The sequence below is a fragment of the Bacillus sp. TH25 genome, from assembly GCF_016650935.1.
GTDB lineage: Bacteria > Bacillota > Bacilli > Bacillales > Bacillaceae_G > Bacillus_A > Bacillus_A mycoides.
This window is the reverse complement of sequence record NZ_JAEKEU010000008.1, coordinates 1-115,343: the sequence shown is the minus strand read 5'-3', so window position 1 is coordinate 115,343 and position 115,343 is coordinate 1. Positions and strand designations below refer to the sequence as shown.

123 protein-coding genes, 9 pseudogenes, 3 riboswitches and 1 other annotated feature (1 of these 136 running past the window's edge) are annotated in these 115,343 nt (G+C 34.5%); of the genes and pseudogenes, 36 read left to right on the top strand and 96 right to left on the bottom strand.

What is annotated here, in order from left to right; genetic code table 11:
- The 11 genes and pseudogenes from JFT89_RS03580 to JFT89_RS03535 form a co-directional block, all read right to left on the bottom strand.
- Window positions 1–531: the 5' portion of a recombinase family protein gene (locus JFT89_RS03580; protein WP_098049496.1), read on the bottom strand. 252 nt of this gene lie to the left of the window's left edge; 531 of the gene's 783 nt are visible here — the first part of the coding sequence; it begins with the start codon at window positions 529–531; its stop codon lies off the left edge, out of view.
- 663 nt (window positions 532–1,194) lie between these two features.
- Window positions 1,195–1,664 (bottom strand): annotated as a pseudogene (locus JFT89_RS03575) (DUF6985 domain-containing protein).
- A gap of 14 nt (window positions 1,665–1,678) precedes the next feature.
- A complete protein-coding gene (locus tag JFT89_RS30585) occupies window positions 1,679–2,095 on the bottom strand; it encodes an HNH endonuclease (protein WP_242491079.1) in 417 nt (138 codons plus the stop codon).
- Window positions 2,096–2,265: 170 nt separating this feature from the next.
- A pseudogene (locus tag JFT89_RS30580) lies at window positions 2,266–2,337 on the bottom strand (hypothetical protein); the annotation flags it as partial.
- Window positions 2,338–2,463: 126 nt separating this feature from the next.
- Window positions 2,464–2,655 carry a hypothetical protein gene (locus tag JFT89_RS30085; protein ID WP_307838600.1) on the bottom strand — a complete coding sequence of 64 codons (192 nt, stop codon included), beginning with the start codon at window positions 2,653–2,655 and terminating at the stop codon, window positions 2,464–2,466.
- Between the two features lie 218 nt (window positions 2,656–2,873).
- Window positions 2,874–3,344, bottom strand: coding sequence for an SMI1/KNR4 family protein (locus JFT89_RS03560; protein ID WP_044584685.1), 471 nt, complete (start codon window positions 3,342–3,344; stop codon window positions 2,874–2,876).
- 19 nt (window positions 3,345–3,363) lie between these two features.
- Window positions 3,364–5,133, bottom strand: coding sequence for an HNH endonuclease signature motif containing protein (locus JFT89_RS03555; RefSeq protein WP_201039452.1), 1,770 nt, complete (start codon window positions 5,131–5,133; stop codon window positions 3,364–3,366).
- Between the two features lie 32 nt (window positions 5,134–5,165).
- Window positions 5,166–5,492 (bottom strand): hypothetical protein, encoded by a 327-nt coding sequence (locus tag JFT89_RS03550; RefSeq protein ID WP_002066136.1) that lies wholly within the window; start codon window positions 5,490–5,492, stop codon window positions 5,166–5,168.
- Window positions 5,492–6,211: a DUF5081 family protein gene (locus JFT89_RS03545; protein ID WP_201039451.1), complete on the bottom strand. Its 720-nt coding sequence runs from the start codon at window positions 6,209–6,211 to the stop codon at window positions 5,492–5,494. Before JFT89_RS03545 ends, JFT89_RS03550 begins: the two co-directional genes overlap by 1 nt.
- Window positions 6,212–6,233: 22 nt before the next feature.
- Entirely contained in the window at window positions 6,234–6,539 is a 306-nt protein-coding gene (locus JFT89_RS03540; protein ID WP_002066133.1) for a WXG100 family type VII secretion target, read from the bottom strand.
- Window positions 6,540–6,566: 27 nt separating this feature from the next.
- A complete protein-coding gene (locus JFT89_RS03535) occupies window positions 6,567–6,989 on the bottom strand; it encodes a hypothetical protein (RefSeq protein WP_002066131.1) in 423 nt (140 codons plus the stop codon).
- Between the two features lie 410 nt (window positions 6,990–7,399).
- Here JFT89_RS03535 and JFT89_RS03530 point away from each other — a divergent pair, with 410 nt between their 5' ends.
- Window positions 7,400–8,482, top strand: coding sequence for an S-layer homology domain-containing protein (locus JFT89_RS03530; protein ID WP_201039450.1), 1,083 nt, complete (start codon window positions 7,400–7,402; stop codon window positions 8,480–8,482).
- Between the two features lie 147 nt (window positions 8,483–8,629).
- Here the strand turns inward: JFT89_RS03530 and JFT89_RS03525 are convergent, their stop codons facing one another.
- The 4 genes from JFT89_RS03525 to phaZ form a co-directional block, all read right to left on the bottom strand.
- Window positions 8,630–9,079, bottom strand: a complete 450-nt coding sequence (locus JFT89_RS03525) for a VOC family protein (RefSeq protein ID WP_201039449.1) — start codon at window positions 9,077–9,079, stop codon at window positions 8,630–8,632.
- 309 nt (window positions 9,080–9,388) lie between these two features.
- Window positions 9,389–9,589: an NETI motif-containing protein gene (locus JFT89_RS03520; protein WP_000166302.1), complete on the bottom strand. Its 201-nt coding sequence runs from the start codon at window positions 9,587–9,589 to the stop codon at window positions 9,389–9,391.
- A complete protein-coding gene (locus tag JFT89_RS03515; protein WP_201039448.1) occupies window positions 9,573–10,769 on the bottom strand; it encodes an MFS transporter in 1,197 nt (398 codons plus the stop codon). Before JFT89_RS03515 ends, JFT89_RS03520 begins: the two co-directional genes overlap by 17 nt.
- 140 nt (window positions 10,770–10,909) lie before the next feature.
- Window positions 10,910–11,827: an intracellular short-chain-length polyhydroxyalkanoate depolymerase gene (gene phaZ, locus JFT89_RS03510; protein ID WP_201039447.1), complete on the bottom strand. Its 918-nt coding sequence runs from the start codon at window positions 11,825–11,827 to the stop codon at window positions 10,910–10,912.
- A 173-nt stretch (window positions 11,828–12,000) separates the two neighbouring features.
- Here phaZ and JFT89_RS03505 point away from each other — a divergent pair, with 173 nt between their 5' ends.
- From JFT89_RS03505 to JFT89_RS03490, 4 genes are all read left to right on the top strand, one after another.
- A complete protein-coding gene (locus JFT89_RS03505) occupies window positions 12,001–12,420 on the top strand; it encodes a MarR family winged helix-turn-helix transcriptional regulator (protein WP_002066126.1) in 420 nt (139 codons plus the stop codon).
- Between the two features lie 15 nt (window positions 12,421–12,435).
- Window positions 12,436–13,635 carry an MFS transporter gene (locus JFT89_RS03500; RefSeq protein ID WP_201039446.1) on the top strand — a complete coding sequence of 400 codons (1,200 nt, stop codon included), beginning with the start codon at window positions 12,436–12,438 and terminating at the stop codon, window positions 13,633–13,635.
- Between the two features lie 99 nt (window positions 13,636–13,734).
- Complete coding sequence (locus JFT89_RS03495; protein WP_002066125.1) at window positions 13,735–14,994, top strand: serine hydrolase domain-containing protein; 1,260 nt, start codon at window positions 13,735–13,737, stop codon at window positions 14,992–14,994.
- Between the two features lie 159 nt (window positions 14,995–15,153).
- Entirely contained in the window at window positions 15,154–15,525 is a 372-nt protein-coding gene (locus tag JFT89_RS03490) for a cupredoxin domain-containing protein (RefSeq protein WP_002066124.1), read from the top strand.
- 439 nt (window positions 15,526–15,964) lie between these two features.
- Here the strand turns inward: JFT89_RS03490 and JFT89_RS03485 are convergent, their stop codons facing one another.
- The 6 genes and pseudogenes from JFT89_RS03485 to JFT89_RS30430 all read right to left on the bottom strand — a co-directional run bounded on the left by JFT89_RS03485 (window position 15,965) and on the right by JFT89_RS30430 (window position 19,303).
- The gene (locus tag JFT89_RS03485) at window positions 15,965–16,873 is read right to left on the bottom strand and encodes a PhzF family isomerase (RefSeq protein WP_201039445.1); all 909 of its coding nucleotides are present in this window, start codon (window positions 16,871–16,873) and stop codon (window positions 15,965–15,967) included.
- 145 nt (window positions 16,874–17,018) lie between these two features.
- Window positions 17,019–17,339, bottom strand: a pseudogene (locus tag JFT89_RS03480) (IS4 family transposase); the annotation flags it as partial.
- Between the two features lie 139 nt (window positions 17,340–17,478).
- Window positions 17,479–18,399, bottom strand: coding sequence for an MBL fold metallo-hydrolase (locus tag JFT89_RS03475; protein ID WP_201039444.1), 921 nt, complete (start codon window positions 18,397–18,399; stop codon window positions 17,479–17,481).
- Between the two features lie 154 nt (window positions 18,400–18,553).
- Window positions 18,554–18,829, bottom strand: a pseudogene (locus tag JFT89_RS03470) (hypothetical protein).
- Window positions 18,830–18,975: 146 nt separating this feature from the next.
- Window positions 18,976–19,188: a hypothetical protein gene (locus tag JFT89_RS03465; RefSeq protein ID WP_016091781.1), complete on the bottom strand. Its 213-nt coding sequence runs from the start codon at window positions 19,186–19,188 to the stop codon at window positions 18,976–18,978.
- Complete coding sequence (locus JFT89_RS30430; RefSeq protein WP_265113329.1) at window positions 19,178–19,303, bottom strand: hypothetical protein; 126 nt, start codon at window positions 19,301–19,303, stop codon at window positions 19,178–19,180. The genes JFT89_RS03465 and JFT89_RS30430 overlap by 11 nt, the downstream gene beginning before the upstream one ends.
- 276 nt (window positions 19,304–19,579) lie before the next feature.
- Between JFT89_RS30430 and JFT89_RS03460 the strand changes: the two genes are divergently transcribed.
- Together JFT89_RS03460 and JFT89_RS03455 are read left to right on the top strand one after the other, a co-directional pair.
- Window positions 19,580–19,729, top strand: a complete 150-nt coding sequence (locus JFT89_RS03460; protein WP_002142482.1) for a hypothetical protein — start codon at window positions 19,580–19,582, stop codon at window positions 19,727–19,729.
- A 103-nt stretch (window positions 19,730–19,832) separates the two neighbouring features.
- Window positions 19,833–20,396 carry a GNAT family N-acetyltransferase gene (locus JFT89_RS03455; protein WP_002066117.1) on the top strand — a complete coding sequence of 188 codons (564 nt, stop codon included), beginning with the start codon at window positions 19,833–19,835 and terminating at the stop codon, window positions 20,394–20,396.
- A 315-nt stretch (window positions 20,397–20,711) separates the two neighbouring features.
- On the opposite strand, the gene JFT89_RS03450 is transcribed toward JFT89_RS03455, so the two are convergent.
- Window positions 20,712–21,380, bottom strand: coding sequence for a protein kinase family protein (locus tag JFT89_RS03450; RefSeq protein WP_080118267.1), 669 nt, complete (start codon window positions 21,378–21,380; stop codon window positions 20,712–20,714).
- Window positions 21,381–21,690: 310 nt separating this feature from the next.
- Here JFT89_RS03450 and JFT89_RS03445 point away from each other — a divergent pair, with 310 nt between their 5' ends.
- Window positions 21,691–21,912 (top strand): hypothetical protein, encoded by a 222-nt coding sequence (locus JFT89_RS03445; protein WP_016095833.1) that lies wholly within the window; start codon window positions 21,691–21,693, stop codon window positions 21,910–21,912.
- 411 nt (window positions 21,913–22,323) lie between these two features.
- Here JFT89_RS03445 and JFT89_RS03440 read toward each other — a convergent pair whose 3' ends face one another.
- Window positions 22,324–23,964, bottom strand: coding sequence for a M20/M25/M40 family metallo-hydrolase (locus tag JFT89_RS03440; protein ID WP_033706956.1), 1,641 nt, complete (start codon window positions 23,962–23,964; stop codon window positions 22,324–22,326).
- A gap of 75 nt (window positions 23,965–24,039) precedes the next feature.
- A complete protein-coding gene (locus JFT89_RS03435) occupies window positions 24,040–24,789 on the bottom strand; it encodes an IclR family transcriptional regulator (protein WP_002066114.1) in 750 nt (249 codons plus the stop codon).
- A 264-nt stretch (window positions 24,790–25,053) separates the two neighbouring features.
- Between JFT89_RS03435 and JFT89_RS03430 the strand changes: the two genes are divergently transcribed.
- Together JFT89_RS03430 and JFT89_RS03425 are read left to right on the top strand one after the other, a co-directional pair.
- Window positions 25,054–26,478 (top strand): amino acid permease, encoded by a 1,425-nt coding sequence (locus tag JFT89_RS03430; protein WP_201039443.1) that lies wholly within the window; start codon window positions 25,054–25,056, stop codon window positions 26,476–26,478.
- 280 nt (window positions 26,479–26,758) lie between these two features.
- Entirely contained in the window at window positions 26,759–27,106 is a 348-nt protein-coding gene (locus JFT89_RS03425) for a VOC family protein (protein WP_002033235.1), read from the top strand.
- A 162-nt stretch (window positions 27,107–27,268) separates the two neighbouring features.
- On the opposite strand, the pseudogene JFT89_RS03420 reads toward JFT89_RS03425, so the two are convergent.
- A pseudogene (locus JFT89_RS03420) lies at window positions 27,269–27,412 on the bottom strand (IS6 family transposase); the annotation flags it as partial.
- 297 nt (window positions 27,413–27,709) lie between these two features.
- On the opposite strand from JFT89_RS03420, the gene JFT89_RS03415 reads away from it, so the two are divergent.
- A complete protein-coding gene (locus JFT89_RS03415; RefSeq protein WP_201039442.1) occupies window positions 27,710–29,056 on the top strand; it encodes a short-chain fatty acid transporter in 1,347 nt (448 codons plus the stop codon).
- A 40-nt stretch (window positions 29,057–29,096) separates the two neighbouring features.
- On the opposite strand, the gene JFT89_RS03410 is transcribed toward JFT89_RS03415, so the two are convergent.
- The 4 genes from JFT89_RS03410 to JFT89_RS03395 form a co-directional block, all read right to left on the bottom strand.
- On the bottom strand, window positions 29,097–29,450 hold the full coding sequence (locus tag JFT89_RS03410) for a hypothetical protein (RefSeq protein ID WP_016095837.1): 354 nt from the start codon (window positions 29,448–29,450) through the stop codon (window positions 29,097–29,099).
- Window positions 29,447–30,022 (bottom strand): NAD(P)H-dependent oxidoreductase, encoded by a 576-nt coding sequence (locus JFT89_RS03405; RefSeq protein ID WP_002066109.1) that lies wholly within the window; start codon window positions 30,020–30,022, stop codon window positions 29,447–29,449. Before JFT89_RS03405 ends, JFT89_RS03410 begins: the two co-directional genes overlap by 4 nt.
- Before the next feature lie 22 nt (window positions 30,023–30,044).
- Complete coding sequence (locus tag JFT89_RS03400) at window positions 30,045–30,482, bottom strand: SWIM zinc finger family protein (RefSeq protein ID WP_002066108.1); 438 nt, start codon at window positions 30,480–30,482, stop codon at window positions 30,045–30,047.
- 205 nt (window positions 30,483–30,687) lie between these two features.
- Window positions 30,688–31,008, bottom strand: coding sequence for a hypothetical protein (locus tag JFT89_RS03395; RefSeq protein WP_002110869.1), 321 nt, complete (start codon window positions 31,006–31,008; stop codon window positions 30,688–30,690).
- A gap of 38 nt (window positions 31,009–31,046) precedes the next feature.
- A riboswitch (SAM riboswitch) is annotated at window positions 31,047–31,145 on the bottom strand.
- A 121-nt stretch (window positions 31,146–31,266) separates the two neighbouring features.
- Between JFT89_RS03395 and JFT89_RS03390 the strand changes: the two genes are divergently transcribed.
- The gene (locus tag JFT89_RS03390) at window positions 31,267–31,458 is read left to right on the top strand and encodes a hypothetical protein (protein ID WP_002084448.1); all 192 of its coding nucleotides are present in this window, start codon (window positions 31,267–31,269) and stop codon (window positions 31,456–31,458) included.
- Window positions 31,459–31,489: 31 nt separating this feature from the next.
- Here JFT89_RS03390 and JFT89_RS03385 read toward each other — a convergent pair whose 3' ends face one another.
- From JFT89_RS03385 to ybaK, 11 genes are all read right to left on the bottom strand, one after another.
- Complete coding sequence (locus JFT89_RS03385) at window positions 31,490–32,212, bottom strand: YwiC-like family protein (RefSeq protein ID WP_201039441.1); 723 nt, start codon at window positions 32,210–32,212, stop codon at window positions 31,490–31,492.
- A 184-nt stretch (window positions 32,213–32,396) separates the two neighbouring features.
- The gene (locus JFT89_RS03380) at window positions 32,397–33,098 is read right to left on the bottom strand and encodes an ECF transporter S component (RefSeq protein ID WP_016095839.1); all 702 of its coding nucleotides are present in this window, start codon (window positions 33,096–33,098) and stop codon (window positions 32,397–32,399) included.
- Window positions 33,071–34,732, bottom strand: a complete 1,662-nt coding sequence (locus tag JFT89_RS03375; protein ID WP_201039440.1) for an ABC transporter ATP-binding protein — start codon at window positions 34,730–34,732, stop codon at window positions 33,071–33,073. The genes JFT89_RS03380 and JFT89_RS03375 overlap by 28 nt, the downstream gene beginning before the upstream one ends.
- Window positions 34,705–35,583, bottom strand: a complete 879-nt coding sequence (locus tag JFT89_RS03370; protein WP_016096638.1) for an energy-coupling factor transporter transmembrane component T — start codon at window positions 35,581–35,583, stop codon at window positions 34,705–34,707. The genes JFT89_RS03375 and JFT89_RS03370 overlap by 28 nt, the downstream gene beginning before the upstream one ends.
- A gap of 28 nt (window positions 35,584–35,611) precedes the next feature.
- Window positions 35,612–36,409, bottom strand: coding sequence for a DUF4430 domain-containing protein (locus tag JFT89_RS03365; RefSeq protein ID WP_016096639.1), 798 nt, complete (start codon window positions 36,407–36,409; stop codon window positions 35,612–35,614).
- 56 nt (window positions 36,410–36,465) lie between these two features.
- The gene (locus tag JFT89_RS03360; RefSeq protein ID WP_201039439.1) at window positions 36,466–38,214 is read right to left on the bottom strand and encodes a DUF4430 domain-containing protein; all 1,749 of its coding nucleotides are present in this window, start codon (window positions 38,212–38,214) and stop codon (window positions 36,466–36,468) included.
- A 505-nt stretch (window positions 38,215–38,719) separates the two neighbouring features.
- A complete protein-coding gene (gene rraA, locus JFT89_RS03355; protein WP_016096641.1) occupies window positions 38,720–39,205 on the bottom strand; it encodes a ribonuclease E activity regulator RraA in 486 nt (161 codons plus the stop codon).
- A 281-nt stretch (window positions 39,206–39,486) separates the two neighbouring features.
- Complete coding sequence (locus JFT89_RS03350) at window positions 39,487–40,335, bottom strand: endonuclease I family protein (protein WP_002110882.1); 849 nt, start codon at window positions 40,333–40,335, stop codon at window positions 39,487–39,489.
- 474 nt (window positions 40,336–40,809) lie between these two features.
- Window positions 40,810–41,691, bottom strand: coding sequence for a 5'-methylthioadenosine/S-adenosylhomocysteine nucleosidase (locus JFT89_RS03345; protein ID WP_201039438.1), 882 nt, complete (start codon window positions 41,689–41,691; stop codon window positions 40,810–40,812).
- Between the two features lie 176 nt (window positions 41,692–41,867).
- A riboswitch (purine riboswitch) is annotated at window positions 41,868–41,971 on the bottom strand.
- Between the two features lie 758 nt (window positions 41,972–42,729).
- The gene (locus JFT89_RS03340) at window positions 42,730–44,037 is read right to left on the bottom strand and encodes a condensation domain-containing protein (RefSeq protein ID WP_002066093.1); all 1,308 of its coding nucleotides are present in this window, start codon (window positions 44,035–44,037) and stop codon (window positions 42,730–42,732) included.
- Between the two features lie 563 nt (window positions 44,038–44,600).
- The gene (gene ybaK, locus JFT89_RS03335; RefSeq protein ID WP_002066092.1) at window positions 44,601–45,077 is read right to left on the bottom strand and encodes a Cys-tRNA(Pro) deacylase; all 477 of its coding nucleotides are present in this window, start codon (window positions 45,075–45,077) and stop codon (window positions 44,601–44,603) included.
- Between the two features lie 341 nt (window positions 45,078–45,418).
- Between ybaK and JFT89_RS03330 the strand changes: the two genes are divergently transcribed.
- Complete coding sequence (locus JFT89_RS03330) at window positions 45,419–46,714, top strand: histidine--tRNA ligase (RefSeq protein ID WP_207197170.1); 1,296 nt, start codon at window positions 45,419–45,421, stop codon at window positions 46,712–46,714.
- Window positions 46,715–46,873: 159 nt separating this feature from the next.
- On the opposite strand, the gene JFT89_RS03325 is transcribed toward JFT89_RS03330, so the two are convergent.
- Both JFT89_RS03325 and JFT89_RS03320 read right to left on the bottom strand, forming a co-directional pair.
- The gene (locus JFT89_RS03325) at window positions 46,874–47,155 is read right to left on the bottom strand and encodes a DUF1292 domain-containing protein (RefSeq protein ID WP_002013967.1); all 282 of its coding nucleotides are present in this window, start codon (window positions 47,153–47,155) and stop codon (window positions 46,874–46,876) included.
- 363 nt (window positions 47,156–47,518) lie between these two features.
- The gene (locus tag JFT89_RS03320) at window positions 47,519–48,571 is read right to left on the bottom strand and encodes a pyruvate kinase (protein WP_016096646.1); all 1,053 of its coding nucleotides are present in this window, start codon (window positions 48,569–48,571) and stop codon (window positions 47,519–47,521) included.
- A gap of 267 nt (window positions 48,572–48,838) precedes the next feature.
- Here JFT89_RS03320 and JFT89_RS03315 point away from each other — a divergent pair, with 267 nt between their 5' ends.
- On the top strand, window positions 48,839–50,512 hold the full coding sequence (locus JFT89_RS03315; protein ID WP_201039437.1) for an alkaline phosphatase: 1,674 nt from the start codon (window positions 48,839–48,841) through the stop codon (window positions 50,510–50,512).
- Window positions 50,513–50,596: 84 nt separating this feature from the next.
- Here the strand turns inward: JFT89_RS03315 and JFT89_RS03310 are convergent, their stop codons facing one another.
- Window positions 50,597–51,277: an NAD(P)H-dependent oxidoreductase gene (locus JFT89_RS03310; protein WP_078205017.1), complete on the bottom strand. Its 681-nt coding sequence runs from the start codon at window positions 51,275–51,277 to the stop codon at window positions 50,597–50,599.
- A gap of 127 nt (window positions 51,278–51,404) precedes the next feature.
- On the opposite strand from JFT89_RS03310, the gene JFT89_RS03305 reads away from it, so the two are divergent.
- Both JFT89_RS03305 and JFT89_RS03300 read left to right on the top strand, forming a co-directional pair.
- Window positions 51,405–51,779, top strand: coding sequence for a winged helix-turn-helix transcriptional regulator (locus JFT89_RS03305; RefSeq protein ID WP_063217596.1), 375 nt, complete (start codon window positions 51,405–51,407; stop codon window positions 51,777–51,779).
- 190 nt (window positions 51,780–51,969) lie between these two features.
- Window positions 51,970–52,437, top strand: a complete 468-nt coding sequence (locus JFT89_RS03300) for a hypothetical protein (protein ID WP_002066086.1) — start codon at window positions 51,970–51,972, stop codon at window positions 52,435–52,437.
- Window positions 52,438–52,491: 54 nt separating this feature from the next.
- Here JFT89_RS03300 and JFT89_RS03295 read toward each other — a convergent pair whose 3' ends face one another.
- From JFT89_RS03295 to JFT89_RS03270, 6 genes are all read right to left on the bottom strand, one after another.
- A complete protein-coding gene (locus tag JFT89_RS03295) occupies window positions 52,492–52,779 on the bottom strand; it encodes a hypothetical protein (RefSeq protein WP_002066085.1) in 288 nt (95 codons plus the stop codon).
- A 248-nt stretch (window positions 52,780–53,027) separates the two neighbouring features.
- Window positions 53,028–53,729 (bottom strand): hypothetical protein, encoded by a 702-nt coding sequence (locus JFT89_RS03290; RefSeq protein ID WP_201039436.1) that lies wholly within the window; start codon window positions 53,727–53,729, stop codon window positions 53,028–53,030.
- 489 nt (window positions 53,730–54,218) lie between these two features.
- A complete protein-coding gene (locus JFT89_RS03285; RefSeq protein WP_201039435.1) occupies window positions 54,219–54,977 on the bottom strand; it encodes an SDR family oxidoreductase in 759 nt (252 codons plus the stop codon).
- A gap of 56 nt (window positions 54,978–55,033) precedes the next feature.
- The gene (locus JFT89_RS03280) at window positions 55,034–56,698 is read right to left on the bottom strand and encodes a putative ABC transporter permease subunit (protein WP_002137314.1); all 1,665 of its coding nucleotides are present in this window, start codon (window positions 56,696–56,698) and stop codon (window positions 55,034–55,036) included.
- Complete coding sequence (locus JFT89_RS03275) at window positions 56,691–57,416, bottom strand: ABC transporter ATP-binding protein (RefSeq protein WP_002066081.1); 726 nt, start codon at window positions 57,414–57,416, stop codon at window positions 56,691–56,693. Before JFT89_RS03275 ends, JFT89_RS03280 begins: the two co-directional genes overlap by 8 nt.
- Before the next feature lie 88 nt (window positions 57,417–57,504).
- The gene (locus tag JFT89_RS03270; RefSeq protein ID WP_002066080.1) at window positions 57,505–57,699 is read right to left on the bottom strand and encodes a hypothetical protein; all 195 of its coding nucleotides are present in this window, start codon (window positions 57,697–57,699) and stop codon (window positions 57,505–57,507) included.
- 331 nt (window positions 57,700–58,030) lie between these two features.
- Here JFT89_RS03270 and JFT89_RS03265 point away from each other — a divergent pair, with 331 nt between their 5' ends.
- Together JFT89_RS03265 and JFT89_RS03260 are read left to right on the top strand one after the other, a co-directional pair.
- Entirely contained in the window at window positions 58,031–58,390 is a 360-nt protein-coding gene (locus JFT89_RS03265) for a DUF2178 domain-containing protein (RefSeq protein ID WP_016096653.1), read from the top strand.
- Complete coding sequence (locus JFT89_RS03260) at window positions 58,378–58,578, top strand: helix-turn-helix transcriptional regulator (protein ID WP_002084410.1); 201 nt, start codon at window positions 58,378–58,380, stop codon at window positions 58,576–58,578. Before JFT89_RS03265 ends, JFT89_RS03260 begins: the two co-directional genes overlap by 13 nt.
- A gap of 301 nt (window positions 58,579–58,879) precedes the next feature.
- Here the strand turns inward: JFT89_RS03260 and JFT89_RS03255 are convergent, their stop codons facing one another.
- Window positions 58,880–59,842, bottom strand: a complete 963-nt coding sequence (locus JFT89_RS03255) for a tubby C-terminal domain-like protein (RefSeq protein ID WP_201039434.1) — start codon at window positions 59,840–59,842, stop codon at window positions 58,880–58,882.
- Window positions 59,843–60,374: 532 nt separating this feature from the next.
- Between JFT89_RS03255 and JFT89_RS03250 the strand changes: the two genes are divergently transcribed.
- Window positions 60,375–60,872, top strand: coding sequence for a DinB family protein (locus tag JFT89_RS03250; protein WP_016096655.1), 498 nt, complete (start codon window positions 60,375–60,377; stop codon window positions 60,870–60,872).
- A 497-nt stretch (window positions 60,873–61,369) separates the two neighbouring features.
- On the opposite strand, the gene JFT89_RS03245 is transcribed toward JFT89_RS03250, so the two are convergent.
- The 5 genes from JFT89_RS03245 to JFT89_RS03225 form a co-directional block, all read right to left on the bottom strand.
- Window positions 61,370–62,080, bottom strand: a complete 711-nt coding sequence (locus JFT89_RS03245) for a YjjG family noncanonical pyrimidine nucleotidase (RefSeq protein WP_002066378.1) — start codon at window positions 62,078–62,080, stop codon at window positions 61,370–61,372.
- A 48-nt stretch (window positions 62,081–62,128) separates the two neighbouring features.
- Window positions 62,129–63,073 (bottom strand): phosphotransferase family protein, encoded by a 945-nt coding sequence (locus tag JFT89_RS03240; RefSeq protein WP_201039433.1) that lies wholly within the window; start codon window positions 63,071–63,073, stop codon window positions 62,129–62,131.
- Window positions 63,074–63,301: 228 nt separating this feature from the next.
- Window positions 63,302–64,333, bottom strand: coding sequence for a tyrosine-protein phosphatase (locus JFT89_RS03235; RefSeq protein ID WP_201039432.1), 1,032 nt, complete (start codon window positions 64,331–64,333; stop codon window positions 63,302–63,304).
- A 90-nt stretch (window positions 64,334–64,423) separates the two neighbouring features.
- Window positions 64,424–65,263 (bottom strand): hypothetical protein, encoded by an 840-nt coding sequence (locus tag JFT89_RS03230; RefSeq protein WP_201039431.1) that lies wholly within the window; start codon window positions 65,261–65,263, stop codon window positions 64,424–64,426.
- Window positions 65,264–65,314: 51 nt separating this feature from the next.
- A complete protein-coding gene (locus tag JFT89_RS03225; RefSeq protein WP_201039430.1) occupies window positions 65,315–66,037 on the bottom strand; it encodes a GNAT family N-acetyltransferase in 723 nt (240 codons plus the stop codon).
- A 123-nt stretch (window positions 66,038–66,160) separates the two neighbouring features.
- On the opposite strand from JFT89_RS03225, the gene JFT89_RS03220 reads away from it, so the two are divergent.
- Both JFT89_RS03220 and JFT89_RS03215 read left to right on the top strand, forming a co-directional pair.
- On the top strand, window positions 66,161–67,000 hold the full coding sequence (locus JFT89_RS03220) for a DUF2785 domain-containing protein (RefSeq protein ID WP_063217586.1): 840 nt from the start codon (window positions 66,161–66,163) through the stop codon (window positions 66,998–67,000).
- A 17-nt stretch (window positions 67,001–67,017) separates the two neighbouring features.
- A complete protein-coding gene (locus tag JFT89_RS03215) occupies window positions 67,018–67,467 on the top strand; it encodes an NUDIX hydrolase (RefSeq protein ID WP_016096662.1) in 450 nt (149 codons plus the stop codon).
- 173 nt (window positions 67,468–67,640) lie between these two features.
- On the opposite strand, the gene JFT89_RS03210 is transcribed toward JFT89_RS03215, so the two are convergent.
- The 6 genes and pseudogenes from JFT89_RS03210 to JFT89_RS03185 form a co-directional block, all read right to left on the bottom strand.
- Entirely contained in the window at window positions 67,641–67,895 is a 255-nt protein-coding gene (locus JFT89_RS03210) for a YbeF family protein (protein ID WP_063217585.1), read from the bottom strand.
- A gap of 98 nt (window positions 67,896–67,993) precedes the next feature.
- Window positions 67,994–68,374, bottom strand: coding sequence for a VOC family protein (locus JFT89_RS03205; protein WP_016096664.1), 381 nt, complete (start codon window positions 68,372–68,374; stop codon window positions 67,994–67,996).
- A 61-nt stretch (window positions 68,375–68,435) separates the two neighbouring features.
- A pseudogene (locus JFT89_RS03200) lies at window positions 68,436–69,475 on the bottom strand (ROK family transcriptional regulator).
- 122 nt (window positions 69,476–69,597) lie between these two features.
- On the bottom strand, window positions 69,598–70,791 hold the full coding sequence (locus tag JFT89_RS03195) for an MFS transporter (protein ID WP_016096666.1): 1,194 nt from the start codon (window positions 70,789–70,791) through the stop codon (window positions 69,598–69,600).
- A 69-nt stretch (window positions 70,792–70,860) separates the two neighbouring features.
- Entirely contained in the window at window positions 70,861–71,424 is a 564-nt protein-coding gene (locus tag JFT89_RS03190; protein WP_016096667.1) for a maltose O-acetyltransferase, read from the bottom strand.
- A 220-nt stretch (window positions 71,425–71,644) separates the two neighbouring features.
- A complete protein-coding gene (locus JFT89_RS03185; protein WP_016096668.1) occupies window positions 71,645–72,643 on the bottom strand; it encodes a tryptophan--tRNA ligase in 999 nt (332 codons plus the stop codon).
- A gap of 44 nt (window positions 72,644–72,687) precedes the next feature.
- Window positions 72,688–72,894 (bottom strand) — a binding site (T-box leader).
- Window positions 72,895–73,029: 135 nt separating this feature from the next.
- Between JFT89_RS03185 and JFT89_RS03180 the strand changes: the two genes are divergently transcribed.
- Complete coding sequence (locus JFT89_RS03180; protein ID WP_016096669.1) at window positions 73,030–74,187, top strand: 1-deoxy-D-xylulose-5-phosphate reductoisomerase; 1,158 nt, start codon at window positions 73,030–73,032, stop codon at window positions 74,185–74,187.
- Window positions 74,188–74,214: 27 nt separating this feature from the next.
- Here the strand turns inward: JFT89_RS03180 and JFT89_RS03175 are convergent, their stop codons facing one another.
- Entirely contained in the window at window positions 74,215–75,336 is a 1,122-nt protein-coding gene (locus tag JFT89_RS03175; RefSeq protein ID WP_016096670.1) for an AI-2E family transporter, read from the bottom strand.
- A gap of 64 nt (window positions 75,337–75,400) precedes the next feature.
- Window positions 75,401–75,649 (bottom strand): GlsB/YeaQ/YmgE family stress response membrane protein, encoded by a 249-nt coding sequence (locus JFT89_RS03170; protein WP_002033357.1) that lies wholly within the window; start codon window positions 75,647–75,649, stop codon window positions 75,401–75,403.
- Between the two features lie 231 nt (window positions 75,650–75,880).
- Here JFT89_RS03170 and JFT89_RS03165 point away from each other — a divergent pair, with 231 nt between their 5' ends.
- The gene (locus tag JFT89_RS03165) at window positions 75,881–76,351 is read left to right on the top strand and encodes a GNAT family N-acetyltransferase (RefSeq protein WP_016096671.1); all 471 of its coding nucleotides are present in this window, start codon (window positions 75,881–75,883) and stop codon (window positions 76,349–76,351) included.
- A gap of 27 nt (window positions 76,352–76,378) precedes the next feature.
- A riboswitch (cyclic di-AMP (ydaO/yuaA leader) is annotated at window positions 76,379–76,520 on the top strand.
- A 97-nt stretch (window positions 76,521–76,617) separates the two neighbouring features.
- On the top strand, window positions 76,618–76,761 hold the full coding sequence (locus JFT89_RS03160) for a hypothetical protein (protein WP_000945246.1): 144 nt from the start codon (window positions 76,618–76,620) through the stop codon (window positions 76,759–76,761).
- A 71-nt stretch (window positions 76,762–76,832) separates the two neighbouring features.
- Here JFT89_RS03160 and tsaA read toward each other — a convergent pair whose 3' ends face one another.
- From tsaA to JFT89_RS03145, 3 genes are read right to left on the bottom strand one after another with little or no spacing between them, the layout of a single operon-like run.
- Complete coding sequence (tsaA, locus tag JFT89_RS03155) at window positions 76,833–77,291, bottom strand: tRNA (N6-threonylcarbamoyladenosine(37)-N6)-methyltransferase TrmO (protein ID WP_002167946.1); 459 nt, start codon at window positions 77,289–77,291, stop codon at window positions 76,833–76,835.
- A 27-nt stretch (window positions 77,292–77,318) separates the two neighbouring features.
- Complete coding sequence (locus tag JFT89_RS03150) at window positions 77,319–78,074, bottom strand: class I SAM-dependent methyltransferase (protein ID WP_002185342.1); 756 nt, start codon at window positions 78,072–78,074, stop codon at window positions 77,319–77,321.
- A gap of 42 nt (window positions 78,075–78,116) precedes the next feature.
- The gene (locus tag JFT89_RS03145) at window positions 78,117–78,659 is read right to left on the bottom strand and encodes a CGNR zinc finger domain-containing protein (RefSeq protein ID WP_016096672.1); all 543 of its coding nucleotides are present in this window, start codon (window positions 78,657–78,659) and stop codon (window positions 78,117–78,119) included.
- Between the two features lie 112 nt (window positions 78,660–78,771).
- Here JFT89_RS03145 and JFT89_RS03140 point away from each other — a divergent pair, with 112 nt between their 5' ends.
- Window positions 78,772–79,968 carry an MDR family MFS transporter gene (locus tag JFT89_RS03140; protein WP_016096673.1) on the top strand — a complete coding sequence of 399 codons (1,197 nt, stop codon included), beginning with the start codon at window positions 78,772–78,774 and terminating at the stop codon, window positions 79,966–79,968.
- An 81-nt stretch (window positions 79,969–80,049) separates the two neighbouring features.
- Here JFT89_RS03140 and JFT89_RS03135 read toward each other — a convergent pair.
- A pseudogene (locus JFT89_RS03135) lies at window positions 80,050–80,963 on the bottom strand (tetratricopeptide repeat protein).
- 370 nt (window positions 80,964–81,333) lie between these two features.
- Here JFT89_RS03135 and JFT89_RS03130 point away from each other — a divergent pair.
- Window positions 81,334–81,714 carry a hypothetical protein gene (locus JFT89_RS03130; protein WP_002084382.1) on the top strand — a complete coding sequence of 127 codons (381 nt, stop codon included), beginning with the start codon at window positions 81,334–81,336 and terminating at the stop codon, window positions 81,712–81,714.
- Window positions 81,715–81,789: 75 nt separating this feature from the next.
- On the top strand, window positions 81,790–82,017 hold the full coding sequence (locus tag JFT89_RS03125) for a DUF3923 family protein (protein ID WP_016096676.1): 228 nt from the start codon (window positions 81,790–81,792) through the stop codon (window positions 82,015–82,017).
- Window positions 82,018–82,113: 96 nt separating this feature from the next.
- Here JFT89_RS03125 and JFT89_RS03120 read toward each other — a convergent pair whose 3' ends face one another.
- The 4 genes from JFT89_RS03120 to JFT89_RS03105 all read right to left on the bottom strand — a co-directional run bounded on the left by JFT89_RS03120 (window position 82,114) and on the right by JFT89_RS03105 (window position 85,201).
- Window positions 82,114–82,665: a DUF2179 domain-containing protein gene (locus JFT89_RS03120; protein ID WP_002014015.1), complete on the bottom strand. Its 552-nt coding sequence runs from the start codon at window positions 82,663–82,665 to the stop codon at window positions 82,114–82,116.
- A 219-nt stretch (window positions 82,666–82,884) separates the two neighbouring features.
- Window positions 82,885–83,298 (bottom strand): ATP synthase subunit I, encoded by a 414-nt coding sequence (locus tag JFT89_RS03115; protein WP_016096677.1) that lies wholly within the window; start codon window positions 83,296–83,298, stop codon window positions 82,885–82,887.
- A 53-nt stretch (window positions 83,299–83,351) separates the two neighbouring features.
- Complete coding sequence (locus JFT89_RS03110; RefSeq protein ID WP_002137356.1) at window positions 83,352–84,674, bottom strand: hemolysin family protein; 1,323 nt, start codon at window positions 84,672–84,674, stop codon at window positions 83,352–83,354.
- 119 nt (window positions 84,675–84,793) lie between these two features.
- Window positions 84,794–85,201, bottom strand: a complete 408-nt coding sequence (locus tag JFT89_RS03105) for a MerR family transcriptional regulator (RefSeq protein WP_025149265.1) — start codon at window positions 85,199–85,201, stop codon at window positions 84,794–84,796.
- Between the two features lie 301 nt (window positions 85,202–85,502).
- Between JFT89_RS03105 and JFT89_RS03100 the strand changes: the two genes are divergently transcribed.
- A complete protein-coding gene (locus tag JFT89_RS03100) occupies window positions 85,503–86,390 on the top strand; it encodes a DMT family transporter (protein WP_016096678.1) in 888 nt (295 codons plus the stop codon).
- A 107-nt stretch (window positions 86,391–86,497) separates the two neighbouring features.
- On the opposite strand, the gene JFT89_RS03095 is transcribed toward JFT89_RS03100, so the two are convergent.
- Window positions 86,498–87,352, bottom strand: a complete 855-nt coding sequence (locus tag JFT89_RS03095; RefSeq protein ID WP_016096679.1) for a pentapeptide repeat-containing protein — start codon at window positions 87,350–87,352, stop codon at window positions 86,498–86,500.
- Window positions 87,353–87,547: 195 nt separating this feature from the next.
- On the opposite strand from JFT89_RS03095, the gene JFT89_RS03090 reads away from it, so the two are divergent.
- Window positions 87,548–87,721, top strand: coding sequence for a DUF1272 domain-containing protein (locus tag JFT89_RS03090; protein ID WP_001162783.1), 174 nt, complete (start codon window positions 87,548–87,550; stop codon window positions 87,719–87,721).
- A 69-nt stretch (window positions 87,722–87,790) separates the two neighbouring features.
- Here JFT89_RS03090 and JFT89_RS03085 read toward each other — a convergent pair whose 3' ends face one another.
- The 7 genes from JFT89_RS03085 to JFT89_RS03055 form a co-directional block, all read right to left on the bottom strand.
- A complete protein-coding gene (locus JFT89_RS03085; RefSeq protein ID WP_002033314.1) occupies window positions 87,791–88,267 on the bottom strand; it encodes a heme-degrading domain-containing protein in 477 nt (158 codons plus the stop codon).
- A gap of 305 nt (window positions 88,268–88,572) precedes the next feature.
- On the bottom strand, window positions 88,573–89,139 hold the full coding sequence (locus tag JFT89_RS03080) for an SGNH/GDSL hydrolase family protein (protein WP_016096680.1): 567 nt from the start codon (window positions 89,137–89,139) through the stop codon (window positions 88,573–88,575).
- Between the two features lie 16 nt (window positions 89,140–89,155).
- Window positions 89,156–89,980, bottom strand: coding sequence for an MBL fold metallo-hydrolase (locus JFT89_RS03075; protein ID WP_016096681.1), 825 nt, complete (start codon window positions 89,978–89,980; stop codon window positions 89,156–89,158).
- Between the two features lie 29 nt (window positions 89,981–90,009).
- Window positions 90,010–90,567, bottom strand: coding sequence for a DUF7010 family protein (locus JFT89_RS03070; RefSeq protein ID WP_016091826.1), 558 nt, complete (start codon window positions 90,565–90,567; stop codon window positions 90,010–90,012).
- A gap of 27 nt (window positions 90,568–90,594) precedes the next feature.
- The gene (locus tag JFT89_RS03065; RefSeq protein ID WP_016096682.1) at window positions 90,595–91,461 is read right to left on the bottom strand and encodes a phosphotransferase; all 867 of its coding nucleotides are present in this window, start codon (window positions 91,459–91,461) and stop codon (window positions 90,595–90,597) included.
- A gap of 81 nt (window positions 91,462–91,542) precedes the next feature.
- On the bottom strand, window positions 91,543–92,061 hold the full coding sequence (locus JFT89_RS03060; protein ID WP_016096683.1) for an NUDIX hydrolase: 519 nt from the start codon (window positions 92,059–92,061) through the stop codon (window positions 91,543–91,545).
- A 5-nt stretch (window positions 92,062–92,066) separates the two neighbouring features.
- Window positions 92,067–92,816: a Nif3-like dinuclear metal center hexameric protein gene (locus JFT89_RS03055; RefSeq protein ID WP_016096684.1), complete on the bottom strand. Its 750-nt coding sequence runs from the start codon at window positions 92,814–92,816 to the stop codon at window positions 92,067–92,069.
- Window positions 92,817–92,900: 84 nt separating this feature from the next.
- On the opposite strand from JFT89_RS03055, the gene JFT89_RS03050 reads away from it, so the two are divergent.
- A complete protein-coding gene (locus tag JFT89_RS03050) occupies window positions 92,901–93,110 on the top strand; it encodes a hypothetical protein (RefSeq protein ID WP_002066340.1) in 210 nt (69 codons plus the stop codon).
- A gap of 35 nt (window positions 93,111–93,145) precedes the next feature.
- On the opposite strand, the gene JFT89_RS03045 is transcribed toward JFT89_RS03050, so the two are convergent.
- The 6 genes from JFT89_RS03045 to JFT89_RS03020 form a co-directional block, all read right to left on the bottom strand.
- A complete protein-coding gene (locus JFT89_RS03045; protein ID WP_016096685.1) occupies window positions 93,146–94,045 on the bottom strand; it encodes a PhzF family phenazine biosynthesis protein in 900 nt (299 codons plus the stop codon).
- A gap of 11 nt (window positions 94,046–94,056) precedes the next feature.
- Window positions 94,057–94,833, bottom strand: a complete 777-nt coding sequence (locus JFT89_RS03040; RefSeq protein WP_016096686.1) for a GNAT family N-acetyltransferase — start codon at window positions 94,831–94,833, stop codon at window positions 94,057–94,059.
- Window positions 94,830–95,534 (bottom strand): SDR family NAD(P)-dependent oxidoreductase, encoded by a 705-nt coding sequence (locus tag JFT89_RS03035; protein WP_016096687.1) that lies wholly within the window; start codon window positions 95,532–95,534, stop codon window positions 94,830–94,832. Before JFT89_RS03035 ends, JFT89_RS03040 begins: the two co-directional genes overlap by 4 nt.
- A complete protein-coding gene (locus JFT89_RS03030; RefSeq protein WP_016096688.1) occupies window positions 95,531–96,094 on the bottom strand; it encodes a GNAT family N-acetyltransferase in 564 nt (187 codons plus the stop codon). The genes JFT89_RS03035 and JFT89_RS03030 overlap by 4 nt, the downstream gene beginning before the upstream one ends.
- A 144-nt stretch (window positions 96,095–96,238) precedes the next feature.
- Window positions 96,239–97,741 carry a class I adenylate-forming enzyme family protein gene (locus JFT89_RS03025; protein WP_016096689.1) on the bottom strand — a complete coding sequence of 501 codons (1,503 nt, stop codon included), beginning with the start codon at window positions 97,739–97,741 and terminating at the stop codon, window positions 96,239–96,241.
- Between the two features lie 134 nt (window positions 97,742–97,875).
- Window positions 97,876–98,409: an NAD(P)H-dependent oxidoreductase gene (locus JFT89_RS03020; protein ID WP_002066333.1), complete on the bottom strand. Its 534-nt coding sequence runs from the start codon at window positions 98,407–98,409 to the stop codon at window positions 97,876–97,878.
- Window positions 98,410–98,533: 124 nt separating this feature from the next.
- On the opposite strand from JFT89_RS03020, the gene JFT89_RS03015 reads away from it, so the two are divergent.
- Window positions 98,534–98,857 carry a winged helix-turn-helix transcriptional regulator gene (locus JFT89_RS03015; protein ID WP_016096690.1) on the top strand — a complete coding sequence of 108 codons (324 nt, stop codon included), beginning with the start codon at window positions 98,534–98,536 and terminating at the stop codon, window positions 98,855–98,857.
- A 247-nt stretch (window positions 98,858–99,104) separates the two neighbouring features.
- Here the strand turns inward: JFT89_RS03015 and JFT89_RS03010 are convergent, their stop codons facing one another.
- The 3 genes from JFT89_RS03010 to sigI all read right to left on the bottom strand — a co-directional run bounded on the left by JFT89_RS03010 (window position 99,105) and on the right by sigI (window position 101,680).
- A complete protein-coding gene (locus JFT89_RS03010; RefSeq protein ID WP_000661861.1) occupies window positions 99,105–99,371 on the bottom strand; it encodes an ArsR/SmtB family transcription factor in 267 nt (88 codons plus the stop codon).
- Between the two features lie 184 nt (window positions 99,372–99,555).
- Window positions 99,556–100,905 carry an anti-sigma factor domain-containing protein gene (locus tag JFT89_RS03005; RefSeq protein ID WP_016096691.1) on the bottom strand — a complete coding sequence of 450 codons (1,350 nt, stop codon included), beginning with the start codon at window positions 100,903–100,905 and terminating at the stop codon, window positions 99,556–99,558.
- Window positions 100,898–101,680 (bottom strand): RNA polymerase sigma factor SigI, encoded by a 783-nt coding sequence (gene sigI, locus JFT89_RS03000; RefSeq protein ID WP_242488365.1) that lies wholly within the window; start codon window positions 101,678–101,680, stop codon window positions 100,898–100,900. Before sigI ends, JFT89_RS03005 begins: the two co-directional genes overlap by 8 nt.
- A 456-nt stretch (window positions 101,681–102,136) precedes the next feature.
- Here sigI and JFT89_RS02995 point away from each other — a divergent pair, with 456 nt between their 5' ends.
- Window positions 102,137–102,343, top strand: coding sequence for a hypothetical protein (locus JFT89_RS02995; protein WP_000834521.1), 207 nt, complete (start codon window positions 102,137–102,139; stop codon window positions 102,341–102,343).
- Between the two features lie 68 nt (window positions 102,344–102,411).
- On the opposite strand, the gene JFT89_RS02990 is transcribed toward JFT89_RS02995, so the two are convergent.
- From JFT89_RS02990 to JFT89_RS02970, 5 genes are all read right to left on the bottom strand, one after another.
- Window positions 102,412–102,783, bottom strand: a complete 372-nt coding sequence (locus tag JFT89_RS02990) for a hypothetical protein (RefSeq protein WP_002165354.1) — start codon at window positions 102,781–102,783, stop codon at window positions 102,412–102,414.
- Window positions 102,784–102,844: 61 nt separating this feature from the next.
- Window positions 102,845–103,429: a recombinase family protein gene (locus JFT89_RS02985; RefSeq protein WP_002066328.1), complete on the bottom strand. Its 585-nt coding sequence runs from the start codon at window positions 103,427–103,429 to the stop codon at window positions 102,845–102,847.
- Window positions 103,430–103,719: 290 nt separating this feature from the next.
- Window positions 103,720–103,908 (bottom strand): hypothetical protein, encoded by a 189-nt coding sequence (locus JFT89_RS02980; protein ID WP_016096693.1) that lies wholly within the window; start codon window positions 103,906–103,908, stop codon window positions 103,720–103,722.
- A 237-nt stretch (window positions 103,909–104,145) separates the two neighbouring features.
- Entirely contained in the window at window positions 104,146–104,289 is a 144-nt protein-coding gene (locus tag JFT89_RS02975) for a hypothetical protein (protein WP_002066327.1), read from the bottom strand.
- 1,638 nt (window positions 104,290–105,927) lie between these two features.
- Window positions 105,928–106,671, bottom strand: a complete 744-nt coding sequence (locus tag JFT89_RS02970; protein ID WP_033707647.1) for a M15 family metallopeptidase — start codon at window positions 106,669–106,671, stop codon at window positions 105,928–105,930.
- Window positions 106,672–106,913: 242 nt separating this feature from the next.
- Here JFT89_RS02970 and JFT89_RS02965 point away from each other — a divergent pair, with 242 nt between their 5' ends.
- Window positions 106,914–107,168 carry a SunI/YnzG family protein gene (locus JFT89_RS02965; RefSeq protein ID WP_002035246.1) on the top strand — a complete coding sequence of 85 codons (255 nt, stop codon included), beginning with the start codon at window positions 106,914–106,916 and terminating at the stop codon, window positions 107,166–107,168.
- A gap of 198 nt (window positions 107,169–107,366) precedes the next feature.
- Here JFT89_RS02965 and JFT89_RS02960 read toward each other — a convergent pair whose 3' ends face one another.
- Window positions 107,367–107,690, bottom strand: coding sequence for a hypothetical protein (locus tag JFT89_RS02960; RefSeq protein WP_016091836.1), 324 nt, complete (start codon window positions 107,688–107,690; stop codon window positions 107,367–107,369).
- 48 nt (window positions 107,691–107,738) lie between these two features.
- Entirely contained in the window at window positions 107,739–108,692 is a 954-nt protein-coding gene (locus JFT89_RS02955) for a hypothetical protein (protein WP_016095133.1), read from the bottom strand.
- Here JFT89_RS02955 and JFT89_RS02950 point away from each other — a divergent pair.
- The gene (locus JFT89_RS02950; protein WP_042889490.1) at window positions 108,639–109,304 is read left to right on the top strand and encodes a 3'-5' exonuclease; all 666 of its coding nucleotides are present in this window, start codon (window positions 108,639–108,641) and stop codon (window positions 109,302–109,304) included. The two genes, JFT89_RS02955 and JFT89_RS02950, sit on opposite strands and share 54 nt — an antisense overlap.
- Before the next feature lie 80 nt (window positions 109,305–109,384).
- Here JFT89_RS02950 and JFT89_RS02945 read toward each other — a convergent pair whose 3' ends face one another.
- Window positions 109,385–112,654, bottom strand: coding sequence for a VaFE repeat-containing surface-anchored protein (locus JFT89_RS02945; RefSeq protein WP_201039429.1), 3,270 nt, complete (start codon window positions 112,652–112,654; stop codon window positions 109,385–109,387).
- A 984-nt stretch (window positions 112,655–113,638) separates the two neighbouring features.
- Here JFT89_RS02945 and JFT89_RS02940 point away from each other — a divergent pair.
- Both JFT89_RS02940 and JFT89_RS02935 read left to right on the top strand, forming a co-directional pair.
- Window positions 113,639–114,487, top strand: a pseudogene (locus JFT89_RS02940) (energy-coupling factor ABC transporter ATP-binding protein); the annotation flags it as partial.
- Window positions 114,480–115,279 (top strand): annotated as a pseudogene (locus JFT89_RS02935) (energy-coupling factor transporter transmembrane component T family protein). The pseudogenes JFT89_RS02940 and JFT89_RS02935, both read left to right, overlap by 8 nt.
- Window positions 115,280–115,343: the final 64 nt, after the last annotated feature.

The window sequence follows — 115,343 nt, the reverse complement described above, 5'->3', positions numbered from 1 at the left end:
TCCTTTATTTGCCCTGTAACCAAACATCACACCGCCACCTGCATATCCACCTTGTTCTGCTTTCTTCTTTCTGCCTCGACTTAGTTTTAATGCAATTTCAAGACGTTGATATTGATCTAATAGTTCTAACATGCCATTTACTAAAAAGTCATTAGGGTCATGTGCATATATACTATAATTCGGTTGTTCAATTGCTTTCACATCAACCGCATGTTTCTTTAGCTCTCGTTGTATTAACACTTTTGCCATATCAGAGCGCCATAACCGAGATGTATTGAGTACTATCACGTGCTTCACTTGTTGATATGCCATATCTGACAATAGTTCTTGTAAGCTTTCACGTTCAACTGTTAATCCATCTTCATCTACTGTCGCTCCGCTAATTCCTTTATCTTCGTATATGTGAAGCAGTTGTAGTTTATTTTCAGTGCAGTACCGTTCGATTTCTTCAACTTGATACGTTAAGCTATAACCTTCACGCACTTGTCCTTCTGTTGAAACTCGTACATAACCAACAACTTTCCCTTCCATATCAAACTCCCTCCCGTTACAGCAATTACAATCCCTGTAACGTTTACCCGTTTTTTGCGGCTAACTTGTGCGTAATATGCATCCGTTACAACACACTGTACGATGACTTCAAAAAATAACACAACCCTTTATTTTTCCTCTACTATCGTCATACACTGTACATAGCCATTACAATCTATAAAACAACAATAAAAATTTAACACTTAATGCATTTATAAAATTATAGTACTCTTTTAAATTTCTACGCTAAAACACAAAAAAGCACTTGTTGCCTTTAATTGACAATCAAGTGCTTTAAGTTCATGTGTTTTTAAGTAGCATTAAATTTGTAAGTTTTATGGCGACAGTATGACACCTTTGATATGTCGTGACAACTACTACGTTAAAAATTACGAGTTTGTACGAGTTCGTTAGTTTTATGTCCATTCCATGTCTTTGTATTCGTCGCACAGTAAAATGTCATCTCGCCTAAGCTCGTATTTCGTTTTCTATTCTATCATTGCACATAGTACTCCATGATGGTACAACCATCATGGAGTGCGTACTTCAAAATGACCTTTTCTTTTTTTGTACACTTCAACTATACCTTAATTCAATCAGCCCATATATTCCGAATGACTAAAAAAACAATTTTATTGTCTCTATAAAAATAGGCTCCAAAGTTTAAAGTACAACGTCCTGATAACCTACCTCAGTTACTTCACCTTTCACAAGACAAAGGCCTAATCCATTTTCCATATCCCATGTACAGTCAAACGTAAGTCCGATATCAAGAAAGTCGATAAGGTCATTATCTGGAACAAAAATTCCAGCTAAGGTTATTTTTTCGAGAATTTGAGTAACTGTTTCTATTAAAGGATAATTTTCGTTAGATTCAACATCGTAACCAAGTTCATATCTTTTTTGTTTATAATAATCTAATATAGGCTCCAAAATACTTTGTTGTAATTGTTGCCATCTTTCTATTAAAAAATTATATGCCATATATTGTTCTTCCTCAAACTGACCATCATCTTCTCCCCTAACTATTAACGCCACCTTAACTTCGTTCCCAAAAACTCAATGTTTTTATATCCAATCCAATCATAATTATTAAACTCAAGTTCGCCAAAAATTGCATCATTTATTTTCATTATATATATCTCCTTTATTGTTTACTAGCAAATCCATTTGGCATAAACGCTCCTGCATTGATTTCACCTACTCCACCAAGATGTCCAAATTTGCTGTTGATCTCTGTTGGTACAAGTTGCACTATCTTTACATCATTCAATTCATGCCAAGTTAACTTATTTGCACGTCGATATTTCTCTATTTGTTTCCATGTAATTCCACCAGATTCCATCCCAAACTTACGTGCTAATTCAGGAGAATTATTCAATTGCTCAGCCAATTTTTCATCAGCTTGAGTAAAATTAAGACGTCTTGCTGCTGATCCATATCCAGCAGTGCCACCTACCATGTAATTGATTTCTACCTGCGCCTTTGATACTGGCGAAAAATCAGGAACTCCATTTTTATATTGAATACCTTTAATCCCAGCTTCATCTAATATACGTTTCAATATAGGGTCTGGTGGTGGTTTAAGCGTACTTAAAGATTCTCCTCTGATTCCTTCAAATTCAACCTTCGAATTAACTGGTGAAGGTGTCTGATTATACCTTGCTTCATAAGAACTAGCAAAATCAGTTTGTCTAAAAGCAGGTGGAACTTCAGCCTCTCTATTACCCGTACCCTTACCCCCCCACTCTCCAAATTCGAGATCCTACTCTGAATACTCGCCTTAGGGGCATCATGAGCTTCTTTTTATCCTTCCATTAAGTATTACTTCTTCACCTTTAATGAAGAGGAATAGTTCACATCTTTTACTAATGTATTTTCAATTATATAATACTAGTAATTTCTGTTAGCCCTAATTCATAAAAATAATTTTTATACACTCAAAGCATACCTATCTATTAAAAAAACACTCGTTGCCTTTAGTCGACAATCAAGTGCTTTAAGTTCATATGTTTTTAAGTAGCATAAATTTGTAAGTTTTGTAGTAACGGTATGACACCTTTTATATGTCGCGACAACTACTACGTTAAAACTTACGAGTTTGTACGAGTTCGTTAGTTTTATGTCCATTCCATGCCTTAATATTCATCATCCAGTAAAATGTCATCTCGCCTAAGCTTGTACCTTGTTTTCTATTCTATCATTGCACATAATACTCTATGATGGTACAACCATCATGAGTCATTATTTTCAAGCTTCTCATTGTTTTCCTGTATCACTCAAAAATCTTTTTGGAGTTCCTTTATCTAGTTTTAATCATGTGATTTGTCTAGATAGATGTATTAGTGAAGCATACCCATAAATTCATCGAATGTATCTGCAACATGATGACTTACTGGTTCAAGTTCAGCAGAATTCTCATGATCCCACACACAAACTTTCGGGTTATTTCTTGATTCTCTAAAATCTAAACATAAAAAATCACCGGCAAATAATACAGCGATTGGTAATAAAGCTACTCCCAGTAAATCTCCATCATCTGTAAGTCTCTCATCTAGCTGAGTCCATGTTACATCAATATCAAACATACCTATTTCAATATTTTCTGGGGCTTCAAGAATACATAAAAACCTAATAACTGCATAGCTATGGTTATTACACACAAAAGATTTCTTTTCTGGGGAACCACCATTATTAACTTTTATGAAATTCTTATAATCTACCGGTAGTTGAACTCTCCAAAATTCTTCTTTCTTTAATATTAAACTATCAGACGGTAACGGATAAATTATAGATTCTTTTTTAATTTCCATTCAAAACACTCCTTTTTTATTATCTTGGTGCATCTGACCACATTCCTTTAGTCCTTCCACCATTATGAACAGTAATACCATGGATTCCATAAGGAACTAGTTGCATTTCCCCTGGTACTTCAGTATGATGCCACGTATAAGAACCATTTTCCACCATAGCCCTTATATCTTCTGGAAGCCTGTTGTTCAACCAGTCAAATTGCTCCACATCTCTTTTTAACCATAAATCTTTTGGAAGTTCATCTTTATGTACTACTAGACCAAGTCCTTCAAAATCAGCAAATCCATAGCGCATACCTTCTACTTTTTTCACTTCAACTTTCGGGATAAGACCTAGTTCTTCAGCTCGTTGTTTTATCATTTTCCTTTTATTACTTGTTAATTTGTTTCCACCTTTAATATTATTGGCCCAAGACCAGTTTTTAATATCTATTACCTCAATATAATGTCGAGCATAATCATCTAATACGTCATCAAAATTCTTAGTTCCGTTAATAAAATCAGCTATATTATTTAAATTAACTTCACTTGCTGTCTTACTTCTATTACCCGTACCCTTACTAGCAAGAGAAGCCTCTACACCCTTAATCTTATCATCTATAATCTTATTACTTTCTGTATGATGCTTATTCACCCAGCTTTGGAAATCTGTACCACCTTGTTTAGATATTAGTAAGCCATTTCCGTCAACTTCAAAACTTGCCGATTTGGCTGTCCTATCATCTATGCTTTTGGCTATTTTTTCGCCAAGTTGATACATCTTTCCGTTTCCAGATTTCTCCATTTTAAGGCTCGCTAGTTTCAAACGGTCAAGCATAGTAGCTTTATTATCACGCAATGATTGTACCACATTTTTACCCGAATTCGGATTAAAACCAGGCATTCCTTCTTTGAATTTTAATAATTTTGCTAAATCAGCTAATTCATTCGTGCCTTTGAATGCTTTTACTCCTTTTCCTACCGCTCCAACAACTGGGATTGCATCTAATCCGCCAAAAATGATGTTTCCTATCCGCTCTTCTTGGCTCAATTTCCTGTGTGTTCCCCAGTCTTCTCCGTCGATACCGCTTTTTATTTGTACAGCGCCGTATACTACTGCGGCAGCGGCCCCGAGTGGTGGGCAAAGGATTGTTGTGATGATGATTCCTGCGCCTATTCCTATGTCTCGCACCATTTCTAGTTTTTTCTGTTCATCTTCTATCGATTTGTATTCAAATCCTCGTGTGGATGGGACTACTTTCTTGTATTCTTCATAATTTAGTTTTGCATCTGGATTTTGTTTTTTTAGTTCTTTGTATTCCTCTCTCAGTACGTTATCAAATGCGGGTGAATCTTTAAAAATATCTTCTACTGTTATTTTATCTTTTTTTGTTTTTATTGTTTGTGGTACACTTCCGTACCCCGCGTGCGCATCTGGTAATACTGTCGTTGTTGTGGAGCCAATTCGGTTATCTGTTTTGAAACTGAGAATAGATGTATCTCTCATTTTTTGAGCGAATTTATCCATTTCTATTAAAAAAGGTTTATCTATATGTTCAGAGACCAATCGCCCTGCTTCTCCGCAATATTTTTGTAATGTCGAATAGCTCTCGAGTAATTCCCCGATTTTTTGCGATTGATCTTTTGGGTTAAAATGTATACTACCATCCGTGTCTAAATCTCGTATTCTTCCATCAATTTTTTTTAATAATTCATTTGCGTCCCCTAATTTTATGAGTGCATCTTTTGTAATTCGATTCATACCATCTCCCATGTTTTGCCATGGTTCAGGTCTATATTTCACATCCATTTCGTTTTCATCCCCCAGCCGTATGGTGATTTCTACAACTTACTTAATATTTCACGTAATTGTTCGTCCTTTTCAAGCATTTCTACACATACGTTCCTTACAATTGTCGCCGACCTAGAATAGTGTTCAGCAAATTCAAGTGTTTTGTGTAATATATCAGGATATTTTTCAATTACTCTCATCGCTTCACCTTTTTGATAAAAATCACAGCTTAATAAACTCTCAATATTCGTTCCAATGACGTCTACATGGATTTTATATATATTTTCTAACTTCATTACTATATCAAGTAGTTCTTGAAAATTAACTAATACTTCTTCTCCACCACCAGAACCACCATCTCCCATTGATACTTGCATTATTCAATACCTCCTAATGAGAATTGTCTCGGGTCAATTAATTTTTTATACGGCATTTTTAACACGTCATACAATTTCTTATTAACCGCATAGAGGCTCACCCAGTCATATCGATTACGATCTACATCTATTTGAACGAAATCTTCTCCTTCAGTGAAATATAAGAAACATTCCCATTTCCCACCTCTATTACTTCGAGGCCTCGTATACGTTTCTATCGCTATAACGTCTTTATTTGATAAATCTTTTTCCTCAAACGTTTGTTGTTCTGTTTCTGTCATTCTCTTTGAGAAAAATGTATCTTCTATTTCCCTCGGTTCTCTCAACAAGAAAGGGATGCGTGTTAATAAGGAAAAATATACGTCTGACTTTGGTATGTAGTCGATCTCGTATTTTTTATTTAGCTCTACTTCTGTTAATACAGCCACTCGATCTTTATCATGTTTCAAAAAACCAATTAATACATTATTAATTCTCGTGTATTCATGACAATTTTCATATTCCTTTAATAGCTCAATCAATTGAAAAGCTGCAGGGGTAATTCCATTTTCACTTGTAAGTAAGCCTTTTTCTTTTAAACTCGTAGTTGCTTTCGTGACACATTCTTCATCAAGTAAAATAATTACGTCACGATTTGGCAATCCAAATATATCCGTAACTCCAGCTGCACCTGCGAGAACATATAATTCAGCAGGTGCAAAACTCATTTCTTTCCCCATTCTTTTATCCCTCGTTTCTCCATCACAATTGTTTTATCGCCCTTACTTCCGGTCTATCTCCGTACGTTTGAATACTTTTATCTAACTCTTTCAAAGCTTTCGTATGTCCTTCAAATGCCTCTACCATTTCTGAGTTATATTGAATGATTAAATCAAGATAACTCAGAAATGCATCCCTCGTTTTTCCATTCCATTTCGCACCTGTGACGTATGCTTTTAAGTCTTTCGCTTGGTTTAAAGAATCCTTCATACCATTTTCAATGTTTTGTGCGTAAGAAATTGCACTTGTCGTGTTACTTCCTATAATTTCAACCTCTTTACCACTCATGTTAGTTCCCCCACATTCTTTGTATGCTTAATGGATAAGATTTTCAAGTTCCTTTTTCTTTTCTTCAAAAGCCTTGGTCGCTGCATCATATGCGGCTGCTTTCTCCGCTTCTGCTTTCGCTTTATATTCCAAATACTTTGCATAAGCTGTGCCTATCGCAGAGCCAACATCACTTAATGCACTTTTAAAATAGGATACTAATGTATTTAATTCTTCGTCCTTTTCATGACGTTTTTGTTCAAATTCCACTGCCGGAATTTTATTAGCTTCTAAACCATTACTTTTACTCTCATAATCTCTCTTCGCTGATTCAGCCTCTTGAATGGATTGTTTTAACTCTCTTTCTTTATCTTTTAAATAATCATGTAATCTATCATACTGATCTCGTTTCCTTGCGCTTTCCGTAAAACCCGATGCATTTAAAAAAACAGTGTACAATTCCTCTAACATCTTTCTCCCCCTTTATTACAATAACTATGTAGTTAAATTCGTATATTTAAACATGAATATTCATTACATTGAGAATTTATAAATAATTATTTTTGCATATTGCTATTCTATCAAAGGGGTTTTAACATTTCCATATTTTATAAAAAGGTTTCGCATTTTTCTTCAATTAAATAGCAATGAATATTTATATCTACAAATTATAGTTTTATATAGATTATTGGAATTTAATCCACATTAAGTAAATTAATAACAAATAATCATCATTTACATGTTATAATTACGATGTGTACATTTAGCTGTATTAGCTGTATTAGCTGTATTAGCTGTATTAGCTGTATTAGCTGTATTAGATGTATATGTGTAATACGTATATTTAATAAAGTTAAATTAAACTGGGGAGGCTTTCTCAAATGGGCAAGGAAACAAGCAAAGCTAAAAAAATTTTGGGATTCGTAATCACCACAGCACTAGCAACTACAATGATGGTAGGCACAGCAAACGCACAAACAACTACGAATAACTATAAAGTAGCTGGCAATGCGAACACTGTATTTACAGATGTACCAAAGGACCACTGGTCAAAAACTGCTATTGATTACTTAGCAGCAGCAGGGATTTATAAGGGATATGGAAATGGAAAATTTGGTTTTGGGGACAACATTACTAGAGGACAGGTTGCTTCTTTAGTCAATCGACATTTAGGTTTAATAGCAGATGATAAACAGGGAAATATGTTTAGTGATATTACAAATCATATGTTTGAAAAGGATATCAAAGCCATTGCGCAAGCTGGAATTATGACAGGTGATGGAACAGATGCATTTCGTCCCGATGACGCATTAAATCGGTATGAGATGGCAGTAGTATTGCAAAAAGCATTTCAATTAAACTCAAAAGGACAAGAGAACTTTAAAGATGTACCAAAAGGTCATTGGGCCTATGAATCTGTAAATGCAGTGCGTAGTAACCGGATATCCCAAGGTGACGAGTCTGGTAATTTTAATGGCAACATGCTTGTGAAACGTGAGCAGTATGCACAATTTTTCTATAATGCAATAGCAAAGAACAGATCTTATAATTTCAACATCAATACAAAAGAAGAACTGAAACAAATGTTAGCAACAGCTTTACAGGATGGGACGTTTGGTCCATTTAAATTAGATGTACTGGGTAAAGATATATCTGAGGTAAAAAAAGAATTTGGAGTGCCTGATGTTTGGAAGCAAGCACCATGTACAGAATGTGATGCACCTACTACAGCGGTATATGGAGATTATAATATTGATATGTACCCTTCGGACGCTAGATATATATGGGTAAAAATGGGTATCACTATCAATGAATTAAAAGAGTGGTTTGGTGAGCCAGATGGAATTGGAGAGGATATGACTAGTGAAGGCTTTATATATAATCGAGGAAGCTATTCTCTTTATTTCAGCTTCTCTGATGGTTATATTCAACGCGCTGAAATATCTAAAAGTGAACATCATTAATACGTTACAAGCAATATAAAATATATAAAGCATAAAAAAATCCTTCAAGAACGTGCCTTTTCTTGAGGGATTTTATTTTGTTTCTATCTATTTAACATAATACAAAGCTGTAAAACTACTACTGATTAAAGTTCCACTTTATTTTTCTTAGTGCTCCGCATTCCATTCACTTAAATACGTTGCATATTCTAATTCATCTGGATCATCATATAACATAGAAATAAACTCTAATTTATTTCCATCACAATCCAGAAAATATACGCTTGCAGCTGGCATCCACCTTTGGACAATTGGCTCTTGATTTCCTTTACCCTGACTTCCTACCACCTCTATTTCACGATTCTCTAACCACAATTTAGAAATCTTTAAAAACTCTAAATCTACACGAAAAGCGAAGTGTTTCGTCTCAAAATCTTCATTCGTATGTACTTCCCATAATCCGAGCATTTGTTTTTTATTTTCTCCTTCCCAAAAGAACGCAACTCGTCTTTTCGATAGTTTTTTTGCGAATACTAAACCTAACTTATTTTGATAGAAATCTATCGCCTTTTCTAAATTTCTTACATGTAAATGAGTTTCATATATGCTTTGTATCATTATATATTTCTCCCTCCTTTCTAATTTTTTTAAAATATGTTTTGTTTTTATCATACAAATTAATATATTTTTAAACATCCTACTTTTGTATAATTGTTCTTTCCTTCAAATGTATAGGTATCCAGCTCTATAACTGATGTCCCAATCCTAAAATTCAATATATTCACCATCCTTAAATTTACATTTTTATGTAGTTAGTTTCTCTCTATACTACCTTCACTAACAAAGATCTCTAGCTAAGCCTTTCATTGTTCAGTAAAAAAACAAGCCCTCCAACTCAAATGAATTGGATGGCTATTTGTTATGAGATTACTTCAATTTCCCCTCAAAAACAATTTTTCTACCACACGGTTCAACTTCTGTTTTTCCGTCTTTCTTTACTTCATGAAAGATTGGCTCTTCCATGCGACGAGACGGTGCATATCCTTCTTGTTCCATACGCGCTAAGCAGTCTGTAATTGTTTCGTTTTCGAGTACTTCAAATTTCTTTTTATTAGGTTGTTTTGTCATGCCCTAACCTACTTTCTATTTTTCTTGATGCGAATTGATTCTTCATGTAGACCATATATACCATTGCGAGAATTCCCATTATAATCATAACCGCAATAAAAAAGCTTGTATACTGTATTTTTTCTATAAATACGCCTCCTAATACAGGTCCCATAATACTTCCTATACTAAAGGCGATTCCGGATAATATATTACCTGCTGGTAGTAAGTGTCTCGGTAATAAATCTGTCATAAATCCAAGCCCTAGTGAGAAGCACGAGCCAATGACCATACCTGCTATAAGCATACATGCAAAGACAATCCAGTAATATTGATCAAATACTGCTGCGAGTAGGAAAATGCCCGTACTTACGCTGAACGTCCACGTTAAAATACGGTCTCTTCCGTATTTATCACTTAATATACCGAGCGGGATTTGTGTAATAATACCTCCAACTGCGAATGCTGGTAATAAGAAGGAAACTTCCGATACAGACCATCCTTTGCGAAGTGCGTATACTGGTAAGTTACTATTTAACATCGCTTCAAGTACGCCGTATGCGAGCGGACCAATTAGCGCAATCCAAGCTAATCCAACGACTTGTTTATAACGAGAAAAGGATGATTCACTTTCAGTTTTTGCCTCATCTTGTGCTGGAAATGCATTTTTCGTTGGTAGTAGTAAAAGCCATCCTATTAAGCAAAGTATAGTAGATACGATAAATGGTGTTGCAAGACCGTACTGAACAGTGCTTGCTAAATACGGGCCAACTGCGAAACCAATTCCGAAGAATACACCGTATATCGATACTTGTCTACCTATTTTACTAGGATCTGACGTTGTCGTAATCCACGTTTGCGTTCCGACATGGAGCATATGATCTCCAACACCAACTAGGAACCTAAGAATAAACCATACCCAAAATGAAAATGTTTGTGTAAAAAAGAATAATGAAATAATAACGAGAAACCCACCAATTACGATAATTGGTTTCATTCCAAACTTTTGCATCGGTTTTTCAAGAAACGGTGAAATAAATAATATCCCGATGTATAATGCCGTCGCATGAATACCGTTAATACTTGAACTAACCCCTTCTTGTTCAAAAATCATTGCGATGGCAGGTAAGAGCATCCCTTGTGATAAACCTGAGATTGCCACAATCCCAACCATAATCCAAAATGTAAAACGCATTGACATCCCTAATCTCTCCCTTTTGTAATTCACCACACTCATTATATATTGTTTACTGTGGAATAAGAAAGAACTAGTGGCTGAAATAATTTTGGTTTTCCCACAAAAAAGAAGCTAGATACATTTGATCTAACTTCTTCCTCAACCTACTTATCTTCTAACCAATCCTCAACATGTTTTATAAATACATCTAAACAATCTATAAACGGTGAGTGTCCGCAATCTTCTAATATCTTCAACTCTGCATTTGGCAAATGTTTTGCTAATTCCTCACCGACTACTTGCGGTACGACGTAATCTCTGCCACCTTGTATGACGAGTGTTGGAGCTTTAATATGATGAATTTGCTTATTTCCCTCTACAACCCCGTTATGTTCATCCGAAATATTAAATGTAATGAGCGCATAATTCACATCTACGAAATTACGTTGCGTTAACATATCATCTAAATACTTTTCATAACGATCCGGTTCGGGTTGATTATGTGTATATATTAATAGATTCCATACTGTACGGTAATATAATTTATTCATATTTTTTATCGCATCTAGCACTGGAGCAATTTGTACGGGATCTTGCGCGATTTCTTCTTTCGTCTTTACTAAACTTGATACGATCGGTTGCCCGTTAATATCTTTTTTAAAGATTGGATATCCCTTCATTCCCACTGATTCTACTAAAATCAACTTTTCGACAAATGTTGGATGATTCGCTGTAAATTGCATCGCAACACCACCACCCATTGACCATCCCATTAATGAAAATTTCTTCAAATTTAATTTATCTATAAAAAGTTTCACATCTTCTGCAAAGTCTTGTAAAGAATCTATCGCCTTATTATACGTTGATTGTCCAAATCCTCTTAAATCAATTGCGTAAATATGATATTGCTTTTGTAGTTTCTCAATAACTAAATCAAAGTGTTGTGACGATGTCATATTCCCATGAATGAGTACGAGCATTTCTTCATTTTGCCTTCCAACTTCTTGATACGCGATCGTTTCTCCGTTCGATAGTGAAACAAACTCCATTGTTGCAGGCTTAATCATCGTAAGTTCCCCCATTCTTTTAATAGAAAGAAAATTCCTTACCTAATTAAAGAATACCACACAGAATATACGTTCTCAATATAAAATCCACACGAAATTTCCACATAAAACAACATGTCTATTACTAGACAATTATTATAAAAAAGTATATAGTTAGCTAGGTAACTAATTTGAAAGGATCAAAATACATGGACGAAAAACAACATTTTTTCCACATTGTCAGTCAAACTTCTCGTAAGTTTACGAAGAAATTTAATGAACGTGTATCTCCAACAGGATTATTTAGTGCGCAATGGGCTGTTATTTTCCGCATTAATCAAACTGGATCTTGTACCCAAACAGAATTATGTCAATATTTAAATGTTGAATCACCAACGATGACTCGTACGTTAACACGTATGGAAACGATGGGCTGGATTATTCGTACTGAAGGAAAAGATCGCCGTGAGAAGCTCATTTCCTTATCGGAAACAGCAATAGAAATGATTCCACTATGGCAAGAAGAAGTTGATTCCTTTGAAGAAAAGACGCTAGAAGGTATTAAAGAAGAAGACTTACATGAAGCTTTTCAATTGTTACAACAAATTATCAAAAATTTAGATCATTAATTTGGAGGGATGACGATGCAAAGTGAAAAACTTTGGACGAAGGATTTCCTCGGAACTTGTTTTAGTAGTCTGTTTCTCTTTTTAACATTTTACATGCTTATGACTACTCTGCCTGTCTATGTTATAGACAGCCTAAAAGGAAAACCTGAGGAAATTGGTTTAGTTGCAACTGTTTTTCTTATTTCATCTGTTTTATGTAGACCATTCACAGGAAAATGGCTCGATGATTTAGGAAGAAAGAAAATATTATTCATTTCACTTTCACTATTTTTAGCCGCTACTGTTATGTATTTCGGTACGCAAAGTTTATTTTTATTACTTGCCCTTCGCTTCTTACATGGTATTGGATTCGGAATGGCAACGACAGCAACTGGAACAATTGTAACTGATGTAGCACCAGCTCATAGACGCGGCGAAGCACTTGCTTATTACGGCGTATTTATGAGTCTACCGATGGTAATTGGTCCTTTTTTAGGTTTAACAATTATTTCTCATTTTTCATTTACTGTACTATTTATCGTTTGTTCAGTATTTTCATTACTCGCATTTTTATTAGGATTACTAGTCAATATTCCGCATGAAGCACCAGTAAACAAACAAAAACGAGAAAAAATGAAATGGAAAGACTTAATTGAACCATCTTCTATTCCAATCGCTCTGACAGGATTTGTTTTAGCCTTTTCTTATAGTGGCATTTTATCCTTTATTCCTATTTATGCGAAAGAGCTCGGTTTAAGCGAAATTGCAAGTTACTTCTTTATTTTATACGCACTTGTTGTGGTCATTTCTCGTCCATTTACAGGGAAAATATTTGATCGTTTCGATGAAAATGTACTTATTTATCCCGCTATTATTATTTTCACAATTGGGATGTTCATTTTAAGCCAAGCGCAAACTTCATTTTGGTTCCTTGGCGCAGGTATGTTAATCGGTTTAGGATACGGAACATTAATTCCAAGTTTCCAAACGATTGCAATTTCTGCCGCTCCAAACCATCGACGTGGTTCTGCGACAGCTACTTACTACTCGTTCTTTGATAGTGGCATTGGCTTCGGTTCTTTCATTTTAGGTATAGTCGCTGCCAAATCAAGTTATCATAATATGTATTTTATCGCAGCTATTATCGTTGCGTTCACTTTACTTCTATATTATGGATTACACGGACGAAAACAAAAATTCAAGAAACAAAGTACAGACGGACAAATATCTGCTTAACGTTCATAAGGAAAGTAAACTTACCCGTTTACTTTCCTTATTTTGTATTTATTTTAAGACGAGCGTATACTTATAATAGAAACTAAAGGAGGTACCTATATGAATGTAAAGAAATCTCCCCTGCTATTACTGTTACTAGTATTACTATTCGTAGTTACAGGGCTTGGGTTTACTTTTTTTAAAAATAATAAAACGACCCCCACTAAAGCAAATGTCACAAAAGAAAACTGGTTAGACGATCCTTACTTACGCTGGTCGTATACACATATGAAAGAATTCACTTTAATAAATGAAGTAAAAAACAATCCTGATCAAGTTGCTCCCTTCCCTACCGCGTTACAAAACTTAGACGATTTTGCTGTGGAGCGTAGATTTGGAAATAAGACTCCTCTAAAAAAACTTTTAGACGAAAACAAAACAGATGCTTTTGTCGTTGTACATAATGGTCAACTTGTTTATGAACGATATTTCAATGGATATAACGAGAGTGAACCTCATGGAATGGCATCGTTAGCAAAGGTGTTTACTGGTGCAATTATACAATCGCTCGCTGAAGAGAATCGAATTGATGTAGAAAAAACAGCTGACACTTACATAAAAGAATTAAAAAATACACCGTTTGGTAAAGCAACACTTCAACAATTAATGGACATGCAAGTTTCCGCTGAATACCCTACTCACGGATATATGCAGCTAGGACTAGAAAATCAAGATGCACAACTATATTTAGCTAGTAATATTTTACCCCGAGGAAAAAACTACGAGGGGCCTATGAAAATTTATGATATGTTACTAGAAGCAGAAGAAACTGCACCACCCGGTTCCGCTTTTTCTTACAATAACGGATCAACAGAAACACTCGCTTGGATTATCCGAACGATTACAGGGAAATCGTTAGCTGAAAATGTAAGCGAACGAATTTGGTCTCAAATTGGTATGGAAGAAAACGCGTATTACGTTACAGATGAAACGAAAGTAGAACAAGCGAGCGCTGGCTTAAATGCAACTGCTAGAGATATGGCGAGGTTCGGACAATTACTATTAAATAATGGTCAATATAGCGGAAAACAAATCGCCCCTTCTTCTATTACAGAAAGTGTGAAAAATGTACAAGAAGGTGAGCTCGCAATTGGCAGCGGCGCTTCAATTTCTTATCATAATCAATGGTGGATTCCGCACAATGAACAAGGTGCTTTCGAAGTGTTAGGCAGTTACGGACAAACTCTTTACATCGATCCGAAAGCAAGTATGGTAATCGTCCACTTCTCTTCTAACGCTGCGCCTAGTAATGAAATCCATTCGGTTTATTCCGATATGTATATTGATATTGCACATCATTTGGAGAAGCTTCCACAGTAGTGGAGGCTTTTTTTATTTACCCAAATCCTATTCCAGTTAGTGCTTGGTTAGTAGGAGTTGCCGAAAGAATTACTATTTAAGCCACGCGTAAACCCCATTTATATTGATAATATTTTAGTAATTTGAAAACACTAGTGCTTAGGAAAGGAGGGATTACGAATGTCTGTGAAAAAGCTATTAACTGGATTAATCATTTCACTTGCGATGATTGTAGTTATGACTACTTTAGGTTCGATCCGTGTATTTGCCGAATCCGACGTTGTGAGACAGCCCATTGAGGTTGAATTGAATGATGATTACTTTAATCCGAGTATCATCACTGTTCCGGTTGGAAAAACGACGACGTTGCTATTGAAAAACAAAGGAAATAGAGAACATACCTTTACGGTGAAAAAGCTCGGAATTGACGCCGAAGTCCCGTCAGGAAAAGAAATAACAATTACCGTAAAACCTGAAACTCCCGGTACATATGAACTAATATGTCGGTTCCACTACTTGAAAGGAATGGATGGAAAAGTAATAGTCCAATAACGAGCGGTACCGACTGATTCTTACTTTTTTTATAAAGTGAAACTTAAATTCACGGGGGGTGCCCATCCCCCGCAGATTATGAGCTCTCACTAATCAGTTTTTACATGCAGCATAAAGTCATTACATTTTCGTGGCGTAAGAAATTTGTGTTTTGTTGGTACTACCACATCGCTATCAAGCTAAGATTTTGAAGTACCCCCTAAATGAAAATTTTCTTTCTCTACAGTTAGTTATTTTAAGAGGTCAGCTCATTTTTTTGTTTTGGGGGTGTTTACTTTTCTTATTTATTCTATTTAACAAAAGCACCTTTTTGTTTGAATGTATTATTTCACAAATTCCCCGTCATAGAAATAACTTTATTATGATTTACAGTTTACAATGATTGAAATTCATATTAATAAAGACCTCCATTTACGATTCGAACTTTGCATATGAATTGCTAATCAAGTAATAAATCGGACTTAAATACGATTACAGCATTTCCTGCAATTCTTACTTCCTCTGGCTCCTGATTACAAATTTTCACTTGAACATCAATGATACCCGCCCGTTTTATAGCTTCGCCCTGCACTGCTTTAAAACTAAATAAAGTATTATCATGTTTGACAAGTCTATGATGTATCAAGTATGCGCCTAAAGGACCGTTCGCATTACCTGTAACAGGGTCTTCGTTAATACCAATTGCAGGAGCAAACATTCTTCCATGAATTAAAATATCAGAGTCGGGAGCATTCATCGTAAACACATAGAAACCATTGCAATTAATTAATCCACTGACTTTTGTGAGTAAATCCATATTAGGGTTTAATTGGTTAAGAAGTTCCGAATTTTTAATTCCAATCATCACCTTAGAATGCCCGGTTGAAACGATTTGTACTGGACAATCTTCTAATAAATCATTTTCACTAATATTGAAAGCTGTAAATATATTCTCTAAAGCTACACCTTCAATCACAGTTTCAAAACTTATACTACCCTGCGTCATAATAATTTTGTAATCATTATCTTCATTAATCACATCGACTGGTAAAATGCCGGCACCAGTTTTATGATAAACTTTAACTGTATTTAAACTATTTTCAACTGCACGAGCATAGTGGGCAGCAATCGTCGCATGTCCACAGATAGGGACCTCATGAGTAGGCGTAAAAAAACGAATATGTACATCAGATTCGCTATTGTCTGATTTAAAGATAAATGCCGTTTCCGAATTGTTAAGCTCTCTAGCAATCCTCTGCATCTCACCCGAGGATAAACCATCTGCATTTGTTATTACACCAGCCGGATTACCTGATAATTTTTTCTTCGTAAATGAATCAATTTGATATAATCGGTACCTTCTTTCCATGTCATTTTCCACCTTTAATATATTTAATTTTTGGTCCTTTAAACTATCTTTAATTCTTATTATATTAAAGTTCTCCCGTTACTTCTATAAGGAGCTTGATAGCGATGGGGTAGTACCACATCGCTATCAAGCTCAGCTTATGAAAAGTCAATTTTTGGTTTAGTAGTTCAGCTAATAGGTGTTGTAAAAATTGGACGGCCGCTTGATTAAATCGTTGATTCAATCCCTCTGAATTGATGAGCACTTCTGTTGATGCTTCCAAACAGCTAGATAATTGAGTTAAAGAAGTCGTAGCGATATTTTGACTCATCCATACACATAAAGCGACTAAATCTTTTGCTTGGTATTTACTGGTTCGTTGCACGAAACCAACATCTCTAGCAAGATCTCGTAAGATATTTGGAGATAAAAAGCTTTGAATCTCTTGAGCAAATAGTTGTAATTCATCAGATATAGAAATAGACATACAAAAAACGCCATCCTTTCCTATGATTCTACAGAAAGAATAACGTATTTTTTTCATTTTGAGGGTATTTCTTTTTATTAGCTTAATAGCGATGGGCGGGACCCCATATTGTGGAATGTAAAAGGGATTTCTATATGATTTAACATTCCAATATTCCTTTTAGCATTTTAAAATTCTGTTGATAAACCTCTGGAGAACCCCAATTTTTGTAGTTGTTAGGTACTTTAATATCTTCGATATGGTCTTTTTCTCGTGCAATTACAGTTAAATCAGTTATATAGTCTATTAATTCTAAAATATGGATTTTCATTCCAATTGAACCATGTCCTGGAATTGCCATCTCAACATCCATATCGCTAACCTTTTCCAAAATGCGAATCCAATTCTCAGGATTCGATTCTTCAAAAAATGTTGGATGGCAATCAACAAATAATAAATCACCCATGAATATTACTTTCTCTTCTGGAATATAGAGAACTGCATCACAAAATGAATGTCCACCACCTAATGTGAAAAGCTGTGCACTACGTTCAATTCCATGAAACGTTATTGCATCACAAAATGTTTTTTGAGGTAAAACTAATTTCAAAGTTGGTAATGAAACTTCCAATTCGCTTAGAAAGTTTATTTGATGTTTTAACTTAGGGTCATTGTTTTGATTTATTTGATCTTTTAAAGAATGAATATAATTTCTTAGACCTTGTATATCATTTTTCTGCTTATTGATTCTCGATGGATGAATATCCTTCATTTTTTCATATGTAACTTGACTTGAAATAATATTACTTTCCTTAAATGCTTGGTTACCTCGAATATGATCTCCATGCCAATGACTATTTACAACCCATGTCACGGGTCGATTGGTTATTTTTTCTGCAATATATTTTAAATCTTCAGCAGCTTGTTGTGTGTTAAATGTATCAAAAACTATTGTTTTATCTCCTAAATCAATAAAGCCTGCATTTGCTACGGCACCACTGCCTTCTCTTGCTATTGCAACGTATATCCCTTCACTAACTTTTTCAAGACTAAAATGTTTGCTGAAAAATTCCTTATCCATTTTCCTCTCTCCTTGATTCTCATTTTAACAAAATATTTCGACATTAAAGGAGGGATTCCTTTGAAGGGGTATCGCCCATCACCATCAAGTTAAAATTTTATAATGCCCCCAAAAAAAGAAACGAACAAAAATGTTCGTTTCTTTTTCATGGTGTTTAATGCTCAAGAAAACTTATAACCGCATAAGTATATAGAACGACTAGAGCAAAGGCACATATTCCCATAATTATAATCGCTAGTGCGCTTTTCTCTTATCTAAACCCTATAATTCCAAGAATAAATGCACTCCACATTGTTACCTTAAGCATTTTAGAAAGGTTGGGAATTGAATATCCACTCAACCAGGTAGAGAAACTTACAATTACGGAAAAAGAGAACAAAGTTAGAACAATAGATAATATATTAATGTGCTTCCCATACTTCAGTTGCATTTCGCTACCCCTTTTCTTTTCATTAGTGAATAATAGGTAGATGGCTATATTTTTATTTTATTCTAAACTTTCTTGAAAATATACAACAAAAAGAAGAGGTTGTCCCAAAAGTCGCTGAATAGTTACTTTTAGGCAACCTCTTTTCTTTATTTTTTACTTTCCTCTAGTTTAGAGATACTTGCTTCTTTTTCAGGTAACGTATCAACAAAATCCTTTTGAGCTTTCAATAGGTCAGATTGTTGTATCCAAGCCATAAGATCATCTAAAGATTTACGGGCTTCTTTTACATCGCCAGTAATATCATTCATGTTCAGCTTATTAAATGTAGCTAAAAATTCTTGTTGAATCTCACCTTGCAATGCATTGCTTTGTTAATTCTTTATTTTCATCACTTTTTGCCTTTTGAACATTATTCATAGCTTTCCCGATTTCATGTTTATCAAAAGCATCTTGCGCTTTCTTTAAATTTTTCAAGTTCTTCACGTTCACGCGGAGACAATTTTTCTAGTAGGGGTACCACCCCATCACCATCAAGCTAAGAAATGCAAAAGATAAAAATTGGAAGCCAATAGATGAAAAATAATAATTCCTTATTCAACTAACGCATGCATTAGTTGAATAACCTAAGGCCGCTTCGGTAGCCATTTTTTTGTACCAACTGGCAGTTTAGTTTTCAATATGTGAAAAGGGATTTCCAAGTAATTAATTGAATATACATTTATTGTTTACTAATTTTTAGGAGGTCCCTTTATGGGAGATAAACTTTACTGTATTGCTACATATCAAGTTCTTAATGAAGAAAGAATAGGAGCTTCGCACGGTTCTATAATAATTTATAGTGCTGCTGTGACGGGATCTCCTGTTAGTGAGATAGGGTGTTTTTTAATTTATTTATCATAATAACGTACCACGAAATTGCAACTCTCGTCCTCAAGAATTATTTCTTTTGGGTGAAAGTTTTTTTATTCTGTCATAATTTAAAGTTTTCGAGAGGAGAAATGATATGAATTCTATTTTATTAGATGTTCCGTTACAAATAGAAACAGACAGACTAATTCTTCGAGCACCACTTCAAGCTGGTGACGGGAATGTCGTACACCAAGCTATTAAGGATTCAATTAATGAGTTAAAACAATGGTTGCTTTTATTCCAGTCAATCCCTACTGTTGAAGAAACGGAAATTATCCTGAGAAATGCCCATATAGATTTTTTAAAAAGAGAAAGCTTTCGCTATCTTATCTATCATAAGGATACTAATGATTTTATTGGAACTGCTAGCCTTCACGGAATTAATTGGAAAATTTCTAAATGTGAAATTGGATACTGGATTAACACGCAATTTAGTGGCAATGGATATATGACAGAGGCAGTAAGTGAGTTAACAAACCTTGGATTTCAGTTACTCAAATTTAGAAGGATTGAAATAAGATGTGAATCTACTAACACTAAAAGTCGTACGATCCCTGAAAAACTAGGTTTTGAGCTTGAAGGGATATTACGTAATGAAGATCTTTCAGCTGACGGTAAAAAACTAACTGATACCTGCATCTATGCAAAGGTAAATTAGATTAAAATTTTAATACTCAATTGATTCTGTGTACATAGTTTATTCCCCTTCTAATCCGTTATTGTGATTTGTTTAGAACTATAGTACATCAATATGTTTAAAATGAAATGTACTGAAATGGGTATTTTCTATTAAAATAAGAATATTTACTTCTCATAATAATATCAGTATTATATACAAATGTTACAATCATTTTATAAATAAATTACTTCATGAAGTTATAAAATTAGGACCGTACATATTAGACATATCTAAAATTTACGGTCCTTTTGTTTACTAGTACTTATCTAACCTAAAGATAAGTATGTGCTCCTTTTACAATTTGAATTTCTTTGTAAGCTTCTTATATTTTCTATATGAACGTCGAACAATGTTTAACATGAAATACGGTATTTTAACAGGGAAAGGCAATTTATAAATGAAAGGCAAGTAAAATGTAAAATATGCCTTTTCTAAGTCTCTCCACTTACTATCTTCTTTTGTTTTTAAGAAATCAGATACATCGACTACATATCCCCTTCCATTTTCCATCATCACATTTTTTCCGTGAACATCACAAGGAGTTAATCCTTGCTCCCTTGCATACTCTATAGCTTCATTGATATCAAGGATTACCTGCTTAGGAATTTTAATCCCCTTATGGATAGCATCGTATAAGGTAATTTCTTTTAACCGTTTCAATACTATGAAATTTTCTCCTTTATATATAAGATTCGAATAAGAAGGATGATTTCCGATTCTTCGGTATACTTCTGACTCTTTTTCAATTCCTTCTCCTTCTCGCGCGTAAACTTTCACTACCCAATCTTTGTATTCTTTGTGCATAAATACTGCGGCATAATTACCTGTCCCTAAACACTTCCAAAGTCTAGGAATATCTTTAACTACTATAGGCTCGAATTCATCCTCACTTCTTATGCTTACCTCTTTTAATAATTCGTCCTTTATCAATCTCACAAAACTATTTATACTCATCATTCCCACTCCGGTTTTGCTACAAGGGGTACTACCCCATACCCATCAAGTTAAAAAGTACATTCTTCCCTAATACGAAAAAAATGAGCAGACTTCACTAAGTAACTAACTTTAGCGAAATAATTTTTTCATTTAGGGGTACTTCAAAACCTTAAAATGGATATTCTACGCAAATATATATTATTGATACAATAAGTTATGTTAACTTCACATAATTATATTATACAAAAACTCAGCAAATATCGTTACAAAAAGTGTACAATCCATATCTACTCTCTCTAAATAGTTTACTGCGAATCTATTTTAAGGAGATAAGTAAATGGCATATTATGTAGGCTTAAATATATTTGTTTCCCCAAATGCTAATAGTAGTAATGATAGACTTGCTCAAATGTTTATAGGAGCTCAAGACTATTGGTTTGCCTATACCAATGAAGAGTATTCCGCAGATAAAATTGACTGTTTTAATCCAGATACTTTAAAAGATTTACTCCCATATACTCAAGGAGTTAACGAATGGATTGGTTTATTTTTTGCCTGAGGAAATAGATTAGCAGATGGAGAAAGCACTGGGTGCACTTCGTATGTACCGATTGTTCAGAATGGTGAAATAACGGATTTTCAAGCTAATATTGTTGTCACTGATGAAGCAGATCATAGTAACGAAGAAAATGATTTAATGCTTCCTATAGTACCAGCAATTCCTAACCCTATTCTGACACAAGAAGAGGTAGAAAAAGCTCTGCAAAGTCCTAAAGCTTTTTATGTTAAATAATTAATATAAAAAAGGAAAAGAAACTTCTGACATCATAATTTTCTCCCCTTTCTCTACTTATCGAGTAACATTAATAAATGAGGTACCGTCACATTGTCATAAAGCTAAGGATTCACACTAATTATTAAGCAAAAAAGACCGTATCACTACGGTCCTTTTCTCGCTCTTATGCAAACACTATGACTGTGTAACTTTATTAGAAACAAGTAGTTTTTCAATACATATAGGTAACATATCTAATAACGTTTCAAATGCGTAATTTACGTCCAGACGCTCCGTCCATTGATGTGCATCTTTTCCTACTGGTCCCATATTTAATACTGGAACGTCAAACTCTTCTAATTCCTCTAGTGGAATCGAATAACCTTTATCCCATAATGGCATATTGTCTACAAGAGAACTCATTGAATCCAATGGGTTTTGTAAGCCCACATAGCTTAAATCTGAAATTCCTCCAAAATAATTTTGGTTTTCAAATGTAATGCTATGATTATAGTGGGCATACTTTTCCATTTCTACAACTACCTCTTTAATTAAAGGATTGTTGCGTGAACTCACAGCTGGATAGTATGGCGGCGCAAAGAAAAGTACAATCATTGGAGCCTTTTCTTTACATAAGATAGCTAATTTGTCTACTAAATCAATAGTTACTGCACGATCATCTTTATCTTCTCTATTTTTTATAATATCGGATTGAATTTCATCTATTTTTTCTTGTCCATATTGTTCAATTGCATAAGCGATAAGCTCTTCATACGTTAATACATTTACTTTAAGATTCGGCGGTATGAACGGATTATACTTAGAAAAATGATACGCTCGCTCCTCATAGGATTCTTCGATTTTCTCTGCTACTTTCGTTACTTTTTGGCGTAACAATGAAACTACATCTGTCATCGTTTTTTCTAGTAAAAACAAATTAAATAATGTGACTGCACGATGAGGAATTTGTACAGAATAATCCTCCTTTAAGTCTCTTTGAAGCAAGTTAGTTGGTGGAGGACTCGCTTCACCATCTACAATATCGCAAAGGTCCGTATTCAACTCTAATTCAGCTGTTAATAATGCAGCCATATAGCTCCCATTTAATCCTGCAAAAGGTTCGCCTACATGTGTCTCTTTTCCATAACAAAGGAAACCAGGTAACACCTTACCAATAGAACCAGTATAAATATACTTATTTTGGTCACCAGGATGTCTTGAAAACATAGGCTCTGAATTTAGGACCGTTTTATACTCTAAGTCATGTTCTTTTGCTAGGTCTAATAATCTTGGAACAGCAGCTCTCATCCCTACAGAGTTCACTTCTTCATCTGGAACAGCCAATAAAAGAACATTCCCATCAAATCTTCCTTCACAAGCTTGCTCAACCATCGCCATTTGTAAAGCTAGACCACATTTCATGTCCATCGTTCCTCTACCAAATAGCCAATCTCCTTGTTCAATATCTTCACGTACATGATCTGGTAGCTCATCTTTATGAGAATAAAACATAGATGTTAATTTTTTAGGGTTAAATGCATCTTCTTTCCACACTCCGTAATCTTGTACATCTACAACATCAAAGTGGCTAACAAGAATTACGGTATTTTTCGTACTATCACTTTTCTTTACTAGGGCTGTAACAAAATATCTTCCATCTCCCGTCGGATTTTTTTGTAAATGATGCGGATTTTGTTTGAAATACTGTAAGTCAGATAATTGTTCTACAACAAAGTCTGGCAATATAACTTCAGCTTCTGAACCTGTAATACTAGGAATTTCAACAAGATTGCTTAATAATTGAACCAATTGTTCTTTAGATTGCCACTTTGACATATAAATCCCCCTATTTTTCCGCATTATGAAAATCAATTCCAATATATGAATAAAAAATGACGACAGCTATCAAAATTATAATTCTGATGTACTGCCGATTTTTACTGATATTTCATGAGCTGCTTGTTTTACCTTACTAATAAGAAAAGATAGTCGATCATCATTAATTCGATGACTAATTAACCCAACACTTAATGCTCCTACTACTTTATGATTAAATCCTATAATAGGTGCAGCTACTGAAGCTGTCCCCTCTGTTTTTTCACCATAACTCACAGCATATCCTTCATTTCTTATCTGCTTTATTTGATCGAAAAGAATTTGCTTTTGTTCTGGTAAAGAAGAAAGTAAATGTTCTACAATGTGTTCCATTTCATTCGTGTTCATATTGGCAAGCATCGTTTTATTTGCGGCTCCAATCGAAAGTGGAATCTGTTCCCCTAAGTTATCGATAACTCGAATTTTTAAAGGGCTATCAATTCTTTCAATGATAATAGAATGTGTTCCATTTGGAATGTTCAAATAAACACTTTCTTCAACTTCAGAGGCCACACGCTTCATCACTTCTCTTGCAACAGATCTGTAGTCTACCTTCTCCAATTGACGTAATCCTATTTCCATCCACATTGGTCCAATCTTGTACTGTTTTGTTTCTGAAATTTGCGTAACTAATCCATGCTCCATTAAAGAGTTCAGTAACCTATGTACTGTACTAACCGGGAGATGTGTTCTATCAGCTATATCAGAAATAGCCCAATACTCTTTTTCATTTGTAGAATTCAGTAACTTAATAATACCTATCGCTCGATCAATGGACTGTACCATAACTCGCCTCAACTTTACTTGTAGTATGTTTAGCCTAATTACCTATCAATTTATCAAAAATTCAAACTGAAATCAATTAATTTATTTAATTTTCTAAAAACAGAGATATAACACTATCAAAAAAATGAAAACGCAAACAAAAAAATATTGACTTTTCTTTTTAATTATCTGAAAATTAGAACAAGATTTCACATCACGGAATGCATTCCATAATACGGAAAAACATCAATTTTCATACTACCAATTATGAAAGTGAGGAAAACAATGACGCAAGTAAACAATACAAACAATGAATTAAAGCGCACGATGAAAGGTAGACATTTATTCATGATTGCACTCGGTGGTGTGATTGGAACGGGGTTATTTAACGGATCTGGTTTTATTATAAGTCAAGCTGGACCTGGTGGATCCGTACTTGCCTTTATGGCCGGTGGATTATTAATGTATCTCGTTATGCTATGTCTTGGTGAGCTTGCTGTAGCAATGCCAGTTTCAGGTTCCTTCCAGGAATATGCCACTAAGTTCATCAATCCCGCAACTGGGTTTACCATCGGATGGTTGTATTGGCTAAGCTGGGCGAATACGACTGGTCTTGAATTTACCACTGCTGGTATTACAATGCAGCGATGGTTTCCTGATATTCCTGTCTGGGTTTGGTGTTTAATATTTGGTGTTACAATATTCACTATTAACGCATTATCCGCTCGTAGTTATGCAGAAACAGAATTTTGGTTCTCAAGTATAAAAGTATCTGCCATTATTGCTTTCATTATTCTTGGCGGCGCCGCTATGTTCGGTTTTATTGATTTAAAAGGAAACGAACCCGCTCCGCTTCTTTCAAATTTCGTAAATCATGGTGGTTTATTCCCAAATGGACTTGCCGCTATCTTATTAACAATGGTTACAGTCAATTATTCCTTCCAAGGTACAGAACTTGTTGGAATCGCAGCAGGTGAAAGTGAAGATCCAGCAAAGACTTTACCTCGTTCTATTAGAAATATAATATGGCGCACGATGTTTTTCTTCGTCTTAGCAATCTTTGTTCTCGTGGCTTTAATTCCTTGGGAAGAGGCAGGATTAACAAAGAGTCCGTTTGTTGCTGTATTTGATAATATAGGTATTCCATATGCAGCTGATATTATGAACTTTGTTATTCTTACTGCTGTTCTTTCTGTCGCAAACTCAGGACTGTACGCCGCAACTCGAATGCTTTGGTCGTTATCAAAAAATGATATGGCTCCAGCCTTTTTAAAGAAATTATCATCACGAGGGATACCTCTAAACGCTTTAATCTTAACGATAGCTATTTCTGCTTTTTCTCTTTTGACAAGCGTTGTAGCTGCTGAAACTGTTTACTTATGGCTCATTTCAATTTCTGGAGTCATTACAATTATTGTTTGGATGTCAATTTGTGTTTCTCAATTCTTTTTCCGTAAACATTATTTAGCCGACGGTGGAAAATTAGAAGACTTAAAATTTAAAACTCCACTTTATCCTCTTGTACCAATTCTTGGTTTTGGATTGTATGGCATTATATTAATAAGTCTTATCTTTATACCAAGTCAAAGACTAGGAATCTATTGCACTGTACCATTTATCATTTTTTGCTACACCTACTATCACTTTAAGGTAAAGAAAAGAATTGCTACTAACACTCATACAGAAACTAAAATTAGCGAAACTTCGTAATACTGTACTATATTTAAAAGACCGCACATGGCTTTTACTTCATATGCGGTCTTTTATCATTGACGCTTTTTTTATCATTCCTTCATTCATTTTCCCAGGAACAGTTCCCCTATTTTCCCCATACTATTAGAAGGATGATGTCGGTATCGTTAATGTAGTAAATGCTACATTACCCGCAATTATGTTTACTGTTCATAAGTTGCTGATTCTCCTTACTATTACTGTTCTGTTTTGGTATATTAAATACATGAAATTAAAAGACAGACAGGAGTTAGATACAATGATAAAAGGTTTCGGAGGAATATTTTGGAGAACTAAAAATCTTGATGTTATAAAAAAATGGTACAGTGAAGTGTTGAAGATTGAAATAGAAAATTGGAACGGGACTGTGATTAAACCCGAATTAGGAACTGAGACTATCTTTTCTTTCTTTGCCGAGAATGATAGTTATTTTCCTACAGAACAACAAGTAATGTTAAATTTCCAAGTACATAATCTAAACGAGACTATTCAGCATCTTGAACAAATTGGCGTACCTCTTGAAAAGAAAGAAGAGATTAGTGAATTTGGAAAGTTTATTTGGATTAAAGATCCTGAAGGGCGATTGATTGAGCTTTGGGAGAAATAGTGGATTTTAATCATTTACTATTCAGCTAACAGATGCTTTAGTTCAATAAAAAAAGTTAATTCCTTTGAAGTGCACCTCCGATTATTAGACACAGTCTAACACTCGGAGGTGCACTTTTTTATGGATTAAAACTTCTTAGTGTTGTAAATTCGCATTTTCCTGTGTGTTAGCTATTGATAACCCTCTTTCCTCCATCATTTGCACCAGGTTACGGAAGCTCAAATTGTACCGTAGATACCATCTTACTGTTAATAAGATTAGTTCAGGCTGATAATGCTTCCATTTAAACAAATTTTCCTTTTCCATACTGATCACGCACCTGTTTTAGAGTCATACTTTCAATATGTCCAAGCTTAAGAGATTACTTGCAAGGGTCTTGAATTTTTCGCACCAGAACCATAAAAAGTCATCCTATTATTTCTAAAAATTGTATAAAAATATTGTCCCACACACAAGATTAAGTGGCCTTATATATCTAAATGAAAAAATAACCCATACTTCATTGACAATCACCTTAAATATCTGAATTTTCCATATATTAAAGGATGTTACTCAAACAACCTCGAACATTGTAATAAACATACATAAGGAGGTTGATCTATTTTGTTTCGTTCATTTACAAATGGATGTGTTGCCCTTGTGCAGCGTTTCTTGCCAGAACCGTTTATTTTATCATGTTTATTAACTGTTTTCGTTATCTTCTTCGGCATGTTTGCCACGCACCAAACACCGGTAGAAATGATTACGCACTGGGGTAATGGAATTTGGGGACTTCTCGCCTTTTCTATGCAAATGGCACTTGTACTCGTGACTGGATCTGCTTTAGCAAATGCCCCACTTATTAAAAAAGGATTAACGAAAGCAGCGAAATTACCGAAAACAAATGGACAAGGTATTATTGCTATTTCAATCGTAAGTTTACTAGGAGCATACATAAACTGGGGATTTGGTATTGTTGTTTCTGTTTTATATGCAAAAGAAGTGGCCAGACAGTTAGAAGGATTAGATTATAGGTTAGCAATTGCTTCTTCCTACTCTGGATTTCTCATTTGGCATGCAGGCCTTTCTGCTTCTATCCCTCTTACGTTAGCAACTGGCGGCGAAACGTTAATTAAAACGAAAGCTGGAAGTATTAAAGAAGCGATTCCAATAACAGAAACGTTATTCTCACCATACGCACTCGTGCCAGTTATTATTTTTCTCGTTACGATGCCTCTCATTAACCGGGCCATGCATCCAGATGAAAAACATACGATAACTGTAGATCCTAGCGTATTCCATGAAGAAGCTGCCGCTCAAGAAGTAGGGAACAATACGTTCGCTGAAAAAATGGAAAATAGTATGATTATTACACTTTGCATCGGATTATTAGGTCTTATTTATATTTTTAACTATTTTAGTACGAAAGGCTTTAACCTTACACTTGATATCGTTATTTTTATGTTATTAATTGCCGGTCTTATTTTCCACCGTACTCCGATTCAATATATTCACGCTTTCTCTGACTCAACTAAGAGTGCTTCAGGTATTTTACTTCAGTTTCCGTTCTATGCTGGAATTATGGGGATGATGATTGGAGTAAATAGTGAAGGTCTTTCACTTGGAGGAGCTATTTCTACTTTCTTTATTAGTATTTCAAATGAAACCACATTCCCGCTCTTTACATTTTTAAGTGCTGGCATTGTAAATATTTTCGTTCCATCTGGAGGCGGTCAATGGGCAGTGCAAGCACCAATTATGATTCCAGCTGGCGCTGAACTTGGTGTACCTGCCGCGAAAACAGCGATGGCAATTGCATGGGGCGATGCTTGGACAAATTTAATTCAACCTTTCTGGGCATTACCGGCATTAGCGATAGCTGGTTTAAGCGCGCGTGATATTATGGGATTTTGTGTTGTTAACTTACTATATGCAGGATTTATCATTAGTCTATGTTTCTTATTTATTTAAACGAAAAGCTAGTTTTATACTAGCTTTTTTATATAATAAATCATTCGTTATCTATACAGCTTATTACCTTCCTCCACTCTACCTCTGCATGATTTAATGCTTCATATGTAAACAAATCTGCACACACTTTTTCAATCATATGGGGATTGTTCTTAAGGAAATTCCACTGCAATACTTTAGGAAGAAAATATGTTTCATATTCTTTACTTCCCCTAATCACCTCACCAACTTCTCTTTCACAAATCCCTCTTATTAAATAATCATTTCTTAATTGTATCTGAATTTGTTGAAACGTTTCACTACACTTCTTCAATTGGACTAAACACGTAATATACGTACGAAAAAGTTCGTCATCATAATTGCAACACTTTATAATACGATCGATTTCATTCATAATGTACGAGCCTTTTCTTCTATTTGTAATAGCCATTTTTCACGCTTCTCTAGTTTACTCGTTTTCACAGATTGAAAAACTGACCGTTTTATATCACGAATACCACAAAAACGTAAAACCCCTCGTTTCATCATAATCCAATCCGCTGATCGATATAATAGGGCCACATACCATAACGGTGAGTCTAACGTATTAATAACCCATGCCTTCTTACCCTTCAATAACCCTTTTGGTAAAGCTCCTTCATATTTATAAGCAAATCCAGCTACAAAAATACGATCGATAAATCCTTTTAAAATAGCAGGCATGCCCCACCACCATATTGGATATATAAAGAGAAGAGTATCCGCCTCTTTCACTAATTTTCTATATCGCTCCGTCTCTTCTTCATGTAATAAATCACGTCTTTTCTTCTCTTCATTAAATACAAGCACTGGATCAAATTGTTCTTTATATAAATCAAGTAGCGTAACAGAATGATTTGTTTCCTCAAGTCCTTTTTGCACATGCTCTAAAATTGCCCCATTAAAGCTTGAAGGATTAGGGTGAGCATATATAATTAGTACGTTCACTACAAAACAACTCCCTCTTTAGTTAAAGTTTCTCCTTCTTTAACATCTTCTCTACAATTTGCACATTTTTCGAACTTTGTAACAAACGATTTAATACTGTTAGTAACTCTTCTTTTTCTAAACCTTTCAATTGCTCTTTAACTGTACTCTCACCAGCACCTTGAATTTCATACACAACTGCCGCCATATGTTTACAATAATTTTCATAAGGACACTCGCAGCTACTTTCTGCAAAATCTTCAAGATCAATAATCACTTCATAATTCCCTGCATTTCCAGTAACGAAAGCAAATACTTTCTTGTCGTGTATTTCAACATCTTCTACATGTCCCTCTTCATAATATTCATATCCTCTATCTATAATGTACTTTGGAATCCATTTCATTATATCTTTTAATAAGTATGCATACATCACAACACCTCTTCCTCTAATTCCCTTTTGACTTCCAAAATCCTGCATGTTATTCTAATAACTGTCAAGTAGCGAGTCTACGTGACAAAACGACTGACACCTATTCGGCGGAGGTGTCTCTTTTCATTTGCAGCCGATATGAAGTGCCTCTTTCAGGCACATTCAATCTTTGACACTACACACTCAACACCATTCCCTTGTATCAGGCTGCTTCAGCAGTCTTTTACTTTACATACTTCAAAAAAAAGAGAGCTCAGCTCCCTTTTCCCGCCTTATAAAATACCCCTTTTTCAGCATAGCGATATTCATCATCAGCTAAAGTAATTTTCCCATCCAGTTTGAGTTCATCTAATAGTCTTGATAAATAAAATTGATGTAACATTTTTTTAGTGAATTTTCCTTCATGATGCGAAACGATATGTTCTTGAATATCTAACAATGATATTGGCTTATCTTGCTCTATCATATATTCATAAACTGTACTACGCAGTTTTACGTATTTTTCGAGTGTCACAGTACTTCGCAACCCCTTTCTTCTTATTATATGTTTTCGTAATCGGTTTTTTTGCAACAAAAAAACCTCTCCGATAAGAAGAAGTTACGTATATCTTCGTCTTATCTCCCAGAACAAATATGTTCTGCTGGAATTAGCACCTGCATCGCGGTTGCTGGGTTTCATCGGGCCAGTCCCTCCACCTCTCTGGATAAGAAAATATTCACTTTAAATTTAACTATACGTAATTTTATTATAATTGTCAAATAAATATAAAAAATTATATTTTCTTCTTTATTGTTCATACTACAAAAAGATGTACAAAAGGAGGCTACTACGTTGAAAAAGAATGCTCGTGGATACGTACAAGATTCTTTTCATTCCTTACAAGAAGCGAAACATTGTTTAGAAGATGCATTACAGACTGTTGAAGAAGATTTTAATCGCGCACGTATTGAACAATCCCTTTACGCTGTAGAGCAAGCTCTTCAACGTTGCGATTACACCGTTCACATTTTAGAACAAGAATGAAAACTTCCCATCAAAAGATGGGAAGTTTTTTTCAAATGGCATACTTCATCATTATTACCGTTATTATTAAAAAATATACAGAATTAACAATTTCTAAAATCCCTACTTTTAATATAGAAATCTTTTTGCCATACAACATAATGGCCCGAATTACACTTGGTACAAATATGAGTGAACACCATGGATTTATAGCAAATACAATTACCGTTAATACAATATGATATCCCCAAGATATCAAACGATACTTCGGATTATTTTTTTCACGAATCATCGTTTTCACATAAAATGTACTTCCTAAAAAATATAGAAATGAAATAAGCGCAATGAATAATGCTGTTTTATCTATGAATTTCACGGAGAAATAATAACTGATTAAACCACCTATACAAAACACTATAATCGCACAAACATCATTTAGTAATGCTCGTTCATTTTTTTGACGAGCGTAATACATATTTACAATAAACAATGGAATCATTAATACTGCGAATAAAAGAATTCGCCATTCATATAATAAAGAGATCATCCCAAATACAAATGCAATGATAAAATAAACAATTGCAGCGTGTAGAAATTCTTTTTTTCGTCTTTGCCTTATGTACATGAGAAATGGATAAGTGGCTAGATAGATAAAGAACCAGGCTAAAAACAATGGGATATGATAAAAAGTAGGTTTACCAAGTAATACACTTAATAGAAATGGGATGACAAGCATCGCCCATGCTCCATGTTGCTTCGGAATAACTAACTTCATTAACTATACACCTCCCTCTTGAAAATAATTCTCACCTACTATTATACAAATAATTTCATATAATAACGGATATATATTGAATCTATTTTTTGACAATAAAAAATGCTTCTTACAATATGTAAGAAGCATGAAAGAGGCAAACGAATATGTAAGTCGCGACCCTACCTTATATGAGTATGCTTTTCTATGTCACGTTATGCTCATCTAATATACCGTATTTCTTTTTAAATCTTGTGAGGATCGTAATCCATGACGTACTAAATAACAGAAGGAAAATAACATTCGATATCGCATGACTAAGATCGAAAGAAAAACTTGCGACATAGTAGGCAATAACTGTTTCCCACGTTGCTTCCTGTATAAAACCAAGGAGACCCCAGAAATTCATAATCCAGCCAAATAAAAATCCAACGACGAATCCGTACAACAGTCTTCCCCACAGTTTTTTCATTAAAAATGTATTACGTAATAGTCCAGCTATAAATCCGATCATGCCCCAGGAGAACATTTGCCACGGCGTCCACGGACCTTGTCCTAAAAAAATATTAGATACAATGGCCGCCGTTGCCCCAATCATAAAGCCAGTTTCACTTCCAAAAACAATTGCAGAAACGATAATGACAAAGGAAGTCGGTTGTACACTCGGTAATATCGAAAATGGTACCCGGCTAACTGCTGCAATCGCCGCTAACACAGCAACGATAACAATTTCACGTGAAACAAACGCCTTCCTTTCAAAACGGACATAGAAAGGTAGCATAATGGCAGCTAATAAAAACAAACTACTTACCATGTAATACCCGTCCATAATAAGAGTCGTAAAGAGTAGTGTACATATTACAACAGCAAAAATAAATATTATAAATGCAACATATCGTTTGGACACGCTTCGTACACATCCTCCCACGTTAATGCAAATGGCAACTCTCTACGGATGAATCTATTAATAGATGTTGTATAAAAGAAGTTACCACTAAAGAACTCTTTCGGTGCATCATTCATAATGACTTTCCCGTCAAATAACATCATACATTGATCAACGTATTTCGCTGCAAACTCAATATCATGCGTTGCCATTACAATTGTTGTACCTTCTTTTTGCAACTGTTTAAATAGCTCTCCTACTCTTTCCTTTTTCCATGGATCTAGTCCCTTTGTCGGCTCATCCAGTAATAATAAAGTTGGCTTTGATAATAACGTTGTACATAATGCAAGTAATTGTTGTTCTCCGCCGCTACAATCATGCGGATGGCGCTCTTTAAGTGAATCTAACCAGAACTTTTTCAACATTTCTTCTGCTATTACTTTTCCCTCTTCACCATATAATTCACGCGCACGCTCATAAACCTCTTCCCATACTGTATCAAATGTAAAATGATAGTACGGATGTTGCGATACATACCCTATACTTTTAAATCGTTCTTTCGAATCAATTTTATGTATCACTTTTCCATTCCACTTTACCTTACCTCTTCTAGCTTTTTGCAATCCTGCTAAAATCGTTAACAGTGTAGACTTCCCAGTTCCATTTTTCCCAACTAAAGCTGTCCATTTTCCTTTTTCGATGTTCACTGTTAAATCTCGTAAAATAAGTGGACTATTTTTTTCATATTGAAAAGATATATGTTCTGCACTTAAAATTACATCTCGTTTTTCACATCGTTCTACTTGCCCATTCCTATATGATATCGCTGAAAAATCATTCATTTTCATTTGCGCTTCTCGCACTGTAAATGGAATCTCTTTCACATTCCACTCTAAAAACAATCTTGGAATTTGTGGAATAAATGGACGAAACTTCTCTACTTCCCACATGTTCGCTATCACACTTTTAGACGTACCATCATAAATGATTCTGCCGTTATCCATACAAACAACGCGTGTTGCGAGCGGTATGACTTCATCTAAACGATGTTCACTTAAAACTATCGTAATTCCAAGTTCTTCATTAATACGTTTTAACAATCCTAAAAACTCTTTTGCAGCAATCGGATCTAGCTGCGCTGTCGGCTCATCCAGTAATAGTAACTTCGGCTGCATGACTAATACTGCTGCTAAATTTACTAGTTGTTTTTGACCACCAGATAAAGTATGAACAGATTGATGTAACAAATCTTGAAATCCTAAAAAGCTAATGAGTTCCGCTATTCTTTTTTGAATAATATGTGATGGTAGCCCGATATTTTCTAAAGAGAATGCTAATTCTTGAATAACTGTATCCATTACGAGCTGATTTTCTGGATTTTGAAATACCATACCAATTTCTTGTGCAGATAATAAATCTGGTACATCTTCTAATAAAGCTCCATCATAATATGTATGCCCAGAACGCGTGCCAATTGGAAGTAACTCCTTTTTAAAATGTTTCAATAAAGTTGTCTTCCCAGAACCAGAACCACCAGCAAGTACTATAAATTCTCCTTTTTGAACAGAAAGAAAAATATGCTGTAACGCGTATTCATTTTCATCAGCATATATAAATGATAAATTCTTTATTTCTGCATGCGCCACCATATCCATTCCCTTCCTTCCATTACAATCGGTAAACTAATAAACATCATAAATAGGAAAAACATCATTCCATCGTATTGCTGGAACAGTATTGATTCCACTTTCGGATAAATAATCAATTTCCCTCCGCCATAATAACTAAATATGAATGAGGCTATAAATAGGATACTTAAATAACTTAACGTGTACCAATCGCGTCTTTCCATTCTATATCGAGTATAAGTCGTACGCTTCGTTACACCAAATCCACGAGCCTGCATAGAATCTGCTGTTTGTAGTGCATCTTCTAACGAACAAACTAATAACACTTGCAGTAATTGCATTCCATTTTTTATACGCTCAATGAGTGAACCTGAATCTAATTGTACACCTTTCGTTTTTTGGACGAGTGTAATTTTCTTTAAGCGTCGTATAAATAAAGGAACAAATCGCACTGTAATCATCGTTAACAATGCAACTTTCGGTGAAATTCTTGAAAATAAATATAAAAATTTATGACTCGAAATAATATCGTTATAAGAAGCAAACGTAAACATAATCGCAACTAATAATAACCCCATTACAAGTCCATACATACAGGCCTCAAGCTTAATCCGGCTATCTCCTAAATAAAATAACGTAGTCGCTCCTCTATGCGTTAACAAAGAATTGAATAAAATTACCATCAAAAAGAATATAAAAGTACTAGGCAGCATCTTTCTTATTTTCTCACCATTCCCTTGCACTATATTTAAGATTACTATTAGTATAATTGCTCCAATTAAAAAAAGAGGATGAAGACACATCATGCATAGTATCATCACCCCAATATAATAGAAAAAATTAACAAAAGGATGTAAAGAAGAAAAGCTTATTTTCATAGTCCTTTACCAAATATCCTTTCCTAATTTAGTATACATACACCCACTCGATTTTATCTCCAGGCTTAACTGTAACTACACCTGCGCTACGGTTCGGAAATGCACCGTTCACACGATATTTCCATCCACTATTATCATTTACGTCTTTTTCATATAAGTTTTCAATACCTTTTACGTAAACATCACCTTTAGATCCACTCGCATCAACATCTAATCCTGTGCCCGTGAGCACACTGTAAACTGTGTCACCTTCTTGTACATCAACCTTTTTCGCACCTAATAAGTATCCTTCATTTCCTTTTACGGAGATAGTAACTTGTTTTGGTTTTGGTATTACCGGATCTGGCACTGGCGGTACTGGATCTGGTACCGGTGTTGGTGGAACCGGAACAGTTACCTGTTTTCCTTTATTTGGATCTTCTTTTTGCTCCTGCTTTGGTGTTTCTTTTGGCTGATTAACAACCTTTGCTTCTTCTTTTACTTCTGGCGCTTTCTGCGGCTGAGGTTTCTCTTCTTGTACTTTTTGTTGTTCCGGTTGTTTATTTGCAGCAGGCTGTTCCTTTGGTTTCTCTTCCTTCTTTACTTCAGGTTGTTCCTGCGCTTTTTCTTCTTTCGGTTTCTCTTCTACTTTTTGTTCTTGTTTATCTTTCTGCTCTTCTTGTGGTTTCTGTTCCGGTTCAGCTTGCTTCTCTTCCGGTTTCGCTACTTCTTTTTGCTCTTCTTGCTTCGGTTCTGCCTTCTTCTCAGGTTTTACAGCCGTTTCTTCACATCCGGCTAATAATCCCAATGAAAGAACTAAAGAAATGAACCATTTCATCATACTCATGCTGTCCCTCACCCTTCATAATAAAATTAGGAGCAAATGATTGCTCCTAATTTTTGTTAAGCTGCTTTACGTCTCCATAATACATATGCAGAAGCGATACATAATACACCCATACCTACTTCTGTTGCTGCACTATGAGAAGATGCTCCTGTTTGTGGTAATTGATTCTTATTCTTGTTTGTTTCTTTATTAACTCGTTCGTTATCTACAACAACTTTTAGATTTTCATCTTTTGGTTGTTTTTGTAACTCTTCTTGTTGTTTCGGCTGTTCTACAACTTCTTTTTCTTCTACAGTTGTCTCTGGCTCTACAATTGGTTTCGTATCAATTTCATTCTCTACTACATTTGACCAATCATAAATCGATTTCCCAAGATCTTTAAACTGAAGTAACGCTAAAAATGCTTGCTCTGTAGCCATTCCGCTACCTTTTTGATCACTTGGTAACCATTTGAACTCACCATTTGGAAGCTGGTATGACATTAAATTTTGTACTGCTTTATTAAGACGATCGTGATCTACATCTTTAACTAGCGATAGTCCAATAATTGCTTGTGCAGTACTATTAGAATTCTCTTGTCCATCAGCGGCAAAATCACCATTACCTAGCTGCTGCTTGTATAAATAATCAACAGCTTTTTGAATAGCTGGCTTTACATCTGCTTGATCTTGATAAGGAGCTAATGCTGCTAATACCATACTTGTTACATCAACGTTACTAGCACTTTCTTTACTACTTGAACTATCATATGTCCAGCCACCGTCTGTATGCTGCGCTTGTAAAAGTGCTTGTACTAAAGCAGCTCGATTCCATTTTGCTTCGGCCGGAACCTCATATTTCTTTGTATCTAATGCAAGTAATGTAAATGCGTATCCTGTAACGGAATTCACTTTATCGGATTCAAATAAATTTTGTACTAAATTTTGTCCCTCTACCTTTGTAGGATCAACATTCATTGCATTCATCATAATAATCGTTCTAGCTAAATCTGTTGCTGAAAAACGATTTAAACGCTTCTTAACCTTTTCAGCTACTGGCTTAACATAGTTTATTTTCGTTTCAAGCGGAACATTTACACCTGAACGAGCAAGTCCAATCGCAACCCAATCACTACCAATTCCATCTTGTAACATCTTTTCTGACGTTTTAGAAATCGCTTCGTTTAATTGTGCTGCTGGAATTTCGACTTTCTCTTGCTTTGGTTGTTCAGTTACTTTATCTTCTGGTTTACCATCTGGTTTTTCTGTTTTCGGTTCCTCTGGTTTACCATCTGGCTTTTCTGTTTTCGGTTCTTCTGGCTTACCATCTGGCTTTTCTGTTTTCGGTTCCTCTGGTTTTGGCTCTTCTACAGTTTTACAAGTGCCAAATTTATCTAACGTTTGTTGCAACGTTTGTTGACTCATATTGCTCCAGTCTGCAACGTAACGAAATGCAACAACATCCCCAGACTCTAATTTATAACTATCCGCCCCAACTTCTGCAGATTTATCATTTACATCATACAACCAACCGCTCGTTGCTCCGGCCATTAATCCATCGATGCCCTTTATATACGTTCCAAATGACATACTTTCAGATGTTACTTTGTCACCCATAACTTTTTGTAGCAAACTAAAAGCTGTTTCTCCATCTTCAATGGAAACTTCTTTCGGACATAACATAATTCCTTTTTGTGATTCACCAATAATTGCAAGTTTCGCTGTCTTTCCTTCAGCAAACGTAATATGTACTGTATTCGCAAAAGAAACAAATACAAGTACCACTGCCATTAATGATGTAAGCAGCCATTTCTTTAACATTGCCATCCCAAAATTCCCTCCCTTTACTAACATTCACACAAAAAAAGACCCTTTAAGGGTATGCGGTTGACACTCTCTTTTTGTAAGTGTCGAACAAAAATGTACAACACCTCCTACCCGCATTATTCGCGGCTATATTTGTATAGGAAAAATAATTTCGTTTATGAACGCACCATTGTGATAACATTCACTTTTCTAGGCAAAATTTACTCCCTTTTCAAGTTATCCCGCTATTCGCCGAGCAGTAAGACCCCACCTCAAATTCAGCGAAAGCAAAGAAGTTAGGTGGGGATCAACTGCCCGTAAATGCCCGATTGGTGAAGGCTAATAATCAGTGGGGATGAACAAAATCCCCACTGATTAAAGTTTCACTTTATCGTAAATCGATAAACCTATACATTCTGTAATTTTTAAATTCTGTATTATTTTACTATTGACAAAGAATTTTGTCCATGCTTTATCGGATTTATTTTCTAAGAATAATAGCTTAATAGCCTTCCATTAATAGAAGTCATCCCTCACTATGTAAGCTTTTATCACTAACAATAATTCCATCTTCATCTACATAAACATATTCATTCGGTTTCCATTCAACTTCACCAAATTGCACCGGAATATTTCTTTCTCCTTTTCCTTCTTTTATACTTCTATTTGGCATTGTCCCTAACGCTACAATACCAATATTAATATTTTTTAATTCACTAGAATCACGAACATACCCATTTACAATAATTCCTGCTAAGTTTCTTTCTTCCGCAATAGCTGCCAAATTATCACCGAGTAACGCACAATTTTTAGAAGCTCCGCCATCAACAACTAATACTGTACCTTCCGGCAGTGTTTGTAACCCCTCTTTTACTAGTACATTATCATCCTTCACTTTTACCGTTGCGATTTTCCCATAGAATTGTTTTTTCTTCCCGAAAGACCGAAAAGACTGGCGACATATTTGTAATTCCTTTTCAAATTCATCACATAGATCCGTAGTTTTCCACATCCCTTTCCCTCTTTTCTTTTCCTTTTATATTACATATTCTTGGATTTTTTTCGTTTCCCTGTCTAATGTTGCAATAATTTGTATGTGCGGTGAACTTCATATACAAATGAAGGAAAATAAAGCTTACCACTTGAAACTATTGCTTTAAGTAAAAAGCTTTATTATAATCTATTGCACTCCTATGAAAAACATTTATTCTAGCATAAACATAAGAAGGGATGGATCATAATGATCCATCCCTTCTGTCAAAGTATAATGTCACTAAAAATTCTTTGAAAATCTTAGTTCCAAATTTTATTTACCCATTCAGGATGATCAATAAAAGGATTACGATTATGTTGATATTTTGTAAAAATCACTTCATTACGCTTTCGCTCTAAATCATCTACCGGGTCTTGTTCATTCCATTTTAGTAAAACAGATAGTTTCCCCATGTATGGATCTTTGTTGTTATTCACCTTTTCATTTAGTTCTAAGTCTATTTCGCCGTTGTCTCCTTCGTAACGAACAGCCATGTAAAACAGCATTCTAGCGATATCTCCTTTTACACTATCACGAGGTTCCCAAGAATCACTATCATATTTACATTCTGTCGCTTCCGAATGATTCATACCACCATTATCAAAATCCAGATTTCCACGTGAACTATTTACAGATACATCTGTCGCTCTTAAATGATGCAGATCTGTTCCAGGTCCTGCAGCCGTTCCAAAATCACCGTGAGATTTTGCCCAAACATGCTCTCGGTTCCAGTTATCAACTCCTGAACCATTCGTAAATTTCCCTTGCGAACGCCCAGTATATAAGAGTAGCACATTGTTTTTATTATTTGGATCTTCATCAGTATCTCTTAGCGCTTCCCAAACCGCACTGTATGATATCTTTGTATGATTATCAATAACATTATGAAGTTCCTTCTTTAATTCTAAACCCGTTTTTCCTATAGCGTTATTATAATATGTATCGTCATAGTTTTTTACAGTAATCTCTTGTGCTGAAAACGTATCTACTTGTGGAGATGCAGAAACTACTTCACCATGTATGATATCTGTGAATGATAGAGATGCAGAACCTAAAATAAAAAATGATGATAGTGTAACCATAGCAAGTTTTGTGTTTCGGAACTTCATATACCCATTTCCCCTTTAAAATATAATTTGAAGCTATTAACTAAAAAATGCTTTCTAGCCCCCAAAAACTTTTAGAAAGCCATACCCATCCTTTTCTTTTTATTTAATACAAAACTCTATTGAGTCTGTATTATTTCCACACTTTTTGTTTATCTACTTTTCACAAGGAATATCCTTCTCTAGTAAAGATTATTAAAATATTCTTTACAATTAAAAAGTAGTTTAATGTTAACTTATAAATTTCAATTTTTTTATGCAATTATGCATATTTGATAAATCGTTCGACTTTTCTTTTTTCTATAACTGTCTTTATTTTTTGTGTAAAACCCTTCTTCCTCTGTAGAATAAGTACAAAAATAGATTGGATACCATGTAAGGCACCAATCTATTTTAATTAAAGAAACTTTGGTAATTCTGAGTTCACAACACATTGTGCAGTAATGATAACATTTTTATATTGAGACAGAACTACTACTATTTATTTGGTATCGAATCTATATACTTTTTAACTACTTCATATACATATTCTTGATTTGCCGCTGCTGTATTTGGATTGTATTTTCCGCCGTTTGTTTTATTGTTAGATAATACTCGAATTCCTAAGAATGGTACGTCATAAGCTTTGGCTATTTGCGCTGCGGCAGCGCCTTCCATTTCTTCTACAGATGTACCGTATTTTGTATGGAACCACTTAATTCTATCAACTTCATTATTCCAAACGTCTGCTGAACCAATAGTACCTTCCACCACTTTACCTTTTGTATATTTATCTTTCACTGCATTAGCTGCTGCAAGTAAATCCTTATCTCCCTCGTAGTATCGGATTTTCTCAGCATTTGGATCTTCTCCTGCACTTCCTTCAGAAGCCATCAGGTCCATAGATATCCATTTTGCCGGCTCAATCCCTTGGTTCTCATTCATATTTGTTGTTTTTAACGAACCTATATTCGCCACTTGTTTTCCTAAAACAATATCAAATACGTTTAAATTAGGATCATGTCCACCTGATGTTCCTTGGTTAATAATCGCTATAGGCTTATATTTTTCAATAGCCACTGCTGTAGCGGCTGCTGTATTTTCCATTCCTTTACCTGTTTTCGCAACGATTACAGGATAATTGTCTACAGTTCCTTTATAAAATACAAAACTCCCAGATTTTTCTTCTTTCACATTTTTTAACCTTTTTGCAAATTTTTCAGCTTCTATTGGCATTGGGCCTTGAATTAAGATAGGGTTTTGATTGCTTTTTGCCTCTGCTACTTGTTTTGGACTAGCATTACATCCTGCAAGTATTGAGAATGATAATACAACTGTAGTTGCTAGGGCACCATATTTTTTCAACAGATTGTTCTTCATAAATAATCTCTCCTCTTTCTCTTGTTGTTTTCTATACTCGAGGTTTTGGTCCAAAGAAAAAAGCTCTAGAAATTGTAGAAAAATCTCTACTTTCTAGAACTACGGTAGTCAAAGTTAATTAAGCACAAGATGAGGACAATGCAAAATTATAGATCGGTAGCGCTCAATACAGAAAGCGACCGAATACTTTAACCCGTAGTCCAGTTCTTTCATTGGGAACTAGGTAGAAACGCTCGGACCATATTACCGAGTATATACGAGTGATGTTATTTAAAATTATTATATGGATAATATAACAAACTATTAGTGAATATACAACGAAAATATGAACGTTTTTCATTAAACTTTAAATAAAGTTCGTTTTTAAAGGGTGTTTTAATAAAAAAACCATTTTAAAATGAATATTATTAAGAAAAAAACAAAAAAACATATACTAAACTATATTAGCTCACAACAACCGTTAGGAAACATACGTCCAAAATAAAAAGAAGCTCCAATAAGCTTATATTTAGGTCATAGATTTTATAGGGGTATCTCCTCATACCCATCAACTTAAGAAATACGCTCTTCCCAAAAACGCAAAAAATGAGCTGAATTCTCATAAATAACTGTAGAAATATAAAATTTTCGTTTTGAGGCTATATTAAAAACTTAGGTTGATGTGCATGGACGGTACACCTATTATGAATAATAGGTATGAAACATTTCAAAAAATAATAAAAAGAGCTGATTCAAAGTTTAGTTTAAATCCACTCTTTTTTAGTACTTTTATGCCGATATATCTTGTTTTTCTCACGGTGCAAATTGTTTTTCACTACGGTTTTCCATAAATATGAAACATAAAGATAGGTGCTGAACAAATGCAAATGATCAGAGTAGATTTAACAAAAATATTTTATGAAGCAAGCGAAGATAAATTTTTATCAGGAGTAATACCTGTCTGGTAAGTGTAGCGTTTATAAAAGAGACTCGCCGTACATGGGACGAGCCCTTAAAATACAATCCTGCTAGAAATTTTCGCGCTATATTCTCTTTTATTTATGGTAGTTGATTCACAATATTTTCTAAAAATTTGTCTACCTTTTCTTTTGATGTATCCGGTGTATGATAACCAATCGTAAATGTAAGTCTTCCATTATAAGAGCTTGCACCCATTGAAAAGAATGGCGCATACATAATGGGTGCCGTCATATACCCACCCTCAGCTTGAACTTCACCAAACTGAATAGGTTCATCACCGATCACCCCGAAATTTGTCAGTAATGGCAACGCCATCCCCATCTGTAAAGCCTGTTCGTATTGCCGACTATACATTTCCTTCACCACAGATAGCTTCATACCTGCCAGTATCTCCATTCCTGCTGCTGAAGAAAGACCTGGATTTTGAGACTTTATTTTATCCATTGATTGTTTAACTCGAACAAGAGTCTGATGAAATGTTTCATCGTCTTCCATTTTAATCACTGGCATTTCCATGCCGGATAAGTTGCAAATAGCACCAGTTGTATAATTAGGCAGATATCGACGTAAATCAATTGTCAAACCGATCATTTTTTCTGCGGTGCGAGGTTCTGCATACACAGTGAAATGTGATAAAGATCGGAAGTATGCAGTCATGATTACATCATTCAAGGTAGCCTGTTGTGCTTTTGTCCATCGGGTTAGACGTAGAGATTGCTCATGGCTCAACCTCCGTACGGACATTTGGGGGGATTTATTTTTGTTGGGTTGAGATGGAAAAGACCATAACGATGCCTGTTGTTCTTGGTTAGGACGATACGCATTTTTTATCTCCGATATTCCAGCATATTTGAATACATGTGATTGATCTCGAAAACCCTCATTTCCCTCACCAAACTCCCTTATAATTTGATTCTTAGATTGTCCCAAGGAAAGTTGAGTATAAATTGCTCCAAGCAAATTAATATATTCCTTGACCCCTGCACCATCTGAACATAGATGAGATAATTTCACAACTAACATGTCTGTTGTAGTGCCTCGTAATAATTTTGTTTGAACCATAGGCCCCTGAATACGATCACCAGGTTCCTTAATAAAATCTATTGCCATTATTTCAAGTTCTTGATCATTTCCTTCTGTAAAAAGGCAAATAGGTGAGTTAGTGGCAGATGAATGTTCCTCCCAGTAAGGAATATCATTTTCTACAAACCGGCTGTTCAAAACCGGCTGCAATTGTAACGTTATCCTTACTGATTGTTCAAGTATTTCCTTTGATATACCTACAGGAAAATAAAGAACTGCATTAATTTGTTGATCTGCAGCATAAAGACCTAATAAATAATTCATTCGATCTTGAGGTGTTACTGAAAACTTTCTTTGTTCCATAATTTCGTCCCCCTTTTAAGACTTTTTGTCGTATAACCTTATTCTCCATATGGTTGTAACTTTTCTAGTCACTTTTCTTCAAGAACAAATAATTCTTATTTTTTGTTTTTTTACGGAAGCATCTTTTCCGTACTGACCCCATTCTTTTCGCGGCTCTTTGTAGGTGATATACCCATTATTTCATTATTATTAACCCTTCCTATCTCTCCCTGTAAAATCAAACAAATGTTTATTCGGTTTATATATATGCAAACATTTTATAATAGTGTTTGGAAAATATCAATAAAAAGTAAATCTTTTTTATGTCTGTTAATAAAAAACAATAATATAATACGTTCAGGTGTTACTTCATACTAAAAGGTTGATGGGCATGGAGGACCACCAACCTTTTATCATATTTCTTTAGATGTTTTTATTCATTATTATTAAACTGAATATTCAATCTTTATTTATTTCATTCATTATGTAAATAAAAAAGGATAATCCGCCCTCATAATGGACTAACTATCCTATAAATTATTATCTGAATTTAATAAAACTAGAACTTCTTTCCCTATGTATATTTACTTCGTTACTTCACCAAACTGCGCTCTCGTCACTTTCGCTAAATCATCCACTTTAAGCTCAATTTGTGCACCAATTTTCCCGCCGCTTACAATGATTGTTTCAAGTGATTGGGCGCTCTCATCAATACATGTAGAAAATAGCTTCTTCATCCCTACTGGTGAACAACCGCCGCGAATATACCCTGACACTTTCGTAATATCTTTAACAGGAATCATTTCAATCTTCTTTTCACTTACCGCTTTTGCCGCTGCTTTTAAATTTAGTTCCTCATCTACCGGAATAATAAACACATGATAATCCTTACTATTCCCTTGAGCGATAAGTGTTTTATATACTTCTCTCACTTCTCGTCCAATTTTATCCGCTACTGATACGCCATCAATTTTCCCATCGTTTGGATCGTATGACATCATGGAATATTCAATTTTTTCTTTATCTAATATTCGCATCGCATTTGTTTTATCTTTTTTCATGAGGATCTCCTTAAAAGTTAGTTCATATCATTAAGTTTTCTTTTATTATACACTCTTTTCAATTTCTCCTACATAACTTCACGTATTATCCAAAACTGAAAATATTGATATTTCCAAATTCATCTGATATAATTTGGAAAAACTTATGTTAAGGAGAGATTTTTAATGCGAACTTTTAATACGTCTTTCCAACTTCATCATCATACGTAACGCCGTGTATCCGAAGAAAAATTTTTCTTCGTGGGTACAGGGCTTTTCCTGTTGACCCACGAAGCGTTCATAAAGCTATGTGGGTATTTTTATACCCGCATAGCTTTTTTTAATTTAAAAGAGGAGTGATTATGGTGGAAATGAAAAATGTAAAAGGGACAAAAGACTATTTACCAGAGGAACAAGTACTGCGAAATAAAATTAAAAGAGCATGTGAAGATACGTTTGAACGTTATGGCTGTAAACCGTTAGAGACACCAACGTTAAATATGTATGAGCTTATGTCTTACAAGTACGGTGGTGGCGATGAAATTTTAAAAGAAATATATACACTTAAGGATCAAGGAAAACGCGATCTTGCCTTACGTTATGATTTAACAATTCCATTCGCAAAAGTCGTGGCGATGAATCCGAACATCCGCCTACCCTTTAAACGCTATGAAATTGGGAAAGTATTTCGAGATGGGCCAATTAAACAAGGAAGATTCCGTGAGTTCATTCAATGTGACGTTGATATAGTCGGTGTAGAATCAGTCATGGCGGAAGCTGAACTCATGAGCATGGCGTTTGAGCTGTTCCGAACGTTAAACTTAGAAGTAACGATCCAATATAATAACCGAAAATTGTTAAACGGTATTCTCCAGTCTATTAACATCCCTACTGAACTAACGAGTGACGTAATTTTATCATTGGATAAAATCGAAAAGATTGGGATTGATGGTGTACGAAAAGATGTATTGGAGCGCGGGATTACTGTAGAAATGGCCGATACAATATGTAATACTGTTTTATCTTGCCTAAAACTTACTATTGCCGACTTTAAAGAAACTTTCAATAATCCACTTGTTGACGATGGAGTAAACGAATTGCAACAATTACAGCAATACTTACTCGCTCTCGGAATAAATGAAAATACGATATTCAATCCGTTTTTAGCAAGAGGACTCACAATGTATACAGGCACTGTGTATGAAATCTTTCTAAAAGATGGCACGATTACATCTAGTATCGGTAGCGGTGGTCGTTACGATAATATTATCGGAGCCTTCCGTGGTGATAATATGAGCTATCCAACTGTAGGGATTTCATTCGGTTTAGATGTCATTTATGCAGCTCTATCACAGAAATCAACAACATCATCTACAGCGGATCTTTTTATCATTCCACTCGGGACAGAATTACAATGTTTACAAATCGCCCAGCAATTGCGTTCTACTACTTCCTTAAAAATCGAACTTGAACTAGCTGGACGTAAATTGAAACGTGCCCTTAATTATGCAAATAAAGAAAATATCCCGTATGTGCTAATAATTGGTGAAGAGGAACTATCTACAGAAACAGTTGTATTGCGTAATATGAAGGAAGGTACTGAAGTGAAGATTTCCCTCTCTTCCTTGGAAAATAACACATTTAATAACTATATATAATAAGCGCCACCCTCATTTGGGTGGTTTTTCTAGTGCATAAATAAAGAGTCATTTAGTTTACATAATATAATTATTGATTTCTATAAATGTGATTTTCAACCATATACAAAAAAAGAGGGCAGATATGCATCTCCCTCTTTTTTCTAACTCTTTTTATTATTATTCTTGTTCTTGCTCGTCCATAATCTTCTCGAACGCCGCAGATACTTTTTCAAATTCCTCGTCATTCTCTATGTATGAGAATTCATTATCTTCTTCTACTTTTAAAAAGAAGATATCAATGTCTTCCTCAGTTTCTGTTTGAATGTCTTCTACAAAGGCAACCGCAATGTATTCTGCACCTTCGACATCCATCGCTCCAAGCACTTCAACTTCCTGTTCTTCATTATTCTCATCGGTAAGACTAAAAATTTCGCCTACTTCAATTGCTTCCATATTCATTCTCCTCCTATCATACTCTAAAAAATAAAACGTTCAAATTGCACACTTACTAACATATCTTTCCATAAAAAAGTTGAATTCATACAGAAAGAGCAACAAATTCTTGCTGATTCAGCAAAAGTATTCAACTATAAGGATATCATTTATGAATAGGAATGAACATATTTTAAATGAGATAATTGGATTAATTAATTTAAAATCCTTCTTTAGATTTCCGAAAGACCTCCATGTTCCATAATGATTCTTTCATATAGGCAGCTGGAATGCCACCTTTCAATCTGTAAGTAAATACTAAAATAGCACCTCCTATCCTGATTCCTTTCCGTACGTTTTTAGGATGAGAGATAAATCCTTCTATATAAACTAAAGAGACTTATGCAGCAATTCCAATACATCTTTCATCGCAAAAGGCCCATCTTTTTTCACATGCTCAGCGAATTCCGAAACGAGACGTAACGTTTTCACACTTTCGATTGGATGCTCTCCTGACGCACTTTCAGCAGAAAGCATAACAGCATTCGTCCCGTCCAATACAGCTTGAAATACATCTGTCACCTCAGCTCTTGTAGGAATAGAATGATCTACCATAGATTGAAGCATTTGTGTCGCTGTAATGACATATGTATTCGTTCGATTGCACTCACGAATCATCATTTTTTGCAAAAGCGGAATAAATTGATACGGCAATTCCACACCTAAATCTCCCCTTGCGATCATAATGCCATCCGCTTCTTTGCATATGTCTTGAAAATTCTCGATTGCTTCCATCGTTTCTATTTTTGCAATTAAATTAGGAGATGTTTCTTTATGTTCATGTATAAAACTTCGTATTTCCTTTATATGACTAGGTTTTCGAACGAAAGAACACGCAATAAAATCAACTTCCTCTTCTAGAAGAAATTGAATATCTTTTTTATCTTTCTCCGTAATAGCTGGCAAACTAACAATTGTACCTGGTAAGTTCACCCCTTTATGAGAGGAAATATTGCCACCTGTTTTTATTCTTGTTTCTATTTTTTCCGAACTTATCTTTTCAACGATTAACTCAACTTCTCCATCATTAATAAGAATTCTACTTCCAACTTTCACGTCATTCGCGATCCCTACATAATCAACACTTGCCTCTTCTTTATTCCCTTGAACTGGATTGGTATGTAAAGTAAATAACTCCCCTGCTTCAAGTGTAATTTGTTCCTCTTTCATTTCACCCAATCTTATTTTAGGACCTTGTACATCCCCTAGAATTTTAATAGAATCGTCTAACGATTTTACTAAACGAATGATGTCTTTATGACTTTCATGCGTACCATGTGATAAATTTAACCGAACAATTTTCATACCATTGTTTATTAACTGCGCTAACGTTTCTTCATTATTACTCGCTGGCCCAATTGTACAAACTCGATCAATTGTCATGTCCCCACCATCCTTTTTTAAATGTTTCCCATAAAATAAAGAGAAGATTCTTTTTATAGGAAAGACCGTGTAACTAAGGGTGCAAAGAGGTTTTATATGAAGAGAATATTTTGCTGAAGAAATAGCTTTAATTTAACTTTTTGTGCCCCACATTTTGACTCAATCGTTATTGTTAGTTTCGTTGCAATGGGGTACTACTAATAATGAATCTTGTTTACATACGAACGTTAGATTGGGATATCGAAAACGACCTATGGAGGAACCACAATGACTACTCTTCGAAAAAAAATAATGGGACTAACATTAGCGGGAACGGTAGCACTATTTACATTAGCAACAGGAATCATAATGAACGATAACGAGGTAAAAGCTGAGACGAAAAAAGCAGGAAAGCAACCTAAAAATGTGATTTTCATGGTTATAGATGGGACAAGTTCTTCTGCTACAACATTAACCCGGTGGTATAAAGGTTCACCTCTTGCACTAGATCAAATTGTATCCGGAGGTGTTCGTACATACTCAGCAGAATCGGCTATTACGGACTCTGCACCAGCAGCCACAGCTTTAGCGACAGGAAATAAATCAAATTCAGGCTACGTGGGCGTATTACCTTCTGTTGTGAATTCACCTGGCTTAGAACCAGTGAAAGAAGAATGCAAGTTTCGTCCAGTTGCCAACGTCTTAGAAGGCGCAAAACGTTCCGGCCGCGCGACAGGAATCATTGCTACATCAGAAATTCAACATGCTACTCCGGCTAGTTTCTCTGCCCACCACGTTAACCGTAAAGATTTCGAAGTACTTGGTGAACAGCAAGTGTATCAAAATATAGAAGTTGTATTAGGTGGTGGAAAGGCAGCACTTCAGCCTACGACAAGCAACGGAATTCGTAAAGACAACGAAGATTTAGTAAAAGTAATTCGAGGAAAAGGGTACGACTTTGTCGAAACAAAAGATGCGTTATTAAACTCCAAATCAAAGAAGATCTGGGGTTCTTTCTCTAATACTGCCCTTGCGTTCGATATGGATCGTAGAATAACCAATCCTAAGCAACCAACTCTTTCCCAGATGACGAGAAAAGCAATTCAAACATTATCAAAAGATAAAGATGGTTTTTTCTTATTCGTAGAAGGTAGTAAGGCAGATTGGGCAGCACATGCAAATGACCCAATCGGGATGATTAGCGATGTATTGGCATTTGATGATGCAGTTACAGAAGCATTAGAATTTGCGAAGAAAGACGGTAACACTATGGTCATTGCTTTAGCGGATCATGGTAATAGCGGTATTTCCATTGGCAACAGCAATACCACAAAAGGATATGATACTACACCAGTATCAGCTTACATTGCCCCACTGAAAAAGGCAAAAATGACACTTGAAGGTGCTACAAATAAACTAAAAGATGATTTATCTAATATAAAAGAGGTCGCTGCTCTTTACGGTTTAGACGACCTAACTGATAATGAAAGAGAAAAGTTAAACGCTGCACAAAAGAAAACTGATGTAGGTCCGATCCTTACTAAATTATTGGCCAACCGGGCGAACATCGGTTTTACAACTGGTGGTCATACGGGTGAAGATGTATTCTTATACTCTTACGGTCCTCAAAAGCCATACGGTTTAGTCCAAAATACAGACATTGCGAAAATAATGGCCAAAGCAATGGGCTTTCAATTAGGAGAATTATCTAAGAAATTATTCTTAGATGCTGAAACATCCTTTAAACAAATTGGTGCAACTGTAACGATTGACAAAAAAGATGTACGAAACCCGGTGCTTGTAGTAAAACGCAATAATACGGAGGCCAAATTGTTTGTTAATAAAAACATTATCTATATTGGTGGGAAAGATTATGAATTAGGAGGCATCGTTGTAGAAAGCAACGGGAAATTCTATGTACCTGAAAAAGCACTTCAACTATTCACAAAGCATTCTCGCTAAATTTAAAAACAGACATAAAAAAACGCTATCCTTTCTATAGAAAGGGTAGCGTTTTTTTCGTTATATGGATACAAATTTATCTTATTAAATCCATTCAACAATAGTATCCATAGTTTGTCTTGTTTTATTAAATTTTGGTTCTCCTTTACGGTATCCAAATGCAACCATAACTGATACCTCAAGATTATCATCTTTTAAAATTCCTTCTTGACGAAGTAAAGAATCTACTTTTTCTTTATCGAATCCTTCCATTGGACAAGAATCAATACCGATTTGAGCTGCACTAGTCATCATATTAGCTAAAGCAATATAAGATTGCTTTGATGACCAATCAAATACAGCACGTTCGGAGTCTAACAATTTAAAATCCGATTCTTGGAATTTTTTGAAGAATTCATATCTCATTTGTTGGGCTTCTTCAGGCAATCCAATAATATCTTTCATCATGTGCTGAATATACTCTGCATCATAGTGCATATCTTTGATGTTTCTTGAAAGAACAATGACAAAATGACTTGCTGTTGAAAGTTGCCCACCTGCTCCCCATGAATATGGTAATAGTTTTTCTCTTAATTCTTTATTTTGTACCACAATAAATTTCCAAGGCTCATATCCAAAAGAAGAAGGAGATAATCTTCCTGTTTCTAAAATAAATTTAAAATCATCTTCTGAAATTTTCTTCATAGGATCGAACTCTTTACATGCATGCCTAAAATTAAAAGCCTCCATAATTTTTTGTTTTGTACTTTGTGTTGTGTTAGTCATAAAAAATCCTCTTTTCATTAAATTATTTCTTAACTAAATTATATTTTTTAAACAACGATGATACAAGTACGCACATTTTTGTGTTATAGTATCAAAAAATATACCATTGTTAAAGAGGTGCCTTTTTATGATAAATTCAAATGAAAATAATATAAATTGTTCATTTTTAAATAAATATTCTTGTCCAATAGAATCTACCGTCGAGGTTATTGGCGGAAAGTGGAAAGGGGTTATTCTTTATCATTTATTAGATGGTAAGAAGCGATTTAATGAATTAAAAAGATTAAATACTAATATCACCCAAAGAATGTTAACACTTCAACTTAGAGAACTCGAAGCAGATGGCATCATACATCGTGAGGTATATCGTGAGGTACCTCCTAAAGTAGAATATTCATTAACAGAACTTGGAGAGTCACTACGTCCAATTATCCTATTAATGAAGGAATGGGCGACTAATAATATGGAGAAGGTTTTGGAAAACAGAAATAACACTAAATAATATTTTAAACCTGTAATTAGCCATTACAAACAACTCAAAAAAGATTGCCTTATTTAACTTTTTGGCAATATGTTGCGTTATTTGTAAATTATTGATTACTTTTGTAAAACACGATATTTATCTATTAATTTATTCATCTTAATTGGTTATTATGTATTTGAGAGCAAATTTCAATTAAAAACCATAAGGAGTGTTTATCTCGAAAAAATTCTTAGCTATCCCTGTAATTGCTGCATCTCTTATCGGCTTAGGTCAAACTTCAACATTCGCGGCAACCGAAGAAACAAAGGTAAGTCCTGCAAGTACTGAGTCTAATCAAGTGCAACTTCCACCAGTTCAATATGCTTTAGAGGCTAATGAAGAGTTCGCTTTTTACGGTTCAGGAATTTACAAATTTCACCATGAAGGCGGGAAGGATCTAAGAGTTTTCCTTAAAAATATTGGTAATGAAACTTTCAGTTATGATTTATATAATTCTAAAGGTGGATGGTTATCAAACGGAAAGTTAACACCTGGACAACAAACTATTAATGAATTTAGTACTGAGTGGTCTGATTGGCTTCCTAATGGTAAATACCAGATTGTATTTAAAAATAACAGTGGTGCATTTTCTAAAGTCAAAATTGCTGCAAGAGCACTAGACGAGTTTGAAAAATAGTACTTTTGGAATAATATTACCGATTGGAGCAGTTAGCTTTTGCTAGCTGCTCTTTTATTCTTTTCGTATTGTTGCTGCCATAAAGTATGGAGGACCATTCTTTCCATATTTCATTACCTCGTCAATATCCTGCAATTGTTGGATACCTTCCTCATCGTTACGATCACCAGGAATAATAATTGATGTGCAATATAATGGTGTAACTGACTCCTCATCATATGGCGACTCTTCAGCGAGATAAAACTGAGCTACCATTGGAAGTTCTTCTCTTTTACAGATTTCAAGAATCTGCTGCATTAACGGTGCATTTTCCTCATCATAAATTTTCTCTTTATCGTACATATCAATCCATTCCCCTTTTCTACAAAATAAAATTTTTGTAGAAAATAATGAACTTTAAAAACTACTAAATTGCAAATATAAATACAAGGGAGCATTTTATATGACTTCCTATTAAAGAATATCTTTAATAGTTATCACTCTTTTTTATCATTGTGATGTTCCTTTCAAATGAAGTCTTTATTTCTTAACACCCAACGAGAATGTACAACAAACTAAAAAGGCCTACTCACACGAGTAGGCTTTTGAAACTATGAAAGCTTCGTTAATAATTGATTTAAATCTTTTTTCGTTTTCGTCGTTAATGACTTCATTTTATTAACATCAATCTTTTCTTTCTCCGCTCCTACAATTAGCGGATACATACTTTGGCCAATTGTTTTATATTCAGTCGGATGCGATGCTTCTAACTCTTTTTCAATGCCATCCCACTTCTCATTAATTTGTTTTCCAAGTTTATTAACTGTTTCTAATTTAGGATTTGCAGCTAATTGCTTGTCTAAGCTTTCAATTAATGTAACGACTTCTTTTACATTTGTTTTCACAGCTACGCTTTTCTTCGGATCTTTCGTTGTTTTTCCACTTGACGTTTGGTCTGTCGTTTTCCCGCTAGTTGATTGATCTGTTGTTTTCCCGCTAGTAGTTTGATCATTCGTTTTTCCTGTTGTTTCTTTTTCTTTTGTTGTTTTTCCGTTACTTTCTGTTCCTGATGATTCCTTTGTATTTTTTGCATCCTTATCTGTTTTTTCATTCGAAGAAGTATTTGTGTCTTTTTCAGTATCTTTCGTTGTTTTTGACGCTTCATCTGCACTTGTCGTTTTCGATTGCTCTTCATTTTGCGCTGTTGCTGGATCCTTCTTCGCTTCATCTTTATCTGTGAAGGTACTACAAGCTGCCATTGAAAGCATTGTACCAATTGCTACTGATGCGATAGCGACCTTTTTCATTTTCATATAAATCCCCCTATGTTTATATAATTTATCCCGCATTAACGGGCAGTAAGACTCCCACCTCAGAAGTCGGATAGTGCAAGGAAGTTAGGTGCGAGATCAACTGCCCGTAAACGCCCGATTGGTGAAGGCTAATAATCAGTGGGGGATAAACACCCCCTCACTAATTAAAGTTTCACTTTATCCTCCTCTTTACGATTCTATTTCCCCTTAAAAAATCCCTTTTCATACGAATCACCATCTTTCCGACAGTAATCTTCATAATAATACGTACAAAAAACGATAAATTTATTTTAATATTCGAGTTTTTTCTACTACATTTTCCTCCTCTGTAGCAAAAGAAAAAGAGTATGTTGTCACATGAAGATTTACAATCTACAAATGACAACATACTCCCCTATCAATTTTTTATCTTTCTTGACATTTTATTTATAAAAAAAACAAAATAATTACTAATTTTTTTATTTCTCAACACTTGTTAACATAATATTTTTATAAATAACCACCGTTCGAATGAATGACTTGCCCAGTAACCCACTTCGCCTCTTCACTTACTAAAAAAGCAATTAAACGTGCCGCATCCACCGATTCTCCAACTCTACCTTGCGGGAATTTCCATACTAAATGATGCTGTAATTCCTCTGTAATCCATCCTGTATTCGTCGGTCCTGGATCAACAGCATTGACTGTAATCCCCTTCTCCATAGCTACTGGTGCAACTGACTTAGTAAATGCTTCTATTGCTCCCTTTGTCGCTACATATGCCAGTTCATCTGGCATTGGCGCTAGTGACTGCCCAGAAGTAAGATTGATAATACTACCACTTGTTTTGAGTGAAAAATGTTTCATAAATAATGAACTTAATAGTATAGGAGCACGAACATTAACCGTATAATGTTTATCTAGCTGTTCTACATCTAACTCTTCAATTTTCGTAGGAGTAGAATACGCCGCATTATTAATAAGAATAGATGGATCACCTAAACGTTCTGATACCATAAACAATACACGATTAGGCGAATAAGACTGCGATAAGTTGATTTCTGCCATTTCACATCGAACGCCGTAACTTTCAATTTCCTTTTTCAACAAAAAGGGCTCTTGATCATTCATTCCCCATGGCATCGCTTTATCATACCGAGGCCAGTACGTGAAAAAGACGTCTATCCCCTTTTGAGCAAGCACCTTGCATACAGCTGCACCAATTCCATTCAGACGAGTTGCCCCTGTTACAATTGCTATTTTCCTCACCTTTTCTCCTCCATCTATACGTAGATCCTCTGCACGAATACAGAGGATCTACCTTCTTATTGAATATTTGACAATATACGCTCAGCGCCTAATTTTAAAATTTTAATAAAGATATAATTTACAATCGTAAACATTACAAATAAAACGATAAACATAATCCAAAGTCCTACTTGAAGGAAGAAGTATAATACACTTACACCCGCTACAATAACTAAAGCTATTAAAATATTAGCTAAAAAATTCCACAAAGTTGTATATCGACTTTTAAATAATTTCTGTTCTGTATCCCAATGAATATCTGCAGTTTGTGCATCCCAGCGTGTACCTATTAAATTAATTAACAATAAACCGTTCGCACTTAGTAAGAACCAAAGTATCATGAAGACTGGCGAAATACCTGCTACAACTGCCATCGTAATACCGAATACTGCTAAAATGACCACATTAATTAACCAAGCAGTTATTGCTTTCGCAAAAAAGATATCCGAAGCCTTTACTGGTAAGTAACGATTCACAAACCAAGAGCTTCCATCTCGTGAGAATGACGTTGTTGCAATAACGTTACTCCCCATTAAAAATAAGGATGCACAAAGGCCAACACCAATTGCGAAACCTGCTGATTCTGGATTATCAATATACCCTGTAATCCATTTCAAATTTCCATCTTGTACAAACAAAACAAAGAACAGCATAATTGGCATAACGAAAGTTTGCACAATACAATTTAAGAAAAATTGTGGCGTGCGGAATAACGTTTTAAATTCTTTTTTCACATATGCTTTTAAATGAGAACTTTGTACCGTTGATTTCTGTAAACCTTCTGCTGAAATTACCTCTTTCTTTGCTGTACTCGTTGAAAGTCCAATAACTCCTTTCAAATATGTACGCTCTGCAATGTAGTAAAACAGCGCGAAAAATGCGATAGAAATAAGAATGTATATTAGTACGTATAATATTCCCTTCCACGATGCATTTTCTACTAATCCCATTGCACCAAAATATGTTGTCGGAAAATAATTTGTCATTTGTATGAAAAGGGAGGATTGATTATTTGTAAGATAATTCGCAACTGAATCTCCAGCTCCAGATACTGCACTTTTATTTCTCCATTGCATAAATACATTGATTCCGACGATAAATAGTATACTTACGATTCCAATAAATATACTTCCTCGATCTTTATTTTTCGCTATATTCGTATACCTCATAATAATTGTCATAATTAACGAAGCTAAAACTAGCGGAATGATCGGGAAGAATAAGTAAATGACAATCATATAAATGTAATATGTAATGAAAGCACCACTCTTTAAACCGTAAGTAATAAAGATAGGCAATAAAATAAACGAGCTCATTACGTATTGTGTAATTAACACTGTAAAGAACTTTGCCGAAATAATTTGCGCTGGTTTTAATGGTAACGGTAGCAACATTTCAACATCATTACTATAGTAAAACACTGTTAAAATGTTCATAATACTCATCAAAAATACCCATATACTAGCAACTGCTAATCCCATCGCAATAACAATTCCTGGATCCTGTCCGAGGTGTATCATTCCTTCATATATTCCATGGGTCATCGAACCGAATATTAAAAAACCTACAAATAAAATGGCTGCAAATGAAAATAAATACGCCCATCTTTTCTTTTTATCTGTTATGAAATCTGCATAATTTAATTTCAATAATACCTTCGTTAACGTCCAAATTTTACTCATTTCCCGTCATCTCCAAGAACATTTTTTCAAGTGATTCATTGGATTCAAAATGGTCTCTCATTTCATTTAAATTCCCTTTAAACTGAAGATTTCCCTTATTAATAATCGCGACGCGGTCACATATTTTTTCAGCTACTTCTAATACGTGTGTCGAGAAAAATACAATCTTCCCTTTATCTGCATGTTCTCTCATCATTTCTTTTAAAATATAGGCAGATTTCGGATCAAGCCCTGTTAACGGTTCATCTAAAATCCACACATCTGGTTCATGTACGAGCACACCGATAATAACAATCTTTTGTCTCATACCGTGTGAATAACTTTGAATTTGATCAGATAAAGCATTGTACAGATCAAACTTCTTCGCTAATGACTCTATTCGTTCTTGTCTTACTTCCTTCGGTACTTCATACATATCAGCCATAAAGTTTAAATATTCAATCCCTTTTAAGCGTAAAAACATATCCGGGCTATCTGGAACATAGCCAAATGTTTTCTTCGCTTCCATCGGATTTTTCATAATATCTTTACCGTTGATTGTAATGGTTCCTTTGTCCACCCCATGAATACCAGTAATCATCTTAATTGTCGTTGATTTACCCGCACCATTCGGTCCTAAAAACCCAAAGATTTCTCCGCTCGGTACAGATAAACTTAAATCTTTTACTGCATAGTTAGATCCATTATAACTTTTTGACACATTCAAAATTTCGATCATTACATCCAATCCTTTCCTTAATTACCAATTAACTATATTAACATTATAGCATACTTATATTTTTAGATTTTTATATTTTTCAGTTTTTTCAACCTTTAAAATAAATATAAATTCCTAATCCAACGATTAAAACAACGGCTAGTATTATATAAATCATCGTAAGTCGTTTAATATTTCCTGTTGTCGCTTTACTATAATTCGCATCACCATTTCGCCCAATTAACACCGTTCCAATTACAGTAATAACTACAAGTAATATAACAATCATTATCCCAGTTAACATTTCTTCCTCCCCCTCCTTACATCCATTTTACGATATTTCCCTTTTTATTTTACAGAATATTTAACCTTTTTTGCTATTATTATGAAATAAATCGTAAAACTATTATTACTATGAATTTCCATATGTGATATATTTATAACATATAGTGATTTATCCCGCATTAACTGACAGTAAGACTCCCACCTCAAAATTCGGCTGGAGCAAAGAAGTTAGGTGGGAGCCCTGCTGCCCGTAAACGCCCGATTGGTGAAGGCTAATAATCAGTGGGGGATGAACACCCCCCACTGATTAAAGTTTCACTTTATTTCTAACATCGAAAGGAGAATCTATCATGAAAACGACTTGGATAAAATATTTAGGATTTCTCGGTTTCTTTGGGTTTCTCGGATTTTTTTATGAAAAAGGATTGTTTACTATGTTCTGTTTTTTCTCCTTTTTCACGACGTATAGAAAAGTTCATCATGATGAGCTTTTTGAACAAATTGTCAATAAATCGTGCCGAAATGCATTCATTATTATAATATTAACAACAGCTATCATTATCTTTATTGAAATGTTATTTCCGAATCCTACACTACAAGAGATTGATATTGCTCTTATTTTCAGCACACTCATTCTTACATTCGGATTCTCTATGTTCTTTTACGATAAACCAGTTGATGAAATGGAAGATGCACCATGGCGTTCGTAACGAAGATAAAAGAATATCGTGCCAAAGTACATATGACGCAGGAAGATTTAGCGAAAAAAGTTGGTGTACGTCGTGAAACGATTAGCCATCTCGAAAAAGGAAAGTATAACCCTTCCTTACAGCTTGCTCATGATATAGCGAGAGCACTTCATAGTACGATTGATGAGGTTTTTATTTTTGAGGATTAATAAAGGGCACCAAGTTTAATATATAATACTGAATCTAAAGTAATTAAAGATATACTAGACGACGCATGTTGTTTAACAATGTAGTTTTAAGGTGTATCAACACTTTGCTTGATACGCCTATTTTTTATGGTTTTTATCACTACATTCACCAAAGCGACCAGTATGTTGCAACGAAAATACCGTACTTTTTCCAGAACCACATAAAAAATACCAGTATTCTTTCCATGAAGAATACCAGTACTTCTCATTTATCCCACTATTTACGGGCAATAAGACCCCCACTGATTAAAGTTTCACTTTATCACCCATACAAAACCGCATGAAATACGCCTAACAGTAAGTATTGATCCTCTATATAATCCTCATCATATACATTCATCTCGATGTAATACATATCTTCCTCAAGACGAATATTCCAATCTGCGATTACATAGCCCTTTCGTAATAGCTTTCCAATCCCAAGTGAATTTTTGTGAACAACATATTCTTCTGTCTTATATGTAAAGGTAAATAAGAAATTTGCATCCAATAACTTTCCGTCACATACCATTATTTCATGCTCTACATCATCATTATCGATGTACGTTACTAAAATCTTTCTTTGGCGCCGCCTACTTACATCCTTTGCGATGATGCGAATATTATCCTTACTATCCTTTATTTCGTAATTGATATTACTACCAACTTTCGGAATGAAGTCTAGCACTTTCATCAACGCATTTTTATAATAACCCCGTACTACGCCTTCATGTTTGCTTCCATTGTAAACCTCTATCGGCGTCATGTCCGCTTTACTTTCACACAGTCGTTTGTAAGAAAGCTGCATCATTCGCTCTCCTCTTAAGTACTGATCAAACGTCACAGGATATTCTATCACACGCAGTTCCTTATTTAGCTCATACAAATAGCGTTGAACGCTCTCTACTAATGTTGTAGTAGGTATACGCTCCTGAAGTTCAAATTCTTGCCAACTGGAAGAAATCCTCCACTGATCGTCCTCTTCATAGAAGAAACCAAGAATTACCTCATCACGGTCAGTCGTTTCATAATTCATATGTACGTTCTGCCCGTGTTGAACTTGTTCCATCCACTGTCCTAAATAAATGCCCAGCTCTGCGACCTTCATGCATGACTTCTGAAGAAGTACTCTGTCACCCACACAAATCGTTAAATCCCCTTCGATAAAGCCATTTGCATAAGCAACATACCGTGGCTCATCCTTCTTTGGAATAGCCTTGTCTAACTCAAGTAAAAACGTTAACATCCTTCACTCACCTCTAGTTGTTACACAGCTCATACATGACATCGCATCACTCTGAGAAACTATGTATATATAAATATTTAATTATCGCATTATAACACGTGAATGACCTTAGTATAGTAGCGCTATTTTTGCTTCGCGAACTCCCTCATAATAGAATAACTATCCTTTTATTATTTTTTTCTTGACTTAGAGTTCACTCTAATTATTATAATCAACTCATAGTTCATTCACAATAAAATCAATTGGATAAAATTCAGGAGGGATCGGAAAAGCTAAAATCAAAAGTGGCTGACATTAACGCAGACCTGAATGTTGTCATTCGAACCTTTGATTTATCTGTTAATACAATTGTACATTAAGGTACTAATCAATTAAAAACCTACGATTTCCTGTACGTTAAGAAGTCAGTGATTCTTGCCTTATTTTACTTTCTCTTAATAGTCGTAAAGCTTCTATAATTTATTTAGTACATATAAGACGGAATCATAAAATCAGCAAATTAGAAAATAAAACAGGATGGGAGTCAGTTATTATGGAGCAATCAAATACAGCGTTTAGCCAGGCATTAGTAAAATCGTTAAGAGGAGAACGAGGACATCTTCCCATCAAGAATGCTTTGTCGGATATAGACGTGGCGCTTGCGGGAAAACGCAGAGAGGAACTGCCTTATTCTATTTATCAATTAGTGAAACACATGACCTATTGGCAAGATTTTCTCTTATTATCCGCTCAGGGGAAGAAGCCTGCATTGCCTGCCCATGTAAAAGAGAGCTGGCCTGAAGAAGAATTCCCTGGCAGTGAGGAAGAGTGGCAACAGATTATTCAGTATTTTCTTCAAGGGATTGAACAGGCATGCACGATCGCCCAAACTGTTCAATTGGACAAAACATTGGAGGAATGGCCTGGTGAAACCCCTGGCGGTGTTCTACGGAATATTGCATCTCATAACTCCTACCATTTAGGAGAAATTGTGCTGATTCGCAGATTATTTAGTGCTTGGCCACCGCCAACAGGCGGATATCCGGTCTAAACAAGGAAAGGGTTCCACCCCATGCCCATTAACTTAAGATTTTGAATTACACCCAAAACGAAATTTTTACCACTTTACAGTTATTTATGAGAATTAAATCCATTTTTTTCATTACTGGGGAACAAATATTTTTTAAACTTGATGGAGATAGGGTATAAAAATACAAATTTCATCTCCGAAAAAATAAAAAAAACGATTGCTTGGATCCTAAGAGGCAATCGTTTTTTTAGCTGTTTGTAATGACCAATTACAAACAGCTAAATATATTATTTAGTGTTATTTCTGTTTTCCAAAACCTTCTCCACATTAATCCTCAATTTCAATTCCAGCTTGTTTAAATGGTTCTAATTTTATCTCTGTTTTCTTTCAGTAAAATTGTTTTGACTTGGTGCCATCTTTTTTGTCTCATATCTTAGTATATGAAATTATATGCACGATTTTCAAATACATCTACCGTAACTTACAATATATCAACTATTCGACAAATCTTAACAAGATTAAAATGAGACTACCTTTTCTTCCGCCACTTCCACAATTTCTAAAATTTGTAGCAGACTCTCCACTTCATAAGTCGGCTTAACACTCGTCGTATTCTCTTTTAAACTCGGATTATACCAACACGTATCAATACCGTAATCTTCTCCGCCTTTCATATCAGAAGTTAGCGAATCTCCAACCATTAGTACACTTGATTTATCAGTAATCCCAAACTTCTCAAAAGCATAATCAAAAATCTCACGCGCTGGTTTTTGATGGCCGACTTCTTCAGAAATAATAATATGATCAAAGAAGTTACATAAAGGCGAATTTCCAATTCTAGATTGTTGCACTTTTGTATATCCATTCGTAATGATACCTAACTTGCAATCTTGAAGGTTCTCACATAATTGCACTGCACCATCTATAAGATGTACTTCTTTTCCTAAGTTTTCAAGGTATACGTCACTAAAATGCTGCGCGTCTACTTCTATATTATGAAGAGCAAATAATTGTCTAAATCGATCTACCGCTAATTCACTTAGCGTAATCATTTTATTCTCTAAATCTCTCCATAATCCATTACTAATCTCTTTATAACTTGCAAGATAATCATTATACCCTGTAGGCATGCCAAATTGTACAAACACGTTATGTAATGCGTTTCTTTCTGTTTCAGGGAAATCTAATAATGTATCGTCTACGTCGAATAGTATTACTTTGTATTTCATGATGTTCGCCTCAATTCCTAATTTAAAAACTTCATTCTCATAGCTTAATTATAAGCTTATATATATTTCATTATAAAGTGCTTTAACCCGCTCTTTATAGAATACACCTTTATCTTCTATTTTCAAATGTGCTATAAATAAGTTTGCAAGCATGACTGCTGTATCTAACCTATAAAATAAACTAACAATATGCGGGGTAGCGTTAAAGATACTATCATTCTTATATCCCTCTTCAAATTCTTCCCAATTCACCTCATTCGTTTCAGCTATTCTCATAAGCTCCAATAATGGATGACCAATTAGAGCGTTATCCCAATCCACTATCGCTTTAATTTCTCCATTATATCCAATTAAATTGGCTGGTCGAATGTCCATATGCAATAAACTCTTTACATGATCAGCTGTACTAAGAATATGTTCAATTGTTTTTGTCTCTGGAAGTTTAATTCCACAGTTCGTAATTGTATTAAAACCTTCTATCCGTTTCACAATGCGTTCCGCTATATACTTACTAATCGGCTCTCTAATGTTCTGCTCATATTGTAAACCATCGATTGGTATACTATGAAGCTCACTAACTAACTTCCCTATTTTACATGCAGAAATTGGCATATGATCAGTAGATACATAATCCGATATTAAAAAATCAAGTTCGGCAGAAAGATGCAATCCATGTATCTTTGGCACTGGAATACCTTTTGAATAACAAAACTTAGAAAGCTCTGTTTCCTTTTGCAATGAAATCCGACTATTAAATAAATCTTCATTTATATTTTCTACTGCTCTTTCCCACGGCACTCGAAAAGCTAAAGCTCCCTTTTCTGAATCTCCGCGAAAAACAATATTTTGCACTCCCGTTCCAATCACCTTTAAATCCTGAACAGCTAGTTCCTTATAATCTTGACTTAGTATTGTTGCTAGCTTTCCTCTTAACCCCTCTGCTTTTAAACGTGTATGAATCATTTTATCCCCCAATTCGTAAGTTCTTTTCATCCATTTTCTCCCCGGTGCACAACAATCCTCATAAACAAAATTATAGCAACAATAATAAAAGGAGGCTAATCCAAATCAGCCTCCCTCCTCGTTATTTATCCCGCATTAACGGGCAGTAAGACCCCCACCTCAAAATTCAGCTGGAACAAAGAAGTGAGGTGGGAATCGGACTGCCCGTAAACGCCCGATTGGTTCAACTAATAATCAGTGGGGATGACCCCCCACTGATTAAAGTTTCACTTTATCTTCTAGCAATAACACTTTCATTTCCTCTAACGACTCTTTCGTAAAGCCAAGAGCTTTTTCAGCATATGCTTCAACTGATCCGTATTGCTTTTGGATTTCATTCATTGCAGCCTGTAAATACTCAGCGCGCGCTTCAAACATCGCACCTAATATTGCTCTACTTTCATCGTTTTGTAATTTTGCGCCTAAAAATGCCATCATTTTTTCGTTTAACTTCTCACGGAAACCGTTACTTAATAAATAGTCTTGCATTACCGTTTCTTCTGATACACCTAATAGAAGTAATAATAATGCAGAACCAAATCCAGTACGGTCTTTTCCAGCTGTACAGTGGTTTACTAACGGTAAGTTTTCCGGGTTTTGCGCTAGGTTTAAGAAGCTCACGAATGCTTCATTACCACTTACGAAATCTTGATTCATTTTCACAAGATACTCGCCTGGTTTCCCTAACATAGAAAGGTCACCAACTTGGAAAAACTCATTTATATTTAAATCTTTCGCTAAGTCTTGCATAACTGGTAAGCATACTTGGCGAGCGCCTGTAATATCTGGATTTGGCTTATGTTTCACTTCAAAATCTGTACGGTAATCACAAATTAACTTTAAGCCCGACTTCTGTAAATACTCGATATCCCATTCTGTTAATCCTGCTAATTCTTCAGAACGATACAATTTACCCCATTTTACTTTACGGCCTTCAGTCGTTTCATATCCTCCCATATCACGGAAGTTAAACGCACCTTGTAGTGGCAATCTGCGCTCCGCGACTGTAACTGCTTGTCCATTACTTCCTACTAACCTAAAATAGGGACGCTCATTCTCACTCGGATTTGCAATTGCAGTAAATGACTCTCCATTTACCGTTACAAGTAATTCACCATTTTCTTCAATATGATCTGGTGAAGTACTCCAATAAATGCGAACTTCTTCTATATTATTTTCCCACTTTATATGTAACGTATTATCTTCATTTCGTTCTACAGTTGCTTGTAGCCAATTTCTTTGCTGCTTCATACTTTCACCAACGCTTTCTTTGTATAGTCTAATCCTTCTCTATTGTATTATAGGAAAGCTTACTTTGTCGTTTCGATTTTTCTTTTTATCTTACAAACATGCAAAAAGTTCTTTTACTTGTTCATAAGTTGTACATGGATTCCCTCGAAATACATATGCGATTTGCTCATCATCTAAATCTTCATATACAACTGTTCCACGATCTGGATGCGAATAAAACTCTAACCTGTTTATCATCTTTTTAACACTATAATTCGTTGTCCATGAAGAAACAGGATAGTACGCTTTGTTTTTATGTCTACAAACCCAAAGTGCATATAGTTTATTACCTTCGTCCCAGTATACATACTGCGTTTCCTCATTTCCTAATCCGACCGATTCGAGCTTCCAGCTTAACTTTTCATGAATTGACAATTTCGTATATGATGCGTCATGTGGAAAATTCCACTCTCGACATCTTCCTATTTCACCAATTTCACCTCTTTTTGCTTGAAAGCTTAATAAGTGAAATGGTGTATGTAATATCGTTGTCGCAAACTCCTTATTTACCGGCTGTAACCCGAATAAGAGTCTTTCTATTTCATCTTGTTTTACATATCCACGATTAATAGAAATTTCAATTTGTGTTTTCCATTTAGATGTAACATAACTTTCTTTCCCCTTATAGTTTATACCTTTCCAATACACAAGCCCTTTATATTGAAAACAATCTCCTTTTGCCTGAGAAATACAACTATCAGGAAATGCCGGCTCCATTATATCGAGGAAAAACTCTTTTACCCGAAACATTCCAGATGGCGTAACGATCTGAAACCAAAAAGTTTCCCACGTCTCACCTTCATAACGTTCTGAAACTTTTTCAATTTCCCAGCCTTCTAACAATACCTCTGGATACAGTAAAGTGAAAGAATGTATTGTTTGCTTTAACATATATACTCCCCTCCCGCTAAATGAGTTCGAGAGAGTACATTATTCATCCTTCTAAAACTTTCTCACATATCGCTCAGTAGGACTGAGAAGCTGACATCCGTTCTTCCCAAAAACATCCTTCATCCACTCATTTTGTATATTTGTCTCGCCAATATAATAAGATGCACCTATTTCTTTTAAGACAAACATCGCCCCTGTAAATAATGCTGCTTCATACCCTTTATTTCGCATATTTGGAGTGACTGCGAAATACATCAGTTTTCCTTCTTCTAACGTACCTTTCTCAATATGCGGGATTACAATTCCTATTGGCTCTTCACCTACACTTGCTGTTAAACAATGCTCTTTCCATTGCCCACCAATTTCTTGTTCCATCATATTTACAAATTGATCGTAAGTGACTTTTTCTTCCGTCATTTCGATCCAAAGAGAATAAAAAGTATCTTCTCCTACTTCTTCAATAAGCTTAAAATCAATTTCACTTTCTACATCTTCTACTTCATATATATCCTTAAACACAATCATGTTTTCAGTAATATATTCAAATGAATACGTTTCAAAACATTTTTTATACAGATCATAATTTGGACTTTTTGAAGAAATCTCAAAATGTAAGTTTTCTAATCCCTCTTTTTCAGCCTCAGCAACGCAATATTTCATTATCTCTTCTAATTGCTCTTCTGTAAAAATCTCTGCGTTATTTTCTTTTATTGTTATAGAAGAAGCACTTCTTCTTATTTTAAAATGTTTTTCTAACTGTTCTATAGTCGTCATATTCTTCCCTCATCTATGTCATACTCGAATTTCTAATGGTTCTCCTTGCATGAGCAGGATTGTCCTTGAATATATAGAATACTAGAAAAGATCGCATCTTTAAAGTGCGGAGGAGGTTCTCCATTGGATGTTACAGCATTGCAACAACAGTTAGAGCTTATACAACAAAATGACTATACGCAACTGCAACATATAGATATAAATGAGTTAACTTTGAATATGCTACAGTTTATCGGAACGACTGATAGTTACGTTCGTTACCAACTTGTATATAAATGTTTTGCGCATTTCATTCATCATGAATTCCTTATGGACGATCAACTGAAATTACTTCTACAAACTTGTTTAAGTGATGAATATTTATATTGTGACATTTACTCCCCACATACAGATGGAGTTTTCACACGTTCTTACACTGTTTCTTTAATTGCGTTAATACTCCAATTCGCGAACTCTCACTACTTTTTTACAGAAGAGGATATCGAGGAGATAAAAAATAAACTCATTACATATACAAACTTAGAAATGGACTTTCGAGGATATATCGAAAATAAAGGATGGGCTCATTCTATCGCCCACGTATCTGATGCTTTTACTGAAATTGTTCATAATTCACATACGACTTTTAAATGGTATGAAGAGCTCATTCATTGTTTATTAAATAAAATCTTCATTCCATCTGATATTTTTCATAATAACGAAGATGAGCGTATTGTTACGCCATTAATATCCATGCTGTATCATGACTTCCCGCAAGATGAGTTAATTTCAATTATTTATAAAAAAATAAAAAGGCTTCCTCAAATTAGAAAACGCCTTTCGCTTAATGAGTATTGTATTTTATGTGCCAACATTAAAACCTTTTTACGTACATTATTTTTTAGAACAAAAGATGATCATAACTTAGCCTATACAGCACGTAAAACAGAAAAAATGTTAAAAGAACTTCCAAACTATTATTAAATACAAGGAGAAAAATTATGGGTTATATTGAAGACGTAAGAAATCTAGTAGGAAATCACCCACTTATATTAATAGGCTCACACGCCATTATATTAAATGAGAAAAATGAAGTATTACTGCAGCTCCGGACAGACTTTAAACGCTGGGGTATTATTGGTGGCGCCTTAGAATATAACGAGACGTTAGAAGATGCTTTAAAACGAGAAGTATTTGAAGAAACTGGGCTTATCATTAAAAATCCAGAACTGTTCCGTACATACTCAGGACCAGATTTTTTTCAAATCTATCCAAACGGCGATCAAGTACACGGTGTACTCGTTGTTTATATTTGCCGAGAATTCCACGGTGAACTTGTATGCGATCAAACGGAATCGAAAGAACTGCGCTTCTTTTCACTTGATGAACTACCTAGTAACCTTCCTCCTGTTATTGAGAGGATTATTAGGGAGTTTCAGCACTCCAATTAAAAAACGTTACATGTAGTTAAGATAGAATGCTTATTTTTATTTTAAATAGAAATAAAACAACCTCATTTCCCGTCATAATAACGCGAAATGAGGTTATTATCGTTCACCGTAAATCCCTATTGCCCCCAAACCAACTACTTTATTACATTACATCTCTTAATAACTAATTGATATTAGTGCTCTTTTTCTACATCTTTATATCCCTTTACAAATAAAATAGTTATATAAGAAATAACGAATGAAAAAATAGTATACATGCCCACCCAAAAGAAAAATGATGGATCGTACAATGTAACATTTAACATAAGAAAAATAAGAAATGTTACCATTGGCATCATGTAAAATGTACCTACTTTATATGTCAAAGCTATTGAAAAAATACAAATAAGCAATGGATATATACAGAAAATAAAAATTGACTCACTCAATGTTATGTCCCCCTTTCTGAAGAAATAATAGATTTCTCGTAAACATTTTGGGGAACAACAAAGTTTTATATTTTTATCAATTATTAGTAAATAAAATGTCAGATTGTTATCTCAATCTGATTTCCTTCAGGATCACTTACTACACTTTCATAATAACCATCTCCAGTAGTGCGTGGGCCGTTTAACAGAGGGTATCCTGCTTCTCTTAACTTATCCGTTAATTGGTTCACTTTTTCTTTGCTACCTACAGAAAAAGCCATATGCGCATATCCTACTGTTTGTTTTTTTATTGCATCGTCTATCCCTACCTGTCTCATAAGTTCTAGACGCGCACCACCTTCAAAAGTTATGAAATAAGATTCAAACTGCTTTTTCGGATTGTGATATAATCCATTCGCTTCACCATTGAAGTACTGTTTATAGAAATCACGCATAACTTCTAAATTATTAACCCAAATAGCTACATGTTCAATTTTCATAACCGACACCTTTTCTTTTATGTTATACAACCAACAATTTGATGTTTAATTGCAAGTACACTTAATTTTCTTTGTTTGTTCTAGTAATCATGAGATCAAGTCCAAGACTTTTTAATCCATATAAATAATCTTCTTTCCAATCGCTCACTGTTATTTTTGGAATATGTTCCGCTGGAATGTACTTCGGACAACTTTTTACAATTTGATCTATTACAAATTGATTCACTTCATCGTTACAGAAAATAAACGCATGAGGATTAATAATAGCTATAAATGCAGAGATTAAACGGGTAATAGCATCTATATTATATTTCTCTGGATTATTAGAATCTCTCACTTCATCTCCACTTCTCAAAGCTTGTAAGAAATTTTTATTATCATACTGCGGAACGAAAGATATCTCTCCTGAGAAAAATGTACTTCCTCGTACCACATCTCCATTTATCATAATACCTGCACCTGGACCATTTTGACCTGAATACAAATATACAAGAGATGAATTATCATTATTTCCAGTGTTTTTATGATAGCCAAGGACTGCGGCATTCATATCGTTTTCTATTACTACAGGTATAGAGAATAGGTCCTCCAAGTGACTTTTCAAATTAAAATTCTGAAACTTTTCATAACCAGGTATATAAAAAATACGACCATTATCAACCGAACCGGGCACACCAATTGATATAGAGCTTATTTTCGGAAATGTAGCTATAAGACTTTCTATATGTTTAGATAATAGGTTTACGCCAGTATCAATTAATAGACTTGAAGTACTTCCTTGTTCTTTTACTTCCCTAAACAGTTAAAAATTGTATAGTTCGTCTCATTTTTTTCTAAAAATATCGCTAAACCTAACATATATTCCGGATTATACGCATATCGTTTTGCTCTTCTTCCACCACTTGAATCATCTAGACCGACTAGAGTGATTTCACCGTCTTGTTTCATTTTTTCTATAAATTTACTTACAGTTGGAAAACTGATTTCTAATGTATTACTAAGTTCAACTTTCGTTGCACTGCCTTGCTCTAAAAGAGCTGTACGAATACCGCGAAGGATCGTCTCTTTAATCGATTTTTGAGTAGCAAATTGTTCACTCAAATCGCTCACCACCTTAATCAACATACTTATTAAACATTTTTAATAAGTTGCGTTGACAATATATCATACATCATTTTCTAAAGCAATAAAGATGATATATTTCCGCTGCATGCACTCCTTATTTAGCTCGATTTATTTTCTCTCGTAACAGACGATACAATTCCAGATAAGAGAACAAATAATAAAACAGCTAGCAAGGCATTGCGTATTTCGAATAATTCCCCTAGTATACCTAAAAATGGTGGTCCGACTAAAAACGCTGTATAACCGATGATAGAAACTGCAGCAACATTAGAAGTCGCATTTTCACGATCATCTCCAGCAGCAGAAAGACCAATTGGGAAACCTAGCGCCGCACCAATCCCCCACAGCACTACACCAACTGTTAGAAAATACGAGTTACTCCCAAATATTACGATTGAAATTCCTATAATCGCCATAATAATAGTAGCACGTATGACAGCGACACGACCGAATTGATCAAGAAAATAACTACTACACATACGAGCTAACGTCATTGCCAATACAAAAATTGTGTACATAATAGAACCTGTCACTACACTTTGCTGATGTCCATCTACCATCACGATAGGTAGCCAATCATTTGCACTTCCTTCTGCAAATGCCATTCCAAGCACAAAAAGACCAATTAAAAGCACCTTTTTTCCCATACGTAAGGAAGTACGCTTCGCTCGCTTTTTGTTCCACGATTTCTCCTTCTTTCCTGTTCCGTGCGGAAGAAAACGATACACCATACATACAAGTAATAAGAACACGACCGAAATCGCAAGAAACTGATACAGAATTGGGATGTGAAGCGAGGCGGCGACGGAGCCACTAAGCGCGCCTACTAAAGTTCCTACGCTAAAAAAACCGTGGAATTTCGGTAAAAGTGTCGTTCCTAATTTCTGCTCAATTGAAGAACCTTCTACATTCAATGCTACTTCTGCCAATCCATATCCTACTCCAAATACTAGTAAGCTACCAAAAGCCCCTACGCTAGAAACAAAATAAATATTAATACCTAAACAAAGTAATCCAACAATTATAAAAAACATACTGCCTATAATAACGTCTCTAGCTCCCTTACAGTCAATGAAATGACTTGCACTCAGTAAACCAATTATTGAACCGACAGATAAACCGAACAAAATCCAGCCCATTTCTGCATTTGAAACTCCTAAAATATCTCGCGCCGCTGCTGTTCTAGAAATCCATGTAGCAAACGCGACACCTGGCAAAGCAAATAAGAGAAAAAGAGCGTTTCGAGAGGCAAGTAATGTCTTTGTATAATTGTCCGCACTATTTTTCTTCATATGAAACACCTTTCACATTGTCTATACGATACGACACCAGTTTATTCATGTGCCCGTAAAAAACGATTTCTATAAGTCTATCGTTTTAATAACTTTAGCTGGATTACCACCAACTACTACATTATTAGGTATATCTTTTGTCACAACTGCCCCTGAAGCAATTACAGCATTGTCTCCAATTGAAATACCAGGGTTAATAATAGCTCCCCCACCAACCCAAACATTGTTACCAATCTTTACAGGCTTCCCATATTCTTTGCCCGAATTCCGCTCTACCGGATGTAAAGGATGAGTGGCAGTATAAATATGGACACCAGGTGCAAACATACAATTATCACCGATTCGAACTTCACAAACGTCTAAAATCACACAATTAAAATTTGCGAAAAAGCTCTTTCCAACATGGATATTGTAGCCGTAATCACAACGAAAATCAGGATTAATGTGGGTTTTTCCGTCAGCTGAAGAACCTAAAAGCTGCTCTAACAAGGTAAAGCGGCTTTCATCACCAGTCTCCATCGCCTCGTTATAAAGGCGTGTTAAACGTTTTGCCTCAATCCTATCAGCTACTAATTCTTCGTCATCCGCAATATACATTTCTCCCGCCAACATCTTTTCTTTCTCAGTTTTCATATAATCATCTCCTCTGTTATCGAATGAATCAAACTTATTAAATCAGTTTAATAAGTGACTTTTTTTTACTTATTAAACAAGTTTAATAAGTAACCCTATGTTAACATATTTTTATTAATATGCAATTAATAAATTCAGTACGAAAATGTGAATCCCTCATTTTACATGCAGATACAACGAATAAATAATTAAGATTCACATAGAAAAAACAAGGGAACGCTTAGCGTTCCCTCTCAAATCCAATCCGTTTTTTTATTTCCGCTAAATTCACCTTCGCAATAGCTCGTGCCTTTTCCGCACCTTTTTCTAACGCCTCATATAATAAATAAGGCTCATTCATATACATCTCATATTTCTCACGAGGTCCGGCTAATTCACGGTCTACAACGCGAAACAACTCTTTTTTCACATCGCCCCATCCAATGCCGGTCTCATACTTTTCACGCATCGACTGAATTTCATCCTCTTCCGCAAACTCTTTATAAATCATAAATAACGTTTCAAGTTCTTTCGGTTCATTTGGAAGTGACGAATCGGTTTTGATTTTAAAAATGAGCTTTCGGAGTTTTTCTTTCTCTACAAATAATGGGATAACATTCCCGTAACTTTTACTCATCTTTCTTCCATCAAGACCAGGTAAAATCGCTCCTTCTTCTTGCACTACATACTCTGGAAGTGTAAATGTCGTGCCGAATGTATGATTAAAATACGTCGCAATATCACGCGCAATTTCAATATGCTGAATTTGGTCTTTTCCAACTGGTACATGAGTAGCTTGAAATAGTAATATGTCAGCTGCCATTAAAATCGGATACGTATATAATCCCATATTCACACCTGCATCAATTTCTAATCCCGCTTCTTTATTTTGCTCTACCTTCGCCTTATACGCATGGGCACGGTTCATAAGCCCTTTCGGAGTTAGGCAAGATAGTATCCACGTTAATTCTAAAATTTCCGGCACTTCCGTTTGTCGATAAAAAATAACATCTTCGCTAAGTCCAAGTGATAACCAAGTAGCTGCTACCTCTTTCGTATAACTACTGAACTTCTCTGGATCATGCACTGCATTTAACGCATGATAATCAGCTATAAAGTACAATGCTTTTCCTTCATTATTTTTTGACATTTGCAATGCAGGTTTAATTGCACCAATATAATTTCCTAAATGCGGATAACCTGTCGGCTTAATTCCTGTTAACATAATTTTCTCGCTCATCCTAACTCCTCCTTTCTCAAAATAAAAAGAGCCCCTCATCCTAAAAAAAGGACGAGAGGCTCCCGCGGTACCACCTTAATTAGCTATATTATAGCTCACTTCAACTTCTTAACGTGAAGTAACCGTCTTCGCCTACTCATTTCAGCTAGAAGCTCCAGAGCCCATTCCATATTCATCACTTACTGATTCCCACCAAATATCAGCTCTCTGAAAAGTTTTGAATATGTACTCTTCTCTTTCATTGCTTTTTCGTTTTTTACAGTTTATCACATTCCCTTTCCAATTAAACCCTAATTTTCTGTTTTATATAGCAGGAATTTCCACCTTAATTGTCTAATAATATATAGGTTTGCAGAAATACTCGAAACAACTTTGGAGGTTTTTTTATGGTAAAATATATATCCATTTTAGGTTCAACAGGATCCATTGGCACATCTGCATTAGATGTCGTTTCCGCTCATCCTGAACATTTTAAAATCGTCGGTTTAACCGCAAATTATAATATCAATCTTCTCGAAAAACAAATCGAATCTTTTCAGCCTCGTATTGTAAGCGTAGCGACAAAAGAATTAGCGGACACATTACGTTCTCGTATTTCAACAAATACAAAAATTACATATGGAACTGATGGTTTAATTGAAGTATCTACCCATCCTGATACAAATCTTGTATTAAGTTCAGTTGTCGGTGTTTCAGGTTTACTCCCAACAATTGAAGCATTAAAGGCGAAGAAAGATATCGCTATCGCTAACAAAGAAACTTTAGTTGCAGCTGGACATATCGTCACCGGACTAGCGAAACAAAACGGATGCCGCCTAATTCCAGTTGATAGTGAACATTCGGCTATTTTCCAATGTTTAAATGGGGAAAATAATAAGGAAATCGAAAAATTAATTGTTACAGCTTCTGGCGGCGCTTTTCGTGATAAAACACGTGAAGAAATGAAAACATTACAAGCGAAGGATGCTTTAAAACACCCAAACTGGTTAATGGGCGCAAAACTAACGATAGATTCTGCCACGTTAATGAATAAAGGGTTTGAAGTGATGGAAGCTAAGTGGCTATTCGATATTCCTTATGAAAAAATTGATGTTATGATTCATAAAGAAAGTATCATTCACTCTTTAGTGGAATTTATTGATGGATCAGTCATGGCACAGCTCGGTGCTCCTGATATGAGAATGCCGATTCAATATGCGTTTCACTACCCTACTCGACTACCTTCATCCTATGAAAAATTAAATTTATTAGAAATTGGTAGTTTGCATTTTGAAAAACCAAATTTAGAGAAGTTCCCCTGTCTACAATATGCATTTGAATGTGGAAAAATTGGCGGTACAACTCCAGCCGTATTAAATGCAGCAAATGAAATTGCAAATGCACTATTTCTTAAAAATGAAATTGCATTTTTCGATATTGAGAAAACAATTTACAAAACCGTTGAGGCTCATCATAACGTAAAAGATCCTTCTTTAGATGCTATATTAGAAGCTGATCAATGGGCACGCCAATATGCAAATGAATTGTTAATGAAAAAGAGCTAAAACAGATTTATCTGTTTTAGCTCTTTTTTACGTATTCAACTTAACAAATCTATAACTATGCGTAACTAACACTTTTAATATCGCATATCCTGGAATTGCCAAAATAATCCCCATAATTCCAAATAAATTTCCAGCAGTTAAAATAATAAAAATGATAGTAATTGGATGAATGTCTAACTTTTTGCCCATTACTTGTGGTGAAATAAATTTCCCCTCTGCTAATTGTACAACCATCATGACAATAATTACTTTTAAAATCATTGCTGGCGAGTCAATAAAAGCGATAATTAACGCTGGCGTTATAGCGATAATTGGCCCTACATACGGAACAATGTTTACAATCATCGCCAAAATAGCAAGTAATACAGCGTATTTAATGCCGATTATTAGATAACCAATGAATAGCATAATACCGATAAATAAACTAACAATAATTTGCCCTCTAATATACGAACTAATCGCATAATGCATATCATCTAGTATTCTCTTCGCAGCTGGTTGTCTTTGCTCAGATATAAACTTTAAAAAATGATTCGGTAATTGCTCACCATCTTTTAAAAGATAGAACAAAATAAACGGAACCATTACAAATGTTAAAACAACTTCAGTAAGTGTACTTAAAAATCCAGTTACATTTCCTGTTACTGATGATAATGATTTTGTAAAGTTCATTGTAGAATCTTTTACGATATTAGCAAAATCAATATTTAAACTTTCCTGCATTCTACCAATTACATTACTTTCTCCAAATTTACGTGCTGCCCTTTCGATTTCATGCCCGAAATATGGCAAGTTATCTATTAAAGCATTTACTTGATCTTTAATAATTGGAATAACCGTGACCGCAAGAAAAACAAATAATCCAAGAACAATTATATATATCGAGGCAATTGACACAATTCTCGACACACCTTTTCTTTCTAAAAGAGAAACGAATGGATGCAATATATAAAATAGTACTCCCGCTAATAATACTGGGAAAAAGATTGTTTTTAAAAATACGACGAACGGTGTAAAGACGAATGATATTTTTGTAAGTAATAATATATTTACAAACAGCAACGCGAATCCAAGTAGTACAGCTAAATAATTTTGTTCTTTAAAAAACTTTTTCAACTTATCTCTTTTTCTTATATTTACTTTCTCCAAGTGTACCACCTCTCTAATTAGGAAAAGCCCTAAAAGGGCTTTATAAAACAATCAGTAATAGCCTTTATTTTCTTGCAGCTTTTACTACAAATGATACAATAAGAATTAACACAATTGCACCTAATAATGCTGGCACGACATGAATCCCACCAAATGATGGCCCAAAAGATCCAAATAATCTACTACCTAACCAAGCTCCTAGTAAACCAGCAATTATATTTCCAAACATACCAGCTGGAAAATTTTTACCCGTTATAGAACTAGCAATTATACCTATAATAGCACCAACTATTAATGTAATAATCCATCCCATTTTTAGTCCCTCATTTCTATTATAGTTTGTATTATCAAATACAAGAGTAGCTAAACTCTTATATAAGATTACGTATTTATCTACGCTAACCATATCCTACTATAGAAATATACCTACGAACATTTTATGTATGGAGATACATATATTATATGCAAAAAAGAAAAAAATTGTCAAACTTACCCACAAATCAATTATATTAATATATCATATTTAAAGGAGGCGTTATTATCTATGATTCATAAATTACTTCCCACTTCTTATGAAGTAGCAACATCCATTTTAAATGTTCAAATTCCAGCTTATAAAATTGAAGCAGACTTTTTAAACAGTACTGCAATACCTCGTTTATATGATACTGTAAACGATATTCAAAATTGTGATGAAACATTCTATGGATATTTCTCTGAAAATAAACTCGTCGGCTTTATTTCTTTTATACAAGAAGAAGAACTAATCGATATCCACAGATTAGTTGTATCGCCCGATTTTTTTCAAAAAGGAATCGCAACGAAACTGCTACTTTATATATTTAACATGTTCTCGTCTTCAATGACATACATTGTACAAACAGGTAAAGCCAATACTCCAGCTCTCGCATTATATAAAAAACACAGCTTCATTGAAGTAACAGATACAACACTACCTGATGGCATGATTCTTACGCAACTCAAAAGACAGAAAACACAAAATAGTTTGACTTAATTATTTATTTATGTTATTTTTAATTTATACAACCTTTTGCTGAATCCAAATTTTGGAGCGGGGGAACCATTTTTGTAGCTATGCTACTTGGGGCGAATCTTTTTAAGTAGGGAAACTCTCACTTCCCGAGTCCGACAGCTAACCTCGTAAGCGTAATGGGAGAGGAAGGTGCTTTTTGCCTATGTTACACACTTTGCCTCCTTAGTTATAAATATGGAATCGATATCAATCAGAAAACTATATTTATAGAAAAGGAGACTGGTACAATGTTACGTTTATCAGATCACGCAATAAAAATGATGGAGCAAAGACTTCGACTCGAACAACACCGCACATATCAAGCAAATAAAGTTGTAGATAACTTACATCACAAATACTTCTTTCAGCATATTTTTCAACCGAAGAGATAAATAAACCATGCATACAATATTTAATACAAAAAGATTTGCAATTATGAACTGCAAATCTTTTTGTATTAGCATTAAAAATAATCTTGCATCAATTTATTCATCCAATCTGGAACACTAACATTTTCCCTTGCATCAAAAGCAGAAATATATGGTTTTATATCTAAAATAGCCGTTTGATCATTAGCGTCTAATCCTTGCACAGTCATAACATTATTTTCAATGGACAATATTTCAACAGTAGTAATTCCAATGGGGTTTGGACGATACTTTGTCCGTTGCGCAAAACATCCTTTTTCATCTAAATCACTTAGTCCCCTTGGCTTTCTAGCCCACGACTCGTTATTTTCTTCCTGGAAATCATTCATATAAAAAATAACAATTGCATGAGAGTAATCCTCAAGGCCAGCTAATCCTCCAATATACTCTGGATATATATTAATGTTAGAAATAACACTTCCCCAATTACTGTACACTTTTTCATCTATAGAGTTTTGCACTTCACCAATTTTCACCATATTAATATGACTCATTTTTTCCCCTTCTTTATGCAGCATTATTTACTTCCTTACCTTAATAATGAACGTCGTCGGCACCATCCTAGCTTTATATAAAGAATAATACTTCGTAGAAGGCTCTGCTATTTCTCCATCAAATACGCTAGATGGTTCAGGTTCTTCTATTCTCTCAATTGTAAAACCAACTCTATTTAACTCATTTATGTATGTACTCATTTTTCGCTTATATAATGTCGCTTGTACATCTTCCCCTTTAAATGTTTCAAACGTAATAGGAGTTTCTTCATGATAAGAGGAATTTAAAACAATCTCCTCTGTTCCGTACAGTAAATTTGAATATATCGGATGCTCCCAGCTAAAAATAAAGCTTCCACCTGGCTTTAAATATGAGTAAATAAGTTCTAATGTTTTTCCTAAATTTGAAGTCCAACCTAATGCATAGATGGAATATACAATGTCAAAATACTCTTTCGGAATTTCCACTTCTTCTTCCATTGCTCCACATATTAACTTTGGATCCCAGCCCTTTAACGTTTCATGTGCCGTTTCAATTTGTGTACTTGAAAGATCAAGACCCCATAATTCCTCTGCCCCATGTTCCACCATATATTGCAATGAGTGCCCACTCCCACATCCAATATCAAGAACCTTTTTATTTCTGATTGAATCAAATAGATGAATTTCATCTTCAGACGCTGTATACGGGCCGTATTTTGGTAAACAATCAACTTGAAAGAAATATGGTGCAACTGTATCCCAACACTTTTTATTTAAAGCTAACATTTGTGTGCCTTCCATATCCTACATTCCCCCAACCGATTTTTTCTTCTCATAAATAAATTACACATTATAACCCGATCTTCCTTTTCTCTTCGCTCGGTAATTTTTCACTTTTGCAATTGTACCGCACGCTCTTCCGCCTTCTTCCCCAGCATACATACCGCACCATCTTTTACTTCCATTACGCGAATGATCATAAAATACCCAGCGACAATCTGGACAGGCTTTTAACCTTCCCCAAGACTTTTCTTGAATCGCCATTAAAACAATACTCAATACTTTTGTATACACATTCTCTTCTTGCACCGGTTCATATGTAACACTTCTCATATCTCCCTTTATATGTACATGAAATGGGTATTTTTCTAACCATTTTTGCAACGATCCTTCGCCTTCAATTGTTAACCGGATGTCTTCTCGAAAACTTTTTAATTCATCTATTGTATGAAATGAAAACTCTTCATGAAAATATTTTTTCATAAATTGCTTTATATCACCTTCTGTTTGTAGCAAATCAATTGGCTCTCTCGTATCGTTTGGTATTTTCCATGTATTTAAAAATTCCCGAATATATTCTAATTCATGTGGTGCATTCTGATTCAATTCCATTCACCTTCTTCTTAAAATTTACTTTTTTCTGACTTTATGTATAATTATAATATAAAATAGTTAACCATCAATTAATTTTACTGGTTACAAAATTAGGAGGAGTTCTATGAAAAATTTCTCAATACCGATACGTTTCATGCTTGTTTCTTCATTTTTTATGTCTTTTGGTTATTTTGCGGTATTTGCATTTTTAGCTATTTATCTATTAAATTTTCTCCACTTTTCAGCCATGCAAGTCGGAACAGTTTTGACGGTTATGACAATCACATCAAGAGTTATCCCTTTATTCTCAGGATTAATCGCGGACAAAATAGGCTATATCATTATGATGATAGCTGGATTATTTTTAAGAGGAATTGGGTTTATTGCTTTAGGAATATACTCTGATTTCTATACAATTTCTATTTCTTCCGCACTTATTGGCTTTGGAACTGCATTTTACGAACCTGCTGCTCGCGCTATATTTGGCTCACAACCAGCTCATATGAGAAAAAATTTATTTACATATTTAAACCTTAGTTTTAATTGCGGTGCAATAATCGGACCAATCGCAGGAGGTTTTTTACTCTTACTCGATCCGATTTATGCTTTCTCTCTAACAGGATTTCTTATGCTGATATTCGCTTTAATCTTTTACTTACTTAAAAACCACTTCCAAGTTTCTACTGAAAACACGTCTATTACATTAGGAATACAGGCAATTTTACAAAACAAATCTTTCCTTCTGTTTTCATTTATCATGATTTTCTTCTATATTATGTTTACTCAGCTTACTGTCGCACTTCCACTTCATATGAAAAACATTAGTAATAGCAACCAGCTCGCTACACTAGTTATTACGATAAATGCAATAACAGGTGTCATATTTATGGTATTATTCCGGAAACTCTTTCATAAATACAACACACTTTCTATTATTAAATACGGTGTTTTATTAATGGGTATTTCCTTTTTACTCATTCCTTTATTCCAACATCCATATTGGCTATTTATTTGTGTAATATTATTTACAATTGGCGAAACACTTGTATTACCTAACGCTGATATCGCTATTGCGAATTACAGTAACGAATCGTATACTGCTACTTATTTCGGATTTTATCAATTATCACTCGCATTTGGTTTTATCATTGGTAATTATACTGGTACATGGTTTACATCAAACTTAAACGGAATGTATACACCATGGCTTATTTTCGGCGGAATAGGACTTATTGGTTTTATTTCACTACATATTTTAAATATTAAAAAAGGGAGCTCTAAAGAGGATATATACCTATGTAATGAGACGAAACATCTTTAACACATTACAATTGAGATGGTACCTTTAGACAAGCAGCCCATAATAAAAAATTCGACCATCATATTTGACAGTCGAATCTTTTTATTTTTCATATTCAAGATGATTATGTCTTTTACAACCAAATAAATAGCAAGCCCCTATATAATCAGTTTCAAATTCTAACCCTGGAACATATCCAGATTCGATACGTTCTATCATTTTTTTATAACAATTGTTCTCTTCTATATATTCCTCAATTAACTCTTTCTTATCGTTTTCTGTCCAATTTTCTTCTACTTCTTCATTCTGAACATCTTCTATTTCTGCTGTCTTCGCTTCGATAGATTCCCGTATAACTTCATTTATACGGGAGAAATTATTAGCTTTATATAGAGCATAAACAAATCTACCAATCCAATTGGGACTTTTCCAGTATTCTTTGTATCCCTTTTCGAACCATTCAATTGCTTCTTTATAGCAATTCAACTCAACATATAAACCTGCTACATTAATTTCTCCTACAAAATCATCAGATTTCCTGTTAAAAGCATCCAACTTCTCTTTCACTTCTGTTTTTCGCCCTAAATCAATTAAACACTTTACATAGTTATACATTATAATGTCTGAATCCCTGCAACTCGCAAGAAAAATTCTGAAGCTTTTTCCAACTCTCCAAGATTATAATGAGCTACAGCTACATTGTGATATGCTTCATCGGATGGTTGAATCGAAATAGATTTTTGTAATGCATCTTTCGCTTCTTCCCACTTTTCTTGTTTCATGTAAATTTCCCCTAAGATGTTATAAGGAAAGTATGAGGAAGGATTCAACTTAACAGCTTCTTTTATTAATTCAAGAGCTTTACCATCATTCTCTTCCTCATAAAAGTACATCCAAGCAAGATTATTGAGAGATTGTACACCTCTAGATTCATGTACTGCTTGTTGAAACAGTTCCATTGCTTCCTCATATTCATTTTGTTCAAACATTTCAATTGCCTTCTCGTTAATGTTCAAGTAACTATCTCCGAAGTGAATGAATTCATCTATTCCCTATCATCATTTTAATATGTAAAAATTGTAATTTCTATAAAAATAAGATTGCTTCGTATTAAGCTCTTTCTACTGTCTACATTTCATCATATATTTGGATATCCAATTCGTAATGATTTTATCAACACCGCTTTCTAAAGAAAATAAATATCTACTGTAAAAATACTGATTCTCAACAATAAGTAAACTTTTCAATCTCCCTTAAATTGGATATATAACCTATTTTATTTTACATATTATGGTACAATAAAAAAAGTGCTAGCTAAACATTTACGTTCCATACTAGCAGTCTAGCAATACCAAAATCAAAAATCACTTGAAATTGGGGGATGTTATGAAAAAGAAATTAATTGTTCTTCTATTCATCGGAATCATTCTATCCGGATGTTCAACTATAGTAGAAAATTCTTTAGAAACCGGAAGCGGCAGTATTGAATTATTAACACCAACGATTACAACAAAAGATAATGAATTAGAAATTAAGACCGAGGGCATTGATGAAAATAAAGTGACTTTTATTTATGTAGCCAATAAAAAAGTATTGGAACAAAAAATAAATAATGGTGAATCCTACAAACTTAACATTAAAGATATCGAGCACGCTCATAGGACAGACTACAAGCCAAGAGTTCAACTTTTGCAAACGAAAGATGATAACGAAGATGGCGACATGGCAACCTTTAAACAAGTTAGATATACAGTTGAAAAAAAGTAGTTTTATAGTTATTTCATTTAAATATAACAACCGAAAATATACTTTTAACAGAGGGTAAATATAAGAGGTGCTAATATGAAAAGACGATGGATTTTTTGGTGGATTGGCAACATATTTTGGATTACCATTTTTGGGATATTAGCAGCTATCATTTGGCTAAGAGAGGTTGATGGTGCTGGTGTTACTCAAACACCAAAGCTTAAATTAGTCGCATTTATCGTTTTATTAATTGCATTTATATTACCACTAATTATTCAAGTTGTATGGTTAATTGTTAATCTGAGAAAAAGCAGAAAAAAATAACGCAGAAAAAAGAGAGGAATCTTTTTCAATATAGATTCCTCTCTTTTTTCTATGGGGATTATGCCGTGCTTTTAAAGCTGCACTACTCCCTTTTCTTTACGATGCATGTTCATCTTTCTTCTTCTTCAACAATGCTCTCTTTTTCATTGCCTTCGTTAAATATCCACCTTTAAACGAACGGATTTCATAAGAAGACATAAACGCTTTTGGTGCAATTTCATTAATAATTTCTAACAGTTCTTTTTCTCTAGAACGCTTTGCAACGATATCTAAGCGATAACGTATAGAATTTATTCCTTCACCTTCAAATACTGTAACGCCAAATCCAAAATGGCGTAATTCATTTACTAATTCATTACAACGGTCTAGTAAACTAACTTGATACGTAATATATCCAATTGCTAATTTATTTTCTATATAACCGCCTAATAATAGTCCCGCACTAAAGCCGATGACATAGGCAACAATGTTCATCCAATTTGATAAATCTTGAAACACAATACCTAAACTGACAATATAAATTGCTCCTTCTAACAATCCTACACCTGCAGCGGATCTTGTTTGATTCTTTACAAGCAAAATCGTACGGATTGTTAAAGTTGGAACGTAAATAATTTGAAGCACAAAAATAAGTAAAGCTTGTAACATTGGTATCCACCTCTTTCGCAAATTCTTTTGTCATGATAACATACATAAGCTTTAGAAATCGATGGGTTTTTTAATTTTTTTTAATTTTTTTCATACTATTGAAATGCCCCAAAAATAAGCGTATTATGTTTGGCATAAATTCGATAAGTACCAGTAAATCATTCGTATTATATCATTTATTTTTAAACGCAAAAAAGGAACCTGATTAGGTCCCTTTCATCAGAGTTCTATGTTTTTCGAAGCATTTTCCTTTCGCTTCTCTTCTTCTTTTACTAGCTGCATATTTGCATAGGCTAAATTCGCAATCATTAAAAAGTGTCCACCCAATATTCCAGTACCGAATGCCCACATTTCCATTTCATGCTCAATTTCAAACATAATGATAGCCCCTAATATTGCGGCTGCAAATCGGTTTAGAACTCCTAATCCAGGAGCCTTTTCTTTCATCACGATACTTCTTCCTAATTTCTCCACTCTGCGAGCTAATAGCCAAAGACAATATGCGCTAACTGCTAAACCGATACCGAACCCTGTCACTTGTTTCCCAAACGGAGTAACCGCCCACATTAGTAGTAAACCACTAAAGATCGTATACAATTGTAATCGATATACACGTAAGGCTACTTGAATCAAAATATCCGCTCCTAATTTCACATTTTATTATGTGTCAGAAGAAAAGCAGCAACTTACACAGTTGCTGCTTTCTCTTGTTCTTGTTCCATTTTTTGAATTTCAACACGTTTAATTTGATAAGCATCTTTTTCTAACACTTTAAATTCATAGCCTTCTGCTTCAACGTATTGTCCTTCTTCGATTTCATGATTTTGCATCATAATCCATCCACCGATTGTATCCACATCGTCTTCTTCAATGTGTAATCCAAACAAATCTTTTACTTCTGAGATAAGCACTTTTCCATCAACAATTTTATGATACTCGTTCACATGTTGAATTGGTGGTGCTTCATCTTCATCATATTCATCACGAATTTCGCCGACGATTTCCTCCAATATATCTTCAAGCGTTACAATTCCAGCTGTTCCTCCGTACTCATCATATAAAACAGCCATTGGAATTCGCTTCTTCTGCATTTGCAGTAATAAATCATGAATTGGAGTCGTTTCCATAACTTCAATAATCGGACGCATATACGTGCGAATCGATGATAAATCTTCTTGATCGTTGTTCATATATCGAATAAAGAAATCTTTTACGTTGACCATACCGATAATATCATCTTTATCTTCTCCAAAAATCGGATAACGTGTGTATCGTTCATTTTGGATTACTTTCATGTGTTCTTCTACTGAATCTTCAAGATAGAAACCAACGATTTCTGTACGCGGTACCATGATTTCTTTCGCAATACGATTATCAAATTCAAAGATATTATTTACATACTTGTATTCAGCTTGATTAATTTCGCCACTTTCATAGCTATCCGAAAGAATAAGACGTAATTCTTCTTCTGTATGAGCTACTTCATGTTCAGAAGCTGGTTTCAAACCGAATAAACCAGTTATAACACGAGCTGAACCGTTCAATACCCAAATAAATGGATACATGATTTTATAGAACATCATTAACGGAGTTGCCAATAACAACGTTACTTTTTCAGCCTTTTGAATTGCCAGCGTTTTCGGAGCTAATTCCCCTACTACAACGTGTAAATATGTCATTAGCATAAAAGCAAGACCAAAAGTTAATACTGATGAGATAGAAGGATTTATGTTCCATTTCTCAAATAACGGGTGTAATAACTTTTCGATTGTCGGTTCACCTAACCAACCTAATCCCATAGCTGTAACTGTAATACCTAATTGACAAGCAGATAAATATTCATCTAAATTTGTTGTTACCTTTTTCGCTGCTAAAGCACCGCGTTTCCCTTCCGCAACAAGCTGATCAATACGACTTGAACGTACTTTTACAATCGCAAACTCTGCTGCTACGAAAAATCCAGTAAATGCGATTAAAATCGCAACCATGACTAAATTAAATATTTCCAATGAATCCCCTTAGTTAAAAAACTAAGGTGTCCACCTCCTGTATACTATAATGTTTTCTTATTTGTTCGTTAGAAAACATAGCCCGATACAAAAATTAAAGAGGTCGGATTTCACTTATTCTATAATAATAGAGCAAGTGTCTGTATTAAAGCTGTCGTTTGACCAGATAAAGATTTCGATATTTTTTCACGTTGTGAATCAGTCAATTCATCTAAAAGCGGCTTTAACTCCGTTAACTCTGCTTCTAATCGATGAATATGGTCTGTCACTTCATTCACTTGTTTCGAAACGTGTTCATTGATACCGAGCAGCTTCTTCTTCTCCTCGATTTTCTCTTTAATCTCACAAAGCGGCATATGCATTTCTTTGCACTTCTCAATAAATTGTAATGTCTCAAATGCTGTTTCGTCGTAATAGCGATAATTAGATTGAGATCGCTCCGCTTTTAAGATACCTAGATTCGTATAATAATCAATCGTTCGTTTCGACACGTGAGCCATGAGAGCCAACTGTCCGATTCGATACACCTTCCCAACGATCTTCCCCCCTTGTTTATATTACTACCATCATACAATACATAAACTGTACAGTCAAACGTGACGGTTTGTTGTACACAATTTCATAACACCCTACAACAATCAGAAAATTGAGTTATAATATCATTATAAAAGAAGAAAGGAGACTGAGCTCATGTACTACAACACTTCATTCGAAAACGATCAACCTGTAGGCCGTCTATAATCTAAGACGGGCATTCATATAACAAGTGCACTATGCCTCGTCTTAGGGAATAAATCATAACCCTAAAAATAGACGGAGGTAATTCAAATGAAACAAACAATTTTAGGAGCTATATGTTTATCTCTAGCAGCAAGTATTTGGGGCGGTATGTACGTCGTTAGTAAATACGTACTCGACTTTATTCCGCCACTTACACTCGTTTGGCTACGTTTTATTATCGCTTTTGTTGTTTTATATGTAATTTTGAAAATAACTGAAAAAAAGCAAAAGAAAAAAGTACCCATCCACAAAAAAGATTGGCTATTATTTGCTTGGATTGGATTCATCGGGTATTTCATTTCAATTACATGTCAATTTATCGGAACGAAATTATCCGATGCTCATACAGGCTCCTTAGTGACATCAGCTACACCTGCATTTATGGTTATATTTGCAGCGTTCATTTTAAAAGAGAAACTAACTACTCGTAGACTTTTATCAACTATAATAGCGACAATCGGTGTCATTATCGTTATCGGATGGGATATTGAAATCGGCTCCTATTTTATCGGTACAGTCATTTTAGTTGGAGCTGCTATTACGTGGGCTTTACTATCCATTTATGTAAAAATCGCTTCAACTCGATTTTCATCTTTAATTATTACAACGTACGCAATATTTTTTTCACTCTTTTTCATTACACCTTTTATGGTATGGGAATTCCAAACAAATCCTATTGAACATATGAACATGTATGTAGTATTAGGCGTACTCTATTTAGGAATCGTCTCAACCGCAGGTGCATTTTTTCTTTGGAATAAAGGATTAGAATTAATGGATGCTAGCATCGGCTCATTATTTTTCTTCTTTCAACCTATCGTCGGTTCAATACTTGGCTGGCTCCTATTAAATGAGACGTTAAGCAGTAACTTTTTCATTGGTGGTATCCTTATTATATGTAGCGTTATAATTACGACTTTTGAAAAGAAAACGTAGTATAAAAAACAGGCAGAGACTTAGTCTCTGCCTGTTCGCATAATTGGGTCTTGATCATGGAATCCTATACAAATTGGTATACTACTTTGTACTCCACTACATGCAATTTACGCAGTCCAATGTGCTGGACGAGACAACACTTTCGGTAATTTCGTATGTTTGTCCCCTTTCGCCGCATTAATTTGGACTTGCGTAAGAAAAATACTATTCGTAAAATCTGCCCCTCTAATATCTGCATCACGCAAATCTGCTCCAATGAGATCCGCTCCGCGTAAGTCTGTACCATTAAGGTTAGCCGCAATTAAATACGCCCCTCTTAAATTGGCTCCTTGTAAATCTCTCTTTTTTAGATTCGCTCCCATTAGGTCTGCCCCTCGGTGACTGATCCTTTTCTTACTTTTAAAATTCATTTCCTTCCAGACTAGTTCACTCGTTTCCAGAAGGAGAACATTCATTTCTGCACGGTGTAATGGCACATTTACTTCCATTAACTCATCTGGACTTAAATTAGAAAGACGCTCTGTCTCTTCAATTGCTTCCTTCAGCTCTTTATGAATTGTCTGCGTCGCCTTTAATAGAATAGCCTCATTCAAATACCAAAGCATTTCATGAAGCTGATGCATAACTGGAAAAGCATCATACATTTTTCTCGCATGCTGAGCATCTTTCCACCAATCAATTCCTTTAAACGTAACTTGAGAAATCTTTTGCCCAGCACCGAAACATTCAAATACTGTACAACCTTTATACCCTTTTCCTCTAAGATCTCTATGTATACTACATTTATAATCTGATTGTAAATTTGTACAAGGTTTACCACCATCTTTATTCACCGCAAAATCTACTGATGCTGCAAACGGTAATGCTACACAACATAAACCAAAACATTTTTCACAATCCGCTTTTAAACTATTGTGATTTGCATCCTCTTCTACATGAAAATAATCGTTATTATTAGTCAAAATATATACCCCCTGCTATCTTTCAACTATTCCATAATAATCCAACTATAGTAAATTATCAAATTTAAAATAAACGGTTATATTTCATTTCAAACAACAACATAATCCATCTATTTCTTTTCATTTAAAAAGGACACCCACTACAACATTAATTATAATTAAATTAAGAACTTTCAAATAACGAGGAGGATTACGATGGCATTAGAAATGAAAACAAACTGTCAAATTTGCGACCATTCCCTTCAGCCTGATTCTGAAGCATACATATGCGTGTATGAATGTACATTTTGTGCACCATGTACAGAGGAAAGACAAAATGTTTGCCCAAATTGTGGCGGCGAGTTAGTACGTAGGCCGAAAAAGAAATAATAAAAAGGCAAAAACGAACAGGAATATGTTCATTTTTGCCTTTTTATTTAACTATTAAAATTACTTCTATTATTGATTCAAATGATTTTTAACTGCTCTTATAACCAATTCATGATCTACTTCTGGTGGTAATCCTGAGACTGTTATCATTCCAATAACCCCTACATTTTTTATTTGGATAGGAAAGCATCCACCAAACGCAGCATATTCCGAGCCATCTAAACGGTATTTTTCATGATATGGAACTCCGCTTATTTCACTTTCTATCTGCATATAATACGAGCTATGATTATGCAGGGAAACGACCCGTTTTTTACGCTCAATCCATTTCGTATTTTCCTCAGTTGTCCCCGTCATCTTGAAATGAAATAATTGCACACCATTTTTGGCTATATCAACAGCAATCAATTTCCCCTCTCGCTTTGCTGTTTCAACGATATATAAACCTAATTGCAAGGCATCTTCATTTGTAAAAGAGGAAAATTGAAGTGTTTCCTCCTCTATTAATATTTGTTTACTTATTTCACTCAAATTTGAAGTACTCATACCTTTAACCTCCCTAATTGTCTTATACCACATTGGTATTTTTTAGAATTACCAGATTCTATAGTACCGTAACGCTTGTTTTCTTCTTACTGGTGCTATTATGAATTATATTTAACACATTAAAAATGTATGTACTTTAAAGTGCTATAGGTACTAAACATTTAGTACAGGAATTGTCTACTTATGTGATTAATTAGAATATATTGAGGTGTTTGCATTTTTTCCTTGCTACAATGCCCTTGCGAAAAGATACTATATTTTACTTATGTGAATACAAAAAAAGCAAAGCGCCCAAGCTTTGCTTCTTACAGAATCCCTTTTAATTTTTCACAAATTAACTTCCCTAAATACTCATAACCTTGTGGTCCAAAGTGTAAACCGTCTTTTTCATCATCTTCTACAAATTTTTTATAATGCTGTTCTTGAATCATTTCAGCATACAAATTTAAAAAATGACTTCTTGTTTCTTTCGCCACTTCCTCAACCACGTCTGCATATTGGTCGAGTACTTCATTCGTTCTATTATGCTGTCTTTCTTCATCAACTGGTGCAGGACTAATAAGTAATACTTTTTCTGGTGCAATCATGCTTACAATCTTCTCTAAGTTTTCTTTGTATACTTGTAATGACACTTGAGAAAAAGAGACCGCATCATTTGTACCAAGAAAAACCGTTACAAAGTCTGGTTTATGCGATAGTACATCATCTTCTATCCTATTTAACGCATCGAAAGTATTATCACCTGGAACACCCGCATTAACCACTTTCCAATTTGGAAACATCTCTTGCAAACGTGGTGTTAATCTCGGTGTTCCATCAAAAAATATTTCATCAGCTGTAATACTATCGCCAAAGCATACTAACGTTTTCATTAATCTAGCACTCCTTTTACGTATGAAACAACTTTCCTTCTATCGCTTTCATATATCTTTCAGCAGAACGTTCCACTGCCTCATTTGCATTTTCTTTTACTACTCGGTGAAAAGCATTATATAAACGATTAAATTGTAACGGTTTCACTCGATTCGCCATTTCCTCAACTTTTCTCGCCGGTAATGGAATTAAGTTTGGATAGCTATACATGAAGCTTACCCACTGCTGATCCGCTACAACTTGAATGATATCACCTGTTAATAATATACCTTTCCCATCATTTCCTTCTTCCCAATGTAATACAGAACCGCCGCTAAAATGCCCTCCGAGACGATGTACAGTAATCCCATCCGCTAATTGTAAAGACTCACCAGACCAATAAATAATACGACTACTTGGACGCATCACCCACTCTTTATCGTCTTCATGTATATAAATTGGTACATCGAATGTTTCTGCCCATTCTACTTGCGTTGAATAATAATGCGGATGGGATAGTGCAATCGCATCTAATCCGCCCCACTCTTTTACCTTCTCAATTGTCGTGTCATCTAAATAAGTAATACAATCCCATAACAAACGATATGACTCTGTTTTTACTACAAATGCCGTTTGACCGATCGCAAATCCTGGTTTTGTCGTAATACTATAAAGCCCATTTTCTTCTTCTATAATTTCATTTTTATATGTATCACTCGTTTGCAAGTTTTCTAAAGTCGTCCAAGACTGCCCTTTCGGATTAATATATTGTCTCTCCTCATCACAAATAAGACAACTTACCGGTTCTTCCACACTCGCTGCATACTGCACGCCACACGTTGTACAAACGAAATTATTCATAGTTATTCCCCTATCCCTTTAATTTTTTATTAAGCTGATATTTGTTGATCGTTTTCTGCTTTTTTATTTTCAAGTGATACGCTTATAAGAGTAATAAAGTAGACAACTGTAACCGCCATCGGAATTACAATAAATCCTTTTTCCGCAAAAAGAATCCCACATACTGACGTTACTAATACAGTTCCTACTGATAAAAAACCATAACTTTTACTTTCATAAATCCATACATATGGTAAAAAATGAACACCTATTAACATCGCTACTACAAAAGGTAACCACTCCGGAAATTGAAAATATGCAAGTAATACAAACGGAATATTCAATACATTTATCCCACCAATTACTCCAGCTAAAGTCCCTAGCGGATTTCCTTTCGCAAACATGTCAATTTTTAATATAGCAGCTATCATTAAGCCGAAAGGAAACACACAGCCCATACCAATTAAATATACCCACACAACTTGCTTTTCTGAAAGAAGAACACCAGTTATGCTCGCTACAATCCAAAATAAAAGACCAGCTATTATAACAGGAAATCCCTTCTTCGTTTTTTGTGCTAAATCTCTTTTTGCTTCTGAAATGTTCATTTCTATATCTCCCCCAAAATATAAGTGCTATAATGTCGTCTTATTTTCGCTATCGAACATAATCTCATTCATCCAATAACGCCAAGCTACTAAGTAATCTTCTAAATCTTTCGGGTGGTGTCTTATACACGTATCTATACGTAAATATAAGCCTATGACTATTTCCTCATATAAATCTCGTTCTTTTTTATGAAATACACATTGTTTTATCACATAATCAATCGTTTCTTTTGTTACATCTTCTGGAGTTGAACAGAACGCGTAAATTAAATCATATATAGGATCTCCTAGTACTGGTAATGGATCAATTACTCCATACAGCTCATTCTCTTGAAATATAAAATTATGAAATCCGAAATCACCATGTAATAAAAATGGCTGATTTATTCCGGTCCCCCTATTTGGACTATTCGCTAGTTTAAGAACAATTCTATACTCTTCCTCACTTATGTAACGTCTTACATTTTCATAAGCTTCCTTCACATTTGCCGTTAAAAATTCATTCCAAGATTGAACCAGACTTTCTTTCCATCCCCAGCCATCTGCACCTGGAACAATTTGATACTTATTGATAACTTCTTTTACAAGTGTAATAAGCGTACTTCGTTTATGTCCTTGTTCGCACGAAGTACTACCTTCAAGGAAAGAATACACGAAATATGTATGTAAAGGTTCTTTATACAAAAGCTTTGAAAATAACGCATTCCCTTCATAAAAAGAAAGAAAATTAGCTTCTTCACGTATTACTTTCGCTTCATTCGATTTCACAACATATCTTCCATCCAACAAATATACAGTACTTGTCGTTCCTCCGCTCAACACTTTCATGCTAGTTGGATAATGTGAAATAACCTTCTCATTAACTAGTTGTTTAGCGATTACTGAAATGTCCATTCACTCACCCTTACATCTGAAGATTCCCTCAATTCAAAAGACAACTTTACTATTATTTGACAAACCAATTAAAAATCCCTTTCAACATCTTAATATAACAGAAATTAATTTTTTTATTAAAACAGCTTCCTTCAAGATTTCATCATATAATTCATTCCATTTATAATGATACGCTGCACTCTCTTCTACTCTAACAAACATCCTTTTATCGGATTCATACTCACCGTCAAACTTATGCACTTCATTAATCTCCATCCGGTAGAACGGCTGATACCCTACTTTTGGATACGGACTATTTTCATTCCAATTTGGATTATCACTATGGTCAACGATAATATATCCAAATAAAGTACATTCTCCTTTTACATAACCTTCTTCCCACGCTTCTCTTTTAAAACATTCTTCTGGTAGTTCCCCTTCTTCTATATGCCCACCAGGAAAGTCCCAACCACGCTGCTCATGGTCTATTAGTAAAACCTTATTATTATGAAAACAAAAACCGTGAACACTCGTGATTCTTTCGTATTCTGGCAATATACAATCTTTTTCCCACGTTAACTTCACTTTTGATTCCCCATAATTTGCGTATATAGTAACCATTTCCCTCACTCCAAATGCTCTTCATTTAATCTAATAATCTCTATTGCACAATCTCTTTCTTTTAACTTACGAGCCAAACTTTCCACACCAAACACTTCTGTAAATGTGTGGCTTCCTACAATCAAATTGATGCCTTTAAATTTCGCATGTTGCACTGTATATAATGTTTTTTCTCCCGTTATGTACGTATCACAACCTTTTTCTAGCGCACGCTCAATAAGGTTTGTATTGTTTCCTGCACCTGTTAATATCGCAATCCGTTTTACTGGCCTATCATGATTTTTCCAGCTCTTCACTTTCTCTTCCATTCTCTCTTCAAGTTTTTCAACTAAATTTGAAAACGGAATCGCTTCTTTATATTCTCCTATTCCCGGTAGCTCTTCTTCCTCATACGTGGAATATTCCAGTATTGTATCTATCCCAATTTCATTAAATAACGACGTACACGTGCCAAACTTTACAAAATCTAACGGCAAATGAATCCAAAAATGATTCATTTCATATTCTTTTAATTTCTCAATACAAGCCTCTTCCATACCGAATAGAAAACTCCACGGTGCATGATGTGTAACTATCATATCGACACCATTTCTATACGCTTCTTCAATTGTTTCTAGCGTCAAATTTGTCGTGTAACCTATTTTGTGAAATTCCTCTTTACTAATGTGAGTGAAGCCATACTCGTCATCACCGTATTTATTAAGGTGCTCTTCAAAAAGTGATGTAATATGTTCTTTAAACTGCGTTATATTCATTTTCATTTCTCCTTTCATTTACTTTTATATTTCAAAAATAAGGAAATACTATTTAACGATGTTACATACATATAGGAGGACAATATGAAACCTGAATTTTTAAAAGCTATACATGAAGCGATTGGAAATGTTGAGCATATTCATATAGAAGAAAGTGGTGCAGATAGTTTACTCATTCATCACGATGATGCACAGCAATTAAAACAAGTTGCTGAAACGTTAGAACACAATAATTTCCGCTCTACTATTAGAACAGCTGGAGATGCTTCGTATATTGAAGTGTTGAACAGATAAAGAGAAGTCCCAGCTTTGTGCTGGGCTTTATTCTTTTATATTGAAATTTCAAACTCTTTCACATATACCGCTGTTCCCGCAATATCTATTTGTAACTTCTCATTTTCTACATCTTTCGTTACATAAACCGTTACACGACCATCTTTATTTATTTCCTGTCCTTGCTCAACGATTAACTCCAGTTCATGGTCAAAATCTTTCTCCAAATACGTCGCATAGTACGCTCCCATTACACCTGAAGCTGTTCCTGTCACAGGATCTTCAATCGTTCCAGCATAAGGTGATGAGAAATGACGCCCGTGCATTTGCACCTGTTCATCATAAGTTTCTAGACAAACTGGATGGATAGAAGCCTTAGGTATTTCTTTTAATACCGATGGAAACGCCTCATTTTTAGGTTTCATTCTTTCACATGCATCTAGATTTTTAATCGGTACAATTACAGTCCAGTTCCCCGTACTTCCATATACAATCGGTACACTTGCATCTAAATCCGTTACTTCCAAACCGATACTATGAGCTAATTCTTCTTTTGAACCTGTAAAATCTTTAAACTGAGGTGCTGCCTGCCTCATTTTAATAAAGGTTTCTCCATTTTCATTTGCACCTATTTGTATTGGTAAAATACCTGCCTTCGTTTCAATCGTAAGGTTTGCTTTTTCTTCTAATAAACCTCTTTCACGCAAGGCATATATAGTGCCAACTGTCCCATGACCACATAAATCCATTTCAAACCCTGGTGTAAAATAGCGCATTCTTATATCTGCTACTTCTGAAGAAAGAACGAAAGCTGTTTCGTTAAATCCAACCTTTTCAGCAATACGCTGCATTTCCTCTTCCGTTAATCCATCCGCCTCTAGTACAACACCTGCTGGATTTCCCATATTTGGTTTATTCGTAAATGCGTCGTAATGAAATACGTTTATGTTCTTCATTTACCTATCTCCTAACCCTTTTTAAATAATTTATAATAACTCTCTATCTCCGTTTTTATCACACAATTATGTCTCCAAAATATCCTCTGCATCTTTTCATTTGAAGTATGTGTGCTTCCGATGTAATAAATAGCCCCCATTTCCTTTAACATATGTAAAGATTGAAGATGCAGTTGGGAAGCAATTCCTTTCCCACGATAATAAGGCATTACCCCAAAGTAAAATAAGCGTCCTTCACTTTCTGTTCCAGGCTCTATATGCGGTATGGACAAACCAATCGGCTCATTTTTATCATAAAAAACAATGCATGACTTTTCCCAACCTTTACCTAACTCTGTTTGCACTGAATGCAAATGTTCATCGACATTCAGAATTGACGGTCGATTTCCTGATTCCAACATACATTGCTCCCAAATGCATGTGAATTCTCTTTCCGATAATGTCCCTTCTTCTATCGAACGATATGTATATTGTTTTTCAAGTGCCTCTATATTGTTCAACTCTCTACACACTTCTATCTTTGCTGCGTACAAATCAAAGCCCTCATCAAGTAACACTTTTACACTTGCGTTATAACTACTAAACCTTTTGTTTAATACAATACTCGCTCTTTTTAACTCCCAGTTAAAACAAATTTCTTCAAATCTACTTACCTTTTCTTTGTAAGTTTGTGCGCTATAAAAAACATCTTCTTCTATTTCTTCAATCGTTACTGCATTTGGTAAACCATTTAATACTTTTCTCGAAGGACCAAATAAATTTTGAACAACTGTAAGATCGTACTTCACCACTTTATTTCACCTACACCCGGCTCAATAAACTTCCCTGAAACCTTCTCACTCGAATCTAATACCCAATCATATATATTTTGTGCTCCTTCAGCCGGAGTCATATTCGCATCAAAGGCACCAATGTCAGTCTTTAATTTTCCAGGGTGAATTGCGGTTACACGAATTCCTTTATTCTCAAACTCTTGTTGTAAGCAGAGCGTTAACATATTTTGTGCGGCTTTAGCAATTCGATATGAATATGAGAACTTACCTTGTGGAAACTCTTTGTTCGCCATTTTATGCAATGAACCTAATCGAGAGGACACATTTATTATTCTCGGATGATCCGATTTAGCTAAAGCCACATATGTACCTTTTACAGCTCGAATAACTCCTAAGCAATGAATATTAAATAGTTCCATTAACTCTTCTGAATTTGTACTTAAAATCTCGGTTTCCTTACCAGTAATTCCAGCGTTATTTATAATTAGATCAATATACTCTGTATATTCCTCAACTTGCTTCTTAATACACTCAGTACTCTCATCTTCTGACAAGTCTGCTAATATAGGAAAACATCTAGAAGTAAAAACCTTATTCAATTGTTCTATCGCTTCCTTATTTCTAACTAACGGATAAACAACATGTCCATTTTCATGAAATACTTTTACTAACTCTAGCCCTAATCCACGATTTCCACCTGTAATAAGTACCCTCATCTATCCATCTCCTTATTTTTATAATAAATAAGAAAATCTGCCCAATTACCATTCCCCATCGAAAACGCCTCTCTCATACATTCAAATGAAAAACCAGCTCTTTCTGCAAGACGAACGGATGGCTCATTATCGATATGTATATGTAATTCGATTCTATGAAATTGAAGGCCATTAAAAAATAACGGCAGCGCAGCTTTTATACTTTCTACTCCGTATCCATTTTTCCAATGTTGATTATGAATAGAGTAACCCATCATTGCCCATTGATAGTCCATACGTAAAATTTTTATAAGTTCTAGCTTTCCAATATTGGCGCCATCTTCTTTCTGAAAAATACCTAGAACGTACATTTCATCCCGTCTTGCCGCCTCATCAAATCCTCTTATCCATTCCGTGAACCATTCTTTCGTTGAAGACGACATGTCATGATAGCCATCATCGTATTTATATTGAGATGGTAACCTCTTATTGAATCCATCTAACCAACTTTCATAATCCTCTTTTTGAAATGGACGAATAATAAGTCTCTCAGTCTCTACTTGTAATAGTGGCAGCTTCATTTATATCTCTTCCTTTAATTGTTAATTGAATATTCTTTATTATCTTACACAAAATACAAAATCTAGTAAATCATTATGTTTTTTATAAACAAAAATCCAGTTATGCTTTATACATAACTGGATTCTTCATTATTTAATAACCTTTTATTTTATAAGAAAAACATCCCTTAATTCCCTCTTCAACACTTTCCCTAAAGCGTTCTTCGGTAATTCGTCCATAAATACAACTTCTGGTATTTTATAGCTTGCTAGTTTTTCTTTACAATGCTGAATAATCTCTTCTTCTGTTAAAGACGTTTGAATGTCCTTTACAATGTAAGCTGTTGGAACCTCCCCCCAAAAGTCATTTGGAATCCCAACTACTGCAACTTCTAAAACACCATTTATTTCATGAATTACATCTTCTACTTGATCTGGATATACGTTGTCACCACCGCGTACGATAACGTCTTTATATCTTCCCATAATATGTAGAAACCCATCATCATCTATCATACCGGCATCACCCATGTTAAACCAATTATCTTTTACTACCTTCTTTGTTGCCTCTTCATTATTCCAATATCCTTTAAACATGTACGGGCTTTTCACGTGAATCTCTCCAACTTCATTTGTTGTTAGCTCATCACCTGTTTCTGGATGAACAATTTTCAGCTCTACATGTTTCAGAGTCTTCCCTACAGAAGACATTTTTTCTTTTCCCATATTTGGATGCCAAGAAGTTACTACCCAACCTTCTGTACTCCCATAACCTTGCACCATATAAATGCCTTTTTCCATATATTTTTGAATGAGTGTTTCTGGCACTTTTGTACCACCACTTTGCGCTACTTTAAAGGCCGAAATGTTGCGCTCTTTTTTATCTAATTCATCAAGCATGTAACTATAAACAGCTGGGAACGCAAGCATCGTAGTAATTTTCTCTTCTTCAATCTTATCCCAAATAAGAGCAGGATTCGAATCAGCTAAAAAGACCATCGTAACGCCATGATAAATACAATTTAAAATAGAAAGCACGCCACTCATATGAAACAATGGGTGCACTGATAAAAAGCGTTCACCTGCTGGAATTTCTCTTTGTCCCGCAATTTCAGTAAAATAATGGTGTAAGTTTTTATGACCAATTACACATGCTTTTGCCTGTCCAGTCGTTCCTGAAGTAAATAAGTAAATGGCATCATCATCTTCATGAACTTCCACATTCGGCTCTGTTATTGGCTGTTCCTTTAATTTTAATTCAAATGAGCCAAATCCTTCTTTTGTCGTCTCAATTACATAAGGAATTTCTTTAACTGCATTAATCTTTAATACAACTTTACTAAATTCATCATCAATAACTAATACTTTTAATCTCGCTTCTTTTACAATCGATTCTAATTCATAAGCAGTAAGCTGATGATTAAGTGGAATAAATACCGCTCCAATTTTTAAACTTGCCATCATAACACTTGGAAACGGATGATTATTTTCGCATAGAATTCCTATACGATCCCCTCTTTTCACACCGGTATGTAACAAATAATGTGCAAGCTGATTTACTCGTTCATTATACTGCTGAAACGAATACCTTTTCTCTCCCCCAACAAGCGCTTCCAAATTTGGTGATTGTATTGCTCTTTTTGGTAATAATTGTCGCATCGTTCTCAAGTAAAACTCCCCTTTATATATGTTAGGTTTTTTATTTTACCAGATTAATTATTAATTTACTAAAGATTACACTTAGTGAATATAAAATAAATAAAAAATAGCCATCTACTTATCAAGTAAATGGCTATTTCTCCTCATATATTAGAATACTTCTTGTTCATAACATATTGTACATACTCAGGTGCACTTTTATTAATCTCTTCATCACTGATTTCATATTCTGCTCCATATAAATAAAATGATGGTATAAATTCCATTCCTGTATATAAGCTTGTAGCGTGAAATGGTTTCGTTAATTCATCCATTGTGGTTCCGCTATTTTTATAGTCTTTTTCTAACCCACCTATAGAAATAGCTACACCAAACTCTTTCCCCTTCACTTTATCCCCATTAGATCCGTAAGCAAATCCATATGTTAATACATCGTCAAACCATTTTTTTAATAATGGTGGTGAGCTATACCAATAGAACGGAAATTGAAATATATATCGGTCATGTTCTACTAACAGCTTTTGTTCCTCTTCAATATTAAACTCCCAATTTGGTGCCACTTTATATAGTTCATGCACCGTAATTTCATCTGAATATTTCTCAAGTTCTTCTACCCATCTTTTATTAATTCGAGACTTTTCAATATCAGGATGTGCTACAATTACAAGTGTTTTCATATATTTTCTTCCCCCTTATAAATAATTCAAACGCTTTAGTATTAGTATGAATGAGTCACATATAATTGAAAAGTACGTACTTTAAAGTGCTATAGGAACCTTAAAGTACCTTTGGAGGTGTTATATGAATCAACATGATAATTGCCCAATCGCAACGACACTCGACGTGATCGGTGGAAAATGGAAAATTCATATTTTATGTGTTTTGGCGGATGGAAAAATGCGAACAAATGAAATAAAACGAGAAATTCCAAACATTACACAAAAAGTTCTCACACAGCAACTTCGGCAACTTGAGGCTGATGGGATTATCCATCGTACTGTATATCAAGAAGTACCACCAAAGGTTGAGTACACAATAAGCGAACATGGTAAATCTTTAATGCAAATTATGGATGAACTATTTGAATGGGGAAAAGACCATCAGATCAAAAGATTACATGACTAAAAAAACTACCAAATTCTTTACATACTAGTGGGAATGGCACATCACTATCAAGCTAACAAAAAGACCCTAATAAGAAAACTTTCATTTTTATAATCCATTTAAACTTTAGCTTGATAGTGATACGGCAAGACCCTAATAAAGAAATGTATTAAACAAATTAAAAACAACAACACATACGACTAATGTTAATAAGAAAATGATAGTCGCTGAATTGCTTACTTAATTTTGAAATCTAAACAGTTACCCTTTAAGCCAAGCTTAATAATATCGCTTTTGTACGATTATCTGTTACTTCATAATAAATTTCTAATCCTTTCCGAGTACCTGTAACGACCTTTGTAGCTTTTAGTTTAGATAAATGTTGACTAATTGTACTTTGAGGCATTTGTAATGTTTCATACATTGTCGTTACGTTAATAGGACCTTTTGCAAGCATTATTTTTACTAATGATAAACGGACAGGATGTGCTAATACCTTCAATACTTCAGTGATTTCTTCATACATTTCTTTCATATTTTTTCTCCCCTTTTATATAAACATTAATGATATCCATATATATAATTCGAAAGGATATACAATTTTATGTCCGTCATTTTAAAAAAATGTTAAAAAATATCTTCAGATGGAAGGAATCTCCCCTCCGTTCAATATTCTATAGATTTTTCTTTCACTAAATATTATGTGGTAGGAGCTTTCCTTACTGAGACCCTCTGCCATTGTTCTCTTGCTGATGTCCATTATTCCCTTGGGACCCTCTGCCATTGTTCTCTTGCTGATTCCCATTATTTCCTTGGGACCCTCTTCCGTTGTTCTCTTGCTGATTCCCATTATTTCCTTGGGAACCTCTACCGTTGTTCTCTTGCTGATTCCCATTATTTCCTTGGGACCCTCTTCCGTTATTCTCTTGCTGATGTCCGTTATTCCCTTGGGACCCTCTTCCGTTATTCTCTTGCTGATGCCCATTATTCCCTTGCGATTCTCTTCCGTTGTTCCCTTGCTGGTTTCCATTATTCCCTTGGGACCCTCTGCCTTTGTTTCCTTGCCCATTTCCATTATTTCCTTGTGACTCTCTGCCTTTGTTTCCTTGCCCATTTCCATCATTTCCTTGTGACTCTCTGCCTTTGTTTCCTTGCCCATTTCCATTATTTCCCTGTGACCCTCTGCCGTTGTTTCCTTGCCCATTCCCATTATTTCCTTGTGATCCTCTTCCGTTGTTCTCTTGCTGATTCCCATTATTTTCTTTTATTTGCTTCGGTTGTTGTTCCTTAGATTGCTTTTGTTCTATATGCTCTTTCTTCTCGTTGCTTTCTTCTTTTACAGGAGATGCGTCCGATGATGCATCAGAAGATGACTTTTGTTGTTCTTGGTTAGACGGAGGTGCAGGTGGAGTAAGCGATTTTTGCTTCTCATTCTCTTGTTTTATATAAACGCCCGTTCCAACCCCTGCTTTCTTGGCATCCTCCCGCATTTGCATCGTACTGCTTTGATATACGACTGAAACATGTTTTATCTCATACTCTTTCTTTAATTCTTGCATAGCCTTTTCCAACTGTGGTTCTAGCGACTTTTCCTTTGTAACAGCCGTTAGCATAACTTGCTTATCATTCGTTAAGTACTTATCCTCTTGACTCTGCTTTATAATAGTACGTATTACGTCTTGCAAGTGTTTATTTTCCCATCGTTTCATTTCTTTTAAAATACGCCTTCCATCATCATTACAAGCTCGCAAATCTATAACACGAAGATCCTTTGTTACGCTCACCTCTAAACTTGGATTTATATCCACCGAGACATAAGCAAATACTTTTTCTTCCGGTTGGTTGTAGAAAAACAGCAACACACATAGAAAACAAGTAACAAGTAATGATGCAGGCTTTAAGAAAGAAGGGATTGAAAAACGTGGTGCTCTTTGCTCTTGTTCGTTAAACGAGATTTCCTCTCCAATCATGTAAGAGTGTACTTTTCTTTTAAACGTAATAAACTCTCCATTTGGAGTTAAAACAACTACGTTATGTTTCTTTATATCCATCACAATTCCTTTATTCATCATGCTTCTCCCCTCTTATATAATCCAGAATATATGTATAGTTGTTTGCAAAGATAATACACATCGCAATAATGTATTTTCGATGTCGCTCCAACGTTTTACGACTTACCCTAACACGTGGTTCAATATGTTTAAGGGGTAACTTTTTCTTTCGGAACAGCTCTTCCATCATTTTCTCGTCTTTTATAATAATCTTTACAATTTCTATTAAGTGCTCACGCGTATCACGATGCTTAGGGGATTCCTTAGCAAGCTCTGAAAATGTGATTTTAAACTCAGCTAGCACACTTTGAAAATGAAGAATTTCCTCCTTACGGTTACTATTTTCCATCTCTTTCATATACTCCGTAAGCGATACTTGTATTTCTAATATTTCCTCTTGCTTATCTTCTTTTAAAAAGACAAGATTATGCTTAGATTCCTTGCGTATATAGTCAATTACATCTCTTTTTATAAGAAGATCAGCAAACGCTAGAAAAGATTTTCCTTTTTTATATGAATACTGTTCAATTGCTTCGTTAAACGCAAACAATCCAATACTATATTCATCATCCTGCTCTGTAATGTACCTGCGGCAGACAGACGAGATTGATTTTCTAATAAACGGCTGATACTGTACGATAAAAGCTTCCTTATCTCCTCCGTTGTTTTGTATGTTAAATACGATATCTTCTATTTTCGTTTTTTTAAGATTTTCATTACTAAACTCAACACTAGTAATCTCCCTGCCTCCTTCTGCTTCAAATAGCAAAATGGCCACTAAACAAGTGACCATTTAACCACATTTTCTTAGTACTTTTCTTTGGGCTTGTCTTCTTGCTGGTGCTCATATTTTTCGAGGCCGACTTTTTATATGACTATTTTTTCCACTTGTACTAAAGTGAAGTCTGTATTTTGTATTACTTTCTTGTTTTCTTTTACAATACCACTTGTTCTTCTTGCTCTTTTCTATTTTAGCTGCAATCTTTGAATAACTCTTCGCTATATTTTTGGTAATTTTAGCTTTTTCTTTCATTTGTTTTCTTCTACTTATATATATTCGAAGGAACAAATAATTTTATGGGGGTCAAAAAAATATTTTTTATAAAATAGTTATTTTTTCAAAAATAAAAACCATCAATTGGAAGAAACTCGTTATAACTCCTCCTTATGGTAATTCCTTTGTAAACCTTTTTATTTAAATGTATAATTGTATTAAAAGTCTAAAATTTCAGAATCGGAGGGCGGCGTCATGAAAAGTTTTGGTACGTTAGTAATCTCTACCGTCATTTCAGCAGGCTTAGTGTATTATAATATCGATTCCTTTTATAATAAATTTACATCCGGGAATACATATTACTGGGTAAACGGTATCCTAGCTGCTGGATTCCTTATATCCTTAATTATCAACATAAAAGATATCATCAAGAAAAACTACACAACTTCTGAATCAAATTAAGGAGCCTATTCTGGTTCCTTTTTCTATGCAAAATAAAAAAGCAGCTGTTAAGCTACTTTGAATTCTTCTTATCCCCAAATGAAATGATATATATATTCTCCCGTTACACGTTCATTAATTCCAGCGATCCTAGCGAATCTCATTAAGTCCGCCCCTTGAAGAAAATACACCGAGATCGTAACTGGTACTTGTGACCACATGAATTGATAAAGCTCATTCACTCTCTGATTCGTCGAAACGATTAAATCATTTACAGGTCCATGATTCCATGCAGAGGTTTGAACTGAAGTGAACGGAAGGTCTTTCCCATTTACCACTATTCTTACCACACTTTGAGTTATGTCCACAACAATCACCTCCACCATTATAAAAATTAGACCTGTTTCTATACTCATATTCTTGATTAATAATAAATGTTTAAGGCAAACCCCTATTTTCATTTCTACTCAAAAACAATTTATTTGATAAAATAAAAAAGCAGCGGATTCGCTGCTTTAAAATCTACATAACTCCCTTTTCTTTTGCTCTCTCATAAAGAACCGTGCGGCTTACACCTGTAACTTCACATATCTTCTTTACTGTAAACTTGTTTTCCTTTCGGTTTGCAAGCAGATCTAAAGCATGTTCCATATTAGGATTATCATCATCGTACTTCTTAGAGCGCCCTTTATAAACACCACGCTCTTTAGCTAGTTCAATACCTTCTCGTTGCCGCATTCGAATTAGGTCACGTTCTGACTGATTAACACCAGCCATCACAGTGAGTAGGAAAGTGCTGTATGGATTATCGCTTGTAGTATCAAGCCAATTGTCTTTTAACGACTTAATAGAAGCGCCTTTTTCTTTAATTGTTTCTATAAGTTTAAATAAGTCTTGTATACTTCTGGTAATACGTGCTAATTCAGTTACTACAATTACATCACCTTCACGCAGATTGTCTAACATACGTAATAACTCAGGTCTGTCTGTTGTAGCCCCGCTAACTTTTTCTTCAAACACATAATCACATCCATAATCACTCAATTGTTTGAGTTGCCTTGCTAAGTTCTGATCTTGTGTCGATACACGAGAATATCCAAGATTCATTCTATTTCTCCCCTTTGTCCGTAAATTAACTATAGCTTAATAACAGCATTTAATTTCCGTACCTGTAAACCGAACATGAAGAGAGTTGTAAAATAAGATAAGTATTTTAAATATGTCTAAATTATGAACGTATGCAATTCTAAATAAGTACACCCATAGCGGACGTTTCATTCTTTATTTTCATTCGCTGTGTTCATTTGTTTTGTTATCTTTCCTTAACAAGAAATCAGACCAGAAAATCCATGTACCAAAAAAGAGCGCTTTTCTTCAAAGCACTCTCCAATAGGAATTTACCATTCTCGACGCTTATCACAATCACAGTCACGATCATGATTACGTTTACGACGACATTCATCACAATCACAGTCGCGGTCACGTCTACAACGACGGTCATCACAATCTCCGCGTCTGCAGAACATTAAATCATCCCAAAATCTATCACAATCTCGGGAACGTCTGAAATTACAATTACATCCCATAAATATAATTACCTCCTCTTAACTCTAGGATTCATCATATTCTATGCTAAAAAACAAAAACAGCTTGTTTACTAGTCTACTTTCTGCATTTTAAAGTAATAATGTTATTATCTAATCTTTAAATTTCAAATCTATTTTACCCCTTATCTTTCCTTAACAGCAAACAAGACGCCACCCAGATCACGGCAGTGCCTACGAAAATTGCTATACACTTAATCAAACTCATTTATCCTCACATTATTTATTTCTTTGCTTCCATACCCCATTCTCTTTACGATAAGTATTCTTTCCATTCATGAAGTCAGCTGTATTACCAGGAATACTATATTTCTTATTCTTAGCCTTCTTTCTTCTTGAATAGCTTGCAAATCCGCCTTCCATTGTTTCAACAAATCCTTTTCACGTCGCATCGAATTTGTACCCCTTGGATTAAAATGTGAACCAAATAATTAGATTCTTCCTATTTTAACAATAGGAACTTTTTTTGCTGGCATTATAGGATTTTCTAGGATGAATAATTGGATTGCGATGCTTAGGAGTGTAGCAACAGTCTTACTAACATTGTTATTATCAGTGTTTTTAACACTAACTTTGATTGTGGGTTATGCATTAAGTTAAACGTAGTTTTTTATGAGTAAAACTCAATATTCCGTCAATAATATAGATGACATTAGATTTTTCTCCTTGTTCCCCCTTGGAGATGAGCAGTTAGTTTTTGCTAACTGCTCTTATATTTATAACAAAGATAAGAGTCTTTAGAATGATTCTTCTTTATTTCTCAATATAAGGAGCCTTGGATTTTCATTAAAACTCCTGTAGTATATGAACAAAGAGTAAGGTAAGAGTTACTCTTTGCCATTTTAGGAGAGGTTCTGTTGGAGACAACAGGACCTTTTTTCGTAAAGAGATGGTTTTGTTTAATTTCTCACCACTAACCACAAAAAAATATCTTATAATCGTTATATACTAAATTAAATTAAAAGATTAGGAGTAGATCAAATGCCAGTTACACTAGAACTTATTCTTTTCATTCTTATAGCAATTAGCGCTGTTGGCTATTTAGTAAAAGAATTTCAAAAAACTAGGAAAAGAACACTTGGAATTTCACTAGAATTCTTGGTTCTTTTCTGGTCAATATGGAGAATATCGACTATCATAACCTGATTTGTAAAACATGAATTCCTTCGAATAAAAATCAATATTATGTCCATAATGTTGATAGGCTGTATGCCAAAATCCATTTAGTTTTCTCTGTATCTCCTTGTATTGAGCAGTTAGATTTTGCTAGCTGCTCTTTTATTTATGAAAAAAGATAAAATTTTTTATAATGATTCTTCTTTATTTCTCAATATAAGGAGTCTTGGATTTTCGTTAACAATCTTATAGTATATAAACAAAGAGTAAGGTAAGAGCTACTCTTTGCCATTTTAGGAAAGGTTCTGTTGGAAACAGCGGAACCTTTTTTCGTGATTTAAAGGTACTAAGACAAAATGAAATATTTACCATGAAGATAATTGTTAAATATTTTACGCTTATACAGTATAATGGGATAGTTATTGTGTATTGGCATTAAGAGGAGCGTCCTGATTAAGCGCTTCTCTTTTTTTATAAAATAGCTCCAAATTGCTTGGACACATTTACCAGTTTATTCAACACAAATATCATGTTAAAATCCCTTGTGAATACGACATAACTCAACTTGGTGAAGCCCTGTAATATTTCCTATAGGGCTTCTTTTTTTACAAGCAGTTATTTCATTACGCTGACTACCTTGCTGTGCAGAATAACGATTTTGTTCACTTTTTTGATACATTTATAAAACATTCATATGTTATCTTCAGTAAGTTCTATTTCCTTTATAATATTGTGTGAAGTATACCAACGAACGAAGCCTAAAAAACTCTAATGAAGTGATGAAAAAAACCTAATTTCTCTACAAAACATTGAGAAATTAGGCTTTTTAATAGAAAAAGTAGCATTCATAAACAATGAATACAGTTTAACTCTTCAATTCTATTTTCACAGATTCATATATTCTTCTAAAGTCAGTTTTTCCTTATATATATTTTCAGCAATATCTCCTACATAACGAATATGCCAAGGTTCATATGCATAACCCGTAATACTTTCCTTCCCCTTAGGATAACGAATGATAAACCCTGCACGATGCGCGTTTTCTTTCAGCCATTTTCCTTCCTTCGTATTCGCAAAGGATAGCTCTAGTTCATTGTTCGCACTTTTAGAAGAAACATCCATCGTTAACCCTGTTTGATGTTCGCTATGCCCTGGCTTTGCAGAGAAGCGATCCGTATGCTCTTGCCCTTTCTTTTTAACATTGTTAGCATACAGACCTTTTTGATACTCATAGGAACGAAATCCTGAAACAGCATTCAACTGGATCCCATCTTGCTTAGCTAAAAGGAATAGTTTTTCTAACGCTTCCGCTGCTTCTTTACGAAGATGACTCTTTTCTACCGTTCCACTAAATGAGAACGGTACATTTGGTACAACTAAATCCTCTGGCATATAGTCTTCGGGTAAACCATATTCCTTATTTACTACAGCCTGTATACTAGCAAAGGAACTTGCTATCTTATTTGAGGTCCCACTTTGCTTACTATTTTTTTCTTTATTTATGGAGTTTTCACTAGTTTCATGGTTTGTCTTATATGGTTCTTTACCAATAGATATATTGGTGTAAATGATAAAGATACCTAACATTACTACTATACAAGTTAAGGTTCCTACTAATTTAAGTCTCATCATTCATTTCCTTCCTGCAACTCCTACTGTTACTCATTCATCATACTTCAACCATATCAAATCCATATTAATTCCCTGTGAACTTTTCTTCATAACGTATTCCTTAATAGATTGATAGTATATCTTCCCTTTCTTTTGGCACCCTTAAAATATCAGCTCTATTCATACATGTAGAAAAAATCTAAAAATTTGTATAATAAGATAAGAAGTGTAGCATTCTATTATAGAAAGGTCTTGGTATAATGCTAGGTATTGATGTCAAAAAAACAAAAGAAGAGTTAATTATTTCATGGCAATTTGCGGAGGTCACGATTCCATTACGTGATGTGATTGAGGTTACCGAAGATGCTACCTATGCGGGTGTTGAAGAACCAAGTGCAATCCGTATCGGAACAGCATATGGGACAACTGATCGTATATTAATTAGAACTGTAAAACAAAATTATGTATTATTTACTACGAATAAAGTATCTATTTTAAACGCAATTCACGCGTAACAATGAGTAGATAAACGCACTTAAACAAAGTTCAAGTGAAATATGAAGGTGCAAAGTCATAGAATTGATATTGTATTGCTTTTTTTATTAATTCATTCATGACTAAATTCCTTCTATTAACGCTTTCTAAACTAGTTTAAGTCATTTTAAGAAGTAGAAAAGACACCCATATGGGTGCCTTTTTTATATTTCAAGTTTTTAAAATTCATTTATTGTAACTGTAAAATGTGGTTTGAATTTAATTTGGATAATTTTATTTTCTCCTGAACATTGAATGTAAAGAGTGTCCTCACGGGTATAGACTCTTTCTACAGATACTATATTCGTATCAAAAATGCTTTTCTCTTTTAATAACAGGTTTAATTCAACAGTATTTTCATAAACTGACATATACATTAACAGTCTAAAACCTAAACTATCTGTTTTGCTATATTTATATACACCTGCACCTGAAATATAATAATCTTCTGGTTCATCCTCGAATATTTCTAATAACTCATATTTATCATATTTTATATCCAATATTCCTAACCTTCTTTGTTCTAGAATAATTTAACTACGTTATTCATTTTATTCTTTTTTCTTTGCAGGTACAACTGTGACAACATCACCTTTGTCATTTAAAACTACGTAACCCTCTTCTCTAACATACTTCCAAGTACCAGGTTTGTCTCCTGGTTGACGAGAACCTGTTTTTATAATATCTTCAACCACATTTGGAGTCATTCCTCTCGGGTCAACTCCTTTTAATTCATTTACATACTCTTTTGAACCGAATGGATATCCTTTTCTTTCAGCTCTCTCACGTGCACGCTTCGTAAGTTCTGCCCGAACCTGAATTGTATCAGGTGCCATTCTTTCAAGCGCATGTTCAGTATACTTACGCCCATCAATGACCCCTCCGCCTCTTGGCATACTCCATCCAATCTCTTCAGTTACCTTTGATACTTTTCCTAAATCCTTCGCTTTTTGTTCTAACTCACCATATTTACCGAATACACGTCCAATAACTTTAGGAGCCCCACCAAAAACAGTAGAAACGGTTCCCCATCCATAGTCATTTTTATCATACTCTCTATCAGTGAAATATTCTTTGCCGTTAATGAGTTGTAGCCCTTGTTTGATTTGCCCAATAACTGGCATGAAATCAAGTGACATCGATCCAAGTTCATTTGTACGCTTCTGTTCTGTCAAAAACTCTTCCATTTTTTCAGGTGGTACACCAAAATCTTTGAGGCGAGTAGATAAACCATCCATGTTTCCAACATTTTTAGCTATATTAGACGTATCTATTTTATAGCCTGAAATCTTATTAGCAGAGTCCATAATGTTATTGGCAGCATCTAATCCAGACATGATATCTGTATGCAAGGTTGGGAATGCTTGTTGAGCTTCTACAACATGCGTTGAGACACTATTAATTAGTCCATCAGCCATTACTGCTTGTTTATGAAGTGATGCCCCAGCTTTTTGTATGGTAGAAAACTTGGCTTGGAGCAACGGACTTGTAAACAGTGTGGCCATGTCATTCAAAGTAAAGCTAAACTACGTCTAAGTCTCTGCCCTAGCTGTTACGAACACCAAGTAATTATGAATCAATTAAAGGAAACAAAATTAAAAATCAAAACATTTATCAACAAAATGTTTATAAACAGAGATCAGTTTGTTATCTTAGACACCGAAACAACTGGACTTACTCTAAGAGATCAAATTATTGAGATAAGTGTAATTGATTTAGCAGGAAAAATCCTATTAGACTCTTTAGTTAAGCCAACTATAAATATTCCAGCTGAAGCAGCCTCCATTCACGGTATTACAAATGAAATGGTCCACGATGCACCATCGTGGACAGCGATATATAAAGAGTTACGTGAAGTTACCGTAGGAAAAACTCTACTTATCTATAACGCTGAATTTGATTTAGGCATGATAGAAAACACCTGTATTGCTAACAATGTAGAATTTAAGAATTTTAAATCCACATGTATTATGGAAATGTACGCCGATTATGTAGATTCAAAAAGATGGATTTCATTAAGTGATGCAACGGAATTAACGATTAAACACCGAGCAGCTGCTGACTGTTTTGCTGTCCTGGAATTATTACAACAACTCAAAAATAATCAAATAGATTAAAATACTGTAAATAGGACTAAATTATTAACATAAAAATAAGCACATCTTGTAAAAAAACAGATGTGCTTATTTTTTAATTTTTATGCATTTTTACGTTTTAGGAAAATCACTCCACCAACAATTAACAATAATGCACCTGCAGCCATAGAGATCCAACTTGTAAGGTCAGCGCCTGTTTGCGGTAACCATCCAATTTTAGATTGAATTTCTTTCTTAGGTTGTGGTTGCTCTTTAGGTTGCTCTGATGTTGGAGTATTTTTATCTGGATTCGGCTGTTCTGGTTTAGGTTGTTCCGGTTTTACCTCTTTGAATTTCACTGTTTGTCCCTTATCTTCAAATTCAGCGTGAATAGCTACTAAAATATTATCTTGATACAGTTCTTCAAATACTACTACTTCTTTACCTTGTAATGCAGAAGCATTAAATGTAAAATCTAATGTGATAAAACCATTTTTTTCTTTTGCAGTAAACTTAGATTCTGCTGTTACTTCTTTACCATCAACTAATAATGGTTTGTTTGTTGCTTTATCCATTAGTTTACCTTTTACAACGTACTCTTTACCCACGATTAAGTCTTTGTATTCCACTTTATCTTGGATTGTTACAGATTTAGAAGCGTCTAACTCTTTAGAACCATCGGCTTTGTTTGTAGCTGTTGTTTTAATGGAAGGCTCTACAAATCGAACTGTTTGACCTACATCGTTAATGTCAGCGTGAGTTGCAATTACTTGACCTTCATACAATAAGTCTTCAAACACAACTACTTCTCTTCCTTGCTGTTCAGCACCAACGAAAGTAAAGTCTAATGTTACAAAACCATTCTTTTCTTTTGCAATGAACTTAGTCTCTGCTGTTATTTCTTTACCATCAATTAATAATGGTTTGTTAATAGCTTTGTTCATTAATTTACCTTTTACAGTGTACTCTTTACCAACAACTAAGTTAGTATACTCTACTTTATCTTGAATAGTGATAGAATCCTTTGAATGAATCTCTTTTCCACCATCAGCTTTGTTTGTAGCAGTTGTTTTTACTGATGGCTTAACGAACTTAACTGTTTGACCTTTATCATTGATATCAGCATGTGTAGTAACAACTTTTCCGTCTTTCAGTAACTCTTCGAATACTACTACTTCTTTTTCTTCTAAACCAGTTGCATCAAAAGTGAAATCTAGTGTAATAGAACCGTTTGCTTCTTTTGGTGCAAACTTAGTTTCAGCAGTTACTTCTTTACCATTTACAACTAATGGTTTATTAGTCTCTTTATCCATTAATTTACCTTTTAAAGTGTACTCTTTACCTACTTGTAGGTCTTTGTATTCCACTTTATCTTGGATTGTTACAGACTTAGAAGTGTGCATTTCTTTTGTACCATCGGTTTTATCAGTAGCTGTTGTTTTTACTGATGGAATCTTTTCATCTTTGACAATATGTTTAATGATTTGACCATTCTCTTTGATCTCAAAAGAGAATATTTCTTCATTCAATACATAACCTTTTGGTGCAACAGTTTCTTTATATGTGTATTTTCCAAATGGTAACTTTTCAAACTTCGCGATACCTTTATCGTCTGTTTTCCCTTTAACTACTTCTTTTCCTGCTTCATTATAAATAGTAAACTCTGCATTCGGAAGCTTATTGTTTCCATCAGCTACATCAACTTTTGTAATTTCTAGATCACCTTTGATAAGATGATTAACTGCTAATAGCTCAATAATTTTTCCGTGTTCCTTTATTTCGAACACAATTTGTTCTGTAATAAGAACGTAACCATTTGGAGAAGCCTTTTCTACAAATGAATATTTACCATACGCTAAATCTTTGACGTTAACTTCACCATTTTTATCTGTCTTATATTCCCCAATTACTTTCCCACTTGCATCTTTTAGCTCGAATACTGCACCTTCTAATTTTTTACTGATATCTTCATTATCTACTTTTAGTAATTTCACACTACCTTTCACTTCTGTATTTTCCACTGTAAAAGTAAGTGTTTTATTGTGCTCTTTAATTTCAAAAGGATACTTTGTTTTATTTCCAATATATCCATTAGGTGTTTTTGTCTCTAAGAAATAATATTTACCATACGTAAGACCATCAACATTTGCAATTCCATTTTCTTTTGTTACTACTTTTTTCACTTCTTTTCCATCTTCAGTAAAGACCGTGAATTCAACATTAGGTAACATCTTACCTGAATCACTAAGTTTTTTTATTTCGATGTTACCTTTTACTTTGTTGTTTACTACTTGAACAGCTCCTATTTCCCCTGTCTTAACTTCAATAGTTTGTGGTTTATCACCTGAAACATAACCTGTTGGTGCTTTAATTTCTTTTACTGTGTAGGTACCAATTGGTAGGTTATTTAATTCTGCAGTACCATCAGCACCCGTCGTGATTTTTCCAACTGATTCATTATTTGCATTAAAGACTTCAAATACTGCACCAGCTAAAACTTCACCATCTTCTCCAACCTTTTTAATTTTTAAAGAACCAGCAGCTTCCCAATTTACTGCAAGGTCACTACTAAGCTTCTCTTCATTTCTTTCTAGTAGTACTGTAGCATTCTGAACAGTATCAGTACCGCGGTAAGCAATTGCTTGAACTTTAGTTAAGTTAGCAGCTACACTTAGATTAAATTCACCTGTTTTTGTATCTTTAGGAATTTGGATACGGAATTTTTCCCCAACTGAAAGCTGATCTTTCACTTCTCCATTTTCACTAATAATTTTAACTCCATTAGGTGCATTTTTCGCTACTACCTTATAAGAACCACTCTTAGCATTTGTTTGTACTGTGTATAGGTTTGTTTCAAAGAACTCACCCTTTAATTCTGCCTTTTGCTTTTCAGTAGGAATCACGTTCATAAAAATATCTTGAGTATCTTCACTTGTATTTGCAGCATTAATAATTGCCTTAGCCGCTTTTTCAACATTTTTATTTTCATGCTTTAATTCATTTACATCAAGTTGACCTAATGCATTCCAAACCGCAAGCTGAGTTGCATAATGTGCTTCATTCTTATTAGCTACTCCCAGTTGTTCTATACTTTTTTGTGGGAAACCATTTAATAGAACCCTATATACTACATTATCTGTTTTCCCCATTTCAGGAAGATCTTCACCATTTGGTGATTTTAAGCCAAGAGTTAAACAATAAGCAATTTGACCGCTTGAATTTTTAATAATTTCAGTTCGAATGTACTTACCTAAACTGTTGCTATAACTCCAGTTCATTGAATACTTTTCATGCGTCATAACCTCCGCATTTGCCTTCGGTAGAAACACATTAAAGAATAATGCTAGTACTGATAATAATGCAAAAACTCTTTTAACAACTCTTCTCCCCAATTTTAAAACCTCCCTAGATAAAATGAATCTGATGTATTATTCAAATATTTAAAATAATCACAACGAAGATATTTCATATTATAAGACATAAAGTTACAAATATTATATTATTTTTACAAATTTTTTATTTTCTCAACATCCACTATAAATTATAATATTAAAACATTTCATTTCACAAAAGTAACAATATTAGGATACCTTAACAAAATAAGAAACTTGGTAAAATACTAGAATAACGGTAGTTGGAGTACGGAAACGGTTCTTGGCATGAAGGACCACTACAAAGATATTTTAATATGTAAACAGATATTTTCAGATTGAATATATGTATTAATAATGAAATTTTATTGCATTTACACCTGCAATGTTTATATAAAAGATAGTAAATTATGTTTTTATAGGATTTTTTCTATTAGTTTACTGGAAATTTGCATTATTATGTGACAATAAATATCATTGTATTTAATATAAAATGATATAAAAAAAGGGGTACGTAGATAATTGTTAGAACTTTCAATCAATTGATTAATTATACTAAAATTAGTATTAAGAATATTAGTAAAAAAGTAACAACGTTATTACGAAGTTCGAATATTGGTCTAAGTACCCTAGCATCTCAATGATAACCTCTTGAATACTTTTACGTTTTTAAATAAATTAAAATAACAAAAAAATAATAATTTTTAATTTTTTCTTTGTAATTTAATAAGTTGCATGTTAATATGGCGAAGGTTATAAAATGGATTTCGCCATACACAATGTTTTTTCAGAATATTCACTCCAGAGAAACGTAACTATTTCAGTAATTTGCTTCATCTTTTACCTATACAAGGGCTACTTTCAATTTTTTTGTTCATAAGTAAAAGTAACTTTTTATTTCTATCTTCCTCATCGATTTTAATATAAATGGTAAAAAAGCACTTTTTCAAGTGCCCTTCCTTTTCTTTTTTAAAGATAGAAAATCTAATAAAATCAAACACCTAGCAGAAGCAAGTTTCATCAAAAAACAAATATATTAAAAAAGTTTTGTGCAAGATAGAAAATTTATCATTTACGTACAATAACAAACATACAGCCTTAGAAGATATCAACCTTTCAATAGGAGAGGGAGAAATAGTAGCATTATTGGGTCATAATGGAGCAGGGAAATCGACATTAGCTCATACTCTTATAGGAATAAATAAAACAAAGAATGGGAGAATAACATTCGATGGAGAAAATATAAATTGTTGGTCTATTCGTAAACGCGGGGAAGTTATTTCTTATGTTATGCAAAACCCAAATCAAATGATTACACAGCCTACTGTTTTAGAAGAGGTTTCATATTCATTACAATTAAAAAAGGTTTCTAAAGATGAGATTGAGACAAGAGTCGAAAAAGCTTTAAGAATTTGTGGATTATATCCATTTCGTAACTGGCCAATTCAGGCATTAAGCTATGGACAAAAAAAGAGGCTTACTATTGCATCTGTACTTATAACAAACCCAAAACTTATTGTATTAGATGAGCCAACAGCTGGACAAGATTATTACCATTACAAACAGTTTATGTCGTTTATTAGAAAACTGGCTAAAAGGGGCATATCCTTTATTATTATCACACACGATATGAATCTTGCTTTAGAATATGCAGATCGAGCGGTAGTTCTGCATGAAGGGAAAATTATTGCGGACAATACTGTATCTGCTGTTTTAGGGGATCAAGGAACGTTACAAAGAGCTAATCTACGGGAGATTTCATTAATAAAACTAGCTAAATTAAGCGGAATTCCAACTCCAGAAACATTTGTGAAACTTTATATTGAAGCTAATAGGAGGGAGGAATATGCATAATACGTATTTTTATCGTATGGATGGTGCAATTAAATTATCTTTATTTATATTTTGTATGACACTTACTTTTTTATTTTTTGATTTTCGTATATTGCTAATTTTATTTATTGTTGGATGTATCGGCCTCTTAATTGCAAAAATTCAATTGCGTAAAATTATAGTTATTTTCAGCGTTATATTCACATTTAGTTTATTAAATTCCGTTATGATTCTTTTCATTACGCCCACCCATGGATCGGAATTAACGGGATCGTATACCTCTTTTTTTATATAGGTTATGCAACAATTACATATGAAACTTTATTTTATGCAGCTACACTTTCATTGAAATATTTTACGTTATTACCATTTACACTTCTTTTTATTTATACAACTCATCCAAGTGAATTTGTGAGCAGCTTAAATAAATTTGCTGTTCCTTATAAAATTACATATGCAATAAATATTGCACTGCGTTATATACCAAGCATTCAATCTGAATATATAATCATTAGACACGCGCAGGAAGCAAGAGGCGTACCTTTTGAAAAAGGAGAAGCGAGCTTGTGGATTCGTATGAAAAACCGTGTTTTAATTTTTTGGCCACTTATTATTCATTCATTAGAAAGGATTGATACTGTTTCAAATGCAATGGATTTAAGAGGTTTTGGAAAAAAGGATAAACGAACGTGGTACTATGCAAAAGACGCACAAAAGGAGGATTACATCACACTTTTTGTTGGTATTATCATTTTGATTATTGCAGTTTACTTAAAGCTGAATGTATTCCAAAGCTTCTGGTACCCATTTTAAAGCACTCTCAATAGAGTGCTTTTACTAATTTTTATGAAGACATGCTCAAAAAAGGGAGATATAC

Coding starts and splice junctions, on each gene's coding strand:
- JFT89_RS03560 (WP_044584685.1), bottom strand. CDS start 3,344: ATGGAAATTAAAAAAGAATCTATAATTTATCCGTTACCGTCTGATAGT.
- JFT89_RS03555 (WP_201039452.1), bottom strand. CDS start 5,133: ATGGATGTGAAATATAGACCTGAACCATGGCAAAACATGGGAGATGGT.
- JFT89_RS03550 (WP_002066136.1), bottom strand. CDS start 5,492: ATGCAAGTATCAATGGGAGATGGTGGTTCTGGTGGTGGAGAAGAAGTA.
- JFT89_RS03545 (WP_201039451.1), bottom strand. CDS start 6,211: ATGGGGAAAGAAATGAGTTTTGCACCTGCTGAATTATATGTTCTCGCA.
- JFT89_RS03540 (WP_002066133.1), bottom strand. CDS start 6,539: ATGAGTGGTAAAGAGGTTGAAATTATAGGAAGTAACACGACAAGTGCA.
- JFT89_RS03535 (WP_002066131.1), bottom strand. CDS start 6,989: ATGTTAGAGGAATTGTACACTGTTTTTTTAAATGCATCGGGTTTTACG.
- JFT89_RS03530 (WP_201039450.1), top strand. CDS start 7,400: ATGGGCAAGGAAACAAGCAAAGCTAAAAAAATTTTGGGATTCGTAATC.
- JFT89_RS03525 (WP_201039449.1), bottom strand. CDS start 9,079: ATGATACAAAGCATATATGAAACTCATTTACATGTAAGAAATTTAGAA.
- JFT89_RS03520 (WP_000166302.1), bottom strand. CDS start 9,589: ATGACAAAACAACCTAATAAAAAGAAATTTGAAGTACTCGAAAACGAA.
- JFT89_RS03515 (WP_201039448.1), bottom strand. CDS start 10,769: ATGTCAATGCGTTTTACATTTTGGATTATGGTTGGGATTGTGGCAATC.
- phaZ (WP_201039447.1), bottom strand. CDS start 11,827: ATGGGGGAACTTACGATGATTAAGCCTGCAACAATGGAGTTTGTTTCA.
- JFT89_RS03505 (WP_002066126.1), top strand. CDS start 12,001: ATGGACGAAAAACAACATTTTTTCCACATTGTCAGTCAAACTTCTCGT.
- JFT89_RS03500 (WP_201039446.1), top strand. CDS start 12,436: ATGCAAAGTGAAAAACTTTGGACGAAGGATTTCCTCGGAACTTGTTTT.
- JFT89_RS03495 (WP_002066125.1), top strand. CDS start 13,735: ATGAATGTAAAGAAATCTCCCCTGCTATTACTGTTACTAGTATTACTA.
- JFT89_RS03490 (WP_002066124.1), top strand. CDS start 15,154: ATGTCTGTGAAAAAGCTATTAACTGGATTAATCATTTCACTTGCGATG.
- JFT89_RS03485 (WP_201039445.1), bottom strand. CDS start 16,873: ATGGAAAGAAGGTACCGATTATATCAAATTGATTCATTTACGAAGAAA.
- JFT89_RS03475 (WP_201039444.1), bottom strand. CDS start 18,399: ATGGATAAGGAATTTTTCAGCAAACATTTTAGTCTTGAAAAAGTTAGT.
- JFT89_RS03460 (WP_002142482.1), top strand. CDS start 19,580: ATGGGAGATAAACTTTACTGTATTGCTACATATCAAGTTCTTAATGAA.
- JFT89_RS03455 (WP_002066117.1), top strand. CDS start 19,833: ATGAATTCTATTTTATTAGATGTTCCGTTACAAATAGAAACAGACAGA.
- JFT89_RS03445 (WP_016095833.1), top strand. CDS start 21,691: ATGGCATATTATGTAGGCTTAAATATATTTGTTTCCCCAAATGCTAAT.
- JFT89_RS03440 (WP_033706956.1), bottom strand. CDS start 23,964: ATGTCAAAGTGGCAATCTAAAGAACAATTGGTTCAATTATTAAGCAAT.
- JFT89_RS03435 (WP_002066114.1), bottom strand. CDS start 24,789: ATGGTACAGTCCATTGATCGAGCGATAGGTATTATTAAGTTACTGAAT.
- JFT89_RS03430 (WP_201039443.1), top strand. CDS start 25,054: ATGACGCAAGTAAACAATACAAACAATGAATTAAAGCGCACGATGAAA.
- JFT89_RS03425 (WP_002033235.1), top strand. CDS start 26,759: ATGATAAAAGGTTTCGGAGGAATATTTTGGAGAACTAAAAATCTTGAT.
- JFT89_RS03410 (WP_016095837.1), bottom strand. CDS start 29,450: ATGAATGAAATCGATCGTATTATAAAGTGTTGCAATTATGATGACGAA.
- JFT89_RS03400 (WP_002066108.1), bottom strand. CDS start 30,482: ATGCAGGATTTTGGAAGTCAAAAGGGAATTAGAGGAAGAGGTGTTGTG.
- JFT89_RS03385 (WP_201039441.1), bottom strand. CDS start 32,212: ATGAAGTTAGTTATTCCGAAGCAACATGGAGCATGGGCGATGCTTGTC.
- JFT89_RS03375 (WP_201039440.1), bottom strand. CDS start 34,732: ATGGATATGGTGGCGCATGCAGAAATAAAGAATTTATCATTTATATAT.
- JFT89_RS03370 (WP_016096638.1), bottom strand. CDS start 35,583: ATGAAAATAAGCTTTTCTTCTTTACATCCTTTTGTTAATTTTTTCTAT.
- JFT89_RS03365 (WP_016096639.1), bottom strand. CDS start 36,409: ATGAGTATGATGAAATGGTTCATTTCTTTAGTTCTTTCATTGGGATTA.
- JFT89_RS03360 (WP_201039439.1), bottom strand. CDS start 38,214: ATGGCAATGTTAAAGAAATGGCTGCTTACATCATTAATGGCAGTGGTA.
- rraA (WP_016096641.1), bottom strand. CDS start 39,205: ATGTGGAAAACTACGGATCTATGTGATGAATTTGAAAAGGAATTACAA.
- JFT89_RS03350 (WP_002110882.1), bottom strand. CDS start 40,335: ATGAAGTTCCGAAACACAAAACTTGCTATGGTTACACTATCATCATTT.
- JFT89_RS03345 (WP_201039438.1), bottom strand. CDS start 41,691: ATGAAGAACAATCTGTTGAAAAAATATGGTGCCCTAGCAACTACAGTT.
- JFT89_RS03340 (WP_002066093.1), bottom strand. CDS start 44,037: ATGGAACAAAGAAAGTTTTCAGTAACACCTCAAGATCGAATGAATTAT.
- ybaK (WP_002066092.1), bottom strand. CDS start 45,077: ATGAAAAAAGATAAAACAAATGCGATGCGAATATTAGATAAAGAAAAA.
- JFT89_RS03330 (WP_207197170.1), top strand. CDS start 45,419: ATGGTGGAAATGAAAAATGTAAAAGGGACAAAAGACTATTTACCAGAG.
- JFT89_RS03325 (WP_002013967.1), bottom strand. CDS start 47,155: ATGAATATGGAAGCAATTGAAGTAGGCGAAATTTTTAGTCTTACCGAT.
- JFT89_RS03320 (WP_016096646.1), bottom strand. CDS start 48,571: ATGACAATTGATCGAGTTTGTACAATTGGGCCAGCGAGTAATAATGAA.
- JFT89_RS03315 (WP_201039437.1), top strand. CDS start 48,839: ATGACTACTCTTCGAAAAAAAATAATGGGACTAACATTAGCGGGAACG.
- JFT89_RS03310 (WP_078205017.1), bottom strand. CDS start 51,277: ATGACTAACACAACACAAAGTACAAAACAAAAAATTATGGAGGCTTTT.
- JFT89_RS03305 (WP_063217596.1), top strand. CDS start 51,405: ATGATAAATTCAAATGAAAATAATATAAATTGTTCATTTTTAAATAAA.
- JFT89_RS03295 (WP_002066085.1), bottom strand. CDS start 52,779: ATGTACGATAAAGAGAAAATTTATGATGAGGAAAATGCACCGTTAATG.
- JFT89_RS03290 (WP_201039436.1), bottom strand. CDS start 53,729: ATGAAAATGAAAAAGGTCGCTATCGCATCAGTAGCAATTGGTACAATG.
- JFT89_RS03280 (WP_002137314.1), bottom strand. CDS start 56,698: ATGAGTAAAATTTGGACGTTAACGAAGGTATTATTGAAATTAAATTAT.
- JFT89_RS03275 (WP_002066081.1), bottom strand. CDS start 57,416: ATGATCGAAATTTTGAATGTGTCAAAAAGTTATAATGGATCTAACTAT.
- JFT89_RS03270 (WP_002066080.1), bottom strand. CDS start 57,699: ATGTTAACTGGGATAATGATTGTTATATTACTTGTAGTTATTACTGTA.
- JFT89_RS03265 (WP_016096653.1), top strand. CDS start 58,031: ATGAAAACGACTTGGATAAAATATTTAGGATTTCTCGGTTTCTTTGGG.
- JFT89_RS03260 (WP_002084410.1), top strand. CDS start 58,378: ATGGCGTTCGTAACGAAGATAAAAGAATATCGTGCCAAAGTACATATG.
- JFT89_RS03255 (WP_201039434.1), bottom strand. CDS start 59,842: ATGTTAACGTTTTTACTTGAGTTAGACAAGGCTATTCCAAAGAAGGAT.
- JFT89_RS03250 (WP_016096655.1), top strand. CDS start 60,375: ATGGAGCAATCAAATACAGCGTTTAGCCAGGCATTAGTAAAATCGTTA.
- JFT89_RS03245 (WP_002066378.1), bottom strand. CDS start 62,080: ATGAAATACAAAGTAATACTATTCGACGTAGACGATACATTATTAGAT.
- JFT89_RS03240 (WP_201039433.1), bottom strand. CDS start 63,073: ATGAAAAGAACTTACGAATTGGGGGATAAAATGATTCATACACGTTTA.
- JFT89_RS03235 (WP_201039432.1), bottom strand. CDS start 64,333: ATGAAGCAGCAAAGAAATTGGCTACAAGCAACTGTAGAACGAAATGAA.
- JFT89_RS03230 (WP_201039431.1), bottom strand. CDS start 65,263: ATGTTAAAGCAAACAATACATTCTTTCACTTTACTGTATCCAGAGGTA.
- JFT89_RS03225 (WP_201039430.1), bottom strand. CDS start 66,037: ATGACGACTATAGAACAGTTAGAAAAACATTTTAAAATAAGAAGAAGT.
- JFT89_RS03215 (WP_016096662.1), top strand. CDS start 67,018: ATGGGTTATATTGAAGACGTAAGAAATCTAGTAGGAAATCACCCACTT.
- JFT89_RS03205 (WP_016096664.1), bottom strand. CDS start 68,374: ATGAAAATTGAACATGTAGCTATTTGGGTTAATAATTTAGAAGTTATG.
- JFT89_RS03195 (WP_016096666.1), bottom strand. CDS start 70,791: ATGAAGAAAAATAGTGCGGACAATTATACAAAGACATTACTTGCCTCT.
- JFT89_RS03190 (WP_016096667.1), bottom strand. CDS start 71,424: ATGAAAACTGAGAAAGAAAAGATGTTGGCGGGAGAAATGTATATTGCG.
- JFT89_RS03185 (WP_016096668.1), bottom strand. CDS start 72,643: ATGAGCGAGAAAATTATGTTAACAGGAATTAAGCCGACAGGTTATCCG.
- JFT89_RS03180 (WP_016096669.1), top strand. CDS start 73,030: ATGGTAAAATATATATCCATTTTAGGTTCAACAGGATCCATTGGCACA.
- JFT89_RS03170 (WP_002033357.1), bottom strand. CDS start 75,649: ATGGGATGGATTATTACATTAATAGTTGGTGCTATTATAGGTATAATT.
- JFT89_RS03165 (WP_016096671.1), top strand. CDS start 75,881: ATGATTCATAAATTACTTCCCACTTCTTATGAAGTAGCAACATCCATT.
- JFT89_RS03160 (WP_000945246.1), top strand. CDS start 76,618: ATGTTACGTTTATCAGATCACGCAATAAAAATGATGGAGCAAAGACTT.
- tsaA (WP_002167946.1), bottom strand. CDS start 77,291: ATGAGTCATATTAATATGGTGAAAATTGGTGAAGTGCAAAACTCTATA.
- JFT89_RS03150 (WP_002185342.1), bottom strand. CDS start 78,074: ATGGAAGGCACACAAATGTTAGCTTTAAATAAAAAGTGTTGGGATACA.
- JFT89_RS03140 (WP_016096673.1), top strand. CDS start 78,772: ATGAAAAATTTCTCAATACCGATACGTTTCATGCTTGTTTCTTCATTT.
- JFT89_RS03130 (WP_002084382.1), top strand. CDS start 81,334: ATGAAAAAGAAATTAATTGTTCTTCTATTCATCGGAATCATTCTATCC.
- JFT89_RS03125 (WP_016096676.1), top strand. CDS start 81,790: ATGAAAAGACGATGGATTTTTTGGTGGATTGGCAACATATTTTGGATT.
- JFT89_RS03120 (WP_002014015.1), bottom strand. CDS start 82,665: ATGTTACAAGCTTTACTTATTTTTGTGCTTCAAATTATTTACGTTCCA.
- JFT89_RS03100 (WP_016096678.1), top strand. CDS start 85,503: ATGAAACAAACAATTTTAGGAGCTATATGTTTATCTCTAGCAGCAAGT.
- JFT89_RS03090 (WP_001162783.1), top strand. CDS start 87,548: ATGGCATTAGAAATGAAAACAAACTGTCAAATTTGCGACCATTCCCTT.
- JFT89_RS03085 (WP_002033314.1), bottom strand. CDS start 88,267: ATGAGTACTTCAAATTTGAGTGAAATAAGTAAACAAATATTAATAGAG.
- JFT89_RS03080 (WP_016096680.1), bottom strand. CDS start 89,139: ATGAAAACGTTAGTATGCTTTGGCGATAGTATTACAGCTGATGAAATA.
- JFT89_RS03075 (WP_016096681.1), bottom strand. CDS start 89,980: ATGAATAATTTCGTTTGTACAACGTGTGGCGTGCAGTATGCAGCGAGT.
- JFT89_RS03070 (WP_016091826.1), bottom strand. CDS start 90,567: ATGAACATTTCAGAAGCAAAAAGAGATTTAGCACAAAAAACGAAGAAG.
- JFT89_RS03065 (WP_016096682.1), bottom strand. CDS start 91,461: ATGGACATTTCAGTAATCGCTAAACAACTAGTTAATGAGAAGGTTATT.
- JFT89_RS03060 (WP_016096683.1), bottom strand. CDS start 92,061: ATGGTTACTATATACGCAAATTATGGGGAATCAAAAGTGAAGTTAACG.
- JFT89_RS03055 (WP_016096684.1), bottom strand. CDS start 92,816: ATGAATATAACGCAGTTTAAAGAACATATTACATCACTTTTTGAAGAG.
- JFT89_RS03050 (WP_002066340.1), top strand. CDS start 92,901: ATGAAACCTGAATTTTTAAAAGCTATACATGAAGCGATTGGAAATGTT.
- JFT89_RS03045 (WP_016096685.1), bottom strand. CDS start 94,045: ATGAAGAACATAAACGTATTTCATTACGACGCATTTACGAATAAACCA.
- JFT89_RS03035 (WP_016096687.1), bottom strand. CDS start 95,534: ATGAGGGTACTTATTACAGGTGGAAATCGTGGATTAGGGCTAGAGTTA.
- JFT89_RS03030 (WP_016096688.1), bottom strand. CDS start 96,094: ATGAAGCTGCCACTATTACAAGTAGAGACTGAGAGACTTATTATTCGT.
- JFT89_RS03020 (WP_002066333.1), bottom strand. CDS start 98,409: ATGAAAACACTTGTAATTGTAGCACATCCTGATATTGAAAAGTCTCGA.
- JFT89_RS03015 (WP_016096690.1), top strand. CDS start 98,534: ATGAATCAACATGATAATTGCCCAATCGCAACGACACTCGACGTGATC.
- JFT89_RS03010 (WP_000661861.1), bottom strand. CDS start 99,371: ATGAAAGAAATGTATGAAGAAATCACTGAAGTATTGAAGGTATTAGCA.
- JFT89_RS03005 (WP_016096691.1), bottom strand. CDS start 100,905: ATGAATAAAGGAATTGTGATGGATATAAAGAAACATAACGTAGTTGTT.
- sigI (WP_242488365.1), bottom strand. CDS start 101,680: ATGGTCACTTGTTTAGTGGCCATTTTGCTATTTGAAGCAGAAGGAGGC.
- JFT89_RS02995 (WP_000834521.1), top strand. CDS start 102,137: ATGAAAAGTTTTGGTACGTTAGTAATCTCTACCGTCATTTCAGCAGGC.
- JFT89_RS02990 (WP_002165354.1), bottom strand. CDS start 102,783: ATGAAAATAGGGGTTTGCCTTAAACATTTATTATTAATCAAGAATATG.
- JFT89_RS02985 (WP_002066328.1), bottom strand. CDS start 103,429: ATGAATCTTGGATATTCTCGTGTATCGACACAAGATCAGAACTTAGCA.
- JFT89_RS02980 (WP_016096693.1), bottom strand. CDS start 103,908: ATGGGATGTAATTGTAATTTCAGACGTTCCCGAGATTGTGATAGATTT.
- JFT89_RS02975 (WP_002066327.1), bottom strand. CDS start 104,289: ATGGAAGGCGGATTTGCAAGCTATTCAAGAAGAAAGAAGGCTAAGAAT.
- JFT89_RS02970 (WP_033707647.1), bottom strand. CDS start 106,671: ATGAGACTTAAATTAGTAGGAACCTTAACTTGTATAGTAGTAATGTTA.
- JFT89_RS02965 (WP_002035246.1), top strand. CDS start 106,914: ATGCTAGGTATTGATGTCAAAAAAACAAAAGAAGAGTTAATTATTTCA.
- JFT89_RS02955 (WP_016095133.1), bottom strand. CDS start 108,692: ATGGCCACACTGTTTACAAGTCCGTTGCTCCAAGCCAAGTTTTCTACC.